Origin of the sequence: Nocardia sp. NPDC051570, from assembly GCF_044454005.1 — a bacterium.
Classification (GTDB): Bacteria; Actinomycetota; Actinomycetes; order Mycobacteriales; family Mycobacteriaceae; genus Nocardia.
The window spans coordinates 57,672-171,815 of the sequence record NZ_JBITDI010000004.1 but is presented as its reverse complement, the minus strand read 5'-3'; the positions used below and the strand labels follow the sequence as shown (position 1 = coordinate 171,815).

104 protein-coding genes, 1 other RNA gene and 3 pseudogenes (2 of these 108 running past the window's edge) are annotated in these 114,144 nt (G+C 67.9%); 67 read left to right on the top strand and 41 right to left on the bottom strand.

Translation table 11 applies throughout. The annotated features are described in order from the left end of the window. The 11 genes in view from ACIA76_RS11025 to ACIA76_RS10975 are tightly spaced (at most 46 nt apart) and all read left to right on the top strand, a layout consistent with a single transcriptional unit that may run on beyond the window. Positions 1 to 1,140, top strand: the end of a protein-coding gene (locus ACIA76_RS11025; RefSeq protein ID WP_397151048.1) for an amino acid adenylation domain-containing protein. It extends 4,242 nt beyond the left edge of the window; the window shows 1,140 of its 5,382 coding nt (coding positions 4,243-5,382); the start codon falls outside the window, past its left edge; its stop codon occupies positions 1,138 to 1,140. Then, positions 1,137 to 4,196 carry a type I polyketide synthase gene (locus ACIA76_RS11020; RefSeq protein ID WP_397151046.1) on the top strand — a complete coding sequence of 1,020 codons (3,060 nt, stop codon included), beginning with the start codon at positions 1,137 to 1,139 and terminating at the stop codon, positions 4,194 to 4,196. Before ACIA76_RS11025 ends, ACIA76_RS11020 begins: the two co-directional genes overlap by 4 nt. Then, complete coding sequence (locus ACIA76_RS11015) at positions 4,189 to 9,831, top strand: amino acid adenylation domain-containing protein (protein WP_397151044.1); 5,643 nt, start codon at positions 4,189 to 4,191, stop codon at positions 9,829 to 9,831. Before ACIA76_RS11020 ends, ACIA76_RS11015 begins: the two co-directional genes overlap by 8 nt. After that, complete coding sequence (locus ACIA76_RS11010) at positions 9,828 to 11,609, top strand: fatty acyl-AMP ligase (RefSeq protein WP_397151042.1); 1,782 nt, start codon at positions 9,828 to 9,830, stop codon at positions 11,607 to 11,609. Before ACIA76_RS11015 ends, ACIA76_RS11010 begins: the two co-directional genes overlap by 4 nt. Further along, positions 11,606 to 12,562 carry a hypothetical protein gene (locus ACIA76_RS11005; protein WP_397151040.1) on the top strand — a complete coding sequence of 319 codons (957 nt, stop codon included), beginning with the start codon at positions 11,606 to 11,608 and terminating at the stop codon, positions 12,560 to 12,562. The genes ACIA76_RS11010 and ACIA76_RS11005 overlap by 4 nt, the downstream gene beginning before the upstream one ends. Before the next feature lie 2 nt (positions 12,563 to 12,564). After that, positions 12,565 to 14,319 (top strand): HAD-IIIC family phosphatase, encoded by a 1,755-nt coding sequence (locus ACIA76_RS11000; RefSeq protein WP_397151038.1) that lies wholly within the window; start codon positions 12,565 to 12,567, stop codon positions 14,317 to 14,319. Next, positions 14,309 to 14,560, top strand: coding sequence for an acyl carrier protein (locus tag ACIA76_RS10995; RefSeq protein ID WP_397151036.1), 252 nt, complete (start codon positions 14,309 to 14,311; stop codon positions 14,558 to 14,560). Before ACIA76_RS11000 ends, ACIA76_RS10995 begins: the two co-directional genes overlap by 11 nt. Then, positions 14,557 to 16,071 carry an SDR family NAD(P)-dependent oxidoreductase gene (locus ACIA76_RS10990; protein ID WP_397151034.1) on the top strand — a complete coding sequence of 505 codons (1,515 nt, stop codon included), beginning with the start codon at positions 14,557 to 14,559 and terminating at the stop codon, positions 16,069 to 16,071. Before ACIA76_RS10995 ends, ACIA76_RS10990 begins: the two co-directional genes overlap by 4 nt. After that, positions 16,034 to 17,023 (top strand): ABC transporter ATP-binding protein, encoded by a 990-nt coding sequence (locus ACIA76_RS10985; RefSeq protein WP_397151031.1) that lies wholly within the window; start codon positions 16,034 to 16,036, stop codon positions 17,021 to 17,023. Before ACIA76_RS10990 ends, ACIA76_RS10985 begins: the two co-directional genes overlap by 38 nt. Next, a complete protein-coding gene (locus ACIA76_RS10980; protein WP_397151029.1) occupies positions 17,010 to 17,801 on the top strand; it encodes an ABC transporter permease in 792 nt (263 codons plus the stop codon). Before ACIA76_RS10985 ends, ACIA76_RS10980 begins: the two co-directional genes overlap by 14 nt. Positions 17,802 to 17,847: 46 nt before the next feature. After that, the gene (locus ACIA76_RS10975) at positions 17,848 to 19,104 is read left to right on the top strand and encodes an AbrB family transcriptional regulator (RefSeq protein WP_397151026.1); all 1,257 of its coding nucleotides are present in this window, start codon (positions 17,848 to 17,850) and stop codon (positions 19,102 to 19,104) included. Positions 19,105 to 19,331: 227 nt separating this feature from the next. Here the strand turns inward: ACIA76_RS10975 and ACIA76_RS10970 are convergent, their stop codons facing one another. Continuing rightward, positions 19,332 to 19,814 carry a hypothetical protein gene (locus ACIA76_RS10970; RefSeq protein ID WP_397151024.1) on the bottom strand — a complete coding sequence of 161 codons (483 nt, stop codon included), beginning with the start codon at positions 19,812 to 19,814 and terminating at the stop codon, positions 19,332 to 19,334. Positions 19,815 to 20,107: 293 nt separating this feature from the next. Between ACIA76_RS10970 and ACIA76_RS10965 the strand changes: the two genes are divergently transcribed. Continuing rightward, complete coding sequence (locus tag ACIA76_RS10965) at positions 20,108 to 20,230, top strand: hypothetical protein (RefSeq protein WP_397151022.1); 123 nt, start codon at positions 20,108 to 20,110, stop codon at positions 20,228 to 20,230. Position 20,231: 1 nt separating this feature from the next. On the opposite strand, the gene ACIA76_RS10960 is transcribed toward ACIA76_RS10965, so the two are convergent. After that, entirely contained in the window at positions 20,232 to 21,215 is a 984-nt protein-coding gene (locus ACIA76_RS10960) for an ABC transporter substrate-binding protein (protein ID WP_397151019.1), read from the bottom strand. Between the two features lie 226 nt (positions 21,216 to 21,441). Here ACIA76_RS10960 and ACIA76_RS10955 point away from each other — a divergent pair, with 226 nt between their 5' ends. The 3 genes from ACIA76_RS10955 to ACIA76_RS10945 all read left to right on the top strand — a co-directional run bounded on the left by ACIA76_RS10955 (position 21,442) and on the right by ACIA76_RS10945 (position 23,935). Beyond that, complete coding sequence (locus ACIA76_RS10955; protein WP_397151017.1) at positions 21,442 to 21,966, top strand: cysteine dioxygenase; 525 nt, start codon at positions 21,442 to 21,444, stop codon at positions 21,964 to 21,966. Between the two features lie 11 nt (positions 21,967 to 21,977). After that, positions 21,978 to 22,370 carry a rhodanese-like domain-containing protein gene (locus tag ACIA76_RS10950; RefSeq protein WP_397151015.1) on the top strand — a complete coding sequence of 131 codons (393 nt, stop codon included), beginning with the start codon at positions 21,978 to 21,980 and terminating at the stop codon, positions 22,368 to 22,370. Positions 22,371 to 22,585: 215 nt separating this feature from the next. Next, positions 22,586 to 23,935, top strand: a complete 1,350-nt coding sequence (locus ACIA76_RS10945; RefSeq protein ID WP_397151012.1) for a DUF2252 domain-containing protein — start codon at positions 22,586 to 22,588, stop codon at positions 23,933 to 23,935. A gap of 1 nt (position 23,936) precedes the next feature. On the opposite strand, the gene ACIA76_RS10940 is transcribed toward ACIA76_RS10945, so the two are convergent. Beyond that, on the bottom strand, positions 23,937 to 24,986 hold the full coding sequence (locus ACIA76_RS10940; protein WP_397151010.1) for an aminotransferase class V-fold PLP-dependent enzyme: 1,050 nt from the start codon (positions 24,984 to 24,986) through the stop codon (positions 23,937 to 23,939). A gap of 247 nt (positions 24,987 to 25,233) precedes the next feature. Here ACIA76_RS10940 and ACIA76_RS10935 point away from each other — a divergent pair, with 247 nt between their 5' ends. Together ACIA76_RS10935 and ACIA76_RS10930 are read left to right on the top strand one after the other, a co-directional pair. Further along, positions 25,234 to 25,938: an SDR family NAD(P)-dependent oxidoreductase gene (locus tag ACIA76_RS10935; protein WP_397151007.1), complete on the top strand. Its 705-nt coding sequence runs from the start codon at positions 25,234 to 25,236 to the stop codon at positions 25,936 to 25,938. 138 nt (positions 25,939 to 26,076) lie between these two features. Then, a complete protein-coding gene (locus tag ACIA76_RS10930; RefSeq protein ID WP_397151005.1) occupies positions 26,077 to 27,957 on the top strand; it encodes a GTP-binding protein in 1,881 nt (626 codons plus the stop codon). Here the strand turns inward: ACIA76_RS10930 and ACIA76_RS10925 are convergent. Beyond that, positions 27,910 to 28,512, bottom strand: a complete 603-nt coding sequence (locus ACIA76_RS10925; RefSeq protein ID WP_397151002.1) for a TetR/AcrR family transcriptional regulator — start codon at positions 28,510 to 28,512, stop codon at positions 27,910 to 27,912. The genes ACIA76_RS10930 and ACIA76_RS10925 overlap by 48 nt on opposite strands. A 137-nt stretch (positions 28,513 to 28,649) precedes the next feature. Between ACIA76_RS10925 and ACIA76_RS10920 the strand changes: the two genes are divergently transcribed. The 3 genes and pseudogenes from ACIA76_RS10920 to ACIA76_RS10910 all read left to right on the top strand — a co-directional run bounded on the left by ACIA76_RS10920 (position 28,650) and on the right by ACIA76_RS10910 (position 31,180). After that, positions 28,650 to 30,077 carry an MFS transporter gene (locus tag ACIA76_RS10920; RefSeq protein ID WP_397151000.1) on the top strand — a complete coding sequence of 476 codons (1,428 nt, stop codon included), beginning with the start codon at positions 28,650 to 28,652 and terminating at the stop codon, positions 30,075 to 30,077. A gap of 109 nt (positions 30,078 to 30,186) precedes the next feature. Beyond that, positions 30,187 to 30,393, top strand: a pseudogene (locus ACIA76_RS10915) (2-oxoglutarate and iron-dependent oxygenase domain-containing protein); the annotation flags it as partial. A gap of 217 nt (positions 30,394 to 30,610) precedes the next feature. After that, complete coding sequence (locus ACIA76_RS10910) at positions 30,611 to 31,180, top strand: 2OG-Fe(II) oxygenase family protein (protein WP_397150998.1); 570 nt, start codon at positions 30,611 to 30,613, stop codon at positions 31,178 to 31,180. Between the two features lie 117 nt (positions 31,181 to 31,297). On the opposite strand, the gene ACIA76_RS10905 is transcribed toward ACIA76_RS10910, so the two are convergent. Next, complete coding sequence (locus tag ACIA76_RS10905; RefSeq protein ID WP_397150996.1) at positions 31,298 to 32,212, bottom strand: endonuclease/exonuclease/phosphatase family protein; 915 nt, start codon at positions 32,210 to 32,212, stop codon at positions 31,298 to 31,300. 314 nt (positions 32,213 to 32,526) lie between these two features. Between ACIA76_RS10905 and ACIA76_RS10900 the strand changes: the two genes are divergently transcribed. Both ACIA76_RS10900 and ACIA76_RS10895 read left to right on the top strand, forming a co-directional pair. Then, on the top strand, positions 32,527 to 33,198 hold the full coding sequence (locus tag ACIA76_RS10900; RefSeq protein WP_397150994.1) for a response regulator transcription factor: 672 nt from the start codon (positions 32,527 to 32,529) through the stop codon (positions 33,196 to 33,198). Next, entirely contained in the window at positions 33,195 to 34,589 is a 1,395-nt protein-coding gene (locus tag ACIA76_RS10895; protein ID WP_397150991.1) for an ATP-binding protein, read from the top strand. Before ACIA76_RS10900 ends, ACIA76_RS10895 begins: the two co-directional genes overlap by 4 nt. Here ACIA76_RS10895 and ACIA76_RS10890 read toward each other — a convergent pair. Further along, a complete protein-coding gene (locus ACIA76_RS10890; RefSeq protein WP_397150989.1) occupies positions 34,574 to 35,101 on the bottom strand; it encodes a dihydrofolate reductase in 528 nt (175 codons plus the stop codon). The genes ACIA76_RS10895 and ACIA76_RS10890 overlap by 16 nt on opposite strands. A 309-nt stretch (positions 35,102 to 35,410) precedes the next feature. Here ACIA76_RS10890 and ACIA76_RS10885 point away from each other — a divergent pair, with 309 nt between their 5' ends. The 3 genes from ACIA76_RS10885 to ACIA76_RS10875 all read left to right on the top strand — a co-directional run bounded on the left by ACIA76_RS10885 (position 35,411) and on the right by ACIA76_RS10875 (position 39,168). Further along, on the top strand, positions 35,411 to 36,301 hold the full coding sequence (locus ACIA76_RS10885; protein ID WP_397150987.1) for a DMT family transporter: 891 nt from the start codon (positions 35,411 to 35,413) through the stop codon (positions 36,299 to 36,301). A 621-nt stretch (positions 36,302 to 36,922) separates the two neighbouring features. Further along, a complete protein-coding gene (locus ACIA76_RS10880) occupies positions 36,923 to 38,473 on the top strand; it encodes a mannitol dehydrogenase family protein (RefSeq protein ID WP_397150985.1) in 1,551 nt (516 codons plus the stop codon). A 5-nt stretch (positions 38,474 to 38,478) separates the two neighbouring features. After that, entirely contained in the window at positions 38,479 to 39,168 is a 690-nt protein-coding gene (locus ACIA76_RS10875; RefSeq protein WP_397150983.1) for an HAD family hydrolase, read from the top strand. Between the two features lie 4 nt (positions 39,169 to 39,172). Here ACIA76_RS10875 and ACIA76_RS10870 read toward each other — a convergent pair whose 3' ends face one another. The 3 genes from ACIA76_RS10870 to ACIA76_RS10860 form a co-directional block, all read right to left on the bottom strand. Next, positions 39,173 to 39,646 (bottom strand): SRPBCC family protein, encoded by a 474-nt coding sequence (locus ACIA76_RS10870; protein WP_397151914.1) that lies wholly within the window; start codon positions 39,644 to 39,646, stop codon positions 39,173 to 39,175. A 393-nt stretch (positions 39,647 to 40,039) separates the two neighbouring features. Next, positions 40,040 to 41,326: a diguanylate cyclase domain-containing protein gene (locus tag ACIA76_RS10865; protein ID WP_397150981.1), complete on the bottom strand. Its 1,287-nt coding sequence runs from the start codon at positions 41,324 to 41,326 to the stop codon at positions 40,040 to 40,042. A gap of 27 nt (positions 41,327 to 41,353) precedes the next feature. After that, positions 41,354 to 42,163 carry an SAM-dependent methyltransferase gene (locus ACIA76_RS10860; protein ID WP_397150979.1) on the bottom strand — a complete coding sequence of 270 codons (810 nt, stop codon included), beginning with the start codon at positions 42,161 to 42,163 and terminating at the stop codon, positions 41,354 to 41,356. 200 nt (positions 42,164 to 42,363) lie between these two features. Between ACIA76_RS10860 and ACIA76_RS10855 the strand changes: the two are divergent. Beyond that, positions 42,364 to 42,456: pseudogene (locus ACIA76_RS10855) on the top strand (SAM-dependent methyltransferase); the annotation flags it as partial. 62 nt (positions 42,457 to 42,518) lie between these two features. Here the strand turns inward: ACIA76_RS10855 and ACIA76_RS10850 are convergent. Further along, the gene (locus ACIA76_RS10850; RefSeq protein ID WP_397150977.1) at positions 42,519 to 43,304 is read right to left on the bottom strand and encodes a maleylpyruvate isomerase N-terminal domain-containing protein; all 786 of its coding nucleotides are present in this window, start codon (positions 43,302 to 43,304) and stop codon (positions 42,519 to 42,521) included. 138 nt (positions 43,305 to 43,442) lie between these two features. Between ACIA76_RS10850 and ACIA76_RS10845 the strand changes: the two genes are divergently transcribed. Next, entirely contained in the window at positions 43,443 to 44,660 is a 1,218-nt protein-coding gene (locus ACIA76_RS10845; RefSeq protein WP_397150975.1) for an oxygenase MpaB family protein, read from the top strand. A gap of 228 nt (positions 44,661 to 44,888) precedes the next feature. After that, a complete protein-coding gene (locus ACIA76_RS10840) occupies positions 44,889 to 45,668 on the top strand; it encodes a DUF6319 family protein (protein WP_397150973.1) in 780 nt (259 codons plus the stop codon). Positions 45,669 to 45,677: 9 nt separating this feature from the next. Here ACIA76_RS10840 and ACIA76_RS10835 read toward each other — a convergent pair whose 3' ends face one another. Then, positions 45,678 to 47,210 carry a diguanylate cyclase domain-containing protein gene (locus ACIA76_RS10835; protein WP_397150971.1) on the bottom strand — a complete coding sequence of 511 codons (1,533 nt, stop codon included), beginning with the start codon at positions 47,208 to 47,210 and terminating at the stop codon, positions 45,678 to 45,680. Between the two features lie 411 nt (positions 47,211 to 47,621). Between ACIA76_RS10835 and ACIA76_RS10830 the strand changes: the two genes are divergently transcribed. Then, positions 47,622 to 49,364, top strand: a complete 1,743-nt coding sequence (locus ACIA76_RS10830; RefSeq protein ID WP_397150969.1) for a sodium:solute symporter family protein — start codon at positions 47,622 to 47,624, stop codon at positions 49,362 to 49,364. Positions 49,365 to 49,375: 11 nt separating this feature from the next. Beyond that, complete coding sequence (locus ACIA76_RS10825) at positions 49,376 to 49,621, top strand: hypothetical protein (RefSeq protein ID WP_397150967.1); 246 nt, start codon at positions 49,376 to 49,378, stop codon at positions 49,619 to 49,621. Here the strand turns inward: ACIA76_RS10825 and ACIA76_RS10820 are convergent. Further along, a complete protein-coding gene (locus ACIA76_RS10820) occupies positions 49,610 to 50,182 on the bottom strand; it encodes a TetR/AcrR family transcriptional regulator (RefSeq protein WP_397150965.1) in 573 nt (190 codons plus the stop codon). The genes ACIA76_RS10825 and ACIA76_RS10820 overlap by 12 nt on opposite strands. A 23-nt stretch (positions 50,183 to 50,205) precedes the next feature. Beyond that, positions 50,206 to 51,309, bottom strand: coding sequence for an agmatine/peptidylarginine deiminase (locus tag ACIA76_RS10815; protein WP_397150963.1), 1,104 nt, complete (start codon positions 51,307 to 51,309; stop codon positions 50,206 to 50,208). A gap of 142 nt (positions 51,310 to 51,451) precedes the next feature. Here ACIA76_RS10815 and ACIA76_RS10810 point away from each other — a divergent pair, with 142 nt between their 5' ends. Beyond that, positions 51,452 to 51,985 (top strand): TIGR00730 family Rossman fold protein, encoded by a 534-nt coding sequence (locus ACIA76_RS10810; RefSeq protein ID WP_397150961.1) that lies wholly within the window; start codon positions 51,452 to 51,454, stop codon positions 51,983 to 51,985. Between the two features lie 177 nt (positions 51,986 to 52,162). Here the strand turns inward: ACIA76_RS10810 and ACIA76_RS10805 are convergent, their stop codons facing one another. From ACIA76_RS10805 to ACIA76_RS10785, 5 genes are read right to left on the bottom strand one after another with little or no spacing between them, the layout of a single operon-like run. Continuing rightward, entirely contained in the window at positions 52,163 to 53,224 is a 1,062-nt protein-coding gene (locus ACIA76_RS10805) for an agmatine/peptidylarginine deiminase (protein ID WP_397150959.1), read from the bottom strand. Next, positions 53,224 to 53,709 carry a hypothetical protein gene (locus ACIA76_RS10800; protein WP_397150957.1) on the bottom strand — a complete coding sequence of 162 codons (486 nt, stop codon included), beginning with the start codon at positions 53,707 to 53,709 and terminating at the stop codon, positions 53,224 to 53,226. The genes ACIA76_RS10805 and ACIA76_RS10800 overlap by 1 nt, the downstream gene beginning before the upstream one ends. A gap of 28 nt (positions 53,710 to 53,737) precedes the next feature. After that, a complete protein-coding gene (locus tag ACIA76_RS10795; protein ID WP_397151911.1) occupies positions 53,738 to 55,474 on the bottom strand; it encodes an ABC transporter ATP-binding protein in 1,737 nt (578 codons plus the stop codon). Between the two features lie 35 nt (positions 55,475 to 55,509). Next, the gene (locus ACIA76_RS10790; protein ID WP_397150955.1) at positions 55,510 to 56,472 is read right to left on the bottom strand and encodes a dimethylarginine dimethylaminohydrolase family protein; all 963 of its coding nucleotides are present in this window, start codon (positions 56,470 to 56,472) and stop codon (positions 55,510 to 55,512) included. Then, positions 56,469 to 57,185: a phosphatidylserine decarboxylase gene (locus tag ACIA76_RS10785; RefSeq protein ID WP_397150953.1), complete on the bottom strand. Its 717-nt coding sequence runs from the start codon at positions 57,183 to 57,185 to the stop codon at positions 56,469 to 56,471. The genes ACIA76_RS10790 and ACIA76_RS10785 overlap by 4 nt, the downstream gene beginning before the upstream one ends. A gap of 600 nt (positions 57,186 to 57,785) precedes the next feature. Between ACIA76_RS10785 and ACIA76_RS10780 the strand changes: the two are divergent. Next, a pseudogene (locus ACIA76_RS10780) lies at positions 57,786 to 58,097 on the top strand (LOG family protein); the annotation flags it as partial. Here ACIA76_RS10780 and ACIA76_RS10775 read toward each other — a convergent pair. Beyond that, positions 58,094 to 58,246, bottom strand: a complete 153-nt coding sequence (locus ACIA76_RS10775; protein ID WP_397150951.1) for a hypothetical protein — start codon at positions 58,244 to 58,246, stop codon at positions 58,094 to 58,096. The pseudogene ACIA76_RS10780 and the gene ACIA76_RS10775 overlap by 4 nt on opposite strands. Positions 58,247 to 58,468: 222 nt before the next feature. Beyond that, complete coding sequence (locus tag ACIA76_RS10770) at positions 58,469 to 58,747, bottom strand: cold shock domain-containing protein (protein ID WP_397150949.1); 279 nt, start codon at positions 58,745 to 58,747, stop codon at positions 58,469 to 58,471. Between the two features lie 141 nt (positions 58,748 to 58,888). Between ACIA76_RS10770 and ACIA76_RS10765 the strand changes: the two genes are divergently transcribed. From ACIA76_RS10765 to ACIA76_RS10755, 3 genes are all read left to right on the top strand, one after another. Beyond that, positions 58,889 to 59,704 (top strand): DUF5753 domain-containing protein, encoded by an 816-nt coding sequence (locus ACIA76_RS10765; RefSeq protein ID WP_397150947.1) that lies wholly within the window; start codon positions 58,889 to 58,891, stop codon positions 59,702 to 59,704. A 4-nt stretch (positions 59,705 to 59,708) separates the two neighbouring features. Next, complete coding sequence (locus ACIA76_RS10760; protein WP_397150945.1) at positions 59,709 to 60,047, top strand: DUF397 domain-containing protein; 339 nt, start codon at positions 59,709 to 59,711, stop codon at positions 60,045 to 60,047. A gap of 535 nt (positions 60,048 to 60,582) precedes the next feature. Beyond that, complete coding sequence (locus ACIA76_RS10755; RefSeq protein ID WP_397150943.1) at positions 60,583 to 62,085, top strand: DUF222 domain-containing protein; 1,503 nt, start codon at positions 60,583 to 60,585, stop codon at positions 62,083 to 62,085. 129 nt (positions 62,086 to 62,214) lie between these two features. Here ACIA76_RS10755 and ACIA76_RS10750 read toward each other — a convergent pair whose 3' ends face one another. The 3 genes from ACIA76_RS10750 to ACIA76_RS10740 form a co-directional block, all read right to left on the bottom strand. After that, positions 62,215 to 62,784 (bottom strand): thiol:disulfide interchange protein DsbA/DsbL, encoded by a 570-nt coding sequence (locus ACIA76_RS10750; protein ID WP_397150941.1) that lies wholly within the window; start codon positions 62,782 to 62,784, stop codon positions 62,215 to 62,217. Positions 62,785 to 62,994: 210 nt separating this feature from the next. Continuing rightward, a complete protein-coding gene (locus ACIA76_RS10745) occupies positions 62,995 to 63,852 on the bottom strand; it encodes an alkaline phosphatase family protein (RefSeq protein ID WP_397150939.1) in 858 nt (285 codons plus the stop codon). Positions 63,853 to 63,928: 76 nt separating this feature from the next. After that, positions 63,929 to 64,888 (bottom strand): alpha/beta hydrolase, encoded by a 960-nt coding sequence (locus ACIA76_RS10740; RefSeq protein ID WP_397150937.1) that lies wholly within the window; start codon positions 64,886 to 64,888, stop codon positions 63,929 to 63,931. Between the two features lie 423 nt (positions 64,889 to 65,311). Here ACIA76_RS10740 and ACIA76_RS10735 point away from each other — a divergent pair, with 423 nt between their 5' ends. The 7 genes from ACIA76_RS10735 to ACIA76_RS10705 are packed head-to-tail and all read left to right on the top strand — an operon-like array spanning position 65,312 to position 73,568. Next, positions 65,312 to 66,361: a 3-oxoacyl-ACP synthase III family protein gene (locus ACIA76_RS10735; RefSeq protein ID WP_397150935.1), complete on the top strand. Its 1,050-nt coding sequence runs from the start codon at positions 65,312 to 65,314 to the stop codon at positions 66,359 to 66,361. Between the two features lie 12 nt (positions 66,362 to 66,373). Next, the gene (locus ACIA76_RS10730) at positions 66,374 to 67,273 is read left to right on the top strand and encodes a hypothetical protein (protein WP_397150933.1); all 900 of its coding nucleotides are present in this window, start codon (positions 66,374 to 66,376) and stop codon (positions 67,271 to 67,273) included. Further along, entirely contained in the window at positions 67,270 to 68,937 is a 1,668-nt protein-coding gene (locus ACIA76_RS10725; protein WP_397150931.1) for a fatty acid CoA ligase family protein, read from the top strand. Before ACIA76_RS10730 ends, ACIA76_RS10725 begins: the two co-directional genes overlap by 4 nt. Further along, positions 68,934 to 69,215 (top strand): hypothetical protein, encoded by a 282-nt coding sequence (locus ACIA76_RS10720; RefSeq protein ID WP_397150929.1) that lies wholly within the window; start codon positions 68,934 to 68,936, stop codon positions 69,213 to 69,215. Before ACIA76_RS10725 ends, ACIA76_RS10720 begins: the two co-directional genes overlap by 4 nt. Next, positions 69,212 to 70,252, top strand: coding sequence for an NAD-dependent epimerase/dehydratase family protein (locus ACIA76_RS10715; protein WP_397150927.1), 1,041 nt, complete (start codon positions 69,212 to 69,214; stop codon positions 70,250 to 70,252). Before ACIA76_RS10720 ends, ACIA76_RS10715 begins: the two co-directional genes overlap by 4 nt. After that, the gene (locus ACIA76_RS10710; RefSeq protein WP_397150925.1) at positions 70,249 to 71,442 is read left to right on the top strand and encodes a peptide synthetase; all 1,194 of its coding nucleotides are present in this window, start codon (positions 70,249 to 70,251) and stop codon (positions 71,440 to 71,442) included. Before ACIA76_RS10715 ends, ACIA76_RS10710 begins: the two co-directional genes overlap by 4 nt. Beyond that, on the top strand, positions 71,439 to 73,568 hold the full coding sequence (locus ACIA76_RS10705; protein WP_397150923.1) for an MMPL family transporter: 2,130 nt from the start codon (positions 71,439 to 71,441) through the stop codon (positions 73,566 to 73,568). The genes ACIA76_RS10710 and ACIA76_RS10705 overlap by 4 nt, the downstream gene beginning before the upstream one ends. Here the strand turns inward: ACIA76_RS10705 and ACIA76_RS10700 are convergent. From ACIA76_RS10700 to ACIA76_RS10685, 4 genes are all read right to left on the bottom strand, one after another. Further along, positions 73,558 to 74,922: a PepSY-associated TM helix domain-containing protein gene (locus ACIA76_RS10700; protein ID WP_397151909.1), complete on the bottom strand. Its 1,365-nt coding sequence runs from the start codon at positions 74,920 to 74,922 to the stop codon at positions 73,558 to 73,560. The genes ACIA76_RS10705 and ACIA76_RS10700 overlap by 11 nt on opposite strands. A 183-nt stretch (positions 74,923 to 75,105) precedes the next feature. Continuing rightward, the gene (locus ACIA76_RS10695) at positions 75,106 to 75,690 is read right to left on the bottom strand and encodes a hypothetical protein (RefSeq protein WP_397150921.1); all 585 of its coding nucleotides are present in this window, start codon (positions 75,688 to 75,690) and stop codon (positions 75,106 to 75,108) included. A gap of 17 nt (positions 75,691 to 75,707) precedes the next feature. Further along, on the bottom strand, positions 75,708 to 77,366 hold the full coding sequence (locus ACIA76_RS10690) for an acyl-CoA synthetase (protein ID WP_397150919.1): 1,659 nt from the start codon (positions 77,364 to 77,366) through the stop codon (positions 75,708 to 75,710). A gap of 149 nt (positions 77,367 to 77,515) precedes the next feature. Further along, on the bottom strand, positions 77,516 to 79,168 hold the full coding sequence (locus ACIA76_RS10685) for an acyl-CoA synthetase (RefSeq protein ID WP_397150917.1): 1,653 nt from the start codon (positions 79,166 to 79,168) through the stop codon (positions 77,516 to 77,518). 263 nt (positions 79,169 to 79,431) lie between these two features. Between ACIA76_RS10685 and ACIA76_RS10680 the strand changes: the two genes are divergently transcribed. The 3 genes from ACIA76_RS10680 to ACIA76_RS10670 all read left to right on the top strand — a co-directional run bounded on the left by ACIA76_RS10680 (position 79,432) and on the right by ACIA76_RS10670 (position 80,628). Beyond that, positions 79,432 to 79,872 (top strand): hypothetical protein, encoded by a 441-nt coding sequence (locus ACIA76_RS10680; protein ID WP_397150915.1) that lies wholly within the window; start codon positions 79,432 to 79,434, stop codon positions 79,870 to 79,872. 113 nt (positions 79,873 to 79,985) lie between these two features. After that, positions 79,986 to 80,141, top strand: a complete 156-nt coding sequence (locus tag ACIA76_RS10675; protein ID WP_397150913.1) for a hypothetical protein — start codon at positions 79,986 to 79,988, stop codon at positions 80,139 to 80,141. A 34-nt stretch (positions 80,142 to 80,175) separates the two neighbouring features. Next, entirely contained in the window at positions 80,176 to 80,628 is a 453-nt protein-coding gene (locus ACIA76_RS10670; RefSeq protein WP_397150911.1) for a hypothetical protein, read from the top strand. Positions 80,629 to 81,420: 792 nt separating this feature from the next. On the opposite strand, the gene ACIA76_RS10665 is transcribed toward ACIA76_RS10670, so the two are convergent. Next, positions 81,421 to 81,702 (bottom strand): hypothetical protein, encoded by a 282-nt coding sequence (locus ACIA76_RS10665; protein WP_397150909.1) that lies wholly within the window; start codon positions 81,700 to 81,702, stop codon positions 81,421 to 81,423. 283 nt (positions 81,703 to 81,985) lie between these two features. On the opposite strand from ACIA76_RS10665, the gene ACIA76_RS10660 reads away from it, so the two are divergent. Together ACIA76_RS10660 and ACIA76_RS10655 are read left to right on the top strand one after the other, a co-directional pair. Beyond that, on the top strand, positions 81,986 to 82,198 hold the full coding sequence (locus ACIA76_RS10660; RefSeq protein WP_397150907.1) for a hypothetical protein: 213 nt from the start codon (positions 81,986 to 81,988) through the stop codon (positions 82,196 to 82,198). A gap of 212 nt (positions 82,199 to 82,410) precedes the next feature. Further along, complete coding sequence (locus ACIA76_RS10655; RefSeq protein WP_397150905.1) at positions 82,411 to 83,313, top strand: zinc metalloprotease; 903 nt, start codon at positions 82,411 to 82,413, stop codon at positions 83,311 to 83,313. Positions 83,314 to 83,444: 131 nt separating this feature from the next. Here ACIA76_RS10655 and ACIA76_RS10650 read toward each other — a convergent pair whose 3' ends face one another. Beyond that, a complete protein-coding gene (locus tag ACIA76_RS10650) occupies positions 83,445 to 84,683 on the bottom strand; it encodes an acyl-CoA dehydrogenase family protein (RefSeq protein ID WP_397150903.1) in 1,239 nt (412 codons plus the stop codon). A 25-nt stretch (positions 84,684 to 84,708) separates the two neighbouring features. Continuing rightward, the gene (locus tag ACIA76_RS10645; RefSeq protein WP_397150901.1) at positions 84,709 to 86,100 is read right to left on the bottom strand and encodes an acyl-CoA dehydrogenase family protein; all 1,392 of its coding nucleotides are present in this window, start codon (positions 86,098 to 86,100) and stop codon (positions 84,709 to 84,711) included. A 373-nt stretch (positions 86,101 to 86,473) separates the two neighbouring features. Between ACIA76_RS10645 and ACIA76_RS10640 the strand changes: the two genes are divergently transcribed. Next, the gene (locus ACIA76_RS10640) at positions 86,474 to 87,901 is read left to right on the top strand and encodes an ArnT family glycosyltransferase (protein ID WP_397150899.1); all 1,428 of its coding nucleotides are present in this window, start codon (positions 86,474 to 86,476) and stop codon (positions 87,899 to 87,901) included. A gap of 7 nt (positions 87,902 to 87,908) precedes the next feature. Here the strand turns inward: ACIA76_RS10640 and hisN are convergent, their stop codons facing one another. The 3 genes from hisN to ACIA76_RS10625 all read right to left on the bottom strand — a co-directional run bounded on the left by hisN (position 87,909) and on the right by ACIA76_RS10625 (position 89,904). Next, entirely contained in the window at positions 87,909 to 88,694 is a 786-nt protein-coding gene (gene hisN, locus ACIA76_RS10635; RefSeq protein ID WP_397150896.1) for a histidinol-phosphatase, read from the bottom strand. A 272-nt stretch (positions 88,695 to 88,966) separates the two neighbouring features. After that, on the bottom strand, positions 88,967 to 89,218 hold the full coding sequence (locus ACIA76_RS10630) for a hypothetical protein (RefSeq protein WP_397150894.1): 252 nt from the start codon (positions 89,216 to 89,218) through the stop codon (positions 88,967 to 88,969). Positions 89,219 to 89,313: 95 nt separating this feature from the next. Continuing rightward, positions 89,314 to 89,904, bottom strand: a complete 591-nt coding sequence (locus ACIA76_RS10625; protein WP_397150892.1) for an NADPH-dependent FMN reductase — start codon at positions 89,902 to 89,904, stop codon at positions 89,314 to 89,316. A 145-nt stretch (positions 89,905 to 90,049) separates the two neighbouring features. Here ACIA76_RS10625 and ACIA76_RS10620 point away from each other — a divergent pair, with 145 nt between their 5' ends. The 10 genes from ACIA76_RS10620 (at position 90,050) to ACIA76_RS10575 (ending at position 98,972) form a co-directional block, all read left to right on the top strand. Further along, positions 90,050 to 90,907, top strand: a complete 858-nt coding sequence (locus ACIA76_RS10620) for a helix-turn-helix transcriptional regulator (RefSeq protein ID WP_397150890.1) — start codon at positions 90,050 to 90,052, stop codon at positions 90,905 to 90,907. A gap of 62 nt (positions 90,908 to 90,969) precedes the next feature. Further along, complete coding sequence (gene prfB / locus ACIA76_RS10615; protein ID WP_397150888.1) at positions 90,970 to 92,088, top strand: peptide chain release factor 2; 1,119 nt, start codon at positions 90,970 to 90,972, stop codon at positions 92,086 to 92,088. Positions 92,089 to 92,213: 125 nt separating this feature from the next. Then, positions 92,214 to 93,071: a mechanosensitive ion channel family protein gene (locus tag ACIA76_RS10610; RefSeq protein ID WP_397150886.1), complete on the top strand. Its 858-nt coding sequence runs from the start codon at positions 92,214 to 92,216 to the stop codon at positions 93,069 to 93,071. Then, positions 93,058 to 93,216, top strand: a complete 159-nt coding sequence (locus ACIA76_RS10605) for a hypothetical protein (RefSeq protein WP_397150884.1) — start codon at positions 93,058 to 93,060, stop codon at positions 93,214 to 93,216. Before ACIA76_RS10610 ends, ACIA76_RS10605 begins: the two co-directional genes overlap by 14 nt. An 85-nt stretch (positions 93,217 to 93,301) precedes the next feature. Beyond that, on the top strand, positions 93,302 to 93,991 hold the full coding sequence (gene ftsE, locus ACIA76_RS10600; RefSeq protein WP_397150881.1) for a cell division ATP-binding protein FtsE: 690 nt from the start codon (positions 93,302 to 93,304) through the stop codon (positions 93,989 to 93,991). Beyond that, positions 93,991 to 94,896 (top strand): permease-like cell division protein FtsX, encoded by a 906-nt coding sequence (gene ftsX, locus ACIA76_RS10595; protein WP_397150879.1) that lies wholly within the window; start codon positions 93,991 to 93,993, stop codon positions 94,894 to 94,896. Before ftsE ends, ftsX begins: the two co-directional genes overlap by 1 nt. A gap of 181 nt (positions 94,897 to 95,077) precedes the next feature. Then, positions 95,078 to 97,141 (top strand): DNA helicase RecQ, encoded by a 2,064-nt coding sequence (recQ, locus tag ACIA76_RS10590; RefSeq protein ID WP_397150877.1) that lies wholly within the window; start codon positions 95,078 to 95,080, stop codon positions 97,139 to 97,141. 139 nt (positions 97,142 to 97,280) lie between these two features. Beyond that, positions 97,281 to 97,481 (top strand): hypothetical protein, encoded by a 201-nt coding sequence (locus ACIA76_RS10585; RefSeq protein WP_397150875.1) that lies wholly within the window; start codon positions 97,281 to 97,283, stop codon positions 97,479 to 97,481. 81 nt (positions 97,482 to 97,562) lie between these two features. After that, positions 97,563 to 97,802, top strand: a complete 240-nt coding sequence (locus tag ACIA76_RS10580) for a hypothetical protein (protein ID WP_397150873.1) — start codon at positions 97,563 to 97,565, stop codon at positions 97,800 to 97,802. Between the two features lie 513 nt (positions 97,803 to 98,315). Further along, on the top strand, positions 98,316 to 98,972 hold the full coding sequence (locus ACIA76_RS10575) for a slipin family protein (protein WP_397150871.1): 657 nt from the start codon (positions 98,316 to 98,318) through the stop codon (positions 98,970 to 98,972). On the opposite strand, the gene ACIA76_RS10570 is transcribed toward ACIA76_RS10575, so the two are convergent. Further along, on the bottom strand, positions 98,957 to 99,832 hold the full coding sequence (locus ACIA76_RS10570) for an SDR family oxidoreductase (RefSeq protein WP_397150869.1): 876 nt from the start codon (positions 99,830 to 99,832) through the stop codon (positions 98,957 to 98,959). The genes ACIA76_RS10575 and ACIA76_RS10570 overlap by 16 nt on opposite strands. Positions 99,833 to 99,919: 87 nt before the next feature. Between ACIA76_RS10570 and ACIA76_RS10565 the strand changes: the two genes are divergently transcribed. The 4 genes from ACIA76_RS10565 to ssrA all read left to right on the top strand — a co-directional run bounded on the left by ACIA76_RS10565 (position 99,920) and on the right by ssrA (position 102,392). Next, positions 99,920 to 100,486, top strand: coding sequence for a TetR family transcriptional regulator (locus ACIA76_RS10565; protein ID WP_397150867.1), 567 nt, complete (start codon positions 99,920 to 99,922; stop codon positions 100,484 to 100,486). 59 nt (positions 100,487 to 100,545) lie between these two features. Beyond that, on the top strand, positions 100,546 to 101,019 hold the full coding sequence (smpB, locus tag ACIA76_RS10560; protein ID WP_397150865.1) for an SsrA-binding protein SmpB: 474 nt from the start codon (positions 100,546 to 100,548) through the stop codon (positions 101,017 to 101,019). Further along, on the top strand, positions 101,016 to 101,879 hold the full coding sequence (locus ACIA76_RS10555) for an EamA family transporter (RefSeq protein WP_397150863.1): 864 nt from the start codon (positions 101,016 to 101,018) through the stop codon (positions 101,877 to 101,879). The genes smpB and ACIA76_RS10555 overlap by 4 nt, the downstream gene beginning before the upstream one ends. A 140-nt stretch (positions 101,880 to 102,019) precedes the next feature. Further along, positions 102,020 to 102,392: a transfer-messenger RNA gene (gene ssrA / locus ACIA76_RS10550) on the top strand. A 48-nt stretch (positions 102,393 to 102,440) separates the two neighbouring features. Here the strand turns inward: ssrA and ACIA76_RS10545 are convergent. After that, on the bottom strand, positions 102,441 to 103,130 hold the full coding sequence (locus ACIA76_RS10545) for a DUF899 domain-containing protein (RefSeq protein WP_397150861.1): 690 nt from the start codon (positions 103,128 to 103,130) through the stop codon (positions 102,441 to 102,443). Positions 103,131 to 103,504: 374 nt separating this feature from the next. Continuing rightward, positions 103,505 to 105,094, bottom strand: coding sequence for a putative glycoside hydrolase (locus tag ACIA76_RS10540; protein ID WP_397151907.1), 1,590 nt, complete (start codon positions 105,092 to 105,094; stop codon positions 103,505 to 103,507). A 344-nt stretch (positions 105,095 to 105,438) separates the two neighbouring features. Here ACIA76_RS10540 and ACIA76_RS10535 point away from each other — a divergent pair, with 344 nt between their 5' ends. Further along, a complete protein-coding gene (locus tag ACIA76_RS10535) occupies positions 105,439 to 107,691 on the top strand; it encodes a TIM-barrel domain-containing protein (RefSeq protein ID WP_397150859.1) in 2,253 nt (750 codons plus the stop codon). Between the two features lie 18 nt (positions 107,692 to 107,709). Here ACIA76_RS10535 and ACIA76_RS10530 read toward each other — a convergent pair whose 3' ends face one another. The 3 genes from ACIA76_RS10530 to ACIA76_RS10520 form a co-directional block, all read right to left on the bottom strand. Further along, positions 107,710 to 108,465, bottom strand: coding sequence for a 3-hydroxyacyl-CoA dehydrogenase (locus ACIA76_RS10530; RefSeq protein ID WP_397150857.1), 756 nt, complete (start codon positions 108,463 to 108,465; stop codon positions 107,710 to 107,712). Positions 108,466 to 108,540: 75 nt separating this feature from the next. Beyond that, complete coding sequence (locus tag ACIA76_RS10525; RefSeq protein WP_397150855.1) at positions 108,541 to 108,972, bottom strand: SRPBCC family protein; 432 nt, start codon at positions 108,970 to 108,972, stop codon at positions 108,541 to 108,543. Between the two features lie 22 nt (positions 108,973 to 108,994). After that, positions 108,995 to 109,906, bottom strand: a complete 912-nt coding sequence (locus tag ACIA76_RS10520; protein WP_397150853.1) for a serine hydrolase — start codon at positions 109,904 to 109,906, stop codon at positions 108,995 to 108,997. Between the two features lie 307 nt (positions 109,907 to 110,213). Here ACIA76_RS10520 and ACIA76_RS10515 point away from each other — a divergent pair, with 307 nt between their 5' ends. The 3 genes from ACIA76_RS10515 to ACIA76_RS10505 all read left to right on the top strand — a co-directional run bounded on the left by ACIA76_RS10515 (position 110,214) and on the right by ACIA76_RS10505 (position 111,907). Continuing rightward, positions 110,214 to 110,873, top strand: coding sequence for an ATP-binding cassette domain-containing protein (locus ACIA76_RS10515; RefSeq protein ID WP_397150851.1), 660 nt, complete (start codon positions 110,214 to 110,216; stop codon positions 110,871 to 110,873). After that, positions 110,870 to 111,646 carry an ABC transporter permease gene (locus tag ACIA76_RS10510; protein WP_397150849.1) on the top strand — a complete coding sequence of 259 codons (777 nt, stop codon included), beginning with the start codon at positions 110,870 to 110,872 and terminating at the stop codon, positions 111,644 to 111,646. Before ACIA76_RS10515 ends, ACIA76_RS10510 begins: the two co-directional genes overlap by 4 nt. Positions 111,647 to 111,736: 90 nt before the next feature. After that, positions 111,737 to 111,907 (top strand): hypothetical protein, encoded by a 171-nt coding sequence (locus ACIA76_RS10505; RefSeq protein ID WP_397150847.1) that lies wholly within the window; start codon positions 111,737 to 111,739, stop codon positions 111,905 to 111,907. Here the strand turns inward: ACIA76_RS10505 and ACIA76_RS10500 are convergent. Both ACIA76_RS10500 and ACIA76_RS10495 read right to left on the bottom strand, forming a co-directional pair. After that, positions 111,898 to 112,800: a hypothetical protein gene (locus tag ACIA76_RS10500; RefSeq protein ID WP_397150845.1), complete on the bottom strand. Its 903-nt coding sequence runs from the start codon at positions 112,798 to 112,800 to the stop codon at positions 111,898 to 111,900. The two genes, ACIA76_RS10505 and ACIA76_RS10500, sit on opposite strands and share 10 nt — an antisense overlap. Before the next feature lie 73 nt (positions 112,801 to 112,873). Beyond that, the gene (locus ACIA76_RS10495; RefSeq protein WP_397150843.1) at positions 112,874 to 113,671 is read right to left on the bottom strand and encodes an IclR family transcriptional regulator; all 798 of its coding nucleotides are present in this window, start codon (positions 113,669 to 113,671) and stop codon (positions 112,874 to 112,876) included. A gap of 89 nt (positions 113,672 to 113,760) precedes the next feature. Between ACIA76_RS10495 and hutH the strand changes: the two genes are divergently transcribed. Next, positions 113,761 to 114,144, top strand: the 5' portion of a protein-coding gene (gene hutH / locus ACIA76_RS10490) for a histidine ammonia-lyase (protein ID WP_397150841.1). It continues 1,164 nt past the right edge of the window; only the first 384 of its 1,548 coding nucleotides appear in the window; the start codon lies at positions 113,761 to 113,763; the stop codon falls past the right edge of the window.

Below are 114,144 nucleotides of genomic sequence, written 5' to 3'. Positions count from 1 at the left end.
GGAGTGACCGTGCTGCACTGCACTCCGACGCTGTTCCGGTATCTGCTCAGCGATGCCGCCGATCCGTGGCTGCCGTCGCAGATCCGGCTGGTCGGGCTCGGCGGTGAGCAGGTGGTGCCCGGTGACGTGACCGACTTCGGGCGGCACTTCGGCCCGGACACCCAGTTCGTCAGCCTCTACGGCCCCACCGAATGCTCGGTGGCCCTGCAGCACATCATCACCCCGGCCGATACCGATCGCGTCGGCGTGCCGATCGGCCATGCGGTGGATATCATCGACGTCGATATCGTCGACGAAAAGGGCCGCCCCACAGAGGTTTTCGGCGAGCTTACGCTGCGCAGCCCGCAGGTGGCGCTCGGTTACTGGCATCGTCCGGAGCTCACCGACACCGTCTTCGGGGTCGACGCCGAGGGCGTGCGGTACTACCGCACCGGTGACCTCGCCCGCCGCTTGACCGATGGGCAGCTGGTCTTCGTCGGCCGCAAGGACCGCCAGGTCAAGATCCGCGGACACCGAGTGGAACCGGGAGAGGCCGAGACCGTGCTGCGGTCGCATCACACCGTCGGCGAGGCCGCGGTCGTGCTGGATCGGCACGCCGGCGAGCCGCGCCTGGTCGCCTATGTGACCCAGGACGGCCCGCTCGCCCCGGACTACAGCGAGCTGTCGGGATATCTGCGAACCCGCCTGCCCGACTACATGACTCCGTCGGCGTACATGGTGCTCGATGCCCTGCCCCGCGGCCTGACCGGCAAGCTCGACCAGAACCGGCTGCCCCGGATCGCGCCCGCCGCCGATCCGGTCTTCACCCCGCCTCGTACGGAGCTGGAGAAGGTCGTGGCCGAGGTGTGGGCCGAGGTGCTCGAGCGCGAGGTCGGGCTCGGGCAGAACTTCTTCGACCTGGGCGGGCATTCGCTGGCCCTGGCCCGCGCCCGCGGCCTGCTGGAACGCCGCCTCGGCACACAGCTGGCCATGACCGACCTGTTCGCCGCGCCGACGGTGGAAGATCTGGCCCGATTGCTGGCCGGACGCACCACCGAACCGGAGGACACCGACCGCGGCCAGGATCGGCGCGCCGCCGCCGCCCGCCGCCGCGCCCATCGCCGTCCCGGCACGCCGGACCTCAACGGGAGTGACGAATGACCGACGCAGACAACGACTTCCGTATCGCAGTGGTAGGCATGGCCTGCCGCCTGCCGGACGCGGACACGATCGGCGACTACTGGCGCAACCTGTGCGACGGCCACGAATCCATCCGGCCGCTGCGCACCGCGGCCATGCCGGTCGATCCGCCGTACGGCTATGTGCACGCGGGGTCGACGCTCGCCGATCACGACAAGTTCGACGCCGAGTTCTTCGAGATGAGCCCGCGCGAGGCGCAGTTCCTCGATCCGCAGCATCGGCTGTTCCTGCTGTGCGCGTACGAGGCGTTCGAGGACGCCGGAATCGTGCCGGTGGACAACCCCAATCCGGTCGGCGTCTTCGCGGGCGCGGGCATCAGCACCTATCTGCTGCGCAATCTGATCGGGCATGCCGCCACCTTCGACAGCCCGTCGGCGCAGCTGCACGCGCTGCACGGCAACGCCTCGGACTATCTGGCCACCCGGATCTCCTACAAGCTCAACCTGACCGGGCCCAGCGTCTCGGTGCAGACCGCATGCTCCACGTCGCTCGTGGCAGTGCATCAGGCCGTGCAGGCGCTGGTGGACTTCCAATGCGATGTGGCGCTGGCGGGCGGGGCGAGCGTGCAGGTGCCGCATGAGGCGGGCTACCTCTACGAGGAGGGTTCGATCCTCTCGCCCGACGGGCACTGCCGGGCCTTCGATGCCTCGGCCGCGGGCACCGTCTTCGGTTCGGGCGCGGGCGCGGTCGTGCTCAAGCGGCTGTCCGACGCGCTCGCCGACGGCGATCACATCCACGCGGTGATCCTCGGTTCGGCGATCAACAACGACGGCGGCCGCAAGGTCGGCTTCACCGCGCCCGGTATCGCCGGACAGCGCGCGGTGATCCGCGAGGCGCTGTCGGTGGCGGGTATCGACGCCGCCAGCATCGGCTACGTCGAGGCGCACGGCACCGGCACCAAACTCGGCGATCCGATCGAGGTGGCGGCGCTGAGCGCGGCCTATCGCGAACATACCGAGGCCAACCAGTTCTGCGCGCTCGGCTCGGTGAAGACCAATCTGGGCCACCTGAATTCCGCCGCCGGTGTGGCGGGCCTGATCAAGGCCGTGCTCACCGTGCGGGAGGGGCAGATCCCGGCCAGCCTGAACTTCTCGCGGGCCAACCCGGAAATCGATTTCGCGGCGAGCCCGTTCTTCGTCAACACCGAGCTGCGGCCGTTCGACGCGCAGGTGCGCCGGGCCGCGGTGAGTGCGTTCGGCATCGGCGGCACCAATGCCCACGTCATCGTGGAGCAGCCGCCCACCCCCGCCGCCTCGGTCGCGAAAGGCCCGCGCGCGCTGGTGATTTCGGCCCGCACGGCCGAGGACGCGGATCGGCTCGCGCAGCGGTTGTCTGCACATCTGGCCGAGACCGGCCAAGACCTCGCGGCGATCGCGCGGACCCTGGACAAGGGTCGGCGTCGCTTCCCGCACCGTCGGCTCGTGGTCGCCGAGACCACGGCCGAGGCGGCCACCGCATTCGGCCGCCCGAGCGCTGGGCAGGCGTTCGTGGATCCTGCGGTGGTGGCGCTGTTCCCCGGGCAGGGGATCGCGCTGGGATCGCTGTTCGCCGAATTGGCCGACGCGGTACCGGCCTTCGGCGATCGGCTGCGCGAATGCGCGCGGCTGTTGCGCGAGGACAGCGGATTCGATCTGGATGCCGCCCTACTCGGTGGCGAGGGAACCGAGCAGACCCAGGTGGCCTTGTTCTCGATCGAATACGCCCTGGCGGGCATGTGGCGCGCATTCGGCGTCGCACCCCGCGAACTGCTGGGACACAGTCTCGGCGAACTGGTGTGCGCCACCCTGGCAGGGGTTTTCGAGCTGCCGGAGGCGCTGCGCCTGGTGGTGGGGCGCGGCCGCATCATGGCCGCCGCCCCGCCCGGGGCCATGCTCGCGGTCTCGGTCGGCGCGCAGGACCTGATCGAGCGGCTGCCCGAGGATGTGTGGCTGGCCGCCGACAACTCCGCCACCCGCTGCGTGGTCGCCGGTACGCAGGCGGCCGTGGGCCGCTTCGCCGAATCGCTGTCGCAGGACGGGATCGCGCATTCGCCGTTGCCGGTGGCGCACGCCTTCCACACGCCGCTGATGGACGAGGCCGCCGCGCGGTTCGCCGAACTGGTCGGCACCGTCGCCCGGCAGGCGCCGCGAGAGGCGTTCTGGTCCAACCTGACCGGCGCCCCCATCACCGCCGAACAGGCCACCGATCCGGACTACTGGGCCCGGCAGATGACCAGCACGGTCCGCTTCCGCGAGGCGGCCGAGGAGCTGACCCGCCGCCATCCCGAACTGATCGGCCTCGAGGTCGGCCCCGGCAAATCCCTGATGTCGTTCCTGCGCACTGCCTCTCGCGAGGTCGTGGCCGTAGCGTCGGCGGGCACCGCGACAGGTGGGCGACCCGCGGCCACGGCGATCGTGGAGGCGGCCGGACGGCTGTGGCTGCACGGCCTCGAGATCGACCTCGCCGCCGCACACGCGGACACCGCACACGCCACCGTGAGCCTGCCGACCTATCCATTTGCCCTGCAACGGTATTGGATCGATCCGCCGGAGGCCCCGCGCACCCGCGCGACTCCGCGGAGCACGGCACCGCTCGTGGCGGCGGAGACCTCCTCCCACCTGCCCGCCGGCAGCCATCTGTCGGTCGTGCCCACCGACGGCGTACTCGACCCCGATCCCGCCACCGACCCCGATTCGTCCCTCGCCGCCGATGACGCCGACGACTTCACCGAGGCGATCCGCGGCCGTGTGGCCGAGATCTGGTACGAGGCACTCGGTTCCGACACCATCGGCGCACACGCGAACTTCTTCGAAGTGGGCGGCGATTCGTTGATGGCCGTGCATGTGGCGACCCGTCTGCGGGCCGTATTCCCCGTACAGCTGGTGCTCGGCGATCTGTTCGCCCGGCCCACCATCGCCGGCATGGCCGATGTCATCGCCCAGGACCTGATCAACCGGCTCGACGATATGTCCGACAGTGAGGTCGAACTGCTGCTCGGCGAGCGCGGCACCACCGAGGAGAGCAACGAACATGCCTGAGACCGTTGATATTCGCGGTTCCCGGCGGGAACTGCTGAAGCGCTGGGCGACCGGTCGAAACGACCGCTCGGCCATCCCGCGTCGCACCGATAACGGTGCCGTGGGCCTGTCGGCCGCCCAGCAGCGGCTGTGGTTCCTGGAGCAGCTGTTCCCGGGCCGCCCCACCTATACCATGCCGCTGGCGCTGCGGCTGTACGGCCCGCTGGACCCCGACGCGCTGCGCCGGGCGATCGCGGTGGTCATCGACCGGCACGATTCGCTGCGCACGAGTATCGAACTGCGCGACGGCATTCCGGTGCAGGTGGTCGGCGCGGCCGGTCCGGTGCCGTTCACCGTCGTGGAGCGTTCGGCGCTGGATTCGCGGCGGCCCGAGGCCGATGCGGTGGTCCGCGTCGAGCAGTTCAGCCGCACCCTGTTCGATCTGTCCGGCTCGCTGTTCGAGGTGCTGCTGGTCCGGTTGAGCGATACCGAATCGCTGTTCGCGGTCGCGATGCATCACATCATCTCCGACGGCTGGTCGCTGGGCGTCTTCGCCAGCGAGCTGATGAGCGCCTACGGCGAACTGGTCGAGGGCCGCACTCCCGCGCTGCCCGAATTGCAGGTGCAGTACCCCGATTACGCGGGGTGGCTGCGGGATCGGGTGGAGCGCGACGATTTCGGCCGCGATCTGGACTACTGGCGCGGCGTACTCGGCGACGAGCCGCCGCTGGTGACCTTCCATCCGGACCGTCCGCGCGCGCTGAAGCCCGACAGCCGCGGCGCGCGCCTGCCCTTCACCATCCCCGCCGATGTCGTGAACGGCCTGCGCGGCCTGGCCAACGAGGTGCGCCGCAACGACCGTCCCGCAACGCTTTTCGTCGCACTGATGGCCGGATTCAAGGCCCTGCTGCGCTACTACACCGGCGCCGAGGACATCACCGTCGGCACCCCGATCGCCAACCGCACCCGCCCCGAGGTGGAGCAGCTGATCGGCTTCTTCGTCAACGCGCTGGCGCTGCGCACGGACCTGTCCGGCAACCCGAGCTTCCGGGAACTGCTCGCCCGCGAGCAGGGCGTCATCTTCGACGCGTTCGACCATCAGGAAGCCCCGTTCGACCTGGTCGTCGAGCATGTACGCCCCGACCGCGAGCTGTCGCACTCGCCGCTGTTCCGCACCGCGGTGGTGCTGCAGAACACCGCCATGCCGGAGCTGACCGTCGCCGGCGTGCGCGCTGAGTACCTCGAAGTGCATTCGGGCACAGCCAAATTCGATGTGCTGCTGACCCTGACGCCGGTCAGCGAGGAGCTGGTCGGCGCGATCGAATACGACACCGACCTCTACGACGAGCCGACCGTCGCCGCGATCGGGCGCCACTTCGTCTCGCTGCTCGCCGCCGCGGTCGCGCGGCCCGACACCTCGCTCGCCGAGTTGGAGTTCCTCAGCGCCGACGAGGCCGAGCGCGCGCTGCGCGCGGCCCTGCCGGTGGAGGAGTACGAGGCCGCCCCCGCGCAGACTCTGCACGAGCTGTTCGCCGAGCAGGCCGCCCGCACCCCGGACGCCGTCGCGGTCAGCTTCGGCGAGGACAGCGTCAGCTACGCCGAACTGTCCGCCGCCGCAACGGAACTGGCGCGCCGCCTGCGCGCCCAGGGCATCGGCCGCGGCGATTTCGTCGGCATCCACCTGGAGCGCTCGGCGCAGGTCGTGATCGCGATCCTGGCCGTCCTCGAGGCCGGGGCCGCCTACGTCCCGCTGGATCCGATGAACCCGGCCGAGCGCATCGAGTTCATGATCACCGATTCCGGTGCGCGCCTGGTCATCACGCAGACCTCGCTGGCGCAGCCGCTGCGCGCGACCGCGCCGAGCCTGCTGCTGGTCGACGAGCCCGCCGAGGCCGTCGCCACCGCCGGTGACCTCGCGGCCGTCACGCCCGCGGACCCCTGCTACGTCATCTACACCTCCGGTTCGACGGGTGTGCCCAAGGGCGTGATCATCCAGCACGCCAACGTGGTTCGCCTGTTCTCCACCACCGCGCGCTGGTTCGACTTCGGCCCGCACGACGTGTGGACGATGTTCCACTCCTACTCCTTCGACTTCGCGGTCTGGGAGATGTGGGGCGCGCTGCTGCGCGGCGGCCGCGTGGTCGTGGTGCCCAGCGAGATCAGCCGCAGCGCGGAATCGTTCGCGGATCTGCTGGTGCGCGAGAAGGTGACGGTCCTCAACCAGACGCCCTCGGCGTTCCTGCAGCTGATCCCGACCCTGGACGGCCCGCGCGGCGACGAATTGTCCCTGCGCTACATCGTGTTCGGCGGCGAGGCCCTGGACCTGCCGAGCCTGCGTCCCTGGTACGACCGCCACGGCGAATCCGCCCAGCTGGTCAACATGTACGGCATCACCGAGACGACCGTGCACGTCACCTACCGCGCGCTGAGCCGCGCCGATATCGAATCCGCCGCGGGCAGCCTGATCGGTGTGCCGCTGCCGGATCTGGGCGTGCTCATCCTCGACCCGGCCGGACGTCCCGTGCCCGACGGGGTCTCCGGTGAGATGTACGTGCTCGGCGCGGGTGTCGGCCGCGGCTATCTGGGTCGCGACGAGCTGACCGCCGAACGCTTCGTGCACCACCCCCTGCTCGGTGAGCGCCGCCTCTACCGCACCGGCGATCTGGCCCGCCGCCGCGCCGACGGCGATCTGGAGTACCTGGGCCGCATCGACCATCAGGTGAAGGTCCGCGGCTTCCGCATCGAACTCGGCGAGATCGAGGCCGTCATCGACGACCACGCGGGCGTGGAGCAATCCGTCGTGCTGGCCCGCGAGGACTCCGGCGGCACGGTCGCGCTGGTCGCCTATCTGACCCCGAGCGAGCAGGCCTACTCCCAGGCCGACGCCGCCGAGGCCGGCCAGGTCTCCGACTGGGAGGTCGTCTTCGACAGCACCTACGGTCAGCATCGCGACGATATCGAGGCCGATTTCAACATCACCGGCTGGAACGACTCCTATACCAATGCCGCCATTCCCGAGGAGCATATGCGGGAATGGGTCGACTCCACGGTGTCGGCGGTGCGCGGCTTCGCGCCCCGCAAGGTGCTCGAAATCGGTTGTGGCACCGGGCTGTTGCTGTCGCGGCTGGCGCCCGGCTGCGAGGCCTACGACGGTACCGACATGTCGGCCACGGCGTTGGGGCACGTGCGCGAGAACATCGTCGGCGATCACGCCGATCTACAGCATGTGCGGCTGTTCCAAGGCGCGGCCGACGAACTGCCCGCCGAACTGACCGGCCCCTACGACGTCATCCTCATCAACTCGGTCGTGCAGTACTTCCCGAGCGCGGACTACCTCACCCGGGTGCTGCGCCACGCCGCCGACCTGCTCGCCCCCGACGGCGTGCTGTTCGTCGGCGACGTCCGCGACCTGGGTCTGCTGCAGGCCTTCCACGCCACCGTGGAAATGGCGGCCGCGCCGAGCACCGGTGCGTCGGAACTGTCCGGCGCGGTCCGCGCCGCCTGCGATCGCGACGCCGAATTGCTGCTGGCTCCAAAGTATTTCAGCGATCTGGCGGCGGACCACCCGCGCCTGACGGGCGCACGCATCCGCCTGCGCCGCGGCGAACACCTCAACGAGATGTCGCGCTTCCGCTACGACGCCGTGCTGTACGCCGGTGCGCCGCAACGCCCCGCGCTGGCGCGGGTCCTCGACCCGGCCACCACCCCGGCGATGCTGTCGGAGCTGCTGACCCGCGAACAGCCCGAGGCGCTCGTGGTGCCCGATGTGCTCGACGCCCGCGCGGCCGGTCCGCTGGCCATCGTCGCGGAGCTGTCGCGCGGCCGCGCCGCCGCACCGGAGCTGCGCACCCGGCTCGCCGATTCCGGTGGCATCAACCCGGAGGCGTATCTGGCTCTCACGGAACAGGTTTCCTACCGCATCGAGGCCCTGCGCCGCGCGGGCGGCCGCTACGACGTGGTCGCCACCCGCTGGGACGTTCCGGTCGCCGATGCCCCGGCTCGCGCCGACAAGTGGCGCGAGACCGTGGTGGCCTCGGATCCGTTGCGGGTCAAGGCGCATGACGATCTGGCCGTGGCGGTGCGCGCGCATCTGGCGCGGCGACTGCCCGCGCATATGGTGCCCGCCGGTGTGGTGGTGCTCGACCGATTCCCGTTGACCACCAACGGGAAACTGGATCGTCGCGCCCTGCCCGCGCCGGTGCTGCGCCGCAATCCGGTGGCCTACGAGCCGCCGCGCACGGTGCTCGAACAGCGGATCGCCGCGGTGTTCGCCCAGGTGCTGGGCAATCCGAAGGTGGGCCGCGAGGACAACTTCTTCGATCTGGGCGGGCATTCGCTGCTGGCCGCGCAGCTCATGCTGCGGCTGAAGGAGACCTTCGGCCAAGACATTCCGCTCGGCTCGCTGTTCGCCCGGCCCACCGTCGCGGGCGTGGCCGCGCTGCTGTCCGGCGACGCCGCGGCCGAGGAGGCGATCGACTACGAGGCCGAGGTGCGCGCGATCACCGCGAACTGGCCCGCCGGGCCGTGGCAGATCACCCCGCACGCCGCCACGGGCGCGGTGCTGCTCACCGGCGCGACCGGCTTCGTCGGCGCGTTCCTGCTGCGAGAGCTGCTGGCGCGCACCGACTATCGCATCCATTGCCTGGTGCGTGCCGACAGCCGCGCGGAGGGGTTGGAGCGGCTGGCGAAGACCTTCGACAGCTATGAGCTGCCGCGCGCGGACTTCGATCGGGTGATTCCGGTGCTGGGCGATCTGTCCGCGCCGCGACTGGGCCTGAGCGAGAAGGACTTCCTGCTGCTGGGCCGTGGCGTCGACGCCATCTATCACAACGGCGCACAGGTCAACTTCGCCCTGCCGTACCGGCTGCTGGAGGCGGCCAACGTGACCGGCACCGACGAACTCGTCGAGTTGGCCCGAACCGCCGGTCTGCCACTGCATTTCGTGTCCTCGCTGTATGTGCTCGGACCCGGCGACGGCGTCGACGGGCGGGTGGAAACCCCTGCGCCGCCGCAGGATCCCTCGCAGCTGCGGCTGGGCTACCTGCAGACCAAGTGGGTGGCCGAGCGACTGGTCTGCGAGGCCGCCGAGCGTGGTCTGCCGGTCGACATCTTCCGGCTCGGCCGCATCGCGGGCGATAGCGTCACCGGCGCCTGCCAGACCAGCGACTTCTTCTGGCTGCTGGTCAAGGCCAGCCAGGAGGTCGGACTCGCCCCCGATGTCGAGTTCGCGGTCGATCTGGCCCCGGCCGACTACGCGGCGGGCGCGATGGTCGAACTCGCGCGCCGGCACTCCCCGGAACCGGGCCCACACATCTACCACCTGCGCAACCCCGCGCCCGCGGCATTCGCCGACGCGGTCGGCTGGATCCGCGACGCGGGCTGGCCGGTGCGGTTGCACGAGCCGATGGCCTGGCGTGACGCCGTCGAGGCGCATGCCGCCGCGGCCGGCTCGGAGACGGCCTCCTACCGGGTGCTGAGCCTGCTCGGCACCGGTGAGGGCCTGAGCCCCGCGCTGGGGTTCGAGGTCGACGAGCAGGTCGGGCGCTCCGGTGTGGTGTGCCCGCCGGTCTCGCACGAGCTGTTCGGCCGCTACCTGAGCTACTTCCACAAGATCGGCTTTCTGGCCCCGCCGACCCGACAGGAGGTCGAAGTATGACCGCCACGATCCCGGCCGCACCGGCCGTGCGCTACGACACTATGGTCCGTGCCCTGCAGGCACAGGCCGAGCTGCGGCCGGACACCGTGGGCTACAGCTTCCTCAGCTATCCCGACACCCAGGATCCGCACGGGGTGAAGGAGATCATCACCTTCGCCGAGATCGACCGCTACGCGCGGGCTTTCGCGGTCAGTCTGCTGCAGCTGGCGCAGCCGGGTGAGCGGGCGGTGCTGCTGCTGCCGCCCGGGCTGGACTACGTCAAGGCGTTCTTCGGCTGTCTCTACGCGGGAATCGTCGCGGTACCGCTGTTTCCGCCGAGTATGCACAACGCCAACGGGCGGCTCGACGCGGTCTGCACCGACTCCGATCCGGCCTGCCTGATCACCAACGACGACGAATTGTCCAGGGTCACCGAATGGTTGGACGACTCGGCGATCGACACCACCCGGCTGGTGCTCAGCACCGGCGAGGTGGACGAGGAGCTGGCGGATACGTGGGAGTACCCGGCGATCGGCGCCGAGCACACCGCGCTGCTGCAGTACACCTCCGGCTCCACCCGCACCCCCGCCGGTGTGATGGTGCCGCATAGGGGCCTGCTGGCCAACGCGTACCAGACCTACGACGTGTTCGCGCGGGTCGGCATGGACACCGAGGGCGAGGATATGGCCTTCGTCAGCTGGCTGCCGTTGTTCCATGACATGGGCCTGATGGTCGGCGTGGTCCTGCCGGTGATCAAGGGCCATCACATCGTGCAGCTGTCGGCGTCGGCGTTTCTGCGTCGCCCCGAGCGCTGGCTGCAGGCCATCAGCGATCTGCCGCAGCAGACCTGTTCGCCCGCACCGAATCTCGGCTATGAGCTGTGCACCCAGCGCATCGGCGCCGAGCAGCGGGCGCGGCTGGATCTGAGCCGCTGGCGCTACGGCCTGGCCGGGGCCGAGCCGGTGCGGGTGAGCACCATGCGCCGATTCGACGAGCTGTTCGCGCCGCACGGATTGCGGGACAAGACGTTATGCGCCGGATTCGGCCTGGCCGAGTCGACCCTGATCGTCTCGGCGCCCTGGCGCAGCGGCGGCGGCATCCAGACCGTCACCGTGGACCGCGACGCACTGGCCCACGGCCTCGCGACGCCGACCGCCGGCGACGGCGCGGAGATCGTCGGCGCGGGCTGGGCGCTGCCCGGCACCGAGATGCTGATCGTCGACCCGCAGACCCGCGAGGTGCTGCCCGAGCACCGCCTCGGCGAGGTGTGGGTGTCCGGACCGGCCATCGCCACCGGATACTTCAACCGGCCCGAGGAGTCCGAGCAGACCTTCGGCGGCGAGCTGTCCCCGACCGACGGCAAGCGCTATCTGCGCACCGGCGATATCGGCTTCCTGCACGACGGCGAGCTGTATCTGACCAGCCGTTTGAAGGATCTGATCATCGTCGACGGCCGCAACTTCTATCCGCCGGATCTCGAGGCCACCGCCGAACACGCCCATGCACTGGTACTGCCCAGCCGCTGCTCGATCTTCTCGATCGAGGAGAACGACCGGGAGAAGATCGTGGTACTGGTGGAGGCCCGGCTGAACCTGAACACCGAGGAGGGTGCGGCGACCGCGGCCGAACTGCGTAATGCGGTGCGCCAGGCCATCTTCGACGTCCACGAGGTCGGCGTGCACGATATCGCGCTGGTCGCCCCGGGCGCCATCCCGCGCACCTCGAGCGGCAAGATCCAGCGCTCGGCCTCGCGCACGGCCTATCTCGACAACTCCCTGCGAGTGCTGAGGGCGCGATGACGACACCACTGCTGCACGGCGACAAGCTGACCTGCTTCACCGCGGCCCTGGCCGGGGCGCTGACCGCCCGCGAGGACGCGCGGTGGTGGCGGCCGCTGCTGAGCGAGGGACCGTATCTGGCGGTCAGCCCGGCCGAGGGCGAGCTGCTGCGGTTCGAGCATCACCCGGCCCCGCCGCTGCCCACCCTGGGCCTGCGGGTCGCGGGCAGCGACGACTGGGATACCGCCTACGGCGCACTGGCCGAACAGATCTCGCGCCACGGCGCGGTGGTACTGCTCGCCGACTACTTCAACCTGCCCTGGCAGCGCGCGCACGGCCGGTTGCACGGCACGCACTGGCTGGCCATCGTCGATCACGGCGGCGGCTGGGTGATCGAGGATCCGCTGGACTTCGCGACCGATCTGGGCCACCAGCCCGGCAGCCGCATCCAGGTCCCCGATCCGGTCGAATTGCGGTCCTGGGCAACGGCTCTGGGCGAGCATCACTCGGCGTCCACGCTGCGCGAGCAGGCGATGGCCGGTGCCGACGATATCGCCCGCGAGCGCACCTATCGCTGGCTCGAGGCCGATCCGGATCCGCTGATCACCCCGGCCCCGGTGGGTCGCCTGGTGGGTAAGGACGCGCTGGCGGCCCTGGCCGCGCGCTACCGATTCGCCCGCACCCCGGCCGATTTCGCGCAGAACGACGATCTGTGGCAGGCGCTGCGCCAGCGCGAGACGCTGCTGTGGGCCGCCCGGCACGATCCCGAGGCGCTCGACGAGGCCGGTCGCGCGCACTGGGAGCGCGCGGTGGCCCGCTGGCAGGCCCTGACCCCGCTGCTGCTGCACGCCCGTATGCGCGCCGAGCACGGCGGCACCGTGAACACCGGCCTCATCGCCGAAACCCTCACCGAGCTGGCCGATTTCGAGGACGAGCACCTGGCCTACGGTGCCCGCCGCACGAAGGGAGATTGATCGTGCACACGCAGTTGGCCGTGGAGCTGTCGCCCGCCGACGGCTATGACTCCTGGGTCCGCCAGGCGACCGCCCTCGCGCGGCAGGCGCCCGAGGAGAATGCCGGGGTCGGAGTGCGTATCGCGCTGCTGGCCACTCATACCACCGAATTCCTGGCCGAGCTGCTGCCGCTGGCCGGCGCCCGTGCGGGCCTGAACACCGAACTGCTGCAATTCCCGTTCGGTCAGCTCGAGCAGATCCTGTTCGACCCCCAGACCCCGCTGCGCGAGGGCGATTACGTCGTCCTCGCCGGAACCCATCACGACGTCCTCGACACCACCGAGGAGACCGTCCGCCGCTGGGTCGGCCTGTGGGATGCCGCCGCCCGCCTGGGCGTGCGCGCCATCCAGCTCGGCTTCGCCCCGCCCGCCGTGGACACCTACGGCCCGGTGGCCTGGCGCACCACCAAATCGCGCTCGGCACTGGTGCGCGAGGTCAACGCGCAGCTGGCCGAATCCGCCGCGGGCCGAGTGCGTTTCGTCGATGTCGAACAGCTGGCCGCGCAGGTGGGCCTGCGCAACTGGGAGGATCCGCGCAGCTGGTATCGCGTGCGTCAGCCCTATGCCGCCGACAGCCTGCCGTGGCTGGCCAGCGCGATCGCCGATACCGTCGCCTCCGATCGCGGCCTGTCGGCCCGCTGCGTGGTGCTGGATCTGGACGGCACGCTGTGGGGCGGCATCCTCGGCGAGGACGGCATCGACGGCATCCGCATCGGCACCGGCCCCGAGGGCGAGGCGTTCGCGGTGTTCCAGCGCTATCTCAAATCGCTGACCGAGCGCGGCGTCCTGCTCGCGGTGGCCAGTAAGAACGATCGCGATCTGGCGCTGAAGGCGATCGCCGAGGCCCCGGGCATGGCGCTGGGCGTCGACGACTTCACCCATATCGTCGCCGACTGGCGGCCGAAATCCGAACAGCTGCAGGAGATCTCGGAGAAGGTCCGGCTCGGCCTGGGCAGCTTCGTCTTCGTCGACGACAACCGGGCCGAATGCGCTCAGGTCGCCGCGGCGCATCCGGAGGTCCGCACGCTGACCCTGCCCGCCTCCCCGGCCAAGTTCCCCGCCACCCTGGCCGCGCTGCCCTGGCTGCATCCGGGCGCGCTGTCGGAGGAGGACTTCGCGCGCCAGCGCTCCTATCAGGCGCTGGCCGCCGCCGAGGAATCCGCACAGGGCCGCTCGCTCGAGGAGTTCCTGGCGAGCCTGGCGATGGAGGCCGTGGTCGAACCGATCAACTCGACGACCATCGATCGGGCCGCGCAGCTGGTCGCCAAGACCAATCAGTTCAACCTGACCACCCGCCGCCACACCCAGACCCAGGTGCTGAAGATCTCCGAGGATCCGCAGTGGTTCGCCGCGACGCTGCGCCTACGCGACCGGTTCGCCGATCACGGCATCATCGGCGTGCTGCTGGCCGAGGACGGCGGCGGGGTGGCCGAGATCGACACGCTGCTGCTGAGCTGCCGCGTCATCGGCCGCGGCGCCGAGGACAGCCTGCTGGCCGCGGTGTCGGAATGGGCGCTCGCGCGCGGCTGTTCGCGGCTGGTCGGCCGCTATCTGCCCACGCCGCGCAACGGACTGGTCCGCGAGGTGTACTCCACGCGCGGATTCGTGTCGGAATCCGAATCCGAGCAGGGCGGCTCGGTCTTCGGTTACGACCTCACCATCGGGGCCCTGCCACGCAGCCCCCATATCCGAGAGGCCCAGTTACAACATGGCCACTGAACAGGTGATGCAGCAACTGCTCGAGGTATTCGCCTCGGTCGTGGGCGAGGAGGCCGTGTACGGCCCCGACACCGCCCGCGGCGATATGGACGTCTGGGACTCCCTGGCCCAGGTCCGGCTGGTCTACGCCATCGAGCGGGCCTTCGATATCGAACTGCCCGAACGACTGCTGACCTCCGAGGTCGCGCTGTCCGATATCGCGGCCGCGGTCGTCGACGCGCAGAGAGCGAGGACGCCATGAGCACGCGGGCGTTCCGGCTGACCGACGACGATGTGGTGGATTACGCCATGGCGACGGGTGATCGCAACCCGTTGCACGTCGACGCCGATTTCGCGCGCCGCTCCCCGTACGGGCGGCCGATCGCGCACGGCGCGCTGATCGTCACACTGGCCTTGGGCGTGCTGTTCGAGGAGATCGATCCGCAGGTGGTCCGCCAGCTGCGAGTCACCTTCCGCCAGCCCGCGATTCCCGGGCGACGCTATGAGATCGAATGGTCGATCTCCGACGGCGAGGCCCGCGGCAAGGTCAGCTTCGGCGGCATCGAGGCGGTCGGCATCCGCTGCGCCCTCGGGCCGGAACTGCCGCCGACGACCGAGACCGCGCCGAACCATCCCTATCGCCGCACCGCGCGCCGGCTGAATCCGGCGAATCCGCCCGGGCCCGAGGCGGGCGCGTTCTCCGTCGGGTACCGGCTGATCTCGGATCTGGTCGAGCGGGTGGTCGGCGGGCAGATGCCCGAACATCTGGCGACGCTGCTCGGCTGGGTCAGCTACTGGACCGGCATGCACACCCCCGGCCGCGACGCGCTGCTGGTGGCGTGCTCGATCGAGCTGGAGCGGGCCGGCGCCGGTGCGATCGAATTCCGCACGGACGCACCGGATATCGACCGGCGTTCGGGACTGATCACGCTGCGCGCCCGCACCCGCTGCGGTGCGGACGCCGCGCTCACCGTGGAAAGCCTGGTGCGCGAGCCCGTTCCGGGCCCCGAACCCGGCGAAATCGCCGCGGTGCTGCCGCTGTCGCGGTCGCTGTCGGGCCGGACCATCCTGGTCGTCGGCGGCAGTCGCGGCTTGGGCGCGGCCGTCTCGCTCGCACTGGCCGGACAGGGCGCCCGAGTACTCGTCGGCTGCTCACGCCCGCCCGAGGCCCTGCTGGCCAGCGCCCCCGGCTGGCACGACCGGCTGATCCCGGTGGTCGCCGATGCGAGCGACCCCAAGGCACTGTCCGCGGCGCTGCCCGACGAGCCGCTCGACGGCGTGGTGAGCCTGGCCGCCCCGGCCATCCCCACCCTGCCGCTGGCGCCGGACGCGGTGGATCCGGCGATCGACTTCATCAGCGCGAGTTCGCGATTGGTGCTCACCCCGTTGTCGGTGTGCGCCGCGCGGCTGCGACCCGACGCGACGGTGGTGCTGGTCTCCTCGGAGGCGGTCACCGATCCGCCGCGCTGGTGGCCGCACTATGCGGCGGCCAAGGGCGTGGTCGAAGGACTCGCTCACTATGTGGCCCGCCACCATCCGTGGCGCGTCGTGGTGGCCCGGCCGCCGCGACTGTGGACCGAAATGACGAACACCCCCGGCGGGCGCGCACAGAGCAACCCCATCGGACCGGTCGCGGCCGGCATCGCCGGAGCCTTCCTGGCTCCCGCGGCGCCCGGCGAGGTGACGGTACTCGGGGGTTCGAACGTGTGGACAGCACCGAGCGAGGAGGTGTGGCGTGCTGGAAATCCGCGACCTGAACAAGTCCTACGGTAAGAAGAAGGTACTCACCGGAATTGATCTGACCGTGCGGCCCGGCGAGGTGCTGGGCCTGCTCGGACCCAACGGCGCGGGCAAGACCACGACCGCATCGATCGTGGCCGGCCTGACCGCCGCCGATTCGGGCACCGTCCTCGTCGACGGCATCGATAGCCGCAAGAATCCGCGCCAGGCGCGGCGGCGGCTCGGCCTGGCGCCGCAGGATCTGGGCGTGTACCCGGGCCTGACGGCGAAGGAGAATCTGGAGTTCTTCGGCCGGATGATGGGCGTGCCGCGCGCGGTGCTGCCCGCTCGCATCGCGGATGTGGCCGAGGCCCTGGGCATTACGCCGTTCCTGGGCACCCGGGCGCACAACCTGTCCGGCGGCCAGCAGCGCCGCCTGCATACCGCGGGCGCGTTACTGCATCAGCCGCCGGTGCTGTGGCTGGACGAACCGACCGTCGGCGCGGACGTGTCGGCCCGCCAGGATCTGCTCACCGAGGTGCGCAACCTGGCCGACAGCGGGGCAGCGGTGGTGTACGCCACCCATTACCTGCCCGAACTCGAGGTGCTGGACGCCCGCGTGGTCGTGCTGCATCACGGACGCATCCTGGCCGAAGGGCCCGCCACCGAACTGGTGGAGCGGTATGCCAAATCGGCGGTGAGCCTGGAGTTCTCGGGTCCGGTGCCGGACGGACTCGGCGCCTACCGCGCCGTGCCGGGCGCCACCGTGACCGACACCCGGTTGCTCACCATCCCCACCGACACCCCCGGTCAGCTGCTCGCGCAGCTGTTCACCACGCTCAACGGCGAGACGGACCGGTTGCTCTCGGCCGAGATCCACCATCCCAACCTGGAGAACGCCTACCTCGCCATCGTCGGCGCGGCGGACGCGACCGAAGCCGAGGCCGAGGCCGAGGCCGAAATCGGTTGGGACGCTTCACAGAGGAGTTCCGATGCTGTTGCATGATTCCGCACTGGAAAGGGTGCGGGCGCTGTCGTGGGCGGATTTCCATCGCATCCGCTCCGATCCCGCGCAGCTGATCATCATGACGCTCCTGCCGATCGGCATGATGGCGTTCCTGACCCCGATCGACAAGTATCAGCTGCGGCTGGCCGGTGGCTATCCGCACGCCAACGGCGTCGAACAGGCCGGACCCGGCGCGATCGTGCTGTTCGCGTTCTTCATCACGACCCTGCTGGGCGCCTCGTTCTTCCGAGAACACGAATGGGGCACCTGGGATCGGCTGCGTGCCGCGCCGGTGCGGGCCCCGGAGATCATCGCCGGGAAATCCCTTCCGCTGCTGGTGTTCTCGGCGCTGCAGCTGACGATCGTGTGGGTGGTCGCCTTCGAGGTCTTCGATCTGCACAGCAAGGGATCGGTGATCTGGCTGGCCCTGCTCACCACGGCGCTGTCGGTGGCCACCTGGGGGTTCGGCATCGCCTTGGTGTCGATCTGCAAGTCCATCGACCAGTTGGCGATCATCGCGCAGCCGATTTCGCTGGCGCTGGGTGGGCTCGGCGGCACCATCGCCCCGCGGGACACGCTCCCGGACTGGGCGAAGACCCTGTCTCCCATCACGCCACAGTACTGGGCGCTGAAGGGATTCAAGTCGGTCATCTTGGACGGTGGTGGCTTCGACGCCGTGGCCACGCCGTGTGTTGTGTTGGTCGGAGTCGGCGTCGCCGGAGCGTTGATCGCCGTCTTCCGATTCAGATTGAGTCACGCCAAGATCGGACGGAGTTGATCCGCGGATGTCCGCAGAAGTAGTGCCCCGATCCCCTCGGGCCGCAATGACGCGGAAGCAGTTGATCGGTTGGATTGTGTTGCTGGTGGCGGTGCTCGCCGTCGCTGAATTGCTCGATCGGGTGGGCTTTCCCGCCCCGCAGATGATCGTCGCGATCATCGTCGGCGCGACCCTGGCGTTGACCGGGCGGCTGCCCGCGCCGATGCCGCGTCAGGTGTCGGTCGGCGTGCAGGCCATGCTGGGTGTGCTGATGGGCAGCTATCTCGAAGTGTCGCTGCTGGGTTCGATCGGGCTGGCGCTGTTGCCGGTGCTGGCGATCACCGCGTCGACGCTGGTGGTCAGCCTGCTCGTGGCGCTGGTATTCGCGCGTTTCACCAAGGTCGCGTTGCCGACCGCGACGCTGGGACTGCTGGCCGGTGGGTCGGCGGCGGTGGTGTCGTGCGCCGATGAGATGGACGCCGATCCGCGGCAGGTGGCGTTCATGCAGTATCTGCGCGTGATGCTGGTGGCGATCAGCGCGCCCGCGGTGGCGGCGCTGCTCGACGGTGGGTCGCATGCCGACCATCCCGTGGCGGCGGTGAGCAAGGTCGCCGGGGAGACGGTGCCGCATTGGGCGGTGGTCGGGCGCGGTGATCAGGTCGCCGGGCTGTGCATCGCATTCGTGTTGTGCCTGATCGGCATTCGGGTGGGCCGCGCGCTGCGGATCCCCAGCCCCACGCTCATCGGCCCGATGCTGATCACCGCGACCCTGACCGCGCTGGGCCTGAGCCACGGCTACGCGCCCACCAATCTGTTCAAGGAATTGCTGTTCGTACTGATCGGATTCGATGTCGGCACCCGCTTCACCCGGGCCGTCGTCATGGAGATGGCCCGCATGATTCCGGGTATGGCCGTCGCGATCGGTGTGCTGTCGGTAGCCGTCGCGGCCCTGGCGTACGTGCTCTCGCTGTTCGTCGATCTGGAACTGTCCGATCTGTATCTGGCCACCACCCCCGGTGGCATCAACGCGGTGCTGGCCGCCGCGGAGGGCATGGGCGCCAACATGCCGTTGATAACAAGCGTCCAGAGCGTCCGGCTGCTGTTCATGGTGGCAATGCTTCCGCTCATGGGAAAGCTGTTCCGCTACTGGACCAACCGCCAGGCGACCGGCCGGATAGCCGAGCAACTGGTGGCGGCGCAGCAACCCGGCGCCGAGTCCGGAGCGGTCACCGCCGAGGACCCCACCCCCGGCCCGGCCGCAGATGCCCACCCCACCGCGGATTCTCGTCCAGTCACCGAATCTCGCCCGGCCACGGTCCACTGACCCTGGCCCTCCCGCAACGCGGCGGGCCCCCGCGATCCATTCCCGCGGTGGGCGGCACACGCGATCCATTTCCCGCAATGCTGCGGACCCACTCCATTCATTTCCGCAATGTGGCCCTGCCCCACCGTGATTCCGCATTGCGCCTTCGACGCGAGCCACCCAGTTCGCTCCACCCCCTGTTCCCCGCCATGCAGCGCAGCGCGATGCACGGCGGGGATCCCCAACCTCTACTGCGTCTTCTGGTTGTTGGAAGCCTGCTGCCCCGCCCCCGGCTGACTCGGCTGCCCGGCCCCTTGCTGCGTCGCCCCCTGCTGCCCGGCTCCCTGCTGTCCGGCTCCTTGCTGTGCCGAACCCTGCTGTGCCGAGCCCTGCTGCGTCGAACTCTGCTGCCCGGCCCCTTGCTGCGCCGACCCCTGCTGATTCGCGCTCTGATCAGTGGTCTGCTGACCGCCACCCTGGGGCGCGATCAACTGCTTCCACCACGCATCGAGATTCTGCCGCCCCTGAGGGCTGTAGGTGCTGGCCTCGGTAGCCGCGCAACCATCCGCCCCACGCGGCCGATGCTGCACGACATCGACCGCGCCCAGCGGCACGGTGACATCGCACTGATCGGGGGTCGGCATCGGATCACTCGGGGCGGCCAAGGCGGTGGCCGGGGCGAACATCAGGATTGCTACCGCGGCGAAACCTAGCGGGACATGCGTACGCACGAAGGTATTCCTTTCTCGAAAGGTAAGTACTCAGGCAGACACGCATAGGGAATGTAACCGGCATTTCGCCTGGTAGGTGGGACCCGGAGCCCAGAGTTTCGAAGCTGTGTTTTTGGCCTTCGCTTCGCTTCGGCGGGCTCGCGGCCCTGAGTCTCGCCGTTCAGCGCTCGAGACTCGCGCTTCGCGCATGCGCTTCGAGCGCTGAACGGCGAGACGGCCGCGAGCCGTCGCTCGCCCTGGGGGCTCGCTCCCTTGTGGGTGCGATACGACAGACCGTTTTGTTCCGGAGCGGCTTGGGGGGGTCCGGGTGTGCCTGGGTCCGGGTGCGGCTGGCCGCCCTCGACGACCGCGGCGAACTCGAGGCCATCGTGCGTGACTCCTGGCAGCAGGCGGCACCCCGGCATCTGGTCGAATGACTCAGGCGGTCTTCGGCAATCCTGGCGGATTGATGCGGACCTGGGCGACCGCCTCGTTCTTCAGCCCCCAGCGATCCAGCACCCTCTGATACGTGCCGTGGTCGACGGCGTACTGCAGGGCATCGCGAATCGGGCCGACGAGCCCGTTGTCCTTGCGGGTCAACACCGCGATCTCGGCCTGCAGGGCATCGCCCGCGCCGGAGTAGGTGGCCACGATCCTGGTCTGGCCGGAGGTGGCGGAGTGGTAGATCGCCACCGGATTGGGGCCGAGGTAGCCGTCGAGGCGGTGTGAGGCGAGCGCCAGGTAGTAGTCGGTGGCCTGCTGGTAGTAGGCGATATCGATCTTCGGCAGGCCCTCGGCGAGGTTGAGCTCGTTCCATCGCACCAGCAGCTGCTCCTGATTCGTCCCGCTGCCGACACCGATGCGCTTGCCCGCCAGCGACTTGCGATCCGTATAGGTCCAGTTCGTATCCTTGGGGACCTCGAGGGCGAGGTTGTCGAGGCGGTAGGTGGCGAAGTCGTACTTCTCCTTGCGCTCCTCGGTGACGGTCACATTGGAGATGAAGGCGTCCGCCGTGCCGGAGTCGACCGCCACGAAGTTCTGCGCCCAATCGGCCGCGCGCAGGTCGAGTTTCAGCCCGAGGGTGTCGGCGATCAGCGTGGCGATGTCGATCTCCGAGCCGATCAGGGTGCGATCGTCGGTGGCGTAGAAGCGCAGCGGCGCACCCGTGGTCGCGGTGCCGGTCACGATCAGCGTGCCGCGGTCGCGGACGGCCCGCGGCAGTTCGGCGGCGAGGGCGTCCACCTTCTCGCCGCGCACCCGCCCCGCCTGCTGCGGTGACAGATCGAAGCTCTGCCCATTCACGGTGCGCACCTCTGTGCCGGCATCCGGGCTGCCGCAGGCGTTCGCGGCCAGGACCGTGGCGATCAGCGTGGCGGCCACCGCGAGGGTATGTCGGCGGCGGCCGGTACGGGAGACGAGCATGGCTGCTGCTTCCTTTACAGACAAGGGGATACGAGGCCGCGGTGAAAACCCAGGGCCGGAACAACTTTCGTGACGCTAGGCGCTCCCGCCCGCCCTGTCGCCCGTCTGACTCGCCCTGAATCCAATGCCCGCCCCGGACTTATGTTCACGCTGATCGTGGTTGATGGCATTCGGCGGTCACCGGCGCACAATTGCGCAAACGCCACACGACCTCGTGAGGAGCGCGGTGACCACGTCATTACCGGTGAATCTCAAGCACGCCAAGGATATTCACTCCGGAGTCGACGTGCCGTCCTTACATGAGGCGGTCCACCCCGAGCGCACGCTGTGGTCGGCCACCCAGCTGCACGAACTCACCGTCGAGGTCGCGACCACCCTGGCCACTCCGCTACTGGACATCGTGCGCTTCGATACGACCGAGCGCTGGTGGACCCGGCTGGCGCTGACCATGGGCGTGGAGCTGTGGCTGCTGTCGTGGGCGCCCGGGCAGGGCACCGAACCGCACGATCACGGCGGTGCGTCCGGCGCGTTCACCGTCACCATCGGCGCGCTGCACGAGCTGTATGTGCATGCGGGCGGGCCCCCGCGCACGGCCGACTGGTCGGCGGGCGATACCGTCGCCTTCGGCCCGCAGCGCGCTCATCAACTGCGCAATACCAGCGCCCGCCCGGCCGCCTCGGTGCACGCCTACTCGCCGCCGCTGCGGCCCGTGCGGGAGTATCGCGCGCTGGCCGATTTCACGGGACTGTGAAGGAGACGCACATGAGTGTGCAGGACATTCTCGATCGCGCCCGCGCCCGCCTGCTGCGCGTGGATCCCCAGCAGGCGGCCGCCCTGCACGCCGACGGCGCGCTGCTGGTCGATATCCGCCCGCACGCCGATCGCGCCGCCGAGGGTGAGATTCCCGGCGCGATCATCGTCGAGCGCATAGTCCTGGAATGGCGCCTGGACCCCATCGGCGACCACCGCCTCCCCGCCCTGGCCCCCGACACCCCGGTGATCCTGATCTGCAACGAGGGCTACGCCTCGAGCCTGGCCGCCGCCGACGCCCAACACCTCGGCCTGACCCACGCCACCGACCTGATCGGCGGCTTCCGCGCCTGGAAATCCGCCGGCCTCCCCACCACCCCCGGCGGCACCCCACCCATCCCCTGAACCCCGCACCCTCTCCCGCACGCCGCACCCCTTCCAGCCGCCCGCAACGGGTGCGAAGCGCCACAAGGGGTGCGAAGGTTTCCTCCGCGGCGGCCCCCGGCGCCGCACAGCCGCACCCTTTCTGACGCTTCGCACCCCTTGTGGGCGCCTGAAACGGGTGCGAAGCGTTAGAAAGGGTGCGGGATTTGGTGGGGTGGCGGGGTTAGAGTCCGGTTATGGAGAGTGCGCAGGGGGAGGATCCGGCCTCGGCCGAGGTGGGGAAGGCGGCGCGTAAGCGGGCGGCGCGGTCGGAGTTGGGGAAGTGGGAGGCGGCGGGGGATCGGGAGGATCCGATCGCGATTCTCGAGCGGCAGGCGGCGACTCGGTTGCCGCAGTTGGTGCCGATTCGGTACGGGCGCATGGCCGCGGGGCGGTTTCCGTTCTATCGGGGCGCGCCCGCGATCATGGCGGCCGATCTGGCCGCGGGACCGGATACCGGGCTGACGGTTCAGCTGTGCGGGGATGCGCACCTGTCGAACTTCGGGCTGTTCGCCTCGCCCGAACGGTCGCTGGTCTTCGATGTCAACGACTTCGACGAGACGCTGCCCGGACCCTTCGAATGGGACGTCAAACGGCTGGTCGCCAGCGTCGCCGTCGCGGCACAGGCCAACGGCCACACCGATTCCGAGGCCACGGCGGCCGCGACCGCCGCGGCGCTGGGCTATCGCGAGACCATGGACCGGCTGGCCGGACTCGGCGAGACCGAGGTCTGGTACGAGATGGTCGATGCGGAGAAGGCCGCCGAACTGCTCAGCCCGCGCGACCGCAAACGCACCGAGAAGATCATCACCAAGGCGAAGAGCCGCACCAGCCTGCACGCCCTGGACAAGCTCACCGAACCCGGCCCCGACGGCGAACCGCGTATCGCCGAGGACCCACCGCTGCTGATGCGGCTGCCCGACGTCGAGCGCACACCCCTCGAGGCAGTACTGACCGACTACCGCACCTCGCTGCCCGAGGAGCGCCGGATCCTGCTGGACCGCTTCGAGATTCACGATTACGCGATGAAGGTCGTCGGCGTGGGCAGCGTCGGCACTCGCTGCTTCATCGCGCTGCTGACCGGTCGTTCGCTCGGCGATCCGCTGTTCCTGCAGGTGAAACAGGCCGAGGAATCGGTGTTGGCGCCGTACCTGCGGTCCAGCATCTTCCGCCATCAGGGCCATCGCGTCGTGCACGGGCAGCGGCTGACCCAATCGGCGGCCGATATCTTCCTCGGCTGGGCCACCGGCCCCGATGGACTGTTCTACTACTGGCGTCAGCTGCGCGATATGAAGGGCTCGCTGGCGATCGACGATATGTCGCCCGAGGAACTGTGCCAATACGCCCAGCTGTGCGGCTACACCCTGGCCCGCGGCCACGCCCGCTCCGGCGACCGCGTCGCCATCGCCGCCTACCTGGGCAGTGGCGACGTCTTCGACAGCGCGATGGGCGAATTCGCCCTGGCGTACGCCGCGCAGACCGAGGCCGACTACCAGGCGCTGACGGCCGCGATCGACAGCGGCCGGATCACCGCCGAACAGGCCTGAATCACTTCCGCGCCAACGCCTTCAGGACGGTCTCCACATCGTCGGAGCCGTTGTGTATATGGAACGAGGTACGCAGGCCACCGCCGCGCGCGGTGACGATCACGCCGCCCTCGGCCAGACCCTCGGCCAGATCGCCCGCGCCGGGAATCGTGACGATGGGGGAGTCGCCCGCCACCGCGGGCAGCCCCAATTCGGCCAGCCCGCCGCGGAATTCGGCGGCCAGCGCCCGATCGTGGCGGCCGATCGCCTCGACGGTCAGCTCCTCGATCAGTTCCAGCCCGGCCACCGCACCGACTACGCCCAGCCAGTCCGGGGTGTCGTCGAAACGCCGGATCGTGGTGGAAAGACTCTGCGGCGCATACATTTCCGCCCATCGATCCGCTGCGGCATACCAGCCGGGGGAGACCGGCCGCACCGCCTCGGCGACCGCCGGGTGCACCGCGAGCAGGCTCACGCTGCGCGCGCCGTGCAGCCATTTGAACGTCGCGGTGGCCCAGAAATCGGCGTCGTCGAATCGCAGCGGCAGCCAGCCCGCGGCCTGCGTGGCGTCCAGCAGCAGCCAGGCGTCGTTGGCGCGGGTGACCGCCCGCAACTCGGCCGGATCGATCGCGCGCCCGTCGGCCGACTGCACTACGCTGGCCGCCACCAGCGCGGTCTGCGGGCGTACCTCCTCGGCCAGCCGCTCCAGCGGGACCGTGCGCACGTTCAGATCGCCCCGATACCGGAACGGATTGGGCACCGAGGCGAAATCCCCTTCCGGCACAAGCACTTCCGCGCCCGCGGGCAGGGCGGCAGCGGCCGGACCGACCAGCGAACCCGCGGAGTGGCCGATGGCGATATCGTCGGCGGTCGCACCGGACAGCAGCCGCGCGAAGCCCGCCCGCAGCACCTCCACCTGCCCGTCATGCGATCCGGGCGCACCATGCCCGGCGGCCCACTGCTCGGTGGCCGCACCCACCGCGGCCAACCCACGAGCCGGAGGCAGACCATAGGACGCGGTATTGAGGTATGTGGTCTCACTACGGAATTCACCGGCTACCAAGGGTTCCATATCCGCAGTGTGGTCCGCGCCGCCGGGCACCGTCCATAGCCACCCTGCCGATGTTGGACCGACTTGCGAGTGGCAGCGCGGCCGAGTGGTCGTGTGTGGGGACGACTCGAATGCCGCCCCCGGTGATCGCGACTGCTCGTAGTGCAGCTTCTTCACGGCCTTGCAATACCCCACAGTTCAACTCGAGAGGCCACTCGTCTTAGCGCTACGCTCCTAATCTGAGCACCCTCTCAAATTAGGAGAAAACATGGCGCACAACGGAACAGCGCTCATCATCGGGGTAGGCCCAGGACTAGGTATTTCCATGGCCCATCGCCTCGGGCACGAGGGATTCAGGGTCGTTCTGGTATCGCGGAACAAGACCCGCCACCCCACCTATCTGGCCGCATTGGCCGCCGCCGGTATCGAAGCCACCGCCCACGCCGTCGATGTGACCGACACCGAGGCCTTCGGCCGAGTACTGAAACACATCGACACCGTCGACCTCGCCTACTACGGCCCGGGCCCCACTGATCAGCAGATCGTCCCGATCACCGAGATCGACATCCCCACAGCGCAATCCGCGTTCTCCTGGGTCTGGCCCGCCGTGCGACTGGCGGAGGCGGTCCTGCCCGGCATGATCGAGCGCGGCAGTGGCGCCTTCCTCCTGGCGGGCGGCCTGTCCAGCGTCCGCCCCATGCCCGCCCTGGGCCAACTGGCCCTCGCCTCGGCCGCACTGCGCAACTACGCCCTCACCCTGCACGCCGAACTCGCCGACAAGGGCGTCTACGCGGGCACGCTCACCATCGGCGGCGTGGTCGAGCGGGGCGACATCCATGCCATGGTCACCGCCGATCCGGCGAAATACGGTGCGGCCGAGGGTCATACGCTCGACCCCGACCGGATTGCCGAGACGGCCTGGGAGATGTGCCGCACCCGCGAGCGCGCCGAGGTGGTCTTCGACGCGCTGTGAAATCCGGTTGCGCAGGGTGGGCCGGTCGTGTGAGCCTGCGGGGGACAGTCGACCGCTCTGGAGGAGTTGTTATGCGCCGATTCTTCGAAGGACTTCGGATACCTTGTCGGACCGTGACTTTCGAGGACCTCGGCGCATATGCCACTTCACCGGACACTCAATATCGGGATTGTCGCCCATGTCGATGCGGGTAAGACCAGCCTGACCGAACGCCTGCTGTTCGACTGCGGAGCCATCGACACGCTGGGCAGCGTCGACGCGGGCACCACGCAGACCGACACCGGCGATATCGAACGACGACGCGGAATCACCGTGCGCTCGGCGGTGGTGTCGTTCACCATCGGGCAGACCCGGATCAATGTGATCGACACCCCCGGACATGCCGATTTCGTCGCCGAGGTCGATCGAGCGCTACGGGTGCTCGACGCGGCCGTGCTCGTGGTGTCGGCGGTCGAGGGCGTGCAGGCGCACACCCGGGCGCTGATGCGCATCCTGCACGACATGCGGCTCCCCGTAGTGATTTTCATCAACAAGATCGATCGACCGGGCGCCCGGACCGACGAACTGCTGACCGAGATCGAGCGGCGGGTGACACCGCATCCGATCGCCATGAACGCCGTGCGTGATCCCGGATCCCGTGCCGCTCGCGTATTCCCCGCAGACCTCGGCAAATGCGCGGAAACCCTTGCCGAACATGATGATTCGCTGCTCGCCCGAATCGTGGACGGCCCGGCGCCCACGCCGCCCGAACTACATGCGGCACTGCGCGATCAGCTCGCCCGCGGCCTCGTCCACCCGGTCTACTTCGGTTCGGCACTCACCGGCGAAGGCATCGACGCCCTGATCCGGGCACTCACCGACCTCCTGCCCATCCCCGAACCGGCCGCCGACGACACCACCCCGCGAGGCACCATCTTCGCCATCGACCGCTCACCGTCGGGCGCCAAAACCGCGTACCTACGGCTGTTCTCGGGCACCGTCGCCGCCCGCGACCGCCTCGAGCTGCACCGCGACGACTACGACGGAACAACGCACCACCACACCGCCCGCATCAGCACCCTGGACGTCGTGGGCCGCCCGTCCTCCCGCCTGACCGCCGGAAACATCGCCAGAATCACCGGCCTGAACGAGGCCCGAGTAGGCGACTATCTAGGCCCCCCAACCGATTCCGACCGACCACACTTCCCGATGCCGACACTGCGCACGAGAGTCCGCGCCCGCGGCGGCTCCCCGGCCGCCCTGCACACCGCGCTCTGCCAACTGGCTGAACAGGACCCCTTGCTGCACACCCGCGTCGAACCCGACGGCACCACCTCGATCCTGCTCTACGGCGAGATCCAGCAACAGATCATCGCGACGACCCTGTCCGACCGATACGGCATCGACCCCGAATTCCTCGCGACCGAACCACTGCGCATAGAACGCGTGACCGGCACCGGCGAGGCCATCGAGGAAATGGGTTATCGCGCAGCGAGTTCCAGCGGATTCTGGGCGACGATCGGCCTGCGCATCGAACCCGGTCCCCCGGGAATCGCCTTCCACTACGAGACTGAACTGGGCGCCCTCCCGCGCGCATTCCATTGCGCCATAGCGGAATCCGTGCACGCCACCCTGCGGCGCGGCCCCGGCGGCCGCCCGGTCACCGACTGCGTCGTCACCCTCATTCGCTCCGGCTTCGCGGGCCCGATCTCGACCGCGGCGGATTTCCGCGCCCTGACACCACTGGTACTCGAACGCGCGCTACGCCGCGCGGGAACCGCTGTGCTCGAACCGATCCACGCCTTCGAGCTCGACCTCCCCGCCGACACCCTGGCCCCGGTGCTGGCCGCCCTCACCGCATTCGGCGCGACCATCGACCATACCGACGCGACCACGACCACCTGGCAGCTGACCGGGACGATCCCCGCCCGCACACTCGACGCCGCCCGACGCCGGCTGCCCGGCCTCACCCGCGGCGAGGCGGGCTGGTGGTCACGCCCGGTCGGATACCGGGAGATCCCGAGAGGTGGTGGTGCGTAACCCGTCCCACGCGACGGCCAGCAGCCGATCGGCGGCCTCTCGTCCCGCGTGTTCGCAGGCCGCGCCGATTCCGTGGGCCAGGCGCAGGACATCGCGCGGCTCGATATCGTCGCGGACCAGGCCCGCGTCCTGGGCCGATCGCAGCACCGCCCCGGCGGCGTCGGCGACCAGGGTCGAACAGAGGGTGAAGGTTTCGGAGTCGCGATCGATCGCGGCCTTGAGGGTGACCGCGAGGCTGCGCTCGTTCATCACGTAATCCACCTGCGCGTGCAGCCACAGCCGCAGGGATTCACCGGGCGGCACGGTGTCGATCAGATCGAACGCACGCCGCGACAGCGCCTCGATGGTCGACCGGTAGACGGCCTCGATGAGCGCCTCCCGATGCGGGAAGTGGCGATACAGCGTCCCGGCCCCGACGCCCGCGCGCCGGGCGATGTCGTCCAGTGGAGCCTGCGGCCCGTGCTCGGCGAAGGCCTCTCGCGCGTACGTGATGATCCGCTCGTAGTTGCGGCGCGCGTCGGCGCGCATGGGCCGCTGCGTCGACGGTGCGTCCACTGCTCCTCCACGGAAAACGACTGGAAACGGATGGCCTCTCCGTTTTAGGCTTGCGTAAACGGAGATCGTCTCCATATGCTATCCCCATCAGAAACGGAGAGTGTCTCCGTTTGGTTCCCTCGCTCGATGGAGTGTCGTTGTCTACTCCCACGATTACCGCTCGATCACGTCTACAGACCGAATCTCCCCGGCTTCGTTCGGGGATCGTGCTGGTCACGCTGCTGACCTGCCAGTTGATGATCGTCCTCGATGTCACCGTGATGAATGTGGCGCTGCCGCGCATCCGGACCGATCTGCATTTCAGCGCGACCGGCCTGTCCTGGGTCATGGACGCCTACATCCTGGTCTTCGGCGGATTACTGCTACTCGGCGGTCGCGCGGGCGACCTGTTCGGGCGGCGTCGGCTGTTCATCGCCGGGGTCATCCTGTTCACCGTCGCCTCGCTGGTGGGCGGCCTCGCCCCGTCGGCCGGTTGGCTGCTCGTGGCCCGGGTCGTACAGGGCATCGGTGGCGCGATGGCCGCGCCCAACACCCTCGCCCTGCTGACCACGACCTTCGCCGAGCCGAAGGCGAGAATTCGGGCGCTGGCCCTGTTCTCGGGCATGTCCAGCGCCGGATTCGCCGTCGGCCTGCTGCTGGGCGGAGTGCTCACCGAATGGCTGGGCTGGCGATCGGTGCTGTTCATCAACGTCCCGTTCGGCCTGGCCGTCGCCGTGCTGGCCCTGCGCTATCTGCCCGATGCGCCGCGTCGGCCCGCGCGGCTCGATCTGCCCGGTGCGGTCACCGCGACCGGGAGTGTGGCCACCCTGGTCTACGGCTTCATCAGCGCCGGATCGGGCGGCTGGGGCACCCTCACGACCGTGGCCTCGCTGACGGTCGGGGTGGTGCTGCTGGTGATCTTCCTGATCGTCGAACGCCGTGCGCCGCAACCGCTTCTGCCGCTGCACCTGTTCACCGACCGCACCCGCGCCGCGGCCTATACCAACATATTCTTCGGTCCGATGGCCGGTATGTCGATGTTCTACTTCCTCGCACTGTATCTGCAGGAGATCCGCGGAATGAGCGCCCTGGCAACGGGTTTCGCCTTCCTGCCGACGGCGGTGCTGATGTTCGCCATGGTCCGGCTGATCCCGCGACTGCTACCGCGCTTCGGGCCCAAACCACTCGCGATGACCGGCACGGTCGCGATGTTCGCCGGACTGCTCCTGCTGACCCGATTGACGACCGACAGCGGTTACTTCCCGCTGTTGCTGGCCGCGATGGTGCTGATGGGTTGCGGTATGGGCCTGGCCTTCTCGCCGCTGAACGTGATCATCATGTCGACGGTGTCCTCGGAGGAGGCCGGTGCGGCCGGCGGTGCGCTGCAGACCCTGCAGCAGACCGGCGGCGCGCTGGGCCTGGCGATTCTGGTGACCGTATTCGGGACCGCTGCGCGCGATGCCTCGGGTTCGGCGGCGCAGGTGCTGGTGAGCGGCATCACCACCGCCTTCGCGGCGGCCGTGGTCATCGCGATCCTGACCTTCCTGGTCGCGCTCACCTTCCCCCGGGTGTCCCGGCCGAACTGATTGGGCCGCAGGGTGTTCCGCCGCACAATGTCGTGCGGCGGGTCCCGGATCGCAATCACCCTGATCCGAAGCCTGTCCCCGCCACCGCGTCCCGGCCTACCATCCGGCCATGACCGCTCGGCTGCCGCTCATCGATATCTCCCGATTCCGCGGCCCCGAGCGGGCCGAATTCCTCGCCGATCTGCGCCACGCCGCGCATGAGATCGGCTTCTTCTATGTCGTCGGCCACGGCGTCCCGGACTCGTTGACCGCGGGCATGTTCGAGGTGGCCCGGCAGTTCTTCGCCCTGCCGCTCACGCGGCGGCTCGAGATCGACAACATCAACTCGCCGCAGTTCCGCGGCTACACCGTCACCGGGCACGAGTACACGGCCGGATCGCCGCGAACAGCTCGATATCGGTCCCGAACGCGAGGCGCTCGAACTCGCCCCGGGCGATCCGGCCTGGCGCCGCCTGATCGGGCCGAATCAGTGGCCCGCGGCGCTGCCGGGACTGCGCGCGGCGACCCTGGCCTGGCAGGCGGAGGCGCTGCGGGTGAGCCGAGAGGTGTTGCGCGCCTTGGCCGCGGCGCTCGGGCAGGACGAGGGATACTTCGACACCTGGTTCGACGAGGAGGCGTCCGCCCACATCAAGATCATCCACTATCCGGGCCGCGATGCCGACGCCGCCGATCAGGGCGTGGGCGCGCATAAGGACTACGGCTATCTGGCGCTGTTGCAACAGGACGAGGTCGGCGGCCTGCAGGTGCAGGGGGCCGAGGGCTGGATCGATGCGGTCCCGGTGCCGGGCAGCTTCGTATTCAATATCGGCGAGATGCTCGAGATCGCCACGCAGGGCTATCTGATCGCGACCCGGCATCGGGTGGTGAGCCCGCCCGCCGGGGTGGATCGGTATTCGGTGCCGTTCTTCCTGGGTCCGCGATTGGATGCGGTGGTGCGACCGCTGGTGCTGCCACCGGAGTTGGCCGCGCAGGCGCGCGGGGTGAGTCAGGAGGCCGACAATCCGCTGCACGCCCAGTACGGTGAGAACGCGCTGCGCGGCTGGCTGCGCTCACATCCGCTGGTGGCTCAGCGCTGGTGGTCCGACGTGGCGCAGCGATCGTGACCGTCGTTCAAGTGCGCACCGACGCGGCCGAAATCCGCAGGGCGCAGGGTTTTCCGCCCCACCCACGCGGCCTGATCCGTCACCCGCCCGCCATCGAGGTGACCGACAGGATCACAGTCACGGCTCGAGGGCGAGGGTCGCCTCGAGTCCGCGATGATCGCTGCCGGGCGCCGCAAGGGCGGCCGATGAGATCGGGCGTAGGCCGCGAGCGAGGATATGATCCGGACCGAGCATCGGAAACCATGCCGGCCACGTGAATTGCGGTCCCCGCCCGGCGGATCGGGTGTCGTGATAGCCGGGCGCGAAGCCCTCCCAATGGCGGTCGGTGGCGGTGGTGTTGAAGTCGCCCAGCACGACGCCGCGTCGGTCACTGTCGGCGGTCAGCTCCTCGGACAGGGTAGCCAGACCGCGGTCGCGAGTACCGCTGGCGCCCAACCGAATCGAGGGCAGGTGCACCACATGGACGGTCAGAGGTCCGCCCGGGACATCCACTCGGGCGCGCAGCCCACGTCGCCAGCCGACCCCCACGTCGACCGGTTCGGTGCCCGAGATCGGATAGCGGCTCCACAGGCCGACCGTCCCTTCCTGCGCGTGATACGGATAGACCCCGGACAACCCCTCTTCGACCGCACCGGCATTTCGCCACGAAACCTCCTGGAGCGCAATCAGATCCGCACCGGTCGCCCGCAGCACCCGCACCGCCTCGCGGGGATCGTCGTTGGCGGCACTCAAGTTCTGCGTCACCACGTTCAGCCGCCCCGCCCCCACTGCCTGCGGACCCGTTCCGGCCCACCACCCTCCGAACGCATACCCCCAAGCCAGCAACGGCACCACCACCGCCGCCACGACGCCGAGCCGCGAACGACAGGCCACCGCGACGAGCACCAATACCGGCACCCCAACCCCCAACCAGGGCGCCACACTGTCCAACAGCACACCCAGCCCACCTACATCCGGCACCCAATCGTGCCCGACCACAAGCACGGCCACCATCGCCGCCGCACCGAGCAGCACCACATCCACGGCCCTCACCCGGCACGCCCTCATCCGAGACATAGCCGCCTCGCTGTGTTGTTCCCGGACAGCTCGATCCCGACCGCCAGCGTCGCGGCATTCACACCGCGGTGCCGCCCCCGATCGCGATCACTACCCGATTGCCCTCGACGCGAGGCGACCCGACCGCATGCCGCGCGGCACCCAGTCGCGTAACCGTCACACCGGCCACCACCGCCACAGCCAGCGGCGATACCCCCCACCCCTGAAACCGTCCCGCACTGCCGTCCACTCATAAGCCCCAGGTTCGCGCCCACGGATGAGAATCCGATGAAAACGTATGATCGGCCACCATGCGCGTCTTGGTGGTCGACGACGAGGCAGCTGTCCGCGATGCGGTGATACGGGCCATGGACAGCGAGGGCTATCAGACCCGCGCGGCCGCCGACGGCGCGGCCGCACTCGCCGAGATCCAACGCTGGCAGCCGGAGGTGGTGATCCTGGACGTGCTGATGCCGTTCCTGGACGGCCTGACCGCCTGCCGGCAACTGCGCGCCCGCGGTGACCGCACCCCGATCCTCATGCTGACCGCCCGCGATGCCGTGGCCGATCGGGTCGACGGCCTCGACGCGGGCGCCGACGACTATCTGGTGAAGCCGTTCGACCTCGACGAACTGCTCGCGCGGGTGCGCGCGCTGGCGCGTCGCACCTACCCCACCGATGGCGCGGTCCTGTCCTGCGCGGATCTGACCATGGACACCAGCGCCCACCGGGTATGGCGCGGTGCGCGCGAAATCGAGCTCACCCGAACCGAATTCGCCCTGCTCGAGGTGCTGTTGCGCAATCATGACCGGGCCCTGCCCCGCGAACTGCTCCTCGACCGCGTCTGGGGCCGCGAGCTGGGCTCGTCCTCGAATTCGCTCGAGGTCTACGTCCGCTATCTGCGCCGCAAGCTCGACATCGACACCGTGCCCCCGCTCATCCACACCGTGCGCGGCATCGGCTATCGGCTCGGACTGTCGTGAGCGGCCGCTCGTTGCGCACCCGGATCGCGGTCTACTTCGTGATCGCGATGGTGCTGGCGCTGGCCGGTATGGGTGTGGCCGCCTACGTCGTGGTCGGCCACGAACTCGGCAGGGCGGTGGACATCGGCCTGCGCCGCGAGGCCACCCGCCTCACCCGGCAGTTCGCCGCCGACCCCGATATCGCGACGATGTCCGGCCCGTGCCGATATCTGGCCGCACCCAGCTGTGTTCAGGTGGTGGCCGCCGACGGCCGCGTCGAATCCGAGCACGAGCCGGGCTTGGCCCTCCCAGTCGACGCCGAAACACGTTCTGTGGCAACGGGTTCCGCACCAGCTCGGTTCGACGATATCGTCTTCGACGGCCAGCGGATGCGGATGTACACCGCCCCGCTGCGCCCCGGCACGGCGGTACAGGTGGCCCAGCGCTCCGATCAGATCGACACCGGTATGCGCCGGGTCGCCCTGGCCTTGACGGCCGCGGCCGCGGTGGGGACCCTGCTGGCGATCGCCGTCGGCCGAATCGCCGCCCGCCGCGCCCTCGCCCCGATCCGCACCCTCACCCGGGCCGCCGAGCGGGTCGCCGCCACCCGCGACCCCGGCAACCCCATCCCGATCACCGGATCCGACGAATTGGCCACGCTGGCAACAAGTTTCAATACCATGCTGGACGCACTCGACCAGGCTCTGACCGCCGAACGCGAATCCCGCGCGGCCCAGCAGCGCCTGATCGCCGACGCCTCGCACGAGCTGCGCACGCCGCTGACCGCCCTGCGTACCAACATCGATCTCCTGCGCCGCGCCGACCGCCTCACTCCCGACCAGCTGGCCGCCACCGCCGCCGCGCTGCACGGCCCCGCGACCGAACTGTCCGGGCTCGTCGCCGACCTCATCGACCTCGCCCGCGCCGACGACCCGCGGGCGCCGGCCGAGCCGTTCGAGGATCTGCGCTGGGACACCCTGGTGGCCCAGCGCGTCGAGGTGGCCCGGACACATTGGCCCGCAGTCGTTTTCGAGACCGACCTGGAGCCCGCGACGATATCCGGCAGCCCCACGCGCCTGGCCCGCGCGGTCACCAACCTGCTCGACAACGCCGCCAAGTTCAGCCCGCCCGATCGGATCGTCCACGTCGAACTGCGCGCGGGCGCCCTGACCGTGCGCGACCATGGTCCCGGCATCGCCGCCGAGGATCTGCCGTATATCTTCGACCGGTTCTATCGCTCCCGCGCGGCCCGTGGCAAACCCGGCCACGGCTTGGGCCTGGCCATCGTCGCCCAGGTGGCGGCCCAGCACGGGGCCCGCGTCAGCGCCGCGACGGATCCGGACGGGGGAGCGGTGCTGCGGTTCGAATTCCCCCGGGCCGCTGGGCTATCCGGCCCTCATTTGCGGGCGTAGCTGCGCAGGACGAAGTCGTCGCGGCCGTTGGCGGAGCGGCGGGCGCCGATGGTGTAGGTCATCATGAAGTCCGCGGCCGGGACCGCGGGAGCGCGGACATCGCCCTGATACGGGGTGTTCAGCTCGGTGACCGCGATGACGGTCGCGAATTCCATGGCCTCGCCCAGGATTTCGCCGCCGCCGAGGACCCAGACCTCCTGGGGATCGGTCAGCGCGAGCGCCTCGGCGACCGAGGCGGCACGCTCGGCGCCCTCGGCGAACCAATCGGGCTGGTGGGTGATCACGATCTTGCGGTTGTTCGGTAGCGGCCCGAACAGCTCCGGTAGCGCCTCCCAGGTCTTGCGACCCACGACGAGGGTGTAGTCGCAGATGGTCTCGAGCAGATGCTTCCGATACTCCGGCAGATTCCACGGGATCCGGCCGTCGGCGCCGATCACCCGGTCGCGGGTCTGCGCCCAGATCAATCCCACGGTCCGCTTGCTGGTCTCGATCGTCTCCGCGCTCGTGCCCATGCTCCCAGAGTAGTAGTCGATACCAGCGCTAACTTTCTCGGTCGTTGCGGGACCGGCGAACAGTGGCCCATCTCACGTCCGATTCGTCCTGGATGGCCCGATGGGCGGGAATCCGAGGAGGCTTGCTCGGCTGTTGCTGTCCCGAGAAAACGTTTTCTCGGGCAGGTATTTATTCCAGATGGAATTGCCGCCCGCCGCCGCCCCTGTTTTCGTGGGCGCTCGGTTGCCGTACTCGTCTGTCATGGTGATCGGCGTGTATCAATTCGTAGTGTGGGCGGGCGTGAGCGGGATGGGGCAGGGGGAGCGGCGGTGACGAGGCGAGGATGGGTGCTGTTTCTGGCCCTCGGGGTGATCTGGGGTGTGCCGTACGCGATGATCCGCATCGCGGTCCGTGACTTCGATCCGGTGGTCGTCGCCGGTGGCCGCACGGCGATCGGCGCGCTGCTGCTGTTGCCGATCGCGTTGTACGGCAAGTCGCTCGGCCCGGTACTGCGGCGCTGGCCGTGGCTGGTGGCCTACACGCTGGTCGAGATCACCGGCCCGTGGTTGCTGCTGGGGCATGCCGAGACGAAGTTGAACTCCTCGACGGTCGGCCTGCTCGTCGCGGCGGTGCCGTTGGTGGCGGTGGTCGTGGTGACCGTGCTGGGGCACGAGGCGTTCGACAGCCGCCGGGTGATCGGCCTGCTGGTCGGCCTGGCCGGCGTACTGGCCCTGGTGGGCCTCGATATCGACCTGTCCGATCTCGGCGCGCTGATCGCGGTCGCGGTCTCCGCGGTCGGATACGCGCTGGGCCCGATCATCATCAATCGCAAACTGGCCGACCTGCCGCCGATGGGCGTGGTCACCGCCTCGCTGGCCCTGGCCGCGCTGCTCTACGCGCCGTTCGTGGCCTGGCGCTGGCCCGCGCGGATCACCGCCCCCGCGGGCTGGTCGGTGCTGGGCCTGGCCGTGATCTGCACGGCCACGGCATTTCTCGTGTTCTTCGCGCTGATCGGCGAGGTCGGGCCCGCGCGCGCGACGGTCATCACCTATATCAACCCCGCCGTGGCGCTGGCGATCGGCGTGAGCCTGCTGGACGAGCCGCTGACCGCCGGTATGGCGATCGGCTTCCCGCTGGTCATCCTCGGCTCGGTCCTCGGCACGGCCCGGTCGCGCCCGCGCGCGGTCGCCGAACCAGAACCGGTCGATACCGTCGGCTGAGCGCACGCGATATCGATACGAATATCCGTCCCGCGGATGCGGATTCATATAAGGAATCCCATTGTCCGACAATTCGACAAAGCATTTGCCGTTCATATGCTGAAGATTTGACGGATTAACCGCGTTCGCGGGCCCGATGTCGCATATGTCCGTACGCATGCTGCCATCGATCCGATTAGCTGGCGACGGTCGCATCTACGGGACCGGATGCCATCGTGCGATGGCATCCAAGGCCTCCTCGCTGGGTGTGTACTGGCCGGTAGGCCAACTTGCAGCGCCTCCGAGTGCGTCAGAGACGGTTGCTTGACCTGCAATTGGCAGCGATACCAAACCGCAAGTCCAGTAAAACCACCAGAATCGGACTCTGGTGAGCAAGGTCACCCATCCCGCATCGCCACCCCTCGAACCGGTTCCGCACACCCCCGATTCCCGCCCCCTGAAATGGGCTTTTACGCCTTGCTTGCGCCCCACCCTGAAATGCTACGAAAACGTTAAGGCGGGCCTCCGAAGGCCCTCGTCGCTCGAAATCTCCGGCGGTCCGGTCTACCGTTTGAAATGTTGCTGAGTCAGTGCTGACCGCAGCTTTGAAAGCAGCTACGAAACCCAGACGGAGGCTCGTGCATGCTTCTGGCACGGAATACCGTTCTCGCCGAACCGGCGTTGACCGACAATTCTGATCCTCATGTGGTTCCCCGCCTGTCGGCGGGCAGACTGGCCGCCCTACCCCCGGCCGTGACCCGGCCGCACTTCGCGCCGCGCAGCCTGACCACCGGCATCGTGCACCTGGGCTGCGGTGCCTTCCACCGCGCGCACCAGGCGCTGGTGACTCAGCACGCCATCGAGAGGACCGGTGACCGGCGCTGGGGCATCGCGGCGGTCGCCATGTCTCGTCCCGACATCGTCAACGCGCTGCGTGCGCAGGACAACCTGTACACCACGCTGCTGCACGACGGCAGCGATGTGCGCGCCGAGGTGGTCGGCACGATCCGCGAGGCCGTTCACGCGCCCTCGGATCACATCGGCGTCGCGCGCCGCATCGCGGATCCGCGCGTCAAGATCGTCACCCTGACCGTGACCGCCAGCGGTTACTGCCTCTCCCCGGCCACCGGCCGATTGGACGCGGGCTGTGATTCGGTGCGCCACGACCTCGAGTGCCGCAGCGATCCGCACACCTCGATCGGCATGCTGGTCGAGGGCCTGGCCGCGGTGCGCCGCGGCGGCGGCACCCCGCCGACCGTGATCAGCTGTGACAACATGACCGCCAACGGACGCCAATTGCGCAGGGCCGTCATCGATTTCGCCGCTCTGCGCGACGGTCGGCTGGCGGACTGGATCGAACGCAACGTGCAGTTCCCCTGCAGTGTGGTCGACCGCATCGTGCAGCCCGCCACCTCGACCGACGCCGCCGTGACGCGAAACTGGCTGGGCGGCATCGAGGATCGCGCCCCGGTCTCGGCCGAGCCGTTCCTCACCTGGACGATCGAGGATTTCGAGGGCGAGCGACCGGCCTGGGAGCTGGGCGGCGCACAGTTCGTCAGCGATGTCACCGACTACGAACTGGCGAAGTTGCGGCTGCTCAACGGAACTCACATGCTGCTGGCCTACCTCGGCGGACTCGCCGGGCACGGCACCATCGCCGAGGCCAGCACCGATCCGGCGCTGGGCGCACTGGCGCGGCAGTTCATGCTCGCCGAGCAGGGTCCGACCGTCTCGCTGGCCGAACCCGAATTGCGCCGCACCGTCGACGATTTGATGCGCCGATTCCGCAATCCGGCCATCCGCCACGATATGACGCGCGTGGGCCGCAACGGTTCGGACAAGATGATTCCGCGCGTGATCGACGCCATGTCGGAGAACATCGCCGCGGGCCGTCCGACCCCGGCCGCCGCACTGTTGATCGCGGGCTGGATACGCTGGTTCGACGCCTGCGGCGCCGACGATGCCGTCATGGAGCTGATCGACGATCGTGCCGACTCGCTGACCGAGCTGGCTCGCACCGCGGATCCGCACCGGCGGGCGAGTGAATTCCTGCGGCGCACCGACATCTTCGGCACGTTGCCCGAACCCCAGCGCGTGGAGCGCGAGGTCGGCGACGCGCTGGCGGAGCTGACCCGTGGGGATGTCACCGGCGCCGTGCGCCGCCGCCTGCTGCCCGAATTCGACAAGGAGTGACGACTATGTGTGCGGACAAACCCGTGCAGGCCGTGGTCTTCGATATGGACGGACTGCTGCTCGATTCCGAGCGGCTGGCCATCGAATCGCTGGCCCTGGCCGGCGCCGAACTCGGCTACGATATGCCGCTCGAGTTCTGCCGCAGCCTGATCGGCATGCCCGCCGACCGCTGCCGCGAACTGGCGGTCGAGGCGTTCGGCGCGGACTTCCCGCTCGACGACTACTTCGCCCGGCACGATATCGCGCTGGCCGGCCTGGTCGACGCGGGCCGACTGGAGACCAAGACCGGTGTGTTCGAGCTACTCGACGAGCTCGACCGCCAGGGGATCCCGCGTGCCATCGCCACCTCCTCCGGCCGCGAGCGCACGGACCACCATCTGGAGGTGGCGGGTATCGCCGATCGCTTCGACGCGGTGGTGACCCGCTCGGACGTGACTCGCGGCAAGCCGCATCCCGAGCCCTACCTCACCGCGGTCGCCGCGCTGGGCGCCGACCCGGAACACACCATCGCCGTGGAGGATTCCCCCAACGGCCTGCGGGCCGCGCACGCGGCGGGCCTGCGCTGCATGCTGATCCCCGATCTGGTGGCGCCGACCACCGAGACGCGCCGAATGGCCCACCGCGTCTACCCGGATCTGCATCAGGTGATCGACTACATCACCACCGCCAACGCGGCCGCCGCGCCCGCGAAGTAACAGCTCACCGCGTCTCGACCGTGCGCTTCACCGCCGCCAAATGGGCGTCGTGCCAAGCATTTCCGCCGAACAGGTCCAGCAGCGGCCGCGCGATCCCGGCATCGGTGTCGACGGCGGTGACCATGGATCGGCGCAGCAGCTGGTGGCCGGAGCCGGTGTCGGTCACCGAGTAGACGACCGTCATGGTGGCGGTGAAATCGCCCAGCCGCGGGGCGACGGTGGTGCGCGAGCTGATCACCCAGCGGCACGGTCGGCGGCAGTTGTCGACCCGCCAGCGCACGGCGAGGGTGTCCGCGTCGAACCCGACCACCTCGGTGAACAGGGTCTTGGCCGGAGCCGGCCCGGCGGCGGTGCGCTCGACGGCCAGACAGGCCGGATGCGCCCGCGGCCAGCGATCGGGATCGGTGACGGTATCGAAGATCGCGTCCGGTGTCGCCGCGATCGCGAGTTCGGATCGGGTCTGGAAGATCCGCGACATTGCCAACCGCCAACTCTCGTACGGGCGCACTAGGTGCGGGCACTGTCGCACGATTTCCGATCTCCGACAACGGCTCCGGGCGCACGTGTGTGGGTCCCCTACCGACGGGTCGGCAAATGCATGGTGAACGGGTCGACCGTCCTATTCGGCCACCCGCCTTGCCGCGCAGCCGTTTGCGCGCCGATCGGCCGGATGCGGCGCCGATGGATGGCATCGGTCGGCCATCCCTGTCGACCGGGAGGTATCCACAATGCCAACACAACGGGTCGAGAGCACTGCCGACGTCGTAGATCTTCTGCTGGAGCAGCACAATCGAATTCGTCGGCTGTTCACCGAACCTGGGCGCTGACAGCCTATTTCGCCACCTCTCCGGTGGCCTCCAAGGCACTGCCGCTAAAGATGCTGCCTCGGCCGATGCCGGGCGGACTTGTTGCGGTACATGGCCGTATCCAGGGTCTGCATGAGATCGTCGACCGCGTCGGGGCTCCGATCGATGAGTGCGGTGCCGATCGAGGCCCCCACCGAGATCGACTGCCCCGCAGCGATGATCGGCTCGGTCAGTCCGGCCAGCAACCGAGCCGACAGATCCACCAGATCCTCCCCGACCGTGCAGTTCTCGATCAGCACGATGAATTCGTCGCCGCCGAGGCGGGCCACCAGCCCCTCCGGCGACGCGGCCGTCCGCAGCCGGCGCGCGACCACCGCCAGCACCTGATCGCCGACGGTATGACCGTGCCGGTCGTTGACCTCCTTGAATCCGTCCAGATCGAGATAGCACAGCCCGATCGGCGGCGTCGCGCGGGACAGCCTGTCGAAGAACAGCACCCGATTGGCCAGTCCGGTGAGGCTGTCGTGATGCGCGTCGTGCCACAGCCGATCCGACAGCGCCTTGCGCTCGGTGATGTCGACCGCGACCCCGACCAGGAAGCGCACCCGCCCCTCGGCGTCGTGCACCGCCGACATGGACAGGTCGATGACGGTGAGGCCGCCGTCGGGACGGGTGTGCAGAGTCTCCAGCCGGAACCGGTCGATGCGGCCCGCCAGCAGCTGCTCGAATTGCGCATAGGCGTGGCCGATATTGGCCACGCCGAGCACATCGGCGACCGATCGCCCCGGAATCTGTGCCACGGGGACGCCGAGCATCTCGGCCAGCGCCGTGTTCACATCGAGTACGGTCCCGTTCGTCACATCGATGGTCCCGATGCCCACCGACGCACCGGCGAAGATCGCCGCGAACCGGGCCTCCGACAACTGCCGCTGCGCCTGCGCCTCCTGCGCGGCCGCGAGCGCCGCGGCCAGCGTCACTTCCTGTTCGGTCAGTGCCGCGGTCCGCAGCGCGGCGGTGAATCCGGCGGCGAATTCGGCCGCGAGGGTGATCGCGCGGTCGCGGATGCGGTCGAGATCGGGTTCGGTTCCGGTGGGGCACAGCATCGCGACCATATCGCGGCAGATGAACGCGACCGATCGGCTCACCGCCGCCTCGTCGCGATAGTTGACCGCGACCAGGGTCGAGGCGGCCAACCGGGCCGCATCGATGCCAGCGGTCCCGCGCAGGGCCGCGAGCAGTTCCTCGCCGAGCCCGGCGAGCAGGGCCTCGATCTGGGTTCGCGTGAGCGTGGGGGCCACGACGCCGTCGAGGACGCCGGCCCAGCGCACCGCCAGCTCGTACGAACCCACCATGGCCCCTCTGCTAACCCGTTACCCCGCTCAGACTTTGCGTCCGACGCCCGCCAAACCGAGTGAGCGGCCCGGTGCCTCGTGGAGGTCGCGTTCGGATTCGGGATGCCACAACGGTAGTTCGACCACACCGGGTTCCACGAGCTCCCAGCCGGTGAACATCGCGGTGATGGCGTCGCGGTCGCGGAACCGAATGCCCGTGCGGCTCACGGTGGCCGAGTTGCGGCCCAGCTTGGCCGCGTCCTCGGGCCGCTGTGCGGAGGTCAGATGCGAGATCGCCACATGACTGCCGACGGCCACCGCCTCGTGCAGTGCCGACACCATCTCCGCCGGCCGCTCCTCGTCCTGCAGCAGGTGCAGGACCGCGACCAGCAGCAGGCCCACAGGCTGGGCGGGGTCGATCAGCCCGGTCTCGCCGGCCCGGGCGAGCAGCTCCTCGGGATCGCGCAGATCCGCCTGGATCGCATCGGCTTGGTCGTTGTCGCGCAGCAGCGTTCGCGAATGCGTCACCGCGACCGGGTCGATATCGACGTAGAGGACCCGGATCCGCGGATCCAGCGACTGCGCCACCTCGTGCACGTTACCCGCGGTCGGGACGCCCGAACCGACGTCGAGGAACTGGTGGATTCCGGCGGCGGCCAGGTATCGCACCGCCCGGCGCAGGAAGGCCCGATTGCTCAGCGCCAACCGCGGCAGATCCGGAACCAGTCTCTTGGCCGCCTCGGCGGCACTGCGATCGACCTCGAAGTTGTGCGAACCGCCCAGCAGAGCGTCGTACATTCGTGCCGGGCTCACCCGTGTCATGTCCACGCCCTCGGGCGCCCATGCCGGCCTGTCCACCAGTTGAACCCTTCTCACGCTTGCCGATCGAGTCGCCACAGCCCGGCGACCCCGACCCTGCGGATGGGTTCCCCTGTTCACCCGCACAGGTGTATTGCGCATCGTAGTCCCGCCCGCCGCGCGCCGAGGGATCGATCCCGATCTTCCTCCCGGACCCCCGAGGGCTGCGTTGCTAGTCTCGGAGCGTGGGCGCCGAGGACATCGAGCAGAACACCGTACCGGACCATACGGCCGTGCGAACGGCGCTGTGGCGGGCCCTGCACATGCGGGCCGATCCGCCGCCGCATGTGCTCGCGGGCCCGACGCTATCCAACAACTCCACCACACACTCGAATTCTCGGATGCCCTCTCAGGCTTAGACCAGCTTGATCGAATCCAGCACGCGCGCACCGAGTTCCGCATCGCCGGTCACCGCCACCGCACACGCCCGCCACGGCATCCGCCGGGTGCTCCACTGCGGGAATTCCAGTGTCAGCCCGGCGATATGGGCCGCGGCCCCCGCGGCCTGCCCGGGCCGCACGCGCAGCCGGCCCGCGCGGTGTTCGATGCGCCAGGTGCCGCCGCCGGGCCCGGTGAGTGTCAGCGCGACCGGAGCGTCGAGCCAGCTCAGCGCCTCCCGATGCGAGCGGGCCAGCAGCGCGGTCAGCCAGGCCATGACCGCCGTCATCCGCCGCGGATCGGTGGCGGGCGGCGGACGGTCCAGGGCGGGGGCGATGTCGTGCCGCAGATGGGTATGCCAATCGAAGACGAACATCGCGGGCAGGATTTCCAATGGATGCCAGCCCAACTCACCGAGCGGCAGACGAATCAGGCTGGGCCCCGGCACGGTCAGCACGGCCAGCGCCCGGCAGCCGCGCGCACTCCAGGCGGAGAAGTCACTCAGCAGATACTTCGTGGTGTGCGATCGGCGATCGTCCACGAGTCGATCGTTGAGGCGCTCCACATCGCGGGTGGTCAGCATCGCCGCCATGGCTGGAGTGACGAGGGCACGGGCCGTGATGGTCATATGCAGCAGCACATCGCCGACCGACCAGCCGGGTGCGGCGCTGGGCGCCGCCCATTCCTGCGCGCCGAGGTCGCGACAGAACTCGAGCACGGCCCGGCGTTCGTCACGCATCGCGAGTAGGTGTGGGGAACTCATGAGAGACGGAGGCTACCCGGTCGATGTGTCGTTCCGATGACCGCGACCAGGTCTTGACTCGATGAGAGAGTCATGTCTACATTGTTTCATGTGACACGCCGCACACTGCTGTGCGGGTCGGCTCAAAGGAGAGCAGCGATGAAACCCACCATCCCCGGTCGGCATCCGGCATCGCCCCGAAAGGTTCCGGGCCTGCGCCCGTTCGCCCTGTTGATGGGCATCGGCGCACCATCCGCCCGACAGTGGGATGCCTTGGGGGAGGCGCTGCTCGTCGGCGACGAGCCGATGGACCGCCTGGTCGAGTGGATGTACGCCGACGGCATGGACCGGACGCGGCCGCTGTTCGAGCGGGCGCTCGCCGAGGGCATCGCGGCCGTGCCGGACGCGCCGGAACCGTTGCGCGAGTTCTTCGTTCGCTACGAGACCCCGCCGGATTGGGTGGACTGGGACAAGATCCGCCGCGCCGAGCGGGTGTTCCGCATCGGCGGCACCGACGGTCTCTACATCGCCCGCGACGTATCGCTGCTGGGCGGCTATCTGGCCTCCGGATTCAACAAGACCCTCGTCCGCACCGGCGCGCTGGAGAAGGGTCCGGCCAAGCGCTTCGCCGAAACCCTGCAGTGGGCCCTGGATGTCACCTCCGACGACGGTATGCGGCCCGGCGGCCTCGGTTACCGCTCGACCATCCGGGTGCGGCTCATCCACGCCTTCGTGCGCAGACATGTGGCGGCGCAGCCGGATTGGGACCATGCGGAGTGGGGTGTGCCGATCAATCAGACCGATATGGCCGCCACCCTGGTCGGCGCGCTGATCTCGCCGTTCGTCGGCGCCATGCCGATGGGCATCGTGCCCACCCGCGCCGATCTGGACGCCGGTGCGCATCTGACCCGCTATGTGGGCTGGCTGATCGGGGTGCGAGAGGAGTGGCTGCCGAACGGTTTCCGCGATTCCGTGCGCATCCTCTACCACTGCATGTGCGCGATCACCAATCCCGACGAGACCACGCCCCAGCTCGCGATGCCCATGGGCGACGACCCGCTGGGCTGGCACTATCGGAACTTCCCGGCGCTGCGCGGCCGGATCGCCCGCGCCCAGCACCTGTCCATCGCCAGCGCCTTCCTCGGTCCGAAGGCGATGCGTCATCTCGGCCTGCCCGCCCATATGCCGCCCTGGTATCCGCTGCTGCGCATCCCGGTCAACCTCACCCGAAGTGGTGCCGCATTGTTGCTGCCCGGCGGGACCGATCGGGCGGCCGCGCGCGGCCGCCGCGATCAGGAGGCGTTTCTGCGCACCCTGATCGGCGATCAGGAGGCCGTCATCGGTGCGTCGGTCCGGCATGTGAGCCACGCGGCCTGACGATCAACCCGCAGGTGACCCCGACTAGGGGTAAATGCGGCAACCCGCAGCGCGCAACGCGGCGAGCCCCTACGATCCATCTGGCTGTACAGGTTCGAACAGTGCTGTAGCTCAACGGTTGCCGGGGCAGGTGGCGTAGCTCGGAGAAAGCGGACGATGTGGACTTGTCGGTGTCATGGGGCATGCTCTTGACACGCAGATGTCTATCGATCCCGTCCGGAGTACACCATGTCGCCCCGTGGAACCAAGCCACAACCGCTGTCCGACACCGAGATTCGGCAGATCACCGCGGAAATCGCCGGTGGTCGGCCCCCGATGGTGTGGTTCACCGCGGCGGCTGTCGGCGTGCCCGAGGGCCGCTCCGGGAAGGTGGTGGCGCTCGGTGATCCCGCCGAGGGCGACTTCCTTCAGGTGCGGCCCACCGGGTCCAAGGATGTGCTGTCGTTCTCGCCCACCGAGGTGACGCTGACCAAACCGGCCCGCCGCACCACGCCCGGGCAGCCCGCGAAGCAGACCAAGGCAACTAGGAAGGACACCGCAGTGACCATGCCGTCGACCGTGCCCACGTCCGTCGCTCCGTCGCCGACGCCCCCGAGCCCCGCCCCGGCGAATCCCGATGTCGCCGAGCCGAAACCGGCCTCGGGTCCCGCGTCGGCCGCGGACAAGTCCGCGACCCCCGCCGCGAAGCCGAGCGCCCCGCGTCCCGCCAAGGAGAAGACCACCCCCGCCGCGCGCAAGGTCAAGGCGCCCGAGGTCACCGTCACGCTGTCCGGCACCGCCGACGGCGAATGGACCGTCGACGTGGTCAACGGCAAGAAGCGCACCGTACGCGGCCTCGCGGTCTCCGGATCGGCCGTCGCCCAGGCGGCCAAGCTGCTGCATCCGGAGGTCGCCGAGGTGGTCGACTCGGTCCTGGAGTCGGTGCGAACGACCCAGCGCGCCAAGGTGGAACAGCTGCAGTCGGAGTTGGAGCAGGCCCGCAGGATGCTCGACGACCTGTCCACCTAGGCCGGGTCCTCAGACCGCGGTCTCCCGCCGCCACCCGCGTCGTCCGCTGTCGGCATGCCCGTGCAGGCGCATATCGTCGTGGAACACGTAGCCCAGCGCATAGGCCTTGGCGTGGTACATCGCCGAATCCGCCTCGCGCAGCAGGTCGTACGCGGTGGCGTCGGCGCTGCGCGGGCCGCCGCAGGCGATGCCGATGCTGGCACTGATCGACACCTCGCCGACCGACAGCTCGAACGGGATGGCGAAGGCGGCGAGCAGGCGTTCGGCCAGCACGGTCGCCTCGGTGCGGTCGGCGGCGCTGAGCACCACGAACTCGTCGCCGCCGTAGCGGGCGGCCATATCGTCGCGCCGGATGACGCGCCGAATGCGGGCCGCCGCATTGGCGATCAGCTCATCGCCGACGGTGTGGCCGTGCGTATCGTTGATCGCCTTGAAGCCGTCCAGGTCGAGAAACAGCATGCACAGCGTGCGTCCGGCCCAGCGTTCGTGCTCGCGGGCCGGCATGCGCAGTAGGGCCGAACGATTCAGCAGGCCGGTGAGCATGTCGTGGTCGGCCTGATACTGGGCGCGCCGCTCGCTGCGGGCGCTGCGCACGATCGCCCGCTCGCTGCGCACGAGCACCCCGATCAGCAGGACCGCCAGCAGCGACGAGACCACCAGCCGATCGATACTCCCCAGCCGGGCGCCGACGGTCGGCACCAGCGACGCCACCACCAGCGCCACCGCGATCACGCTCGCGCGGCGGCGGGACCGCTGCGCCAGCACGCGGCGCGGCCGCCCGAGGGTGACCATGGTCGGATGCAGGGCGGCCAGCCCGAGCATCACATACGCGAAAAGCATGGGGATCAGCAGCAATTCGTGATCGGGCCGCAGCGTTCCGGCCGCGCGCAGCCCGCGGCCGAGGTCGGAGACCAGGATCGCCAGCAGGCTCGCATGCACCAGCCGCAGCGAGATCTCCGACCGGTTCGACGCCACCACCGAATGGGTGACCAGCGTCAGCAGCACGGCATCGATCACCGGATAGGCGGCATCGACGAACATCCGGCCCGTCGTCCCGGTCGCATGTTGCAGCACCGGCGAGATCAGGAATGTCCAGGACGCCAGCAGCGCGCCCAGACCGATCAGTCCCGAGTCCAGCATCTGATCCTGCGTGCAGCTGTGATCGCGCCGCGGCCGCAGCCACAGAAACGCCGCGACACCCACGAACGCATAACCCGCCAGCGTGGCCACGTCCTGGAACGGATGGGCCCGCCGGCCGATATCGTCGCGCAGCACGGTGCCGAGTGCGAACAGCAGTGCGGACGCGGCCAGCGAGTACCAGGCCGACGGCACCGGCGGCCGATGCCGTCGCACGCCGATGCCGATCATCGTCACCGCCGCGATCGCGACCCCCGTCGTCACCACGATCGCGGCCCGATCGAAGATCAGCGGTAGCGCGATGGCCGCCGCGCCGAGCGCGGCCAGCATGGTGCTCCACAGTTTTCGAGGCGGCGCGCCGACCAACTGCCGGGTGCCTGCCGCGGGCAATTCACCGAAAAACATTTCAGCCCCCCTGTCCGCTTCGTGAATCGTGCACAGCGACTGTCACGTTCGCTCGCCCGACCGGCCGTTCGTCGCAAACGTGAACGAGAGGTGTTGTACGAACAGACGTGCCGACGGACGCGCCGTCGCCAAGATCTGGACAACCGACTTGATCATGTCACGAAAGGCCGTCCCCGTGGCCCATTTTCCGGGCGACACGCTGGGCCTTTCTGCCCGGAAACGATCGCTGCGCCATCAATGTCCGGTCTATCCCGACCCGGGCGGTCCTGCCAGCCCAAGGAAGTAAGGGCGGGCCATTCGTAACTGACACACGAGACCTGTCCGAACCGTCCCTGTGAGCGCTAACAACCCGCTAGGATCCGGACACGGCCCGACCGGTCATCCGACTGATCCCCGCGACAGGAGAGCTGTATGCCGCCCGCTGCTGCGCCCCCAGGACATTTCGATTCGGTGCTGGTCGGGGGCCCGGCACATTCCGTGCTGGCCGAAGGCGCCACCCTGCGACTCGATGCCGCCCCCGTCGACTACGCGCTGGTCGCCATCTACTTCGTCTTCGTACTCGGCATCGGAGTACTTGCCCGCCAACGGGTCTCGTCGAGCATCGACTTCTTCCTGTCCGGCCGTTCGCTACCGGCCTGGGTGACCGGCCTGGCATTCATCTCCGCCAATCTCGGCGCGGTCGAGATCATGGGCATGTCCGCCAACGGCGCGCAGTACGGCATGCCGACCATGCACTACTTCTGGATCGGCGCGGTTCCGGCCATGCTGTTCCTCGGCGTGGTGATGATGCCGTTCTACTACGGCTCCAAAGTCCGCAGCGTGCCGGAATTCATGCGGCGGCGCTTCGGCACCGGCGCGCATCTGGTGAACGCGATCAGCTTCGCGCTGGCCCAGGTGCTCATCGCGGGCGTGAATCTGTATCTGCTGGGCTCGATCCTCGACGTGCTGCTGGGCTGGCCGCTGTGGCTGTCGGTGATCGTGGCCGCGGTGATCGTGTTGTCCTACATCACCCTTGGCGGTCTGTCCGCGGCGATCTACAACGAGGTGCTGCAGTTCTTCGTGATCGTGGCGGCGCTGCTGCCGCTGACGCTGGTCGGCCTGCATCGCATCGGCGGTGTCAGCGGCCTGAAGGACAAGGTGGGCGCGCTGTCCGACGGTTCACAGCAGATCCACTCCTGGCCCGGTAATGAGCTGTCCGGCTTCGGAAACAACATCCTGTCGGTGATCGGCATCGTCTTCGGCCTGGGCTTCGTGCTGTCGTTCGGTTACTGGACCACCAACTTCGTCGAGGTGCAGCGCGCACTGGCCACGCATTCGATCTCCGCGGCCCGGCGCACGCCGATCATCGGCGCGTTCCCGAAGATGTTCATTCCGTTCATCGTCGTCATCCCCGGCATGATCAGCGCGCTGCTGGTGCCCCAGATCCGCGAGTACAAGGCGACCGGCCACGGTGACGTCACCTACAACCAGGCGCTGCTGTACCTGATGAAAGACGTTCTGCCGAACGGACTTCTGGGTGTCGCGCTGGCGGGTCTGCTGGCGGCGTTCATGGCCGGTATGGCGGCCAACATCTCCGCCTTCAACACGGTGTTCAGCTACGACCTGTGGCAGCAGTACGCGGTCAAGGACAAGCCGGACGGCTACTACCTGACCTTGGGGCGCCTGGCGACGGTCGGCGCGACGGTGATCGCGATCGGCACCGCGTTCATCGCCGGGAACTTCTCGAACATGATGGACTATCTGCAGACGCTGTTCTCGTTCTTCAACGCGCCGCTGTTCGCCACGTTCATCCTCGGCATGTTCTGGAAGAAGATGACCCCGACCGCCGGTTGGGTGGGTCTGGTGTTCGGAACCCTGTCCGCGGTGGTGGTTTTCATCCTGCACCAGTCGCATGTGTTCACCCTGTCCGGCCAGGGATCGAGCTTCCTCGCCGCGGGCGTGGCGTTCGTGGTCGATATCGTGCTCAGCGTCGTGGTGAGCCAGGTGACCACGCCCAAGCCCGCCGCCGAACTGGTCGGGCTGGTCTACTCGGAGACACCCAAGGATCAGCTCAACGATCCCGACGCCGCCTCGCTACCGTGGTACCAGCGCCCGGTCCTGCTCGCCGGAATCGGCCTGGTCATCGTCATCGTGCTGAACATCGTCGTCGGATAGGAAGTGACACAATGCTTTTCGATATCCGAACCATAGTCGGCTCGCTGCTCGGTATCTACGGCGTGATCCTGATCGTCACCGGCGCGGTCGCCGGATACGACCATGAGCGCACCGGCGGCTGGAATATCAACCTGTGGGCGGGCATCGGCATGGCCGTCGTCGGCGTCGCCTTCCTGGCCTGGGTCCGGCTGCGCCCGGTCAAGGAACTGGTCCACCAGACATCCGAGGGCGTCGACGACACGAAATCAGGGACGTAGTTCGAGAACGATTGCCTGCGTGAGGAGTCGGCGGGCGCGGCCGAGGGTCAGCGATCCGCTGTGCCAGCGCTCGCTGAGTCCCTCGACCAGGGCGGTGAGCCGTTCGGCCGCAGCGGCGGGATCGACGTCGCCGGCGACGCTGCCGTTGTCGCGGGCCTGTCGCACAAGGGCTTCCACGTCGGCGTTCCACGCGCCGGTGCTCGCCTGCAGCGGTTCGCGCAGATCCGGATGAAAGGTGGCACTGGCGCGCAGTTCGCCCCAGGCGATGCTGTTGAGGCGGATACCCTCGTCATCCTGCAACTCCAGCAACAGCATTCGCTCGACCCGGGTGCGCGGATCGTCGCTGCCGGCGAGCGCGGGACGGGTGTACTGCCGGGCCCGCTGGTTGATGTGATCGAGTGCGGCGCGCAGGATTCCGGCACGATCGGAGAAGTGGTAGTAGATCAGCGCGGTCGACACACCGGCCTCGGTCGCGAGTTTCGGGATGCGCAGGCCGCGCACGCCGTCCTGGGCGATGACGCGGACGGCTGCTTCCAGGATCTGAGTTCTACGCTCCGACACGGCTTCTCACAGTAGGGGGAGGATCAGGCGGGTTCTTGCTGAGTGGTGCAGTGGATCCCACCGCCGCCCGCGGCGATGGCATCGATGTTGATCTGCACGACCTGGCGGTCCGGGAACAGCCGGGTGAGCGTATCCCGGGCTGCCGCGTCGGCCTGGGCGTCGCCGAACTCCGGGGCGATCACCCCACCGTTGCAGACATAGAAGTTGATGTATCCGGCGGCGAAGTCCTTATCCGCGAACGTCTCTCGCACCGTCGATGGCCCCGCCAGTACCTCCACTCGCAGCGGGCGGCCGCGCGCGTCGGTGGCCGCGCGCAGAATGTCGAGATGGCGGCGGGTCACGTCGTGATCGAAGGACTTCGGATCGTTGTGCAGCCCCGCGACCACCACGCCGGGAACCGCGAAACGGGCGTAGAAGTCGGTATGCCCGTCGGTGATGTCGTGCCCCGCGATGCCCGGCAGCCAGATGACCTTCTCGATACCCAGCAGATGCCGCAACTCGCCCTCGACCTCGGCCTTCGTCCAGCCCGGGTTGCGATTGTCGTTGAGCACACAGCTCTCGGTGATGATCGCGGTGCCCTCCCCGTCCACCTCGATGCCGCCGCCCTCGAGCACCAGCTCGGTGTGCACGACCTGCGCGCCCGCCCGGTTGGTGACGAACCCGGCGATCTTCGCATCGCGGTGATGCTCCTGCTTGTCGCCCCAGCCGTTGAAGTTGAAATCCACACCGCGAGTGGTGTTTCCGTCCCAGGTGAAGACCGGCCCCGTATCGCGCATCCACAGATCGTCGACCTCGGCCGGGACCAGCTCCACATTCGCCCCGACCAGACTCCGCGCCAGCGCCATCTCCTCCGGCCGCACCAGCATGCTGACCGGTTCGAAGCGCCCGATCGTGGTGGCCACGGCAGCCAGATCGCGCTGCACCTGAGCGAGTAACCGCTGACCCCAAATGCCCTCGCTCGCACCGAAAGCCATCCAGGTTCGCCGATGCGACCACCCCTCATCCGGCATCACCCACCCCGTCCGATCGGCCCGTCGACTCCGCGACCGGACCGTCTCACCGCACCCCGCGACGAGCAGCCCACCGAGTGCGGCTATCGCCCTCTTGACGAATGCCCGCCGTCGCATCCCACTCTCCTTCGTCCATGACCTGGGAGAACGGTAAATTCTGACTGAAATGTCAGTCAAGATCTTCGTGTCGGGTGTCACTCTCGTACTTGCCCATCCGCCCTGAGAAACCCGCTCGACCCGGCCGCATAGAGTGACGGACGTGGATATCTGCGTCTTTCTCTCCGCGGCCGAACTCGACGAGCGCTACACCGGACCGGCGCGCGAATTCGCCGAGCTGATCGGTAAGGGCGGGCACACGCTGGTGTGGGGTGGGTCCAACGTCGGGCTGATGAAGGTGGTGGCCGACAGGGTGCAGGCGACCGGCGGCCGGCTGGTCGGAGTGTCGGTGGAGTTCCTGCAGAACAAGGCCCGCGACAACGCCGACGAGATGATCATCGCCGCGGATCTGGCCGAGCGGAAGGCCCAACTGCTGGCCCGCGCCGATGCCGTGGTCGTCATGGTCGGTGGTACCGGAACCCTGGACGAGGCCACCGACATCCTCGAGCTGAAGAAGCATGGGCTGCACGAGAAGCCGATCGTCCTGCTCAACACCGCCGGTTTCTACGACGGCCTGCGACAGCAGCTCGAGCGCATGGCCGCCGAGGGCTTCCTGCCCCGCCCGTTGGCCGAGCTGATCCACTTCGCCGACACCGGCGCCGACGCGCTGACCTATCTGGAACAGACGGTGGCCTAGCAGAAGAGCAGCCGGGGCGTTCGACCTCTACAAGCAACGCGCCGCCTCCCCTCAACTGGTGAGGTGGCGGCATATTCGTCGGCGTTGATCAGCGGGGTATTCGATGCCTTCGCTCCTCCGATCTCGAACTTCCCTATCCCGCAAGCTCGTTCCCGTGGGGAGTGCCCGAACAATTCCTCACAGCAGTCGGGGCTGCTGCTGGGTGGCGCAGTGGATGCCCCCGCCGCCCTCGGCGAGGGTGTCGATGTACACTGGCACCACCTCCCGCCCCGGGTAGCAGTCCGCGAGCAGCCCGGCGGCGCGTCGGTCGGCGGCGCGGTCACCGAAGACCGGGACGAGGACCGCGCCGTTGACCACGTAGTAGTTGACGTAGGAGGCGAAGAACTCCTTGCCTCGATTGCCGATCTCGGCCCAGTCCGGTTCCACCAGATCGATCACCTCGAAGCGGTGCCCGTCCGCGTCGGTGCTGGCCTCCAGGATCTCGCAGTCCTCGTGGTAGAGCCGGATTCGATCCGCCGACGCACCGGGACCGGGCTTGTCCAGCAGCACCACGCCCGGCCGTGCGAAGCGGACCATGGTGTCGACGTGGCCGTCGGTGATGTCGGCGCCCCGGATTCCCGGCAGCCAGATCACCTTCCGCACGCCGAGCACTGCACGCAGGTCCGCCTCGAGTTGCTCGCGGGTCCGATCTGGATTGCGGTTGCCGTTGACGATGGCGCTTTCGGTCGTCATGAGGGTGCCTCGTCCGTCGCATTCGAGGTTGCCGCCCTCGGTCACCAGTGCGGCCTCGATCCGGGGCAGGCCGTAGTGCGCGAGCACCTGCCGGGCGACCTGGGCGTCTCGGGTGTGGATCTGTTTGCGGCCCCAACCGTTGAAGTTGGTGTCCACGCCGGCGAGCCCGTCCTCGGTGGCTACGAAGGTGGGGCCGGTGTCGCGTATCCACAAGTCGTCGACCGGGATCGCCAGCACCTCGATCCCGGGCCCGCACACGTGCCGGACCTCGTCGAGGTGGGCTGGGCAGGCGAGCACGACCACGGGCTCGTACCGCGAGATGACCTCGACCAGTCCGGCCACGTCTCGGCGCACCTCGGCCAGATCCGCGTGCCAGATCCGGCGACGTGCCGGCCACGCCATGAATGTCCGGGCGTGCGGGTGGATCTCCTCGAGCATTCGCACCTCGGATCCGCCGGGCGGTGCGAGAGTGGGCTCGCCCGGGGGGACGGGTCGGCAGGTGAGCATCAGGCCGCCTCCAGGGGCGCGAAGATCTCGTGGTGATGCTGTTTCCACGCGGTCCAGGTGGGTGACGGGTGTCGGCGCAGCCCGTACCGGTGGGCGCGGTCCAGGGCAGGCAGCAGAGCGCCGCCGGCGGTGAAGGTGTCCTCGCAGCGCCAGGTGGGGCGGCGGAACGCCCAGCCCCGGCCGGGTGTTTTGATCAGGTATCGGCTGGCCAGGTGGGGTGCGATGTCGTAGGGGAACCGCTCGAGCGTGGCACGGCGCGGATCGCCGGCGGGGCCGAACCAGGTGGTGAGGTAGTGGTCGTGCCACGACGCGACCGCTCGAAGTTCGGCCACGCTGGGACGGGCGGCGTCGGGATCGGGGAGGACGACGGCGCTGATGTAGCGGAACGTCAGCGCCGTGTCGCGGACCAGCGGAATCCGCAGCTGCTCGGCGAGTTCGTCACGACACACCAGATCGAGGAGGAAGGGCCGGTAGTCGTAGCTCATGCCGGACCGCCTTGTCTCCTGTGCATGATCACTCCCGGGGCGCGACGGCGGCCAGTTCTCGGTAGACGGGATCGGAGTCCAGCAGGATGGAGTGCGGCCCGATCGCCCGCACCCCGCCCTCGTCGAGCAGAACGACCTGATCGGCCTCGGCCGCCACCGAGAATCGGTGGGTGACGGCGACGACGACCCGGCTCAGTGCCTGGTGGGCCACCGAATCCAGGAGTATGCGCTCGCTGACCACGTCCAGCTGTGAGGTGGCTTCGTCCAGCAGCAACACCTCCGCACCGCGCAGCAGCGCCCGAGCAACGGCCAGCCGCTGCCGCTGACCACCCGAGATCGCCACCCCGCGTTCGCCCACCGGGGTCTGCAGACCTTCCGGCAGCGAGGCAATCCACCCGTCCAACGCGACGGCCCGCAGTGCGCTCTGCATATCGACGGCGTCCGGATTCGGTACGCCGTACAGGATCGCGTCCCGGACGGTCTCTCCGAGCAGCGGAGCCTCCTGCTGCACGTAGGCGAGTCGCCGACGCAGCTCGTCGCGATCCCATTCGCGGACATCGACCTCGTTGAACAGCACCCGGCCCTGGTCCACGTCGACGAACCGCTCGATCAGGCTGAGCAGTGTCGTCTTCCCGGTGCCCGAGGATCCGACGAGCACGGTGAGACCACGCTCGGCCACGAAGCTGACATCACGCAGCACGGGCCGATCGTGGTAGCCGAACCAGACCCCGTCGAACCGCACCTGCGGGGCCCGCCCGCCCTCGCGGGCCTGCCCCGCGGCGCGGGGCGTGGTCGGCAACTCCGCGGCCTCCGTCGGCAATGCGTGCAATGCCTCGATCCGCCGCACGGCGGCGAGACCCTCGGCGACCTCCACCACCGCGAAGGACAACGTGTCGATCGGGTCCCGCAGGAACGTCACGTAGAGCAGGAACGCCACCAGGTCGCCGACGCCGAGGCTGCCGGTGGCGATCCGAGCACCACCGAAGGCGAGCACCGCGAGGAAGGTGACGTCCACCGAGGCGGCGGCGATCATCTCCAGTACCGCCTCGGCCCGCACCGCGCGCCGGCCCGCTCGGAACGCGGCCTCGGCCTCGGCGCAGGTGCGGTCCGCCTCGGCCCGCTCGGTACCGGACGCCTTGACCGTGCGGAACGCGATCAGCGCCCGATGCAGGGACGAAGTCATGGCAGCGACCCGTTCCTGCCCCTGCTCGGTGGCCTCGCCGACGCGGTGCCCGGCGAACTTCTCGCCGAGCGTGGTGATGGCCAGCACCACCACGACAACGGCGAGCATCGGCAGGTCGATCGTGCCCATCAGGACCAGCGCCCCGACCACCGCAAGTGGGGCGGCGGCGGTGTGCACGAGGGCGCCGCCGACCGTGTCCTCCAGCAGTGTGGTGTCGCTGCCCACTCTGGACAGGAAATCGCCGACGGGCCGACGCTCGACGGTGTCCACACTGGTGCCCAGCACCTGCCGTACCAGCCGGCACCGCAGGTCGGTCACCAGCCGCATGGCGCCGCGACCGAGCAGGAACGTGCATACGCCCGACAGCGCGACCGCGACGACGGCGAGTCCGCACAGGACCACCAACGGCCAGAGCAGGCTGCCGCCGACCGTCAGCTGGTCGAGTACCCAGCGGGCGATCAGCGGCTGGGAGAGCGCGGCGGCGTCCCCGATCAGTTCCAGCACCATCATCACGGCGAGAAATCCGCGCATACCCCGCACATAGCTCCACAGGGCACGCAACGATCCCCCGTGATCGGTCATCTCGGTCACGGCCATCCCCTCGTGCACGGCACGGATCAGAGCAACTGGAACGAGTAGGAGTACCTGTTCAAGTGCATCACCATGCAGGACAGCAATGCGCCACCCTTGTGGTATTCGCTCAGGTTCACCAGGGTCAGTTCGAAGGCGAGCTGGTTGGCGATGTCCTCGAGCTCCCGGTTCTTGGCCAGCTCCTCGTTGTAGTCCTTGCTGCCGATCTTGAGATCGTGGATGTGGGAGGCGTTGATGATGGTGTTGTGCAGGCGAACGGAGTTGCACAGCCCGGAGTAGGCGGCGTCCGCCGAGACCTCGATGATCTCGGTGTACTTCTCCAGTTCCTCGATCTCCTCGTCCTCGAACATCTCCGTGCACACCAGGGTCTGCTCCCTGGTGATGGGAAATACCGAGCAGTCCAGGTGATAGAGATAGGGATCGGTCTCAGCGAGCTTGATGACCTTCATGTCGAAGGTGCGTTCCATCCAGTCGTAGGTCTCGCGCTGGGATCGCAGCCCGTATCCGCCGACGTAGACGTTGTCGTGCAGGTGCTTCAGCTCCGCTTCGCCCTCGAACTTCGTCTCGGGAATGTGGACCTGGTAGCCCATCGATTCGAAGAACACCCGGCCGATCTCGGTCTCGCCGATCCGTGGCTTGGAGGTGAAGTTGGACAGCACCACGGTTTTGCGATCCGGTATGTGTTCGAGCACGATGCCGAGATTGGCCGTGAAGACCAGGTCCTGGAGCCCGATCGTCCGCGGCGTCGGCAACAGGTAGACCAGTCCCTCGGCGGCGAAGTAGCTGTACAGGTCGAGAAACTGCACCATCGCCTTGCGCGGGTTCGGCGTGCGTTCGGCCCCGGTCAGCTCCTCCATCCAGATGTTGTTGGCCACCTCGGTGGAGTACGAGAACGGTGGATTGAGCAGGTACGCGGGCCGTTCCAGTTGTGTGGGATTGACCGGCCGGACCACCGGTGCGGGGGCGGGGGCGTTGGCTGTTGTCGTCATGACGCCTTCTCCTGGATGAGGTGGCCTTCGGCCTTGTCGCGGATGTGCACCAGCGGGTCGATACCGGCCTCGACATGGTCGCCGACCTGCCACAACGGCACGAAGTGGTAGATATCCGACAGCGGAATGATCAGGTCCACCTGCGAGCCGTAGCGAATCTGTGAGAATCGTTCACCCTGTTGGACCGGCTGGTTCTGCTTGAGCTCGAACGGAGTGATCGAGTCGACGTCGTAGTCGGCGATCTGGAGGATGTAGTACGGCTGGTGGAATTCGGGGACGTCGACACGATTCACCATGCGCTGGTTCTGGTGGAGGTACTCGGCCTCGTCGGTGGAGATCCGCAACTGCTCGAGTATCCCCTTCTCGACATCGAGCATCGGGCGGTTCTCGGTGTCGAGGGGCTCGAACTCGCGGTAGGACAGGCGCCCCGAGCACGGTATCCGGTTGACGTGGACGTCGAAGAACGTCATGAAGATGCCGATGACGAGACTGGTCCGGTCGTAGGAGTCGTCTCGCAGCGCCTCCCGCAGCGAGTACGACCTCCCCTTGATATCGACCAAACTCTCGGTCGGTTCCACCACACTCTGATAGACGATTATTCCGTCGGCCGGCGAGAAGAAGTACCAGGAGTCGACATAGTGCGGCCTGCTCGGGTCGCGAAAGAAGTGATACTGGGACAACCAGGAGACGGGCTTGTCCTGCACTTCACGCACGTCCGTCTCTATCCATTCTTTCAGGGTTTTAGCCATGATTCAGAATCTCTTCTGTTTATATGGGACGACCGAAAAACACGGCCATCTCATGAATGGGAATGACACACAGATCAGTCGGTATCACGGTGCGCGAACTTCACCGGGGCAGCGCGTGCTGTCAGCGCTGGCGTCAACTGGTTGCCGCTTGTCATTGCGGCTCTGGTCACTCGCTACGACTAGACGTCTCCGATCCTGATCGAGTGTGCTGGTGCGGGAATTATGTTGCTACACATCGGTTCTACCGCCAGCAGGTCACCCGATAAGCACCATACCATCGGATTTCTCCGGGATTAAGGCTCCGGTAGTTATTGTGCGAAAACAACAGACGGCCTGATAAGGGGTTGCCGCAGGGGCCCGACCGCGGGATAATCCCGGTGCCAATCCGGACCCTGGTCCGGAGTCGCTGGTCCCCGGCTTGTCGAGCTGCGCGTTTCCGGACCATTCCGATCTTCCCATCGGAGGTGATCAAAAAGGAAGGGAAGAGATTAATATGGGAATGGGAAGAGATTGAAAAGGCATAAGGGAATGGTTGGACTATAGAACAAGGCCCGCGACAACGCCGACGAGATGATCATCGCCGCGGATCTGGCTGTGCGGAAGGCGCAGCTGCTGGCCCGCGCCGATGCCGTGGTCGTCATGGTCGGTGGTACCGAGACCCTGGATGAGGCCACCGATATCCTCGAGCTGAAGAAGCATGGGCTGCACGGGAAGCCGATCGTGCTGTTCAACACCGCGGGTTTCTACGACGGCCTGCGACAGCGGCTCGAGCGCATGGCCGCCGAGGGCTTCCTGCCTCGCCCGCTGGTCGAGTTGATCTACTTCGCTGACATCGGTGCCGACGCGCTGACCTATCTGGAACAGACGGTGGCCTAGCAGAAGAGCCGTTCGCAAGGCAGCCGGGGGAGCAGCTCCATATCCTCGGCGATGTCGACGATCGTCTCGACGAGATCGCAGTGGCTCCGCCGGAACTCGCGGATAAAGGCGCGTGCGACCGACGGCGCGGCGGCATAGTCGAAGGCCATGCCGCCCAACCACACTCGCAGATGGATATCGCGCTCACATGATCGAGGCTCATCGACGCACACGCCACCCGCTGGGTGCACGATGCTTGGGCGCCCGACGCGATTGCGGCACAGCATGTTTCGGCGGCGCGTCAGGCAATCCCACTGTGGCGAGCCATGCCGCGAAGGCGAGAAGCATCGGAAAGCCAAGCGCAGCAAGGACGTAGACCAGAACCGGGGCCATCACTGTTCCCCCGCATCCCGCCGAATCCGGACATTCTCCGCCTGCCGCCGCCCGGAAGGCCCTGTCCCGATATCGAATTCGACGCTGTCTCCGTCATCGACGTAGGCATACCCGCGACCATCGCGCCGCCCGTCGACGATCTGCGTGTAATGAACGAAGACGTTCCTCCCGCCATGCGCGGGAAGGATGAACCCATACCCTCGGGTTCTGTGGAATGAAACCACCGTGCCCTTGAATGCGGGCTGAGTCGGATTGCCTTGTGGGGCAGGGTGTTCCATCGACCTCCAAGGTGGCAGTGCGGATATGATGTAGAGTACGTCACTTAGATTAAGTATGTAGCCAAACCGCAGAAATCGATCCCTACTCGAGAGAGGGTCATGATGCCTCGGACTTCTCCAGCCGTTGCCGGGTGGGAGCTGATGCTGCGGGTGCGCAAGCGTGCCGAGGCACTCGGGGTGAAGGCTCTCACCATCCAGAAGTCGCTCGGCATCAGTTCCGCCTACTGGTCACAGGTCGCCAACTACCGAGGCGTTCTGACAGAGGAGAATCTCCGGAAGCTGCTCGACCTGTTGGAGTTCGACACGGAGGAGCGCGATGAACTGCTCGGACTGCGGACGATCGCGAAATCGCGCGGCTGGTGGAACGAGTACTCCGCGTTGTTCAACGACGAGCTGATCAGGTTCTTCGGTTTGGAAGACGGTGCGGTGAGCATCCGCAGCGTCGAAAGTGGCGTCATCCCAGGCCTTCTGCAGACCGAGGATTACATCCGTGCCCTCCTGTCGTCTCCGCTGTCGACCGGACGGCCGACAGAGATCGGGCAGCGGACACGGGCGCGTCTACAGCGGCAGCGTCGATTTGATGAGCCCGAGCCCTTGCAGTTGTCGGTGATCATCGGACAAGCCGCCCTCATGCAGCAGATCGGCGGCTCGCAGATTCAGCAGGAACAGCTTCGGCACCTTCTTCGGCTGGCGGACCAGCACTCTGGGACTCTCGATATCCGCGTCCAGCCATTCACCGGCGCAAGTCTCAACGCCTCGACGTTCCATCTACTGGATTTCGAAAGCCCGCGTCTGCCGACACTCGGCTGGCTGGAGACCGCCATCTACGGCGAGACCGTGTACGACCACAAGCGGGTCGAAACCCTGGACTACCTCTACAGGAGGGTCGAGTCGATAGCACTCGACCGGGACGAATCCGCACGGCTGATCGATCAAATCGCAAGTCGGATAGTGTAGTTACGTGCGCACGAACTGGTTCAAATCGACCTTCAGCGGCGAGGCGCAGACATGCGTCGAGATCTCGCTCCAGCGCGACGCGGTGCTCATCCGCGACAGCAAGTACACCGGCCCGACTGCCACCCAGCCGATCATCATCGTCACCCCCACCGACTGGCAGCCCTTCCTCGATCTCGCCCTGAGCGGCACCTCCGGTCGACTCCCCAGCGGCATCATGATCACCCTCGATCCCACCGGCGGCGCAACGATCACCGCCGAAGCCATCTCCCTGACCTACAACGCAGCCGAATGGGACGCTTTCACCAAGGGCATCGCTGACGGTCAATTCACCCATCGCCCTTGACCTTCGATGGGGGCCTGCTCCCAGGTCTCGGAAGTCGTGGCCGAATCTCAAAATCCGGCCACACCTCGGCCAGTTGGCCACGACTATGAGACTTCGCTTCCTCCGCTGGCCGGTCCTCGCCGAGCCCGTTCGTGACATTCGGCATCGGAGCGGGTCGTCCCGCGAACTGGAACTCCAGCCGACTACTTCACGACGCCGGTCATGAAGAACTCGTTGACTCTGTAGCTGCACCCATCGGCGCACTGCACTGCCTTGATGGTATGAGTGCCAACGGATTTCGCTGTCCATCTGTGTGAAACGGCTTGATATCGGCCCTCTGTTGCATGCTGATCAAGCCCGAGTCGGAATCGACAGCACCAGCTATCGAGCGACCTGACTTGACGATCGAATCACCGGCTTAACTGCGCGGCAGTGCGATCGATCCCGAAAGACCCGGCCCACCAGGCCTTTTCGAACGTCCGTCCAGTGTGAAGACATCGATATCAGATCCGGCGGGACCTAGCCGCCGAGCCCGGACCAGGGATAGTATTCGAACATGTATTCGAATCGGAGTGAGGTGGGGGAGCAGGCAACGGAATCGTTGCTGGCCACCGCCACCACCCTGCTCGAAACCCCCCTGGACCCACTGCCCGACGAGGCGGTAGTGGAGGCGACCAGGCAGGTCGAGCGCGGTATGCGGATGCTCGCCGCGGTCCAGCATCGCCTCGCGGTCGAGATCAGTGAACGCTCGATTCCCTCCCGTGCTGGGGTGAAAACGTTGAAGCGGTTCCTCATGCAGACTCTGCGCCTGTCGAGCGGTGACGCGGGGAGCCGGGTGAACCTGGTGGACTGGGTCGGGACCCGCCACGACACGACGGGACAGCCGCTGGATCCACCACTGCCGCGGACGGCGGCAGCGCTGGCCGCGGGGGAGATCTCGATCGATCATGTGCGTGGTGTCGTGGCGGTGATGAATCGTGTCCCCCGCACCACGGCCGCCGAGGATCGGGAAGCGGCCGAGGAGGTGTTGGCCGAGTTCGCCCGCTCGGGTTCTCCCGACGATATCGGCAAGGTCGGTGCCCGGATCCTGGCGCTGCTGGACCCCGATGGCCGGGTGACCGATGATCAGGACCGGGCCCGCATGCGCGGGATCGTCCTCGGGCGCCAACGCGCCGACGGCATGTCCCCGATCCGCGGTGAGATCACCCCGGCCCTGCGCGCGCTACTGGACCCGCTACTGGCCAAATACGCGCGCCCGGGCGTCTGTAACCCCGACGATCCCGCGAGTCCCGCCGTGGACCCCGGCCATGCCGACGCCGATCGGCTGGCCGCCGCCGCGGCCCGCGACCATCGCAGTCCCGCGCAACGCACCCACGACGCCCTGCTGGCCCTACTGCGGTCCGGGGTGCTCGGCACCGAACTCGGCACCCACCGTGGTATGCCGGTCACGACCGTCTTGACAATGAACCTCGCGGACGTGGAACAGCTGTCCGGGGTCGCGACCACCGCCACCGGCGGCACCGTACCCCTTCGAGAGGCCTTGAGGCTGGCGGAGAAATCGCAACCGTTCCTGGCCGTGTTCGACCACGCCGGACTACCACTACACCTCGGACGCACCAAACGGCTCGCCACCCGCACACAGCGATTGGCGTTGATCGCTGCCCTACACGGCTGCTCACGACCCGGCTGCGACGCACCCGCCAGCCTGTGCGCGGTCCATCATGTCCTGGACTACCGCAAAGGCGGCCACACCGACCTGCCCAACCTGACCCTGGCCTGCGACCCCTGCCACGCCCTAATCCACGACGGCCCTGGCGGCTGGAAAACCGTTCCCCGGACCCGAGGTTCGCGCTACCCGGGCCGCACCGCCTGGATCGCACCCGCCCACATCGACCCCACCCGCACCCCACAGGTCAACCACCGCCACCACGCCGCCGAACTCCTCGCCCACGCCCTCACCCACCTCCACCAACGCAACCAACACGACCGCCAACAACAACACCACCAACGGCCACCCACCCCCGACTCCCACCCACCACCGACAACCACTGCCGCATGAAAACCCCATCGCGCCAGTCCGCGACGGCACGTAGCTGTGATCAATCCGCTTATGTCACAGATGAACACACAGTCGCGCGTGCTGCAGTTGACCCACCGCCTGACGGTCTGATCGCCGTAGATCGACCGGCTACACGTCGCGTTCCTTGGCCACCAGCACATCGAGCACCTGCAACAGGGCATCAGGGCCGCCCGACATAGCGAGGTCGGTCCTGTACTTCCCGTTGACGACAAGTGTCGGGACGTTTGTCATCCCCACCCGATGTGTTCGGTCCTTGGTTTGCGCCAACCGCGCGCGCACGGCGAACGAGTGGAAGGTCGTCAGATAGGTGTCGAGGTCGATACCCTGCTGGGCGAGGAACGTCGTCTGGTCGTCCAGAGTCGTCAGCCTTCTCCGCTCCCCGTGAATGGACTTGTAGACGCTGTCGACCATCTCGTCATCGGCCAGACCCATCAGATCCAACGTCAGATGCATCTGACCATGCGCGTCCCATGGCCCGCCGAACAGGGCCGATACCCGCCCGAACCGGACGTCGGCCGCCTGCTCCCGCACCCATGGCCGCAGGGTCGACTCCAACGCGCAGCACTGCGGGCTGCCGTACCAGAAGAACTCCCAGACCACGATTCGGTCGGACGGACTCACGCGCATCGATCGCGGGAGCAGCGCATACTGCACGCCTTCTCGAATCTCCTCGGCCATGACTCTGCTGTCCTCTCCGGATCAGGGTCGTCGCTGCCCAACCACGGAAGGGCATGCGGCCTTCGGCATCAGCATGCCAGAGCCCGGTGAATCCGTGCGCCAAAGCTCCCATGACGACCTACGCGGGATCGGTCAGGAGGCTCTCGAACAAGCTTCGCGGCCGACGGCCGATTCACCTCCCGCCCGATGGAGCTGCATGCCGCTATGCCGCTAGCCCGCCGGGGAATTCCATATGTCGGTGATCGGGGTGGCGTCGGCGGCGTGAGCCAGCGGGGGGAGGCCGTAGATGTCCTCGAACGTGCGCAGCACCGAGTAGTGGTCGATTCGCTCGGCATACTGTCCCGGGCGGACATCGGCTCCGTAGAAGATCGTCGGTATGCGGTTGACTGCGGTGCCCTCGTCCTCGTCGAAGGTGACGACCAGCAGGCTGTTGTGGGTCTTGGCCCATTCGGCGTAGGCGGACAGGTGGTTTCGCAGCCAGGTATCGCCGGTGGACACCGAGCAGTCGTGAATGTCGTTGCACATGTTCGGTGAGACGAACGAGATCGCGGGCAGTCTGGTGAAGTCCGAGGGGAAGGCCGAGTACGGCTGATTCTGCTCGGCCGGGACGGTGTCGAAATCCACCCAGCCGTTATGCTTTCGCCGGTAGAGACCGCCGCTGCCGCTGCATCCGGTAAAGCCCGCGCTCGGCATGCTCTCGGAGTAGCCGACGAATGTCATTCCGGCCGAGGCGAGTTGATGACCGAGATTGTCGACGCCGTGGAAGTCATTGGGGCAGCTGTCGTCGGTGATGCCCTGGGTGTCGCCCGAGAACAGCGCGATGTAGTTCGGTTGGCTGGGGTGGGTGAGGGCATGCGCGTCGGTGAACAGCGCTCCACCCGTGGCCAATTGGTTGAAGTATGGGGCCTCTTCGCTGCCGATGACGGCGTCGTACCCCTGGTTTTCGAACATCACCTCGACGATGTGGTCGAAGCGGGGGACGGCCGCGGCGCCGGCCGGACCCGTCGCCGGGAGCAATCCCCCGGCGACGACGGCAAGCGCTGCGGCAAGTAGGGAAATACGGCTCATGGCACCTCATAGTCCGGCCGAATTCCTAACGGCGGGTGACGGATTGGGGAACCCGCGACGGTCGCCTCGTCTACCCCTATTGCGAAGCCCCCGCATGCTCCATGCCGAGTCCGCGGCGCAGAGCGGCCATGGAGTCGGCGCGGGTTCGGCGGGAGATGGCGGCATCGGAGAGGTACGACCCGTGATATGTGCCCGGGTAGCAATGTAATTCGACGTTGATACCTGCCTGCAGCAGGCGCTGGGCGAACTCGATCTGATCATCGCGCATCGGGTCGAACTGCATGGCGGCCAGGTACGTGGGCGGCAGGTCCGTGAGGTTCTCGGCGCGGGCCGGGGCGGCGTATGGGGAGACGTCGGCGGTACCGGGGACGCCCCGGCCGAGGTACTGCGACCAGCTCCATTCGCCGATGCCGCGGTTCCAACCCGGGGTGTCGGTGTAGGTGCGTGCCGAGTGCGTCCGCACGCGGTCGTCGAGCATGGGAATCATCAAGTACAGGAAGCAGATTGCCGGGCCGTGCTCGTTGCGGGCCCGCAGCGCGACGGCCGCGGCCAGGTCGCCGCCGGCGCTCTCGCCGCCGACGCCGATGCGGTCGGCGGTCACGCCGAGTCCGGCGGCGTTCTTCGCCACCCACTCGAGCGCCGCATAACAGTCCTCGAACGCGGCGGGGAACGGATGTTCCGGCGCGAGCCGGTAATCGACCGAAACCACCAGTGCGCCAACCTCGGCCGCGATGCGTCGGCCCTCGTTATCGGAATCGACGACGCCGTTGAGGACGAAACCGCCGCCGTGGAAGTAGACCAGCGCCGGAAGTTGGCCGACCCGATCGCGGGGCGCGTACACGCGAACCGGAACGTCGCCGCCTGCCGGTCCGGGAATGGTCCGGTCGTTGACCTCCAACGGTATCGCCGACTGATACCGCGGCAGCCGCGCGAATCGATCGGCGAACGATGCGCGCATTGCTGCCAGATCGGCCGGCCACCCGCCGACGCCCTGTGCGGCCGCCTCCGCAAGTTCGGGATCGTAGTTGTAGGTCATGGCGGTCCTCGCTCTCCGATGTCGAACGATTCATGTCGCGTAACCGATTGGTACGTCTGATCTCCCGGAACGCCGCTGCTCTGTCGCCTGCCGACGTCACGTGCCCTGATTCGGTTCCGTGAACTCTCTCACAATGAGCCCTCGGTTTGAGGGTACAAGTTAGCGGCGCGGGCGGATCCCCAGATGTTTGCCCGGTAGGGGCCACGGGCTCGCCCGCATCCGGATCCAAGATCGATCCGAGGGTAAATCCCGGTGTAGCCGGAGAGTCGCCAGCTACTGTTACATGCGGTAACAGAGACCAATTGCCCCGGGAATGGTCGGATGAATGCCGAGTAGGCGATCGGTGGACCGCTAAGTTACCATCGGGTAGCAACGTTGCTCACCGGAATTCCGGTCGTAATCCATCCCATTTCAGGAGGCGACGTGTCGCATTCCCGCTTCGAATCAATCGGTGCTTATCTGCCAGAGAAAAGCGTCAGCACAGCTGAGTTGGTGTCGCGGCTGAAGGTGCCTCCGGCGTTCGATCTCGAAAAGATTACAGGCGTTGTGGAACGGCGCGTGCGCAGCACCGATCCGGAATCTCCCGAGGGCTCCTTCGATCTCGCGATCAAGGCGGCCGAGGATTGTTTGTCCAGGTCACGGTACTCTGCCGGGGATCTGGATGTGATCATCTCGACCTCGATCACGCGCAGCAAAGACGGCGGTCGGATGTATATGCAGCCGACGTTCGCCTCGTCGATCGCCAAACATCTGGGTGCTGCGAAGGCTATTACTTTCGATATCTCCAATGCCTGCGCCGGCATGCTCACCGGAACCTACATCCTGGATCGGATGATTCGGTCGGGAATCGTGCGGAATGGTTTGGTGGTCAGCGGTGAGGCCATTACTCCGATCGCCGATACCGCGGTCGAAGAGATTTCCGAGAAATACGATCTGCAATTCGCCTCGCTGACCGTCGGTGATTCCGGGGCGGCCGTCGTGCTGGATCGTTCGGTCGATGAGCACGATCGGATCGAATACATCGAACTGGTCACGGCCTCGGAGTTCTCGCATCTGTGCCTGGGCATGCCCAGCGATAAGAGCCAGGGTGTCGCGCTCTACACCGACAACCGGAAGATGCACAACGAGGCGCGGTTCCTGCTGTGGACCGACTCGCAGAAGAAGTACTACGCCGACCGTGAGACCACGTTCGAGGCGGAGGAGTTCGACTACATCATCCACCACCAGTTCGGCGCGGCCGCGATTCCGTACATGAACGCGATCGCCGAGCGGGAATTCGGCGCGCCGATGCCGCCCGACCTCAACGTCATCTCCAAGTACGGGAACACCTCCAGCACTTCGCACTTCATCGTGCTGCACGATCACCTCAGCCGCGAGGAGATTCCGGCCGGATCGAAGCTGCTGCTGATCCCCGCGGCGTCCGGCGTCGTCGGCGGATATCTGTCCACCACGATTTCGTCTCTCAAGGTCTAGGGGTTTCGCATCATGGGCGTACGCATCAAGTCCACCGGAATCAGCCGCGACAGCGACACGTTCAGCATCGTGGACCACAGCGGCCGCGCGGCACGGCGCAGCCTGGAGCGGGCCGGGGTGCGGTCAGACCAGGTCGGCGTGCTCATCAACGCGGGCGTCTTCCGCGATTCGAACACCGTCGAACCGGCGATCTCGGCGCTGATCCAGAAAGAGGCCGGAATCGGCCTGGACTACACCTACGGTGATCCGCGCACATTCTCCTTCGACCTGATGAACGGCGCGGTCGGCGTGCTCAACGCGGTGCAGGTGGCGCAGTCGATCCTGACGACCGGTGGTGTCGAGCATGTGCTGATCGTCTCCGGCGACACCCACCCGTCGCTGGCCCGCTCGGCCGGTGACGACGAATTCCCCTACGCCACCTCGGGCGCCGCGCTGCTGCTCGAGAACACCGAGGAGCCCGAGGGTTTCGATACGGTGCACATCGTCTCCGGCGACGGAACCCCGGCGATCCGATCCTATGTCGACGCGAACACCATGGGCACGATCGGACGGACCCTGATGACCGTCGAGCGCGAAGCCGGTTTCGAACAGCGGCTGCTGGATGCGGCCGTCGAGGCGGCCGAGGCCGCGCTCGGCGAAAGCGATTCGGCCACAACGGTTCTGATCTCTTCCACGCCGACCCCGGACTTCCCGCGCGCGCTGGCCGACCGGCTCGGCATCGCCGAGGTCCGGACCCCGGATCTGTCGGCGGGCGATCCGCACACCGCGACGCTGCCGCTGGCCTACGACCTTGCCGTCGAACAGGATTCGCTGCGGGAGTTCACCCGTGTGTTGTTCGTCGCGGCCGGGGCCGGACCGTCGGCGGCGGCGGTGCTGTACCGGCTGCCCGCCCCGGTCGGAGTGGCCGCGTGACAGCGGGCACCTACTGGCGCGCCGTCGACCGGTTCCGTGCGGTGGTCCAGGCCACCCCGGACCGGGAGGCGGTGCTGTTCCCGGCCGATACCACGGGCGACCGGTTGCCCGACTATCACACGCTGACCTATCGGGAACTCGACGAATGGTCCGACACTATCGCCGAAAGGCTCAGCACCGCAGGTGTTTCCAGCGGTACCCGCACCATCGTGCTGGTGCTGCCGAGCCCGGAGCTGTACGCGATCATGCTGGGGCTGTTGAAGATCGGCGCGACGCCGGTCGTCATCGATCCGGGTATGGGCCTGCGCAAGATGCTGCGCTGCCTGCAGGCGGCGGATCCCCAGGCGTTCATCGGCATTCCTCAGGCCCATGCCGCGCGGGTGCTGTTCCGTCGCTACTTCCGCGGTGTGCGGACCTCGGTAACGGTGGGGCGGCGCTGGTTCTGGGGCGGGGCGAAGCTCGCGAGCTGGGGCCGCACCCCGACCGGAACGCTGCCCGCCCGCACCCCCGCGCCGGATGGTGACCTGCTGCTGATCGCGTTCACCACCGGCAGCACCGGACCCGCCAAGGCGGTCGAACTCACGCACGGAAATCTGTCGGCGATGGTCGACCAGGTGGACGCGGCCCGCGACCGGATTCCGCCCGGCGCCTCGCTGATCACGTTGCCGCTGGTGGGGATTCTGGATCTGCTACTCGGATCCCGTTGTGTGCTACCGCCGTTGATTCCCAGTAAGGTCGGGTCGACCGATCCCGCGCATCTGGTGGACGCCATCAACCGGTTCGGCGTACGCACCATGTTCGCCTCGCCCGCGGTGCTGATTCCACTGTTGCGTCATCTCGAGCACGGCGGCGCGGCGTTGCCGACATTGCGGAGCATCTTCTCCGGCGGTGCGCCCGTGCCCGACTGGTGTATCGCCGGTCTGCGCGAGGTGCTCGATCCGCAGGCGCAGGTGTTCGCCGGTTACGGCTCGACCGAGGCGCTGCCGATGTCGACCATCGAATCGCGCGAGCTGTTCGACGGATTGACCGAACGCGCGCACCGCGGCGAGGGCACCTGCATCGGGCGACCCGCCGAGGGTGTGCGCGCCCGCATCGTCGCGATCACCGACGATCCGATTCCGACCTGGGCCGAGGTCGGCGAGCCGACCTCGGCGGGCGGCATCGGTGAACTGGTGGTCGCGGGGCCGAATGTCAGCACCCGCTACTACTGGCCCGAGGCGGCGAACGCGGTCGGCAAGATCGCCGAGGGCGAGGTGATCTGGCATCGCACCGGAGATCTGGGCTGGATCGACGATGCGGGCCGAATCTGGTTCTGCGGCCGCAAGTCCCAGCGCGTCCTCACCGTGGCCGGGCCGATGTTCTCGGTGCAGGTCGAACAGGTCTTCAATGTGGTGCCGGGCGTGGCCCGCACGGCGCTGGTCGGCATCGGACCGCGCGGTGCGCAGCGGCCGGTGCTGTGCGTGGAAGCGGAGTCGGGTGCCGACCGGACGGCGATCACGCTCGCCCTGAAGGACCGTGGCGCTGAATTCGACGTCACCGCGGGCATATCGGAGTTCCTGTTCCACACGTCGTTCCCGGTCGACATTCGCCACAACGCGAAGATCGGCCGGGAGCAGCTCGCCGAATGGGCGGCGACGCAGATCGGATCGGAGGAGCACCGATGAAAATCGTCGCACTGCGGGCTGTTCCGGTGCTGGGCTGGATCTACGTCGTGGTCGGCCTGGTGGCCGCCGCGACCGGTCGCGGGCCGCGCGGCCCGATCCTGCGGGCGCTGTGGTGGATCGACGTATTCCTCAGCGTGGTGATCCACGCCGCGCAGATCCCGGTGGCGCTGCGCGCGTCGGAGGGCAGCGGCCGTTCCCGCGCGACCACGGCAGTGCTGACCCAGATCTTCGGCCTCACCTGGTGGCGTACCCAGTCCGATAAGGGGAGTGTGCGATGAAAGCATTGGTGACCGGGGCCTCCGGATTCCTCGGTGGCGCCCTGGCTCGTCGGCTGGTGCACGACGGCGAGTACAAGGTCTCGGTGCTCGCCCGGCCCACCAGCGATCTGCACGGCATCGACGAACTCGCCGGCGTCGACGTCGTCTACGGCGACCTCGCCGACGCGGCCTCGCTGCAGCGCGCGGCCGCCGGCGTCGACGTCGTATTCCACAGCGCCGCACGGGTGGACGATCGCGGGACCCGTGCCCAGTTCTGGGAGGAGAACGTGCGCGGCACGCAGCGGCTGCTGACCTCGGCGCGCGAGGCGGGCGCCTCGCGATTCGTGTTCATCTCGAGCCCCAGCGCACTCATGGACCGCGACGGCGGCGATCAGATGAACATCGACGAGTCGACGCCGTATCCGCGGCGCTATCTGAACCGGTACTCCGAGACCAAGGCCGCGGCGGAACGTGCCGTACTGGCCGCCGACGCAACGGATTTCGCGACCTGCGCGCTGCGCCCGCGCGCCATCTGGGGCGCGGGCGATCGCTCCGGCCCGATCGTGCGACTGCTCGGCCGCACCGCCGAGGGCACGCTGCCGGACCTGTCGTTCGGCCGCGCGGTATATGCCTCGCTGTGCCATGTGGACAACATCGTCGATGCCTGCGTCAAGGCGGCGGCCTCCGAGAACGTCGGCGGCAAGGCGTATTTCGTCGCCGACGCCGAACGGACCGACGTCTGGGGATTCCTCGGCGAGGTCGCCGGTCGGCTCGGATATCCACCGCCCAGCCGCACCCCGGACCCTCGGGTGATCGCCGCCGCCGTCGCGGCGATCGAGACGGTGTGGCGCATCCCGGCCGTCGCCCGGCGCTGGTCGCCGCCGCTGTCGCGCTACGTGGTCGCGTTGATGACCCGCACCGCGACCTACGACACCACCGCCGCCGCCAGGGATTTCGGTTATCGACCGGTCATCGATCGAGAGCGTGGACTGACCGAATTCCTCGCCTGGCTGCGGAGCGTAGGTGGCGTCGAAGAGCTCACCAGGAGTCGACCATGAGCACCACCTTCCGTCGCCGCATCTCCCCGACCGAGCGGATGTACTTCCCCATGCGGGAATTGGCGCCACCGTTCCTCATGCAGCTCGAGTTCACCGGCACGGGCGCGCTGGACCCCGACGAGCTCCGGCGCGCGGTCGAGACCGCCTCCGCGGACTGTCCGGGGGCGCGGCTGGTGCGCGTCGGACGAAACTGGGTGGACAGCGGAATCGCCCCGGCCGTCCGCGAGATCACCGGACATGTGCTGGGATATCCACGCCTGGAAGCGGATCCGGTGCTCACCAGCCCGATCGGCCCCACCCGGGACAGCACCTGTGAGGTCCTGTTGCTGACGGGGGAACCGACGACGGTGATCTTCCGAGTGTTCCACGGCGTGATGGACGGTATGGGTATGGTGCTGTGGGCCACCTCGGTATTCCGCGCCCTGCGCGGAGAACCGTTGCGGCCCATGCGCGATCCGATCGCCGATCGCGAACTGGTGCGCCGAGTGGGCGCGCCGGGGCGTCCGACACCGATGCTGCCGCGCTATCGGGCCGCGATCGGATACGGTCGACAGGATCCGGGTCTGGCCCGGCATCTGCTGCGGCACCGCACGATTCACGCGACCGGCTCGGGGGCGGTCGCGCGGGTCGCCGCGCTGCTCGCCGTGGAAGCCGGTGTGGTACAACGGATCATGGTCCCGGTCGATCTGCGCCGGCACGATCCCGAGCTGCGCTCGACCGCGAATCTCGCCCTGCCGCTGTTTCTCGATGTCGAACCCGGACAGGACTGGACACAGATCAACCAGGCCAAGCGGATCGGGTTGCGGGAGCGTCACGAGCTGAACCAGATGGCCAGTAGCGGATTGGCGAACATCCCGGACGCCGCGAGCCGCGCGATCCTGCGCACCACGAACTGGCTCGGCTCCCGCTACGGCCGGAATCTGGCCTCGGCCACCGTATCCCATATGGGCCGCTTCGATCTGGACGAACTGCGTGTGCCGGGATTCGCGCCGACCACGGTGCGGGTGCTGCCGCAGCACAGCGTGGCGATGCCGCTGCTGTTCGGGATGGTCGAATCGGGCGGGCGGACGGAGCTGACGGTATCGGCCCGCAACGGGCGCGGCCTCGAGGATCGGTTGGAGACGCTGCTCGACCTGATCGCCGACACTCTGGAAGCCGAACTGCCGCAACGGAATTCCTCGGCCGCATGAGAAACCTGGCAGCGATGGTCGCGGCGCGGCCGAAGGTCGTGCTCGTCGTCGCGATCGGTCTCGCGGTGTTGTTCGGGTTGTTCGGGGCCGATCTGCAGAGCCGGGTCAGCGCCGCGGGTTTCACCGATCCCGGCAGTGATTCGGCCCTGGTCGACGGCATCGTCCGGGATAAGCTCGGGCCGCAGAATCCCGACGTGATCGCCATCTACACGGTGCCGGAGGGGCAGTCGCTGACCGAGCTCGGGCCCCGGGTGCAACAGGCGGTGGCGCGCATCGATCCGTCCCTGCTGGCGCAGCGGGTGGACACCTACTGGAACAACCAGCCGCCGCGGCAGGGTTATCTGCGGTCGGCCGATGGCCGCCAGGCGCTGGCGGTCGTATTCGCGGCAGGGGACGAGAATCAGCGCGTCGCGGTCTTCCCGAAAATCGCTGACGCGCTACGGGTTCCGGGTGTAGAGGTCAGATTCTCCGGTTACAGCGCGCTGGCCGACGAGATAACCGAACAGTCGCGCCACGATCTGGTGCTGGCCGAATCGATCTCGCTGCCGATCACCCTGGCCATCCTGGTGCTGGTATTCGGCGGTGTGCTGGCGGCCGGGCTGCCGGTGCTGGTCGGCGTGCTCGCGGTGCTCGGTTCGCTGGGCGCGGTCGGGCTGATCGCGCGCTGCACCGAGGTGAGTATCTTCGCGGTGAACATCGCCTCGTTGCTGGGGCTCGGATTGGCCATCGACTACGGGCTTTTCGTTATCAGCCGCTATCGGGAGGAGCTCGCGGCCGGACGCACCGTGCCCGATGCGGTGGCGCGGTCGATGGCCACCGCCGGGCGCACCGTCGGCTTTTCGGCGCTGCTGCTGGTGTGCGCCTTCGCGGGGACGTTCGTCTTCCCGCAGGCCGTGCTGCGTTCGCTGGGCTACGGCGCGATCGCCGCGGTGGTGCTGGCCGCGGTGCTCTCGCTGACCGTGCTCCCGGCGGCGCTGCTGCTGCTCGGCCCGCGGATCGGGAAATGGACCTGGCGCGCCGACGCTTTCGAGCGCGGTGAGCGGCGGGCGGCGCGGTTCTGGGGCCGGGTGGTCGATGCGGTGCTGAAGCGGCCCGGGGTGGTGGCGCTCGCGGTCACCGCGGTGCTGCTGGGATTGGCGACACAGCTGGGCGGGGTCCGGCTCGGGGATATCGACCACACCGCACTGCCCGCCGGAAATGCGGTGCGCGCCACCGTGGATGAACTCGCGGCCCGATTCCCCGCCGCGAGTTCCGGAGTGACCGTGCTGGTTCACGGTGACGGTGGTGGGGTCGACACGGTGACCCATGATATCGGTGCGGTGCCGGGTGTACATCAGGTCGTGCAGCTGCGGCGCGACGGTGTGACCACCATCCTGCACGCGGCGCTCGACGTGCCCGACCGCTCCGAACCGGCCACCGAAATCGTCACGCGCATCAGGCAGCTCGAACTTCCGTCCGGGACCACGCTGCGGGTCGGCGGCGAGTCGGCCGCCACCGTCGACAGCGTGCACGCCATCGTCTCGCGCATGCCGCTCATGATCGCGGTGATGGTCGCCGCCACGCTGATCCTGCTGCTGCTCGCATTCCGCTCGGTGGTCCTGCCGATCAAGGCCGTGCTCATGGCCTTCCTCAGCCTGGCCGCCACCTTCGGCATCCTGACCTGGATCTTCTTCCACGGTCACCTGGCCGGAGCGCTCGGTGTGAGCGTCGGCCCGCTGTCGGCGGGCATGCTGGTGCTCATCATCGCCGTGGTCTTCGGGCTGTCCACCGACTACGAGGTCTTCCTGTTGTCCCGCATGGTCGAGGCCCATCACGAGGGGGCCGACACCGTCACCGCGGTCCACACCGGCATCGTCAAGACTGCCCGCGTAATCACCGCCGCCGCAACCCTTCTCGTCGTCATCACCGGCGCCTTCACGCTGTCCCCGCTGACCCCGATGCGCTTTCTCGGGCTGGGGATGATCATCGCGCTGATCATCGACGCCACCCTCGTCCGCATGCTGTTGGTCCCGGCGTTGGTGAAGCTGATGGGCCCGGCCAACTGGTGGCCGGGCGGTTCCCGGCGGGCACGGACCCCGAATGCCGAGGCGATGGTCGGCGTTGGAGCTGGCGGCCTCAGGCTGTGATCCGGCGGCGCTGCACCACTGCGACGATGACGTCGACCACGATGAACCCGAGCAGGCTGCAGCCGACCAGGGGCGCGAACCATCCGATGAAGACGGCCGCCGCGACGATCGGCAGCGCGAGGCGAATCGGCGTGCGCCGCAACGCACCTCGCCGAGGCGGGTGGCCCAGTGCGATGCCGCTGCCGGAGCGGGTGGGCCGGCGCTTCCACCACATCAGATAACCCCGCACGATCACCGTGATCAGGGCGATCATCGTGAGCAGCAGCAGTAGCTGATTCGCCGGGCCGAACAGCACGCCCATATGCAGGGCGATGCCCCAGTTGGTGAGCTTGGCCATCAGCGGCCAGTCGCGGTAGCGCAGGATATCGGTGACATCGCCGGTCGCGCCGTCCACCGCGATCGCGTCCTGGGTGTACACGCCGGGCAGTCGGCGCTCCTTGGCCACGAACGCCACTCCGTCCCGGGCCGGGATGGAGATCTCGAGCGGTCCCTCGACGCCGTGTCCGCGCGCGGCCGCGAACACCTTGTCCACCTGGGCCGCCCGATCCGCGGGCACCGGGGCGCCCATATGATGGCCGCCGCCGTGTTCGGCATGCTCACCGCCCATGGGCTGCGCGAGTGCGGTCGACCCCGGCAGCGTGCTGCTGATCGTGGGTGTGGTCCAGCTCATCCGGCCGCGCAGCGCGTCGATGTGCTCGCCGGTGTAGGTCGACCAGGTCATACCGGTCGCGGACAGGAACAGCACCGGCAGCAGCACCCACATGCCCACGACCCCATGCCAATTCAGCGTCCGGGCGCGGCCGTCGCGGGTGCGGTCGGGCCGCAGCAGCCAGCGCGGTGTGCGGCGTTCGCGGCGCGAGCGCACCCGCCGCCACCACAGCGCGAGGCCCGCGAGCGCGATGATCCACAGCCACGACGCGGCCAGTTCGCTGTAGAGCCGTCCGGCCTGGCCGAGATGAAGATCCTTGTGCAACACATCGATCCAGGTGCGCAGCGGCAGCGCGCCGGCACTGCCGTACACCACGCTGGATCCGACCGGTCGCGCGTTCGCCGGATCGACGAACACCGCGCGCCGCTCGGATTCCCCCAGCGACGGATCGGTGAGGATCACCCGCGTGGTGTCGCCCGCGTCCTGTGCGGGGGCCACCGCGGCCAGCGCGAGATCCGGCCGCGTCGCGGTCGCCGCGGCGATCTGTTCCGACAGCGGTCGCGCGGGTCCGGTCGAATCGACGTGCAGCAGATCGCGATCGACGACCGACTCCAGCGTGGGCGAGATCGCGTACAGCGCGCCGGTCAGCGCCGCGATGAGAACGAATGGCGCCACGAAGACACCGGCATAGAAGTGCAGTCGCATGGCCAGCGCCTGGAAGGCATTGCGGGTCCGGGGTTTCGGTCGCGTGGTCGCGGGGTCGACAACGGGGTCATCGATGATGCTCAAGGGTGGCGCTCCTGTTCGAGGACACCCGTTCGCGGCACGTGCGGTCGCGGGGACGCGCGCATGCGAAATCCGTTGATGTGAACGGGTGTCGAAGTGAAATCAGACTCGAACGAGCACCGGTGGTCCGCGGGTGCGGAAGGTGTCGGCGGCGAGGATCCGCAGAATGACACGGTCGCGATGGGCCGCCCGCGGCGGCCGCGGGCCCGCGATGCCGGGGGTGCGCAGCAGACCCGGCAGCACCCCGATCAGGACCGCGGTGCCGATCCGGTAGGCGGCCTCCGCGCCGAGGATTACGACGGCCGCGCCGAGCGCGGCTGCCACATGGGCGCCCACCATGGCAGGGCTCCACAGGGATTGGGTATGCGGCATGGACATCATGCCGATCGACATCGAGGCGTGCCCGAGCAACTGCCCGCCGAACAGCGCCGCAGCCAATCCGAGCGCGGTGCCGCGCAGCGGGCCGACGCCGGTCACCAGCGTGCCGACCACGGTCGCCCCGGCCACCAGCAGCGCGACGGCGCTGGACGATACGGGCATACCACCCGAGGCCCAGCCGTGCGCGGCCACCGACAATGCCCCCGACACCGATCCGGCCGCCGCCCCGCGCAACCGTGCCGCGGCGGTCCGGCGCGCACGCGCCGCCGCCGTGGCACGGCCCGAAGGCAGGCCGGAAACGATGATCACGCGCTGATGATAGCTAATCAGTCGTTGGCGACTTCCATCTCTACCAGCGGCTTGCGCAGCAGTTTCCCGGTCGCGTTGCGCGGCAGCTCGTCCAGGAAGATCACCTCGCGCGGCACCTTGTAGCGGGCGAGGTTCGCCTTGACGTAGTCCTTGATCTCCTGGACGTCGCGGTCGGAGTCCGGGCCGGGAACGACGAAGGCGCGCAGGCGTTTTCCGAATTCGCGGTCGTCGACGCCGACGACCGCGGCCTCCAGCACGTCGTGCCGGTTGGACAGGAGATTCTCGACCTCCTGCGGGAAGACGTTCTCGCCGCCGGAGACGATCATGTCGTCGTCGCGACCGTCGACGAACAGCAGCCCGTCGGAGTCGAAATGGCCGACATCGCCGGAGGACATATAGCCGTCGATGGTTTCCTTGGTGCGGCCGTCGGTGTAGGCCTTGAAGGAGTGGGCATTCTCGATGAAGATCGTGCCCGTCACATTCGGCGCGGTGATGCGCTTGCGGTTCTCGTCGTAGAGCGCCAGCCGGATGCCGATCGGCGGCCTGCCCGCGGTGGTCGGCGCCTTGCGCAGATCCTCCGGGGCGGCGACGGTGATGATCGCGCATTCGGTGGAGCCGTAGACGTTGTAGAGCACATCGCCGAAGTAGTCGAGGCTGCGGGTGACCACGTCCGGCGGGATCGCCGAGCCCGCGGCGAAGATCATCCGCAGCGACGACATATCGTATTTCGCCAGCGTCTCGGCCGGCAGATCGAGCATGCGCTGCAGCATTGTCGGGACCACGACCAGCGAGGTCGCCTTGTACTTGGCGATATTGGCCAGCGTCTGCTCCGGATCGAAGCGGCGCTGCTGGAAGATCATCCGGTTGCCCAGCGCCAGACCCAGGGTGAACTGGGACAGGCCGGTGGCGTGGAAGACCGGCGCGGAGACCACCATGGAACCGTTGCGCGGCAACGGAATCCGGTCCAGGAACTGCGCGGACATGAACGGGCTGACCTTCTCCCGCGGCGCGCCCTTCGGGGTTCCGGTGGTGCCGCTGGTGAGGATGATCATGCCGCCCGGCTTCTCGGGCGCGGGCATCGGGGCGGCCGACTGTCCGGCCATCACCGAATCCAGTGTCGGGGTCGACGGATCGACGCCGTCCTGCTCGTCCACCCAGGTGAGGATGCGCGGAATGTCCGCCGGGATCGCGCTCATCAACTCACGGAACTCGCTGTCGTGCAGCACCGCCTTGACCTTCTCGCGGGCCGCCACGTCGGCGAACTGCGGCTTGGCGAAGCCGGTGTTCATCAGCACCGCGCGCACGCCGAGCTTGCCGGTCGCGGTCAGGGCCAGCATCATGCCGCGATGATCGCGCGCGAGCAGCGCCACCACATCACCCTGCCGCAGGCCCTGCGCGGCGAGGCCGCGCGCCAGTCGATTGGACTGGTCGTTCACCTCGCCGAAGGTCATCTCACCGCGCTCGTCCAGGAGCGCGGGGGCGTCCGGAGTCGTCTGCGCGGCATGCATGAGCACGCCCGCGAACGGGCCGAACTTGCCGACATTGACCGCCGAGCGCAGCGCATGATCCAGACGCAGCGGGTTGAACAGTCCACGCTTGCGCATGGTATTGACACCCAGAGCAAGATCGCCGGCCTTACGGAGCGCAGTGCTTGCTGACGGAAGGGCAGCTGACATAGGTTCACAACCTTCCGCGGATACCGCCGAGGTGGCTGGCGGACCGCAACATCGAGATCCAGTGCAGTGCTAACCCTAGCAAGCACTTCGGCCCCACTGTGGTCAGCGTCTCTGTGACCGACAGTAGCGTTATAACCGACAGGTTGCCGTCACTGTGTGACGCGATACTCGATCAATTCGCGACGAAGTAACTTGCCGGTCGCATTGCGGGGGAGTTCGTCGAGGAAGAACACCTCGCGCGGCACCTTGTAGCGGGCCAGATTGCCCTTGACGTAGGCCTTGATCTCCTCACCGTCGGGTGTGACACCGGCCTCTGGCACGATGAACGCGCGCAGCCGTTTGCCGAACTCGGCGTCGTCGACGCCGACCACCGCGACATCGGAGACGTCCGGCCGTTCCAGCAGCAGATTCTCGACCTCCTGCGGGAAGACGTTCTCGCCGCCGGAGACGATCATGTCGTCGTCGCGGCCGTCGACGAACAGCAGCCCGTGCTCGTCGAAGTGCCCGACGTCGCCGGAGGACATATAGCCATCGATGATCTGCTTGTTCCGCCCGTCGGTATAGCCCTCGAACGGCGCGCCGGAGCGGACGAAGATGCGGCCGCGGACACCGTGGCCCTGGACGCGCCGCCCGTCGTCGTCGAACAGCACCACCTCGCAGGTGATCGGCGCGCGGCCCGCGGTACCCGGGACGAGGGCCAGATCCCGCGGATCGGCCACGGTCGCGACCGCGCATTCGGTGGAGCCGTAGAGGTTGTAGAGCACATGGCCGAACGCCTCGGTGGCGCGCACCGTCAGCTCCGGCGACAGCGCCGAGCCGGCCAGCATGATCGTCTTCAGCGCCGACAGGTCGTATCGGCCGCGGATCGCCGGATCCAGTTCGACCATGCGGTGCAGCATGGTCGGCACCGCGACCAGCATCTCGGCGCGATGCTCGGCGAGCAGCCGCAGCGTGTTCTCGGCATCGAAGCGTCGGGTCAGCACGACGGTATTGCCGTAGCCCGTGCCCACCAGCCAGGTCGCCAGGCCGGTGGTGTGGAAGATCGGCGAGACGATCATCATCGTGCCCTGATGCGGGAACGGGATGCGGTCGATGACCTGTGCGGTCGACAGCGGGGAGACCGCACTGCGGGGCGCGCCCTTGGGCAGGCCGGTGGTGCCGCTGGTGAGGATGATGAAGCCGCCCGGCTTCTCCGGCAGTGGCAGCTCGTCGGTGGAGTTCGCGCCGATCAGCTCGTCGAGAGTCACCGCACCGCTGGGCAATTCGGCATACTCGTCGACCCAGGTCAGCACCCGGGGGAGTTCCGGCGGCAGTGCGTCGAGCAGGCCCGCGAATTCGCTGTCGTGCAGGACGGCGCGGACCTTCTCGCGCTGGCACACCTCGGCGAACTGCGGTTTGGCGAAGCCGGTGTTCATCAGGGCCAGGCGCGAACCGAGTTTCCCGGCCGCGATCATCGCCAGCAGCAGCCCGCGATGGTCGCGCGCGAGAATCCCGATCACCGATCCGGGCGCGATGCCCATGGTTTTCAGCCCGCGCGCCAGGGCGCTGGATCCCTCGTCGAGCTCGCGATAGGTCATGTCGCCGCGTTCGTCGATCACCGCGATCCGCTGTGGCCACATCCGCGCGGCGTGCCGCACCATGGTCGCCTGCGGCCCCAGCACCTTGGACTCCTGTGCCGTCCGCAGCGTCTCCATCGGATTCCCGAGATCGATGAATCGGCGCTGCCGCAACACATCTACCCCCCGCACGGCCTCCGCCACGTGAAAGACCTTGCGGCGCAACTCGTTCAGGACAGGGCTCATCTCGCCACCTCCGGACCACCTGTTGTGCATGACCGTACCGACCCGGCCACGTGTTGTGGACGCTAGCAGCCGGGTGTGATCGGAGATACAGAAATCCGGCCAACCTGTCGCGCTTCGTGTTAGGCATGCCTAAACATCCGCACGACATCGGGCGCCTATCAGTAACTATGGAAACGATCTCCGCGGCACTGTTGCGCGGAGATTCGTGTTGGAGTGGTTGATACGGCTGCGAATGCCGTTATGTGGGAAGGGATATCGAACTGATGAGGGCGCGGCGAATGCTTGCGGTGGTGGTGTCGATGGTGATCGCGGTGCTGTTGTCCGGTCTGGCGGCGACATCGGCCCACGCCGATCCGCTACCGCAACTGACCCCGATCGGCACCACGCTCGGCACCTTCGGCGAGGCGAGGCTCTGCGCGGGTGCGATCAATGTGGCGTTGGAGGCCACCCCGGACCAACCCGGCCACGTGCTGGCGCATGTGACCCCGCGGGGCTACCTGGGCGGTCCATGCGGAAACCACGTGAAGCTGGCCTGGATCGGCTCGGCGGGCCCACGCATCCAGGACGTCTACGTCCACGCCGGTGCGGCGCCGGGCGCCACCGAAACCGTCGACCTGTGGATGGGAGCGGGCCCCGCCAAACTCATGGCGGCCGCCTGGCCGATCCCGGGAACGTTCGCGGAGTGGTACCTGCTGGTGCCCTGACCCGAGAACCGGTGCGGGTCACGGCGACTCGCACCGGTCTCGGTATGCCACACGGACTTCCGGTGCGGCGCTCACCTGGTGGAACCCGCCGCCGATTCGTTACCGTATTGATCGTGATTTCCGTTGCCACCTGGAACGTGCTGCATCGCGTGCATGCCGAGAACTGGTATGACGAGGTGAGCCAGCGGTGGCCGGACGAATCCGCGCGCATCGCCGCGGTGACCACGCGGGTGCTCGAGCGCGAGGAGCGCGCGATCGCAATTCGCTAGGGGGACCATATATATCGATGGGAAGGAGTAGAGCATGGCCGACGAACTGGCCGATCGGCCGCTCGTGCAGAAGATCGCCCAGCGGCTCACCGAGCTGATCGGCGCGCTCTATCCGGATCACGTGAAGCGGCCGGGCTACGGGCGATTGGCGACCGAGATTCGGGAGGTGACCGGCGGCACGATATCCGGCACCTATCTCTGGGAGCTGGCCACCGGGAAGAAGCGCAATCTGACCCTCGGACAGCTCGATATCCTCGCCGAGTTCTTCGGGGTTCCGCCCGAGTACTTCTTCAACGACGAGGTAGCCGAGCGCGTCAATACTCAGCTCGAGCTGGCAACCGCGTTGCGCGACGCCAAGATTCGCCGTCTGGTCATGCGCGCGGACGGACTGTCCGCGGGTGCCTTGGACTCGATCCTCACGATGGTCAACGAGGCCCGCAAGCTCCAGGACCTCGCCCCTCGGGACGGATCGGATCCGCCCGCATGAGCTCGGGCGAACGAACTATGCCTATCTGACAATCGCCCACGCGCCCAACCGCATCCGGCGCCGCGAATGCACCCACCCATCGTTCACGGACTCTTGCCCGTTGTGAGCTCGGCTCCAACCGTTCGCGGCGCGGCGTGTACCCGTCTCTGGTTGTGCGGGAACGGATCCGGTGGGCCATGGGTGACCTATCAGGACAGCCTCAGTGCGAGGCCAAGGGGTAAAGGCAAGGCGTCGTCCATGAAAACTGTTGGTGCACAGCGTGCTCCGAACATGCGAAGCCCCACGTCGGAAGGCGCTGAAACCCATTAGCTATAGCTGTCAATAACTTTCACTCGAGCGCGACTGCACGAAGCCACCGCCCGATGATAGTGTCGTGCCGTGTGCTGATTATCCGCTTCAGCGGACAGAACGGCGTCGGGGGAGCTGGCAGGCCGTTCGTAGCCTTTCGTCATCGCACACTGCGAGGGGGAGCTAGGAACCAGTCGAGTACGTCCACAGTCCGCGCGACAAAACAGCACTGCCACAAGATGTTCCATGAGCAACGCGGCCCAGCTCACAACGGTCGCCGCGCAGTGCGGGTGGGCCCCGGAGGGGAGGATCCACCCCCGCCGCGCTCGGCCCGGCCAATCTGACGCGAACAACCGAAAACCGGTGCGAGCCAGGGAGGGCTCACACCGGGTTTCATCGCGCTACAGCCTATCGGGCCGAACAACCGCTGATGTGCGGATGTTCTGCACCGCAGTGGATCTCGCCGTGCAGGGTGGTTCGGATCCAGTGGTCGGAGTCGGCTGTTCACCGGGTCGAGCGAGATCCCAAGCGGTTGTCCGCTACGGCCTCGACCGCCCATGCCGCGTGCGAGAGTCCGATCCCGCGCAGCGCCTCGGCCGCGGTGCGAAGAATCTCGGTGTCCAGCGCGGCCATCCTGTTCCCGCATCGGCTGTATTCGGCAAGTTCCCGCGGGTCGGCGGTCCGGGGCAGTCGAGCGACCACCCGTGCCATCGCCGCACGTTCTGCGACGAGAGAGTGCAGCGGAGCAAGCGCGACCAAGATCTCCGTGTCCGTCACAACGTTCATGTGCGTGCCATCCTTCCTCGGGCCGATCTCGGCACGACACGAACAATTCTTCCGCTACACAGATGATGGAACAGTGAGCTGACTCTGAGGAATCAGTACGATTCGGGTTTCACCGTCTCGCGGATCGAAGGCTCCTCGGCGGGCATCCGTCGTCCGGTGTCGGGGTCTGTGGCATATATCCGGCGCTCCTGCGCTGGTGTGAGTGATATCCCACCCCAAGTTTTCGAATTCCGTCTCGCGGGCGAGTAGCGTCCATTCTCTTCTGTACCGTGTAAGGAATCTCGTGAACAATCTCGATCTGACGAATGCCATATCCGATTTCGACAAGGCGGTTGTCGAGCTACTGCGGGCCTCTGGATGGCTCTATCACGTGTATCGCACCGCATCATCGGATCCATCGGTAGCACTCGACCTGCTGAAGACCGCCGAAGCCAGGCTGACGAGCGTGACCTTGAGCGAGGGGGTGTTCGAGCACCTCTACCACGAGGCCGCGTGAACCTGTTCTCGACGAGGCGGACGAGGCCCTGGACCGCGCGGCCTGTTCCTCGGCCAGCGCATCGCGCCTGAAAACGGTGACCCATCCGAGCTGCCGACCGGTACGAATGTGATTTGTTTCCGGTTTGTTTCCGGTTGGATCGACACGGAGGTGTGTGCGTGCGGCGGAAGGTAACTCCTGTCCTGCTCGGTTTGGCTCTCACTGGAGCGTTCGTGACCGCGTCGAGCGTCGGCACGCCGCTGACGCCTCCCCCACGGGCCGCCTGCCAGACGCAGACACCGGACGACGAGGTGAAGGTGGACAACGACACCCCCGCGGAATCGAAGGTCGTCAAGGAGAAGGAGAGCGAGCAGGACAAGTTGAAGAAGGACTCCGACAACCAGCAGGGGACTTCCGGTGAGCTGACGACAGGTGCCGACGGCCAGGTCCAGGCGAGGCTGACCGACGTGCGGATCCCGGTGCACGTCCACGTGATTCGCAGCGCCGAAGCGGGCAAAGTGTCCGCCGACCAGATCAAACAGCAGATCGAGCAGCTCAACAAGGACTTCGGCGCCTCCCCGCTGTCGATGTTCACCTTCCAGCTCATGGGCACCGACGAGACCGACAATTCGTCCTGGTTCACGGCCCCTCCGACCAGCTCGGTCTACAACGAGATGAAACCCAAGCTGCGCAAGGGCGACAAGAACGCACTCAACCTGTATCTCAACGACGTTGGCGAAGGCTATCTGGGGTTCGCGACCTTCCCCGCGGATTATCGGGCCAAGCCGCAACTGGACGGGGTCGTGGTCAAGTACACGACCCTCCCTGGCGGGTCGTTGACCGGTTACAACACCGGCAAGATCGCGACCCACGAGATCGGGCACTGGCTCGGGCTCTACCACCCCTTCCAAGGCGGGTGCACTGGTCCGGGCGACGAGGTCGACGACACCCCGGCTGAGGCGGACCCCGCCACCGAATGCACCGAAGGCGTCAAGAGCTGCGGGTCCGACTCCGATATCCCCGTGCACAACCATATGAACTACACCCCCGACAACTGCCGAACCGAATTCACCCCGGGCCAGGCCAAGCGCGCCGAGAACCAGTGGGCGGCCTACCGCCAACCAACCGCAGCCTGAGATCCGCTCGCCCAGTTACTTCGGTTCGAGGATGAGCTCCGCGAATCATGATCACACGAAGTTGGTCCGGAACGAGAAAACCGGTGCGAGTCCTGATGTGGACTCGCACCGGTTTTCCGTTGTGCTACAGCTTATTTCAGCTTATCGCTCGACAAGCCGAGGACCCGGCGAGCCACGATCAGCTGCTGGATCTGCTGGGTGCCCTCGAAGATGTCCAGAATCTTCGAATCGCGGCTCCACTTCTCCAGCAGCGTGCGCTGGGAGTAGCCGATGGTGCCCGCGAGCTCTACCGCCTTGAGGGTGACGTCGGTGCCCATGCGGCCGGCCTTGGCCTTGGACATCGAAGCCTCGAGGGAGTTCGGCTTCTTGTTGTCGGCCATCCAGGCGGCGCGCAGGGACAGCAGATAGGCGGCCTCCCAATCACCTTCCAGACGAATGAATTCCGCGGCGGCGGCGTGCTGGTCGTTGGCGGGCTTGTCGTAGTCGATCTCGACGCCGGCCTCGGAGAGGATCGTGCGCAGTTCCTCGAGGGCGGCGCGGCCGACGCCGACGGCCATGGCGGCCACCAGCGGGCGGGTGTTGTCGAAGGTCTGCATGACCCCGGCAAAACCCTTCTCCACATTGACTTCCGGGCTGCCGAGGATGTTGTCCTTCGGGATCCGGCAGTCCTCGAGGCGCAGCTCCGCGGTGTCGGAGGCCTTGATGCCCAGCTTATGCTCGAGGCGAGCGACGGTGAGGCCCTTGGCATCGCGCGGCACCACGAACGACTTGATGGCGGCGCGGCCCTTGGACTTGTCGACCGAGGCCCACACCACGATATGGGTGGCGCGCGAACCGGCGGTCACGAAGATCTTGGTGCCGTTGAGAACCCACTCGTCACCGTCGAGCACCGCGGTGGTCGACACGGCCGCGGAGTCGGAGCCGAACGACGGCTCGGTGATGGCCATGGCCGCCCACACCTTGCCGAAGCGCGACAGCTGCTCATCGGTGGCGACCGCGGCGATCGCGGCATTGCCCAGACCCTGATAGGGAATCGACAGCATCAGGCCGACATCGCCCCATGAGGTCTCGAGGGCGTTCAGCAGGGCGGACATATTGCCGCCGTTGGAGTTTCCGAGCAGCTCGGTGGCGTGCTCGTCGGGCTGCTCGCCCTCCTCCTTGGCCTTGCGGCCGCCGGTGGCGCCGGAGATGTCCTGCGTGCCGGAGTCGGCCAGGCCCTCGACCATGGCGGCCATGGTGTCCAGCTCGACCGGGTACTCGTGCTCGCCGAGGTCGTACTTGCGCGAGATCGGGCGGAAGATCTCCTGGGCTACCTGGTGGGCCTGGTTGGCGCTGGCCCGCAGCTTCTTGGGGAGTTCGAGATTGATCATGGGAAGTCTCCGTAGTGAAGTCGGGTCAGACGAGAACGACGCCCTCGGCGACGCCGATGGCCCGCAGATCGCGGTACCAGCGCTCGACCGGGTGCTCCTTGGTGAAACCGTGACCGCCGAGCAGCTGCACGCCGTCCAGACCGATCTGCATGCCCTTGTCGGCGGCGAACTTCTTGGCCAGCCCCGCCTCGCGGGCGAACGACAGACCCTGTTCGGCACGTGACGCGCCGCGCAGCGTGATCAGCCGCAGGCCGTCCAGCTCGATCGCCATGTTGGCGACCATGAACGCCACCGCCTGGCGATATGCGATCGGCTCGCCGAACGCCTCGCGTTCCTTCACATACGGAATCACGTAGTCCAGCACGGCCTGTCCGGTGCCGACGGCCAGCGAGGCCCAGCCCAGCCGGGCCAGCCGCACCGCATCGGCGTAATCCTCGGCATGCTGGGCGGTATCGCCCGCGCCCAGGATCGCGTCGGTGGGGACCGCGACGTTGTCCAGGATCAACCGGCCCAGGCCCGCCGCGCGCAGACCCATGCTCGGATCGGCCTCGACGACCACGCCGGGGGTGTCGGATTCGACGATGAACAGCGCCGGGCGACCGTCCAGTTCGGCGCCGACGATGAACAGCTCCGCATCGCCCGCGGCCGGGACCAGGCTCTTGACGCCATTGAGGCGGTAACCGCTGGGGGAGCGGGTGGCCTTGGTCTGCAGCGCGAACGGATCGAACAGCGCGCGCGGCTCGGTGAGCACCACCGAGGACTGCGGCACGTTCTCGCCGGTGAAGGCGCCGAGATAGGTCTTCTGCTGGGCGTCGGTACCCCACTGCGACAGCGCGACAGCCACACCCGAGGGCGCCAGGATCGGCAGCGCCAGACCCATATCGCCGTGGGCGAGCGCCTCGGCGACCAGGGAGTTCGTGACCGCACCCCGCTCGGTGGCCGCGCCCTCGAGCTCCTCGGGCACATTGATCAGCGTGATGCCGAGTTCGGCGGCGCGCTCGAGCAGATCGCGCGGGGCCTTGGCCGCGGCGTCGGCCTCGTAGGCGGCCGGGCGCAGGATCTCCGCGGCGAATTCGCGCACCGTCTCGACGATCATCTTCTGCTCGTCGTTGGGTGTGAGGTCGAAGTAGTCCTTGCTGCGAGACTCGTTGGCGGGCAGCCGCTTCGGCTTGCCGCCGCCGGTGACCTTGGAGAACGCACGGGTGGCCGCGCCGAGAGTGCGGAAACCGGTCTTGGCGCCCTCGTAGGTGATCCGGTCGATGGGCTTGCGCAGCTTGTACTTCTCGGCGAGCTCCGACCCCGTGATGGTCGTCATGACCCGCATGGCCGCGCCCATCCAGTCGCGCTTCTGCGGATTCAGCCCGACGGCGGAATCCGGACGTCGCTTCGTTGCGGTGTCTCGAGTGCTCATAATCACCAGTCTTCTCGGGTGGTGGGTGATCCGTCCCAGCATCTTACTGTCGAGTAAGTCTATCTTACTCCAGAGTAAGAAGTCCGTCGAGCGGCAGCTTACACACGACGATCGCAAACTGCCCAAATCGCGTGATGACGTGCGCTGTTCCTGGTATAGCCCGGAATTCGCCGCGATAACAGCCCCCTCGTCGAACGGGGGTAAATCCGGGTCCGGGACCGCCGGGTGACGGCGGTCCCGCACGCATCCCGGCCGCGGGGTCCCGTCGACGGCGAGACGGTAGGGTTCACCGTCGTAGCCGCATGGGGCGGAGCGGGATCACGTCGTCCTCGTCGGTGGCCTCGCGGTGGGATGGGCGCTGTCGAGAGGTTGGGGTGGAATGTACTGGGTCGCGGCGGTTTTCGCGTTGGTCATGGCGGCGTTCGCCGATCGGTACGGATATCACCGGGACGAGATGTACTTCCTCGCGGCCGGGCGGCACCTGGACTGGGGATATGCCGACCAGCCGCCGCTGACACCGCTGGTGGCACGGGCCATGGCGGCGATCGATCCGAATTCGCTGGTGCTGCTGCGGATTCCCGCGATCGCGGCGATGGTCGTGGTGGTGCTGTGCGCAGGGTGGACGGCCCGGGAAATGGGCGGCGGGCGCGGCGCGCAGACGCTGGCCGCGGGTGTGGTGGCGTCGTCGGCGCTGATCGTGGGGGCGGGGCATCTGCTGGGGACCACGGCCTTCGATCTGGCCGTGTGGTCCGCGATCGTGGTCGTGGTGTTGCGGCTGTTGCGCGAGGGCGGTGATCCGCGGTGGTGGCCGATGGTCGGTGTGCTGATGGGTGTCGGCCTGCTGAACAAGGTGCTGCTGGTGTTTCCCGCGTCGGCGCTGGTGGTCGCGCTGCTACTGGCCGGGCCGCGAAAGGTGTTCGCCACCAGGTACTTCCCGCTGGCGATCGGGATCGCGGTCCTGATCTGGGCGCCGTTTCTGTGGTGGCAGGCGCGCAACGGCTGGCCGCAGTGGCAGTTGAGCCGGGCCATCGCGGGCGGCTCGTCGGGGACCTCGAATTCTCGACTGGATTTCGTTCTGCTGCAGCTGGTTCTGATGGGGGCGCTGCTGGTGCCGCTCTGGGTTCTCGGGTGGTGGCGGCTGTGGCGGGAGCCTCGATATCGGGCGGTCGCCGTCGCGTATGTGCTGCTGTTCGCGGTGTTCCTGGCGGCCGGGGGTAAGGCCTACTACCTGGGTGGAATGTATCCACCGCTGCTGGCCGCCGGGTCGGTTCCGCTGGCGGCGTGGCTGGGCCGGCATCGAAAGGCCTGGGCGGTGCTGGTTCCCGCGCTCGCCGTGCAGATCGCCACGTCGGCCGTGCTGTTCCTGCCGGTGCTGTCCGTCCCCGCACTGCGCGATTCACCCGTTCTGGCAGTGAATTACGATGCGGGCGAGACCATCGGCTGGCCACAGTTCGTCCACCGGGTCGCCGAGGCCCGGACGCGTCATGCCCCCTCGGCGCCGATCCTGACGGCCAACTACGGCGAGGCCGGGGCCATCGAACGCTTCGGCGCCGCTTACGGTTTGCCCACTCCGCACAGCGGCCACAACGCGTACTGGTGGTGGGGGCCGCCGCCCGCGGCCACGCCCGTCCTGACGGTCGGCATCCCCAAGGAGCGCCTCACCGAGTTCTGCGCCGACATCCGACCGGCAGGGCACGTCGACAACGGTATCGGCATCGATAACGACGAACAGGACGCGCCACTCGACGTCTGCACTCCGCGTGCGGACTGGTCGACCCTGTGGCCGCAGCTGAAGCGTCTCGGGTGACGGCGACTCAGGGGCGCAGCCGCGACAGAACCTCGTCGTGCAATAGGCCGTTCGTGGCCACGGCGCTGCCGCCGTGCGGGCCCGGGGCGCCGTCCAGGGCCGTGAAGCTGCCACCCGCCTCGCGGACAAGGACATCCAGCGGTGCCAGATCCCAGAGTGAGACTTCGGGTTCGGTCGCGATATCGACCGCGCCCTCGGCGAGCAGGCAGTAGCTGAAGAAGTCGCCGTAGCCGCGGGTGCGCCAGACCTGGTCGGTGAGGGCGATCAACTCATCGCGCAAGCCCAGGTCACGCCAGCCGGAGAGGCTCGAGATGGCCAGGCTCGCCGCACCCACCTCACGCACCGCGGATACCGAGATCGGTCGGGGCGCTTCGGATTCGAAGCGGGTCCAAGCGCCCGAGCCCGCCGCGGCCCACCACCGCCGGGCCAGCGCCGGGGCGCTCACCACACCCACCACCGGCACCCCATCCTCGAGGAGCGCAATCAGCGTTGCCCACACCGGCACCCCGCGCACGAAGTTCTTGGTCCCATCGATCGGATCGATGACCCACTGCCGCCCCGCGAATTCGGCCGAGCCGCCGAACTCCTCACCCAGTACGGCATCCGTGGCCCGCTCCCGCGCCAGCGTCGCCCGCAGCGCCTTCTCCACCGCGAGATCGGCATCCGAGACGGGCGTGAGATCCGGCTTGCTGTCGACCTTCAGATCCAGCGCGCCGAATCGCGCACGGGTGATCGCATCGGCTTCATCGGCCAACTGCAGCGCCAGGTCGAGATCACGGGAATGCTCGGTCACGTGGCAAGCGTATTGACCCTTCGCTTCGCTCAGGGACATGGGGTAGGGCGGGGTGGGACATGGGTGGTGGGGGATGTCGGACATGGGTGGCACGTGATGGAACGTGGTGGCGCGGGGTGGCACATGGTGGCGCGGGGTGGAACGTGGGGCGGGGTAGAACATCGGACGGGTGGAACTTGGGGCGCGGTGGGCATGGCACACCGGGTGGGCCGTCGGGAGCACAGGTGTGGTCTCCGACGGGCAGAGCGTTCGTGCCTCGGGTGCCGATGAGGCTAGGGCTGGTGGGGGATTGGTGGGGGAGGGTCGGAGCGGTAGGCGATGGTGAGGAGGCTGTCGATTTGATTGGGCGGGATGCTGTGGAGCAGGACCGAGGTCAGGCGTAGGAGTCCGTCCAGGACGGGGGCGGGGTGGGGGCTGGTGGTGAGGACTTGGCGGGCGAGGGGTTTGTTGCCCGCGCGCAGGGCCTCGACCATCGCGATCGCCTCGATCCACGCTCCCTGTTGCTGCTCGGCCGTGTATCCCATGTCACTCCTGTTTTCTCCGGGACCTGCTCTTTTCGGCTAACCGAAGTCGGCAGTCAGGATAACCGCAAAATCCGAGCACGTCCTGTGGGACAGGCTCAGATCGCGGCCGCCCGCGCCTCGGCCAGCGCCCCCGCCCACCACCGCAGATGCTCGAGCATCGACGCCGCGGCCGCCTCCGGTCCGGCGGGTTCGTGCAGCGTGCCCTCTGCGTCGAACAGTTCGAAGTAGCGCGGGAACGAGATATAGGTACGCACGGTGTGTGCGTTGAGTTCGTTCAACACCTCGCGCAGATGCCCGATCGCATACAGCCCGCCGCTGGAGCCGCCGTAACCGACGAAGCCGACGACCTTGCGGTCCCACTGGGTGAAATGCCAATCGATGGCGGTTTTCAGCGATCCCGGATAACTGCGGTTGATATCGGGGGTCACGATCACGATGGCATCGGCCAGGCCCAGTCGGCGGGTCAGATCCACCATGCCCGCCGGGCGCGGCGGATCGGGTTCGATCAGCGGCGAGACCGCGGGCAGCGCCAGCGGCAGCGTCGCCTCGGCCAGATCGATCACGTCCACCTCGAATCCGTCGTGGCGCCGCGCCTGCTCGGCGAACCAGTGCGCCACCACCGGTCCGAATCGGCCCTCCCGGACGCTGGCGATGACGACCGCGAGTCGCAGTGTGGTGCTGGACATTTCGGCTCTCCTTGGAATCGAGGACGACGGCCGCTCGGCCGCCTGTCCCGACTCTGCCGCGCGGATGATCACGCGGGGAGGCCGTGCCGAGCGTAGTAGTGACAGGGCCACCCTCCGGGCTCGACGGCCGAAGTACGGTCGGGGAGTGAGCGATAACGATCTGGGTGCGTTCCTGCGCGGCCTGCGCGAGAAGGTCACGCCCGCGCAGGTCGGCCTGCCGACCGGCCCGCGCCGCCGCACCCCGGGCCTGCGCCGGGCCGAGCTGGCGACGCTGGCCGGAGTGAGCGTGGAGTATCTGACGAGGCTCGAACAGGGCCGCGACCGCCATCCCTCGGCGGCCGTGCTCACGGCGCTCGCGGAGTCGATGGGCATGACGCCGAGCCAGCGCGTGCATCTGCACCGGTTGGCCAAGGGCGCGGAACCGGGCTTCAGCTGCAACGGCAGCCCGCACCCCAATCGAACTGTGCGCCCGGCGGTCCGAGCCCTGCTCGATCAGCTCGAGCCCGCGCCGGCCGCGGTGCTCAACCGGCTCGGCGAGGTGCTGGCCTGCACCGATGGCTATCGCCGGCTGGTCGGCCCGACCGGTCAGCTCGATGCGGGCCTGCCCGCCAACTTCCCGCGCTATCTGTTCACCGATCCGCGTGCCCGCCTCGCCTATCCGGACTGGGAGCACAAGGCCGACAAGACGGTGGCCACCCTCAAACAGGGCCCGTACCGGTCCAATCCGATGGTGGTCTCGCTGATCGAGGAGCTGACCCTCACCGCCGGAAGGGAATTCGCCGACCGCATGACATCGGTCGCCGGACTGCCCGACGACAGCGGCGTCACGCGCATGAACCATCCGGAGGCGGGCCCGCTGCGCCTGGCCTACGAACGGCTGGAACTGTCCGCCGACGACGATCAGCACATCCTGGTAGACCTGCCCGCCGATGCGGCCACCGCAGCCGCGCTCGACGCGTTGATCGGACGCCGCCCCGGCGGATTACGCGCCGTATCGGGCTGACGCCCCGCTGCGGGCTCGCCGTATTTCACCGCAGGCCAGGCCGCCCGGTAGATTGGAGCATCGTGCATCCTGACGTCTCCGCTGATCTCGCCGAACTCGACACCACCTTGAAGACCATCGAGTCGGTGCTGGATATCGACGAGCTGCGCCGCCGGATCGATGAACTCCAGCAGCAGGCCGGCGATCCGGAGCTGTGGAACGACCAGGAGCATGCGCAGCGGGTCACCAGCGAACTGTCCCATGCCCAGAACGAATTGGCTCGCGTCACCAAGCTGCGTGAGCGCCTCGACGATCTCTACGTGCTCTACGAACTGGCCGAAGAGGAGCTGGGCGACGCCCGCACCTCGGTCCTGGCCGAGGCCGATGCCGAGCGCACCGCGCTGCACGCCGACGTCGAGGCGATGGAGGTGCGCACGCTGCTGTCGGGTGAATACGACAAGCGCGAGGCGCTGGTCAACATCCGCTCGGGTGCGGGTGGCGTCGACGCCGCCGACTGGGCGCAGATGCTGATGCGCATGTATGTGCGCTGGGCCGAGCGGCACAAGTACCCGGTTGAGATCTACGACACCTCCTACGCGGAAGAGGCGGGTATCAAGAGCGCCACCTTCGCGGTCAAGATTCCCTATGCCTACGGCACGCTCTCGGTGGAGATGGGCACTCATCGCCTCGTCCGGATCAGCCCCTTCGACAACCAGGGCCGCCGCCAGACCTCCTTCGCCGAGGTCGAGGTGCTGCCGGTGGTCGAGCAGACCGACCATATCGAGATCCCCGAATCCGAGATCCGGGTCGACGTGTACCGCTCCTCGGGCCCGGGTGGGCAGAGCGTCAACACCACCGACTCCGCGGTCCGCCTCACCCACATTCCGACCGGCGTCGTCGTGACCTGCCAGAACGAGAAATCGCAGCTGCAGAACAAGGTTTCGGCCATGCGCGTGCTGCAGGCCAAACTGCTCGAACGTAAGCGGCAGGAGGAGCGCGCCGAGATGGACGCGCTCAAGACCAACGAGGGCGCGTCCTGGGGCAACCAGATGCGTTCGTACGTGCTGCATCCGTATCAGATGGTCAAGGATCTGCGCACCAACTACGAGGAGAACAACCCCACTTCGGTGCTCGACGGCGCGATCGACGCGTTCATCGAGGAGGGCATCCGGTGGCGCATGCGCCAGGGCGCCGAAGAGTAACGCCACAGTATCCGCAATCACGGCGCAATCACGACGTGTGATCGACCCGTTACCCGTAGTAGCCTGTCACACGTGTATTTCGGCGACGGAACGATTCCGGACGGTATGGACGGGCGGGTGCGTCGATGACCGGTCAGCTTGCGGCGAGTAGCGGGGCCGATATCACCTCCTGGCTGCGCGGCAACGGCCTCGAGATCGTGCTGTATGTGGTCGGCGCGATGCTGTTCAGCCGCTTCGCGACCTCCGTGCGCGATCGGATCACTCGCAAGATCGACGCCGGATTCCAGAGCAGCGATTCGCTGGTCCGCTCCGAGGCGGCCAAACATCGGCACGCGCTGGCGCAGGTCGTCACCTGGGTGTTGCTGTCGCTGGTCTACTTCCTGGTGGGCCTGGAAGTGTTGCGCCGCTTCGGTTTCCCGATCGGCGGTCTGGTGGCGCCCGCCGCCGTCATCGGTGCCGCGGTCGGTTTCGGCGCCCAGCGCGTGGTGCAGGATCTGCTGGCCGGATTCTTCCTGATCACCGAACGGCAGTACGGCTTCGGTGATGTGGTGCGCATCGCGGTCACCGGCCAGGCCGAACCGGCCGAAGGTACGGTGGAGGACGTCACATTGCGGATCACCACGCTACGCAACGCCGACGGCGAGGTGATCACGGTGCCGAACGGCCAGATCGTGAAAGTCACCAATCTGTCCAAGGATTGGGCCCGCGCCGCGATCGACGTCCCGGTGCCGGCGACCGCCGACATCACCAAGGTCAACGAGATCCTGCACGAGGTGGGCTCCCAGGCGTTCCAGGACCGCAGGCTCAAGACGCTGCTGCTGGACGAGCCCACTGTCATGGGCCTCGAGGACCTCACGGTCGATCAGATGAACATCAGAATGGTCGCCCGGACATTGCCGGGCAAACAATTCGAAGTCGGTCGCGAGCTGCGCGTGCGGGTGGCCGCGGCGCTGCGCCGGGAAGGCATGAGTGAAAACGCGTAAGTCGACGGCGATCCTCATTGCTGTCTGGGTCGTCACGTTCGTGCTGTATCTGTTCGTCAAGCCCGCTACGCCCACCAACGCCGGGTACTTCCCGATCGCGAATACGATTACGAAATCGATGATTACGCCGACCCCGGGCCGGTGAGTTGGCTGTGGCGTAACTGCGACAATTCGCATCGCGAAGTGTGGTCACAGGAACGTCGCCGATTCGCTGACTACACTGGCTCCCCGTGATCACGTTGACGAACGTCACCAAGGCCTATCAGACCTCGACGCGACCCGCGCTGGACAACGTTACCGTCGAGATCGCCAAGGGCGAGTTCGTCTTCATCATCGGGCCGTCCGGTTCGGGCAAGTCGACGTTCATGCGATTGCTGCTCAAAGAGGAGCGGCCCACCTCCGGCGAGGTGCACGTATCCGATTTCCGGGTCGATCGACTACCTGGGCGCAAGGTGCCCAAGCTACGCCAGCGCATCGGTTGTGTGTTCCAGGATTTCCGGCTGCTGCAGCAGAAGACCGTCGAGCAGAACGTGGCCTTCGCGCTCGAGGTGATCGGTAAGAATCGCAAGTTCATCAGCCGCGCGGTGCCCGAGGCGCTGGATCTGGTCGGCCTGTCCGGAAAGGCGGATCGGCTGCCGAGCGAGTTGTCCGGTGGTGAACAGCAGCGCGTGGCGATCGCGCGAGCGTTCGTGAACCGGCCGCTGGTCCTGCTCGCCGACGAGCCCACCGGCAACCTCGACCCGGAGACCAGTCAGGACATCATGACGCTGTTGGAACGGATCAATCGCACGGGCACGACGGTGCTCATGGCGACCCATGACAACCACATCGTCGACGCCATGCGGCGGCGCGTGGTGGAGCTCGATCGCGGGCGACTCGTGCGCGACGAGGCCACCGGCGTGTACGGGGTGGGCCGGTAATGCGCGCCAGCTTCCTGTTCGGCGAGGTCTTCAACGGCCTGCGCCGCAACGTCACCATGACCGTCGCGATGATCCTGACCATCGCCGTCTCGCTGACCATGGTCGGCGGCGGTCTGCTCGCCGTGCGGATGGCCGACAAGACCGAGCAGTACTTCCTCGACCGGCTCGAGGTGCGGCTGTACATGACCGAGGATGTGTCGGCCTCGGATCCGGACTGTTCCAAGGATCCGTGCAAGACACTGATGTCGGATCTGAAGGCGACCCCCGGCGTGGTGACCGTGCAGTTCCTCAACCGCGAGGACGCGATTCGCGAGGCCAAGGAGAAGACCTTCAAGGATCAGCCGGAACTGGCCGAATACGTGAGCCAGTCGCCGCTGCCCGCCTCGCTGCGGGTGAAGATGACCGACGCCTCGCAGTATCCGCTGATCTTCCAGAAGTTCCAGGGTCGTCCCGGCGTCGGCTTCGTGCGCAACGACAAGGACATCGTCGACCGGCTGGTGAGCCTGTTCGACGGGCTGCGCAATGCGGCGTTCGGTCTGGCGGTGCTGCAGGCGCTGGCGGCGCTACTGCTGATCGCGAACATGGTGCAGATCGCGGCGTTCACGCGGCGCACCGAGGTGGGCATCATGCGGCTGGTCGGCGCCACCCGCTGGTACACCCAGCTGCCGTTCCTGCTGGAGGCGGTCGCCGCGGCGCTGGCCGGTTCGGTGCTGGCGCTGCTGGGATTGCTGGCGGCCCGGCCGCTGGTGATCGACCGGGCGCTCGGTGATCTGTTCGCCTCCAAGGTGTTTCCGCGCATCACCGGCGACGACATTGTGATCGTGGCGATGACGATCGTGCCGGTGGGCATCGTCTTCGCGGCGCTCACGGCTTACGGGACCTTGCGTTACTACGTGCGTGAGTGATGCGCGGTACCTCTTTCCCGTGGTTCCGGCGCCGTACTTCCCTCTCATGTTTCCGGCGCCACACCTTCTTCTCATGTTTCCGGCGCGCTTTTGGCCGGAACCCGCTCGATAAAGGGTGCGATGTGCAACAAAGGGTGCGGCTGTGCGCCAACCCCTTTCGCACCGACCACAGATCCGTAGGATGGCCAGGGTGAGTTTCCCCGAGACGCTCGAGACGACCTCCGATCAGGCCGGCGCGGCCGCCAATTCCGATGCGGCGCACCAGGTTCTACGACGGGTGTTCGGTTACGACACCTTCCGTGGGCTGCAGCACGAGATCGTCGAGCAGGTGGTCTCGGGCGGTGACGCACTCGTCCTGATGCCGACCGGTGGCGGTAAATCGCTGTGCTATCAGATTCCCGCGCTGGTGCGGCCCGGGGTCGGCGTGGTGATCTCGCCGCTGATCGCGCTCATGCAGGATCAGGTCGACGCGCTGACCGCGCTGGGTGTGCGGGCGGGCTTTCTGAATTCGACCCAATTCCCGGATCAGCGCCGCGAGGTCGAGGCCCAATTCGTTTCCGGCGAGCTGGATCTGCTGTATCTCGCGCCGGAGCGGCTGCGCCTGGAATCGACCATGCAGCTGCTGGACCGCGCGAAGGTGGCGGTCTTTGCCATCGACGAGGCGCACTGTGTATCGCAGTGGGGTCACGACTTCCGGCCGGACTATCTGGCGCTGTCGGTGCTGCACGAACGCTGGCCGGACGTGCCGCGCATCGCGCTGACCGCGACCGCCACCGAGGGCACCCGCAAGGAGATCGCCGAACGCCTGGACCTCACCGGCGCCAAGCATTTCGTCGCGAGCTTCGACCGGCCCAATATCCAATACCGTATCGAGCCGAAGAACCGGCCCGAACAGCAGCTCCTCTCCTTCATCCAGGCCGAATACCCCGGCGACGCCGGCATCGTGTACTGCCTGTCGCGCAATTCGGTGGAGAAGACCGCCGAATTCCTGTCCCGCAACGGCGTTCCGGCGCTGCCCTATCACGCGGGCCTGGACAACCGGACCCGGGCGACCAATCAGGCCCGCTTCCTGCGCGAGGATGGGCTGGTCGTGGTCGCGACCATCGCGTTCGGCATGGGCATCGATAAGCCCGATGTGCGCTTCGTCGCCCATCTGGATCTGCCGAAATCGGTGGAGGGGTACTACCAGGAGACCGGCCGCGCGGGCCGCGACGGTCAGCCGTCCACGGCCTGGATGGTCTACGGCCTCAATGATGTTGTGCAGCAACGCAAGCTGATCGAGAACTCCGACGGCGACGCGGCGCATCGGCGGCAGCTGCAGCTGCATCTGGACGCCATGCTCGCGCTGTGCGAGACGGTGCAATGCCGCCGCACCCAGCTGCTGGCCTACTTCGGCCAGCCCGGCGAGACGTGCGGCAACTGCGACACCTGCGCCAATCCGCCCGAATCCTGGGACGGCACGGTCGCCGCGCAGAAGGTGCTCTCAGCGGTGCTGCGGCTCAAACGCGAACGCGGCCAGAGCTTCGGGGCCGGGCAGATCATCGATATCCTGCTGGGCAAATCGAGTCCGAAGGTGGTGCAGCACGGCCACCACGAGCTGAAGGTGTTCGGCGCCGGCGCGGATCTGCGGGATACGGAGTGGCGCGGGGCGATTCGTCAGCTGCTGGCGCAACGGTTGCTCGCGGTGCACGGTGAATACGGCGTGCTCACCCTCACCGAGGACAGCGACGAGGTGCTGTTCCGCGGTCGCAAGGTGATGCTGCGTCGCGAGCCCGAGCGGGTCAAGGCGGCAAAGGCGCCGCGCGCCAAGACCTCTCGGCTCGCGGCGGAACTCGCCCCCGGCGACGCCGGCCTGTTCGAACGCCTCCGGGCCTGGCGCGCCGCGGTCTCGAAGGAGCAGGGCGTCCCGGCCTATGTCGTATTCCACGATGCGACGCTGCGCGAGATCGCCGCTCGCAAGCCCACGACGCTCGACGAGCTGGGCACGATCAGCGGTATCGGTGAGAACAAGCGCGCCAAATACGGAGAGGGCGTGCTGCAGGCGGTCGCCGAGGGCGGCGACGCGCCCGCGCCCGCTGCCGCGCCGCCGCGCGCGGCCAAGTCCCGCCCGTCGTCCGGCACTCGCCCCGCCCCGGCGCCCTCACGCTTCGCCGCGGCGGAGCAGACACCGCCGCCCTCGGACAACTGGGATCACGAACCACCGCCGGACTGGGATTTCGAGCCGCCGCCTGACGAAGGGTACTGATCGGACCGGCCGAGAATGATTGCGCGGGAAGTGCTTCCGGCGTGCATGTCCAAAATGGGCGATCGACCGGTTCGGTCGGACATGCCCAGGGGGTCTGAACTGCGTTATTGATACTGCCTATCCGGGTACCGTGTTGAATATGGCGCTCGGTGACGACGAGGTGATCCTGGGGGACGGCCTGCCCGCGGACAGCGTCGTCTTCACGGCCGACCGGCCCGCTCGATCTCGTCGGCTGCGGTCGCGGAAACTGCTCGGCGGTCCGCGCCTGTCGACCATGCTGCTGATGGCGGTCTGGGTGGCGGTGCTGGTCCTCTACCTGCAGGTGCGGCCGAGCGGATAAGGCGCGGGGAATGCTCGAGATATCCGGCGTGCGGTTCGAATCCCGCACGTGCACAGCCCACTCCGGATAGCGTGTGCCGCCATGCACCACGATCACCGCGGTGACGATCGCAGCGACGATCAGAGCTCCGATTCCGGTCCCGACGACACCCCGGACTTCGTGCGCGCCCCCACTCGCCGGGTCGAGGGCACGGTCGACGCGGGTTGGCTGCGACCGCACTCCCGCCCGGTGCGCGGACGCCCGCGCGCATCCACCGTGGTGCTGCTGCTGGTGTGGATCTCGGTGCTGATCCTGTATCTGGAGGTCCGGCCCGGCGGTTGAACGGGCGGGCTACCGACTCCAGTCCAGCGCCGTACGCCATCCCTCTCGCTCGGCGGCCCATGCCTCACCCACGGGTCCTCGTAATACAGGGCGGCCAGCAGACCACGCAGCTGCCGATCGGTGAGATCGTCGAGAATGCGGCCCGAGGCCGTGATCGCTCGGTATCGCGGCGCCGTCGCAGCCGCATTCTCCCGCAGCCTCGCGAAAATCGCTCGCGCCGAGGACGGCACGGGATCTACCGTAGTCGATGGGCCGCTACCAAGGGGCGCACCGGAATCTCCGGCCCGCGTTCCCCATATCCGGTGCGGGCCACGTCATTGGTTGACGCAGACCTTTTAATTCTGCCGGGGTTCAATTCCCTTCCGGTGCGCCCTGTTCCGGTCGTCCGCGAGGCCGTGGCTCTGCGGGCTCCCCGCCTCGTGCGGGGGACGCCCCCGCCGCGACATCGTGACCGGACAGGGCGTATCCGCGTCGAAACCATGCCGAATCCGTTGTGAGGGAAGGAGTTCCGTTATGTACATCACCATCATGGATTGGCAGCGCACGCTGCTCTACCGCGACGGCACGCTCGACAAGGTGCTCGAGCCGGGCCGTCACCGCTACGACGAGCGGCGCTGCACGCTGGTCGCGGTCGATATGCGTCCGCGCCAGACCCAGGTCAACGGGCAGGAACTCCTCACCCGCGACGGCCTTTCACTCCGGGCCAGCTTCGTCGCGGCCTGGACCGTCACCGATCCGGTCGCTTTCACCGTCGGCGCGCAGTACCCCGAGTCGGTGCTGTATGCCGCCGTGCAGGAGGCCGCCCGCGACAAGGTCGCCGCGCACACCCTCGACGAGCTGATTGCCGATCGGACGCTGCTGTCCGGCGCCGATGAGGCGGCCGCCGCGGTCGCCGACCTCGGCATCCGGGTCTCGAGCCTGCGCGCCCGCGACCTGATGCTGCCGGGCGAATTGCGCAAGGCCGCATTGGAGACGGTGCTGGCCAAGGAGCGCGGCCGCGCCGATCTCGAGCGCGCCCGCGCCGAGGCCGCGGCCCTGCGGTCGCTGGCCAATACCGCCCGGCTGCTCGAGGAGAATCCGGCGCTGCTGCGGTTGCGCACACTGCAGGTCGCCGCGGTGCCCGGCACCCAGGTGGTGCTGGATCCGCGCGAGCCCTACTCGTCGAAGTAGTAGCCCTGCTCGAGGTCCTCGAGCAGGCCGGGGCGGGTGGGTTCCCAGCCCAGCAACTCGCGGGTCGAGGCGTTGGAGGCGGCGCCCTCGAGGGCGAAGAACGGGCCGATCCAGCCGAAGTGATCGACGGTCTTCTCGGGCTCGATGGAGGTCGCCGGGACGTTCAGGCGGCGTCCGATCACCTCGGCGATCGTGCGTGTCGGGATGCCCTCGTCGGCGACCGTCGGCAATATCGTTGCGGCGGGGGCCTTTTCGACGGCCAGCCGGAACAGGGTGGCGGCGTCGAACCGATGGACGGCGGGCCACCGGTTGGCGCCGTCGCCGACATAACCGGAAACGCCTGTCTCGCGGGCGATCTGGATCAGGCGCGGGACGAATCCGGCGTCGGAGTCGCCGTGCACCGAGGGCGGCAGGCCCACGACCGAGGCTCGGACGCCGCGCTCGGCCGCGGCCAGCGTCGCCCGGACGCCTGCCATTCGCGGACCGAAGAGTTCGGACGGCTCCTCTTCGGCTCCCCGCAGAATGAGCGTTCCGGAGGCGACGACCAACGGCCTGCCGGAACCCGCCAATGCCTCGCCGAAGCTTTCGATGGCCCGCAGATCGGTGCGGGCCGATTCCGCGAAGTTGGCGAAGTCGTGGACGAAGGCCAGATGAATGACCCCATCGGCGGCCGAGGCGGCGGCCCGCAGGCCGTCCAGATCGTCCAGTGACCCGCGGTGGACCTCGGCCCCGGCGCCCACCAGGGCCTGCGCCGAGGCGTCCGAGCGAGCCAGGCCGACCACCTCATGACCCGCCCGCAGCAGTTCGGGAACGACGGCGGAACCGATGAAACCGGTTGCGCCGGTGACGAATACGCGCATTGAAAGACCTTTCGACAGGACTATGTCAGCCACTGACATCAATGTAACACTCAATGTCAGCGGCTGCCATCGCCTATTATCGGAGCCATGAGTCGATGGGAGCCCAATTCGCGTGGCCGGCTGGAACGGGCGGCGCTGGAGCTCTATCGCGAACGTGGCTTCGACCGCACGACCGTCGCGGAGATCGCCGAGCGGGCCGGGCTGACCGAGCGGACCTTCTTCCGGCACTTCACCGATAAGCGCGAGGTGTTGTTCGGGGGACAGCAGCTGCTGCACCGGATCCTGGTGGACACCGTCGCCGGGGCGCCGGATTCGGTCGCTCCCTTCGATGCCGTCGCGGCGGCCGTGGTGGCCGTCGCGACCGAAATGGAGAACGGCCGCGAATACGCCCGGCAGCGCCGAGAGGTCATCGCCGCCAATCCGAGCCTGCGCGAACGTGAGCTGATCAAACTTGCCGCGCTCTCCTCGGCCATGGCCGAGGCCCTGCGGACCCGCGGCGTGCCCGATCCGGCCGCGAGTCTGACGGCCGAGGCGGGTATCGCGGTCTTCAAGATCGCATTCGAACGTTGGCAGGACGGCCCGCGCGAACTGACCTTCGCCGACCACATTCGTGATGGGCTCGAACAGCTCAGGACCATCGCAGCGGGCGCGTAGTCCGCCTTCGGCGAACGCGCGGAATAAACGATTGCTCCCGGCAACTATTCTTGGTCGTTATGAAGGAGACCGGGCGCAAGGTCATCGCCACCAATCGGAAGGCGCGACACAACTACACGATCCTGGAGACGTTCGAGGCCGGGGTCGCGCTGGTCGGTACCGAGGTGAAGAGCCTGCGCGAGGGTAAGGCGTCGCTGGTCGACGCCTACGCCACGATCGACGACGGCGAGGTGTGGCTGCGCGGGCTGCACATCCCCGAATACGGGCACGGCACGTGGACCAATCACTCCCCGCGACGCACCCGCAAACTGCTGATGCATCGGCGTGAGATCGACAAGCTGACCGGTAAGACCAAGGAGTCCTCGCAGACTCTGGTCCCGTTGTCGATGTACTTCTCCGACGGCAAGGTCAAGGTCGAACTCGCGCTGGCCAAGGGTAAACAAGATTACGACAAGCGCCACGACCTGGCCCGTCGCACCGCGGAGCGGGAGGTGACGCGCGAGCTGGGCCGTCGGGTCAAGGGCATGCATTGACCGCGGTCCTGCTGGCCCTGCTCGCCGCCGTCGGCTACGGGGTGAGTGATTTCGTCGGCGGGGTCGCCTCGCGGCGTGTTTCCGCGCTGCGCGTCGTCATCGTGTCCTATCCGCTGTCGGTACTGCTCATGGTGGCGATCGCGCCGCTGGTTGACGCGCGGATGGACGTGGGCGCGCTGGCCTGGGGCGCCGCGGCGGGCGTGGCCGGCGGGCTGGCCGTGTGGTGGTTCTACGCGGCGCTGGCCAGCGGTCCGATGGCCGTCGTATCGCCGCTGACCGCGGTGCTGGTGGCCGGGGTTCCGGTGGTGATCGGCCTGCTGTCCGGGGAACGCGCGAATCCGGCGGCCTATGTGGGCATCGGCTGCGCGGTGCTGGCCGTCGCGCTGGTCAGCAAGGAATCGCCCGACGATGTGACCGAGGAGATCACCGGCGGCCGGGAGCTGCGCTTCGACCGGCGGGTGGCGCTGCTGACCGTGGGCTCGGGCATCGCCTTCGGCTTCGCGTTCGTATTCCTGCACGCGGCCGCCGGCCCGGCCGGGCTCTGGCCGCTGGTCTCCTCCCGCGTCGCCGCGACCCTGGTGGTGTGGATCGCGGCCGTGGCCACCGGCCATTTCCGGGCTCCGACCGGGAAACCACTGCGGCTGGCGGCCTATGTGAGTGTGCTGGACGTGATCGCCAACGTCGCGATGCTCTACGCCTTCCACGGCTCGCTGCTCTCGCTGGTCAGCGTCGTCGGCTCCCTGTATCCGGCCGCGACCGTGCTGTTGGCGATGGTGTTGCTGGGGGAGCGGGTGGGCCCGTTGCAGAAGATCGGCATGGCCCTGGCATTGGGTTCGGTGGCACTCATCGCCACGGCATGAAAGCCGGTGCGCCCGAACGGGTATGGCGACGCGGCCCGCGCCACGCCGGGGGGAGGGCGCGGAATGAACGCTCAACCGAAGCTGCTACAATGAATAGCCCGGCTCACAAGCCGGGAGTCATCTGGATCGGTGACACAGACGGGGCTGAACGGTTTCGACTGCGTACGTTGATTCAGGGGAAGCGTGTCGGTGCAGGCAGGAGACCACCGTAAGCGTCGCTGCAACCTTATAAGCGCCGACTCTAATGTCAAGCGCGACTTCGCTCTTGCTGCCTAAGCAGTAGAGCGGGTCTGTCAGCCCGGGTTCGCCTTCGGCCCGGTCACTGGCATCAGCTAGAAGGCTCACCGTTCGGCTCGGTCGCGGAGTCGGATGGGACAACAAACAGCGACTGGGATCGTCATCTCGGCTTGTTCGCGTGACCGAGAGATCCGAGCAGAGACTCAGCGAACTGCACACGGAGAAGCCCTGGTGACACGGCGGAGGACCCGGGTTCAATTCCCGGCAGCTCCACTTCCGAAGGCCCGGTCCACGCGGACCGGGCCTTCGGCGTTTCAGTGGGATTCACGCATCCGGGTCGCCGTAGGCGGCGGCGATGTCGGGGGAGTCGCTCCAGCGGGTGTAGGTGGGTGATTGGGGCCAGCCCGTGGGAGAGTCCTGCCACTGCTCCTGACGTCCGAACGGCAGCGCATCGATCAGGGCGAAGGAGTGGCTGAGTTGTTCGGTGCCGCGGCCGGTGGTGTGCCAGGTGCGGTAGGCGGTGTCGCCGTCGCGGAGGAAGATGTTGACCGCGAAGCCGCCGGCGGGTGGGGCGCCGACGTCGGTGCCGAAGGGGCTGTCGGCGGTGGAGTACCAGGACATCTTGTTTCCGACTCGGCGCTTGTAGGCGAGGGCCTCGTCGATCGGGCCCTGGGTGACGATGACGAAGCGGGCGTCGTAGTTGTTCAGGAATTCCAATCGGGTGAATTGCGAAGTGAATCCGGTGCAACCGCCGCACTGCCACTGCTCACCCGGGAACCACATGTGGTGGTAGACGATCAGCTGCGACATTCCGCCGAAGAGGTCCAGCAGCCGGACCGGGCCCTCCTCGCCGCGGAGGGTGTAGTCCGGCATCCGGACCATCGGCAGGCGGCGTCGCTGGGCGGCGATCGCGTCGAGTTCCCGGGTCGCGGCCTTTTCCCGGATACGCAGCGCGTCGAGTTCACGCTGCCAGGTGTCGGCGTCGACGACGGGCGGTAATGCGTTGGTGCTCATGGGGTCCTCCCTACCGTGGTCACAGCTTGTGGGCCTGTAGGTGTGGACTCCGTTGGATCGCCGAACTCATCGGTGGCCGGGGCGCCGACCGGTATCAGGGGCCGAATGCGTTGGGGCAAGGGGGGTTGCGGGTGCGGAGGTGTGAATCGGGGCTCGTGGGTATCTCTCCATCATGTTGGCCATCGTTGCTGCTGTTCTGTTCGTCATTGCCTTGATCCTGGATCTTGCCGAGAAGGGGGTGACGTATGGGGTTTCGGCACTTGTCATCGCGGGGCTGTTGGGGTTGGCGCTGCATCACGGTGGGCTCAGTGATCGGATTCCGCGCGGGCAGTGGCGGTCTCGGGGGCGGTGGGCTCGGCGGCGGTAGTGCGGATTCAGTTCGGTCCGAGCGCGCCCTCGTGGTAGCTCACTTCGGGGCTCCAGAGGAAGAAGCCGTCGATTCCGCTGGCCCGGGTGGCGTCGATCTGGGCTCGTACCTCGGCATCGCCGTAGGCCACGCCAAGGCTGAAATCCTGGAGCCACGGGAGGATGATCGCGGTCGAACCCGCGGTGCGCGCGCGGAAGTCCTGGAGTGAGCGCAGGACGATGTCGTAGGGCTCGGAGTTGGGGTTGGGGACGTTGTATTCGCCGGGGTTCCAATGGGAGGGGTACACCATCGGTGCGATGTAGTCGACGTAGCGGGACATCAGGGTGATGTCCTGGGCGATCTCATCCGGTCTGTTGACCGCGATGCCGAAGACCGCCGCGCTCAGATGCGCGCCGGCGTCGTGCACCGGATCTCGGCTCTGCCGAAGGAAATCGGCGATCGAGGCGTTCGGATTGTCGGTCAGGCCGGGGAACGCCATCGCCGACAGTGGGCCGTCGGGGCGGCGGACGTAGTCGTACATGATGCCGTCGAAGCCGAGGCGGGCCGCCTCGACCGCGAGGGCGATGTTGTAGTCGCGGATCGCGGGATGGGCGAAGTTGGTGAAGGCGATCGGGCCGTATCGGCTGGAGTACGGATTGCCGGACGGGTCCTGGATGACCCAGTCCTGATGTCCCGTATGCCAGGCCCAGTCGGCGACGATGGGGTCCCGGAAGGCCACGATCCGGCCCACCACGCGCAGGCCCAGGTCGTGCAGTTGGCGCAGGACGGCGGGGGCGTCGTAGAGCTTCTCGACCGCGCCCGACTCGCGGGCGAGGGGGACCTGGGAGTCGTAGCCGACGATGCCGTCCTCATCCTTGATATCGAGCTGCACGGTGTTGATCCGGCCCTGCCGGGCCAGGTCGAGGACCCCCTCCCGCATCGGGTCGTAGGTCCAGGCATGGGCGGTGACATGCACGGCCTTCATATGCCCCAGATCGATGCCGTTCTCGATCTTGCGGACGGTCTGATTACCGGCCACGTCGACCGCGACCACCTCCGCGCCGACCAGGGCGTGCGGCAGCGAGATCTCGAAGTGCCCGTCGGGTCCGGGGGTCACCGATTGCTCGCCGATGCGGACGCGTTCGGCGCCGATCGCGGTGCCGCGCACAGTCATCGGCTGCCGGAACGAGGTCGGGGCGGACTGTGCTGCGGCCAATTCCAATTCGGGCGGCGTAGTCCGGACGGTGAACGTCGCGAAGGCGCCCGGTCCGGTGCGCAGGAATCCGAACGGCCCACCGGGCGGGATCTCGGCCGCGAAGGTATGCGTGCCGTCGGCGAGGTGCTCGGGGTGATAGAGCACCGCGTCGCCGTCGATTCGGCCGGTCACCTCCGTGCCGTCGAGCTTCAGCCGCACGGCGTGCGGATCGTGGCCGCGGGCGTCGACCCGTAGTTCGAGTGTCGGCAGGGCGGCCGCGCCGACATGTTCTCCGGGAAGTCCCCGCAGTGGCAGTCCCGTCGGCTGGCCGCGCCCGGCACCGAGGACCATCGACCCGAGCAGCAGGACGGCCACCGCGCCGACCGCTATGAGAGCCATCTGTCGCCGATTGAGCGACCGCATCCGCACGAGCAACTCCCACACCGCCTTCGCTGGGTCCGCTCCGATGATTTGTCCACTATGTCCGGTCCAGCCGTAAAGTCGGCTCATTTCCGATCTTCGGCCGACGGCACGGCGCGCCGCCGCAGGGTGTCGGGCTGACCTGCGGGATCGGCCGTGAGGGCGGCGGGGGCGCGCCGGATGTGCTGCCGGGGCTCGGCCGGGAGCGATCGGCCCGAGTAGGGGTTGTCCCGTGAACGAACAGTGAAAATCGCTGTAGCCCAGTCCATTTCGCTACATGTAGTCGTGTCGGACCCGCTATACAGGACGGACGTCCGATGCTCGTACGCGCGTGAGAGGGGACCGTTATGCGCAGACTCGCGCACCTGGCCCTGGGGTTACTGATCACCGCCGGTGTCCTGGTCGCCCTGCCCGCGGCCGGGGCCGATACCGGCGACGGCCGGTTGGGCGACCTCACCGGCATATCCGCCGACGGTGCCGCGGTGATGCTGCGCGCCGGGGCGGCCGCGGTCCGCGTCGCCTTCCCGAATCCGGAGGCCGTGCGGGTGCAACTGGCGCCGGACGGGCAGTTCACCGATCCGGCCGCGGGCAAGATCATGCTGCCGAACACGACGCCGCCGGTCACGCCGCGGCGGACCGACAAGGGTGACTACTGGGCCCTCTCGACCGGCAAGCTCACCCTGCGCGCCTATAAACATCCGCTGCGATTCGCGCTGTTCGATACCGCCGACGCGCGGCAGATCTGGTCCGAGGCGCAGCCGCTGTCGTGGACCAAGGACACCACCACCCAGACCCTCACCCGCACCGGTGACGAGCAGTTCTTCGGCGGCGGTGAGCAGAACGGGCGGTTCAGTCACCGCGATCAGACCGTGCGCATCTTCGCCGACGACAACTGGAACGACGGCGGCGCACCGAATTCGCAGCCGTTCTACCTGTCCAGCAAGGGATATGGCGTCCTGCGCAATACGTTCGCGCCCGGCGAGTACACCTTCGCTAATCCGGTGCGCACCATGCACAAGGAACATCGCTTCGACGCGGTCTATGTGGTCGGCGACGGCCTGAAGGGTGTGATCTCCGCCTATACCGCGTTGGTCGGGCGGCCCTTCCTGCCGCCGATCTACGGGCTGGAGATGGGCGATTCGGACTGCTACCTGCACAACGCCAATCGCGGCGAGCGGCACACCCTCGATGCGGTCGGCATCGCCGATCAGTATGTGCGAAACGGGATTCCGAACGGCTGGATGCTCGTCAACGACGGCTACGGCTGCGGTTACGAGAATCTGCCGCAGGCCGGCGAGGGGCTGCGCAAGGACAATATGCAGCTCGGGCTGTGGACCGAGAACGGCCTGCCGAATCAGGCCGAGGAGGTCAAGGCGGGCGTGCGGGTGCGCAAACTGGATGTGGCGTGGGTCGGCCCCGGATACGAATTCGCCTTGGACGGTTGCGATTCCGCGCATCGCGGGATCGAGGACAATAGCGACGCGCGCGGTTTCGTCTGGACACCGGTGAGCTGGGCGGGCGCGCAGCGCTGCGCGGTGATGTGGAGCGGTGACCAGTCGGGTTCCTACGACTACATCCACTGGCAGATCCCCACCTACGCGGGCGCGACCATGTCCGGAATCGCCTACAACACCGGTGATGTCGACGGCATCTTCGGCGGCAGCCCGGAAACCTACACCCGCGATCTGCAGTGGAAGGCGTTGCTGCCCACCATCATGTCGATGGACGGCTGGGCGCCGAAGGATAAGCAGCCGTGGCGCTACGGCGAGCCCTATACGTCGATCAATCGAAAGTACCTGGAGCTCAAGGAGAGACTGCTGCCCTACACCTATACCTATTCGGTCGAGGCGAATCGCACCGGTGTGGGCCAGATTCGGCCGCTGGCGCTCGAGTATCCGAACGATCCGAACACCTGGGGCGATCGGGCGCGTTACGAATTCCTGAGTGGTAAAGACCTTCTCGTCGCTCCCGTCTACGACGACACCGAACTCCGCAACGATATCTATCTACCGGAGGGCACCTGGGTCGACTACTGGACCGGTAACACCTGGACCGGGCCCCGGACCATCAACGGCTATTCGGCCCCGCTGGACACCCTGCCGCTGTTCGTGCGCGCGGGCGCGGTGGTGCCGATGTGGCCCGAGGGGACCCATTCCTGGCAGACCCGCGATAAGGGCGTGCTGAACCTGGATGTCTATCCGACCGGCGAGAACAGCTTCGACCTGATCGAGGACGACGGAGTGACCCGCGCGTATCAGCGAGGCCAGCAGGCCACGCAGAGCTTCCAGGTGCGCGCGCCGAAGTCGGGGCCCGGCGATGTCGAGGTGAAGATCGGCGCGAGTGTCGGTGACTACCAAGGCAAACCGCAGTCGCGGCGCTATGAGCTCACGGTGCACACCGGCTCCGGCCCGGTATCGGTCCGCACGGACGCCGGCCCGCTGACCCGGCGCGCCGACCGCGCCGACTTCGACCGCTCACCCAACGGCTGGTGGTACGACCCGCAGGACCGAGAGGGTGTGGTGCACGTCAAGACCGATCCGGTCCCGGCGGGGGCGAATACCACGGTGCGCCTGTCGGATACGACGGCCGTCGGCGGTTGATACCGGCGCGGCCCGAATTCAGCGCGGCGCCATGCGAATCGCGCCGTCGAGGCGGATGGTCTCGCCGTTGAGCATCGGGTTCTCGACGATATGCCGTGCGAGGGAGGCGTATTCGGCCGGATCGCCGAGCCGCGACGGATGCGGGACCTGGGCACCGAGCGAGGCGATGGCCTCATCGGACAGCATGGCGAACAACGGGGTGTGGAAAAGCCCCGGGGCGATGGTGACCACGCGGATCTTCAGGCCCGCCAGATCGCGCGCGATGGGCAGCGTCATGCCGACGATGCCGCCCTTGGACGCGGAGTAGGCGGCCTGACCGACCTGGCCGTCGAAGGCCGCGACCGAGGCGGTGTTGATGATGACGCCGCGCTCCTCACCGACCGGTTCGGTGGCCGAGATGCGTTCGGCCGCAAGGCGGATGACGTTGAAGGTGCCGATCAGATTGACGTTGACGATCTTGGTGAACTCGGCCAGCGGGAACGCGCCCTTCTTGCCCACCGTCTTGATCGCGTTGCCGATGCCCGCGCAGTTCACCGCGATGCGCAGGGCGCCGAGGCCCTCGGCGGTGTTCAGGGCCGCGGCGACCTGCTCTTCATCGGTCACATCGGCCGGGGCGAAGACCGCGCCGAGTTCCTTGGCGACGGCCTCGCCGCCCGACGACGGCAGGTCGAGGATGACGACCTTGGCGCCCTGGCCGTGCAATTCGCGGACGGTCGCCAGGCCCAGCCCGGAGGCCCCGCCAGTCACCACGGCAACGGCGTTGTTGATCTGCATGTGACGTTCCCTTCTTGCTCTGTGTGAGCCGAGGTTAACCGTCAGAGATCAGTTAAGTAAATGGCTGTTCTCGGCTCAGCTATAGAGCTCGACGAAGCGCGCCAGCGATCGGTCGATATCGCCCTTGAGCGCCCGCGCGACCGTCGATCCGATCGGTCCGAACAGCGGCCGCCCGCCGAGATCGATGTCCACGGTCACGGAGGATCCCACGGCCGCCGGGGCGACCAGCAGCTGCAGCCCGAACTTGGTGCCGCCCTTACCGTTTCCGCTGAGTGCCAGCCGTCGCGGCGGTTCGGCGGTGTGCACGGTCCAGCGCACCCGATTGCGCAATCCCTTCACCGAGGCGATGCCGACCAGCTCGGTGCCCGGCGTGAGATCCTCGGGCACCTCGCCCCGCCAGGCCTCGTGCATGACCAGCCACTTGTCGAGCTCGCGCAGATTGGACGCATGCGACCACGCCTGGTCGGGTGAGATCGGCACATCGACGGAGACCTTCAGTTTTGCCACGCCTGCATGCTAGCGGCGATATTCACAATCCGAGCGTGGTGCGCAACACACCGACACCCGCCGTGAGGGCCGCGCCGCCGGTGGTCCAGCTGATTCCGGCGGGCTGGCTGGTCAGGATCACCACCGCGTAGCGCAGCGGTTCCGCGGTCGAGCCGACCAGGCCGGTGGTGTTGAGCGTCGTCGACGAATCCAGTGACATCCAGCCGGGTTTGACCGCCCAGTCGGTGCCGGGCAGGGCGGCCGGAATGCCGAAGTATTGGTCGGTGCCGTCGGCGGCGACCTCGTTGATCGAGCCGAGCGCGCCGAGAACGAGATCGCGCTCGGGCTGCGGGGCGGCCGTGGTGAGGTAGTGGTAGATGGTCACGATATCCCGTGGGGTGGTCCGGGTTTCGCCCCACTGGTCGGGATCGTCGGGCGGCTGGGTGCCGGGCAGGCCGATCAGCGCGGTCATGCGGTCGATGATCGCGTCCCCGCCGTCGGCGTCCCAGAGCACATCGGCGACGGAATCGTCACTGGCCGAGAGCATCTGCCGGATCTGCCCGGCGGTCGCGGGATCGGGATCCCCGCCCTGACCGTCCGCGGCATCGATCGCGATGAGCAGTTTGACCACCGAGGCGGTGTAGAACTGCGAATCGGCGTTGAGGGAGGCCAGTTCGGTTCCGGTGGCGGTGTCGACGACCTCGATACCCGGATTCGTTCCGGGCGAGACGTTCTCGATGGCGGCCCGCATCTGCTGCGCGAGCGCGATCGGCGAGAGACCCTGCGGTGCCGCCGGTTTCAATATCGGCCCCCAGTCCGGGATGCCCGGCGCCGCCACCGGGGCCTCGGCATGCGCCGTCCCCGTCACCAGATGCCCCGAAAACCCCAGGGCCACTACACACCCCGCCAGTACGGGCGCCCACACCCGCCACCGGCAACCAGCTGTCCAACTCATTCTTAATAGAAACCGCCTGAACCTGTGAAGCCCTCGAGGACAACTTGTCAGGTCGCTGTCGGTTGGCCACAAGGGAATTCATGTGGTGGCGGTGAAGATCCGGATCCCGGCCGAGGTGCCGAGGGACAACCAGCCGAAGCCGATGACCGACAGCAATGCCGCCGCGTGTGATCCCGGTCCCCGGGCGCCGCCAGTCGCGCGGCGAACAGATGCCGATAACCCGATGGCCGAATAGCGCCACCGCGAATTCCTTCAGCTCGCGCGGGTCCATGATGCGCCGCCGCACGATGTGCGGCAGGGTGGGGCCGTGCGCAGCATCGTTCTGGAACGGGTCGGGGTGAGCCGCGGGTCGATGGCGGTGTTCGCCGATGTCGACGCCACCGTGCCGGGCGGCAGATGTACGGCCGTCGTCGGCCCGAGCGGGGTCGGCAAGACGACGCTGCTGCGCCTGCTGAACCGGCTCGACGAGCCGACCGCCGGGCGGATCCTGCTCGACGACGTCCCGATCACCGAGCTCGATGTGCTGGCGCTGCGCCGCCGCATCGGGCTGGTGCCGCAGCAGGCGGTGCTGCTGACCGATCTCGTGATCGATGAGGTGCGGGTGGGCCGCCCCGAGCTGGCCGAGTCGCGGGTGGCCGAGCTGTTGATCCGGGTGGGCCTGCCCGAGGCCTTCGCTCATCGCCGCTGCGCCGAACTGTCCGGCGGTGAGGCGCAACGGGTGTGCCTGGCCCGCGAACTGGCGGTGGAGCCCGAGGTGCTGATCCTCGACGAGCCGACCTCGGCGCTGGACGAGGCGGCGGCCGCGGTGATCGCGGAGCTGATTCGCGCGCACTGCCGCGCGGGCGGCGCGGCGGTGCTGGTCAGCCACGACAGCGGTTTCGTGGGCGCGGTGGCCGACGACATCTGGATGCTCGAGGGCGGCCGCCTGACGCCGCTGGGCGCACTGGACGAACGGAATACGCAGTGACACAGGGTCTTTCGGTCCCCGGCTGGGGCGGAGTGGCGGCCTCGCTGGTCCTGGTCGCACTGGCCGCGGTCATCGCCTACCGGCAGCGCCTGGGGTTGACCCGCGAGCTGGTGATCGCCGCCGCCCGGGCCGGGGTGCAGTTGATCGCGGTCGGCGCGGTGCTGCTGATCCTGTTCCGGCACACCGGATTACCGGGTGCGCTGGGCTGGGTGGTGTTGATGATCGTCATCGCCGGGCAGGTCGCCGGTCGACGAGGCGCGGGGCTGCCGCATGCGATCCGGGCCGCGACGATCGGCGTCGCCTTCGGGTCCGTGCTCACCATCGGAGTCCTGATCGCGCTGGGAATCATCTCCACGCAGGCGCGGGTCGTGGTGCCGGTGGGCGGCATGGTCGTATCCGGGGCGATGCAGGCCAGTGGTGTCGCGTTGCGGCGGCTGCACGAGGATGCGCGGGCGGCGCGGCCCGCGGTGGAGGCACGACTGTGCCTGGGATTGTCGGCACGCGAGGCGTTTCTGCCGTTCCGCCGGTCGGCGCTGCGCACGGCGCTGGCGCCCACCATCGATGCGACGAAGGTGGTCGGGCTGATCAGTCTGCCCGGCGCGATGACGGGTCTCATTCTGGCGGGCGTGGATCCGATGACGGCCATTCGCTATCAGATTGTCGTGATGTATATGCAGCTCGCGGCGAGCGCCCTGGCCTCGCTGGTCGCGGCCCGCGTCGCCGAACGTTATCTGTTCGACCGGGCACATCGGCTGGTGCCGCTGTCGGTGTGATCGATCCGGTCCGCTCTGATAACGTCTGCCCAGCCGTAGCGTTACAGAGAGTTACAGACATTCGAATCCGAGTAGTTGCTCAATGAAAGGATGATGATGTTCCGTTCCTCGCGCACATTCTCCGCCGGGCTGCGATTCGGCACGATCTTCGCCGTGGGACTGGTCGGGGCGGCGGTGGCGGCGCCCTCGGCTTCCGCGGATTCCGACGTGGTGACGGGCCCGGCGACCTGGCGGCCTGCGGGTAGGGCCGCTCAGCGGTAGAGCAGCGCGGTCACCGGTGGCCGGATATCGTCGGTGACCGGTGTGCGCAGGCCCCAGAAGTTCAGATGATTGGCCGAATGCCGCAGCGCGGTCAGGCCCGGAACGATCTCGCGCACACCGTACTTGTCGTGCGGGAAGGTCTGCTGGAAGGTGACCAGGGTGGCGGCGGTGACCGCGACCTTGTGGATCATCGACTGCGGATCCTCGCCGAGTTCGGTGATCGCCGCGCGCAGCCCGCCGCGCAGCAGGCCCTCGGCGAGGGCGGCGATCATGGCGAACGGGTCGACCAGCGAAAGCTCCACGGCCAGTTCATAACCCAGCCGCAGGTAGGTGCTGGCCGGATCCGCGTCGCCGTAGATGTCGCCGGGCAGGCAGTAGTCGAACCAGTCGATGCTGCCGGTATCGGCCGTGGGATCGCAGGAAATGCCCTGTCCGGCAAGCTGATTGCCGAGCGGGAAGGTCTGGCCGGAGGCCCGGTGCGGTGAGGCGATGGCATGGAGCCAGCGGCAGTCGCCCATGCGGGCGCGCAGCGACCCCGACACCAGCTCCCGGCCCACCAGCGAGGCGACCGCCCCGCCCTGGCTGTAGCCGAGCAGGCCGAAACTGCCCTCGTGCGCGCGGATCAGCCGGATCACCTCGGCGATCGCCATATCGCGCGAGGCGCGATACGACGGGTGGCCGAGCGCGTCGAGCACGCTCTCGCCGCCGCCCGGTATCGGACCGACACTCGCCGGATAGTTGACATAGACCACATCGAAGATCGTGCGGTCGAGCAGATCGGTGACACCGGTGAGCATTCCGATCTCCGAACCCGGCTCGATCCGCCCGAGCCGCTCGGCCGCCGCCACGGCCTCCCAGGTGCCCGGAATGCAGAAGAGTTTGTGTTGAGCCACATTTCGAGCCTGCGCCGGTTCGGGACTCGGATCGCGAGTAGTGCGGTACTCGATTCACCCTCGCGCGCAGGCGTTATCCCGGCACTCGGCGGCGGCCGTCCAGGGCGGCGGTGAGCGCGTCGGCGGTCGTCCTGACCTGCGCGGCCAATTCCGGCCAGTCCCGGCCGCAGACGACCGTCTCGTCGGGGCAGTGGTGGCGCGTGGTGACCCCGACCGCGGCGATGGGCCGCCCGCCGTGATCGAAGACCGCGGCGGCGACCGTCGCGAAACCCGGTGTGACGAAGCCGTCCTCGACCGACCAGCCGCGCGCGCCCTCCGCGCGCAGCAGCTGACGCAGTGGGGCCAGGCTGCGCGGGCCGCGCTGGGTGCGCATGGGGAAGGCGGCCGGGCTGGGGAACAGCGCGCGCACGTGCGGGCGGGTCAGATGGGCGAGCATCGCGCGACCGGTCGCCGTCAGATGCGCGGGCAGGCGCACGCCGACATCGGTGACCAGGGTCTGCGGCCGCGGCGGGCGCTGTTCGATGAGATACAGCGATTCGTTGCCGTGCAGGACGCCCAGATGTGCGGTCAGTCCGACGGTGTCGACGAGGCCGCGGAGCAGCGGCGCGGCCACCCGTTCGAGCGGATCGTGGCGCAGATAGGCCGAACCCAGTTCGAAGGCCGCGATGCCGAGCCCGTATTTGCGTTCGGCGGGCAGATGCGCCACATATCCGGCCGCCTGCAACTCGCTCAGCAGGTGATAGATCGTCGATCGGGGCAGACCCAGTTCGCGCGCCACCACCGCCGCCGGAACCGGCCCAGCGCGCCTGGCGAGCACGCCGAGCACCTGCAGTCCGCGGCGCAGGCCGGGTACGTCACTACTGGTGCCCACGGGCCTCAGAGTAGCAACTGTCTGGGATACCAGACAGATTCATGTCTCGGTTGCTCGATCCGGACCGGTCGAGCGGCTGGAATGTGTGCATGACGCGAATCGGAATCGACCGAGTGCTGGTCGGCACGACGCCGTTGACCGCCCGGCAGGTGGTGGCGGTCGCCCGCGAGGGCAGCGAGGTGACCCTCGCCGACGACGCGCTGGACCGCCTGGCCGCGGTGCGCGAGCACATCGACGAACTCGCGCGCGGCACGCGTCCGGCCTACGGCATCTCGACCGGCTTCGGCGCGCTCGCGCTGCGCCATATCGCCCCCGAACGCCGCGTGGATCTGCAGCGCTCGCTCATCCGCTCGCATGCGGCCGGGGCCGGGACGCCGGTGGAGCCCGAGGTGGTCCGCGCGATGATGCTGCTGCGGCTGCGCACGCTGATGAGCGGGCATACCGGCGTGCGGCCGCAGACGGCGCTGACCCTG

Excerpts from the sequence above, each read along its gene's own strand:
- ACIA76_RS11020 (WP_397151046.1), top strand. The coding sequence starts at position 1,137 with ATGACCGACGCAGACAACGACTTCCGTATCGCAGTGGTAGGCATGGCC.
- ACIA76_RS11015 (WP_397151044.1), top strand. The coding sequence starts at position 4,189 with ATGCCTGAGACCGTTGATATTCGCGGTTCCCGGCGGGAACTGCTGAAG.
- ACIA76_RS11010 (WP_397151042.1), top strand. The coding sequence starts at position 9,828 with ATGACCGCCACGATCCCGGCCGCACCGGCCGTGCGCTACGACACTATG.
- ACIA76_RS11005 (WP_397151040.1), top strand. The coding sequence starts at position 11,606 with ATGACGACACCACTGCTGCACGGCGACAAGCTGACCTGCTTCACCGCG.
- ACIA76_RS10995 (WP_397151036.1), top strand. The coding sequence starts at position 14,309 with ATGGCCACTGAACAGGTGATGCAGCAACTGCTCGAGGTATTCGCCTCG.
- ACIA76_RS10990 (WP_397151034.1), top strand. The coding sequence starts at position 14,557 with ATGAGCACGCGGGCGTTCCGGCTGACCGACGACGATGTGGTGGATTAC.
- ACIA76_RS10980 (WP_397151029.1), top strand. The coding sequence starts at position 17,010 with ATGCTGTTGCATGATTCCGCACTGGAAAGGGTGCGGGCGCTGTCGTGG.
- ACIA76_RS10975 (WP_397151026.1), top strand. The coding sequence starts at position 17,848 with ATGACGCGGAAGCAGTTGATCGGTTGGATTGTGTTGCTGGTGGCGGTG.
- ACIA76_RS10960 (WP_397151019.1), bottom strand. The coding sequence starts at position 21,215 with ATGCTCGTCTCCCGTACCGGCCGCCGCCGACATACCCTCGCGGTGGCC.
- ACIA76_RS10950 (WP_397151015.1), top strand. The coding sequence starts at position 21,978 with ATGAGTGTGCAGGACATTCTCGATCGCGCCCGCGCCCGCCTGCTGCGC.
- ACIA76_RS10945 (WP_397151012.1), top strand. The coding sequence starts at position 22,586 with ATGGAGAGTGCGCAGGGGGAGGATCCGGCCTCGGCCGAGGTGGGGAAG.
- ACIA76_RS10940 (WP_397151010.1), bottom strand. The coding sequence starts at position 24,986 with ATGGAACCCTTGGTAGCCGGTGAATTCCGTAGTGAGACCACATACCTC.
- ACIA76_RS10935 (WP_397151007.1), top strand. The coding sequence starts at position 25,234 with ATGGCGCACAACGGAACAGCGCTCATCATCGGGGTAGGCCCAGGACTA.
- ACIA76_RS10930 (WP_397151005.1), top strand. The coding sequence starts at position 26,077 with ATGCCACTTCACCGGACACTCAATATCGGGATTGTCGCCCATGTCGAT.
- ACIA76_RS10900 (WP_397150994.1), top strand. The coding sequence starts at position 32,527 with ATGCGCGTCTTGGTGGTCGACGACGAGGCAGCTGTCCGCGATGCGGTG.
- ACIA76_RS10890 (WP_397150989.1), bottom strand. The coding sequence starts at position 35,101 with ATGGGCACGAGCGCGGAGACGATCGAGACCAGCAAGCGGACCGTGGGA.
- ACIA76_RS10880 (WP_397150985.1), top strand. The coding sequence starts at position 36,923 with ATGCTTCTGGCACGGAATACCGTTCTCGCCGAACCGGCGTTGACCGAC.
- ACIA76_RS10875 (WP_397150983.1), top strand. The coding sequence starts at position 38,479 with ATGTGTGCGGACAAACCCGTGCAGGCCGTGGTCTTCGATATGGACGGA.
- ACIA76_RS10870 (WP_397151914.1), bottom strand. The coding sequence starts at position 39,646 with ATGTCGCGGATCTTCCAGACCCGATCCGAACTCGCGATCGCGGCGACA.
- ACIA76_RS10865 (WP_397150981.1), bottom strand. The coding sequence starts at position 41,326 with ATGGTGGGTTCGTACGAGCTGGCGGTGCGCTGGGCCGGCGTCCTCGAC.
- ACIA76_RS10850 (WP_397150977.1), bottom strand. The coding sequence starts at position 43,304 with ATGAGTTCCCCACACCTACTCGCGATGCGTGACGAACGCCGGGCCGTG.
- ACIA76_RS10845 (WP_397150975.1), top strand. The coding sequence starts at position 43,443 with ATGAAACCCACCATCCCCGGTCGGCATCCGGCATCGCCCCGAAAGGTT.
- ACIA76_RS10840 (WP_397150973.1), top strand. The coding sequence starts at position 44,889 with ATGTCGCCCCGTGGAACCAAGCCACAACCGCTGTCCGACACCGAGATT.
- ACIA76_RS10835 (WP_397150971.1), bottom strand. The coding sequence starts at position 47,210 with ATGTTTTTCGGTGAATTGCCCGCGGCAGGCACCCGGCAGTTGGTCGGC.
- ACIA76_RS10830 (WP_397150969.1), top strand. The coding sequence starts at position 47,622 with ATGCCGCCCGCTGCTGCGCCCCCAGGACATTTCGATTCGGTGCTGGTC.
- ACIA76_RS10825 (WP_397150967.1), top strand. The coding sequence starts at position 49,376 with ATGCTTTTCGATATCCGAACCATAGTCGGCTCGCTGCTCGGTATCTAC.
- ACIA76_RS10815 (WP_397150963.1), bottom strand. The coding sequence starts at position 51,309 with ATGCGACGGCGGGCATTCGTCAAGAGGGCGATAGCCGCACTCGGTGGG.
- ACIA76_RS10805 (WP_397150959.1), bottom strand. The coding sequence starts at position 53,224 with ATGCTCACCTGCCGACCCGTCCCCCCGGGCGAGCCCACTCTCGCACCG.
- ACIA76_RS10800 (WP_397150957.1), bottom strand. The coding sequence starts at position 53,709 with ATGAGCTACGACTACCGGCCCTTCCTCCTCGATCTGGTGTGTCGTGAC.
- ACIA76_RS10795 (WP_397151911.1), bottom strand. The coding sequence starts at position 55,474 with ATGACCGATCACGGGGGATCGTTGCGTGCCCTGTGGAGCTATGTGCGG.
- ACIA76_RS10790 (WP_397150955.1), bottom strand. The coding sequence starts at position 56,472 with ATGACGACAACAGCCAACGCCCCCGCCCCCGCACCGGTGGTCCGGCCG.
- ACIA76_RS10775 (WP_397150951.1), bottom strand. The coding sequence starts at position 58,246 with ATGGCCTTCGACTATGCCGCCGCGCCGTCGGTCGCACGCGCCTTTATC.
- ACIA76_RS10770 (WP_397150949.1), bottom strand. The coding sequence starts at position 58,747 with ATGGAACACCCTGCCCCACAAGGCAATCCGACTCAGCCCGCATTCAAG.
- ACIA76_RS10765 (WP_397150947.1), top strand. The coding sequence starts at position 58,889 with ATGCTGCGGGTGCGCAAGCGTGCCGAGGCACTCGGGGTGAAGGCTCTC.
- ACIA76_RS10755 (WP_397150943.1), top strand. The coding sequence starts at position 60,583 with ATGTATTCGAATCGGAGTGAGGTGGGGGAGCAGGCAACGGAATCGTTG.
- ACIA76_RS10750 (WP_397150941.1), bottom strand. The coding sequence starts at position 62,784 with ATGGCCGAGGAGATTCGAGAAGGCGTGCAGTATGCGCTGCTCCCGCGA.
- ACIA76_RS10745 (WP_397150939.1), bottom strand. The coding sequence starts at position 63,852 with ATGAGCCGTATTTCCCTACTTGCCGCAGCGCTTGCCGTCGTCGCCGGG.
- ACIA76_RS10740 (WP_397150937.1), bottom strand. The coding sequence starts at position 64,888 with ATGACCTACAACTACGATCCCGAACTTGCGGAGGCGGCCGCACAGGGC.
- ACIA76_RS10730 (WP_397150933.1), top strand. The coding sequence starts at position 66,374 with ATGGGCGTACGCATCAAGTCCACCGGAATCAGCCGCGACAGCGACACG.
- ACIA76_RS10720 (WP_397150929.1), top strand. The coding sequence starts at position 68,934 with ATGAAAATCGTCGCACTGCGGGCTGTTCCGGTGCTGGGCTGGATCTAC.
- ACIA76_RS10715 (WP_397150927.1), top strand. The coding sequence starts at position 69,212 with ATGAAAGCATTGGTGACCGGGGCCTCCGGATTCCTCGGTGGCGCCCTG.
- ACIA76_RS10710 (WP_397150925.1), top strand. The coding sequence starts at position 70,249 with ATGAGCACCACCTTCCGTCGCCGCATCTCCCCGACCGAGCGGATGTAC.
- ACIA76_RS10705 (WP_397150923.1), top strand. The coding sequence starts at position 71,439 with ATGAGAAACCTGGCAGCGATGGTCGCGGCGCGGCCGAAGGTCGTGCTC.
- ACIA76_RS10700 (WP_397151909.1), bottom strand. The coding sequence starts at position 74,922 with ATGCGACTGCACTTCTATGCCGGTGTCTTCGTGGCGCCATTCGTTCTC.
- ACIA76_RS10690 (WP_397150919.1), bottom strand. The coding sequence starts at position 77,366 with ATGTCAGCTGCCCTTCCGTCAGCAAGCACTGCGCTCCGTAAGGCCGGC.
- ACIA76_RS10685 (WP_397150917.1), bottom strand. The coding sequence starts at position 79,168 with ATGAGCCCTGTCCTGAACGAGTTGCGCCGCAAGGTCTTTCACGTGGCG.
- ACIA76_RS10680 (WP_397150915.1), top strand. The coding sequence starts at position 79,432 with ATGAGGGCGCGGCGAATGCTTGCGGTGGTGGTGTCGATGGTGATCGCG.
- ACIA76_RS10670 (WP_397150911.1), top strand. The coding sequence starts at position 80,176 with ATGGCCGACGAACTGGCCGATCGGCCGCTCGTGCAGAAGATCGCCCAG.
- ACIA76_RS10665 (WP_397150909.1), bottom strand. The coding sequence starts at position 81,702 with ATGAACGTTGTGACGGACACGGAGATCTTGGTCGCGCTTGCTCCGCTG.
- ACIA76_RS10650 (WP_397150903.1), bottom strand. The coding sequence starts at position 84,683 with ATGATCAATCTCGAACTCCCCAAGAAGCTGCGGGCCAGCGCCAACCAG.
- ACIA76_RS10640 (WP_397150899.1), top strand. The coding sequence starts at position 86,474 with ATGTACTGGGTCGCGGCGGTTTTCGCGTTGGTCATGGCGGCGTTCGCC.
- ACIA76_RS10630 (WP_397150894.1), bottom strand. The coding sequence starts at position 89,218 with ATGGGATACACGGCCGAGCAGCAACAGGGAGCGTGGATCGAGGCGATC.
- ACIA76_RS10625 (WP_397150892.1), bottom strand. The coding sequence starts at position 89,904 with ATGTCCAGCACCACACTGCGACTCGCGGTCGTCATCGCCAGCGTCCGG.
- ACIA76_RS10610 (WP_397150886.1), top strand. The coding sequence starts at position 92,214 with ATGACCGGTCAGCTTGCGGCGAGTAGCGGGGCCGATATCACCTCCTGG.
- ftsX (WP_397150879.1), top strand. The coding sequence starts at position 93,991 with ATGCGCGCCAGCTTCCTGTTCGGCGAGGTCTTCAACGGCCTGCGCCGC.
- recQ (WP_397150877.1), top strand. The coding sequence starts at position 95,078 with ATGGCCAGGGTGAGTTTCCCCGAGACGCTCGAGACGACCTCCGATCAG.
- ACIA76_RS10585 (WP_397150875.1), top strand. The coding sequence starts at position 97,281 with ATGGCGCTCGGTGACGACGAGGTGATCCTGGGGGACGGCCTGCCCGCG.
- ACIA76_RS10580 (WP_397150873.1), top strand. The coding sequence starts at position 97,563 with ATGCACCACGATCACCGCGGTGACGATCGCAGCGACGATCAGAGCTCC.
- ACIA76_RS10575 (WP_397150871.1), top strand. The coding sequence starts at position 98,316 with ATGTACATCACCATCATGGATTGGCAGCGCACGCTGCTCTACCGCGAC.
- ACIA76_RS10570 (WP_397150869.1), bottom strand. The coding sequence starts at position 99,832 with ATGCGCGTATTCGTCACCGGCGCAACCGGTTTCATCGGTTCCGCCGTC.
- ACIA76_RS10565 (WP_397150867.1), top strand. The coding sequence starts at position 99,920 with ATGAGTCGATGGGAGCCCAATTCGCGTGGCCGGCTGGAACGGGCGGCG.
- smpB (WP_397150865.1), top strand. The coding sequence starts at position 100,546 with ATGAAGGAGACCGGGCGCAAGGTCATCGCCACCAATCGGAAGGCGCGA.
- ACIA76_RS10545 (WP_397150861.1), bottom strand. The coding sequence starts at position 103,130 with ATGAGCACCAACGCATTACCGCCCGTCGTCGACGCCGACACCTGGCAG.
- ACIA76_RS10540 (WP_397151907.1), bottom strand. The coding sequence starts at position 105,094 with ATGCGGTCGCTCAATCGGCGACAGATGGCTCTCATAGCGGTCGGCGCG.
- ACIA76_RS10535 (WP_397150859.1), top strand. The coding sequence starts at position 105,439 with ATGCGCAGACTCGCGCACCTGGCCCTGGGGTTACTGATCACCGCCGGT.
- ACIA76_RS10530 (WP_397150857.1), bottom strand. The coding sequence starts at position 108,465 with ATGCAGATCAACAACGCCGTTGCCGTGGTGACTGGCGGGGCCTCCGGG.
- ACIA76_RS10520 (WP_397150853.1), bottom strand. The coding sequence starts at position 109,906 with ATGAGTTGGACAGCTGGTTGCCGGTGGCGGGTGTGGGCGCCCGTACTG.
- ACIA76_RS10505 (WP_397150847.1), top strand. The coding sequence starts at position 111,737 with ATGATGATGTTCCGTTCCTCGCGCACATTCTCCGCCGGGCTGCGATTC.